General features: G+C 73.5%; 86 protein-coding genes, 3 tRNA genes and 2 pseudogenes (1 of these 91 running past the window's edge). 47 read left to right on the top strand and 44 right to left on the bottom strand.

The genetic code is table 11. From position 1 onward, the window contains the following. The 3 genes from ACFV3R_RS14960 to ACFV3R_RS14950 form a co-directional block, all read left to right on the top strand. On the top strand, positions 1–700 hold the 3' portion of the coding sequence (locus ACFV3R_RS14960; RefSeq protein ID WP_385581388.1) for a serine hydrolase. 410 nt of this gene lie to the left of the window's left edge; 700 of the gene's 1,110 nt are visible here — the last part of the coding sequence; its start codon lies off the left edge, out of view; its stop codon occupies positions 698–700. A 353-nt stretch (positions 701–1,053) separates the two neighbouring features. Further along, the gene (locus ACFV3R_RS14955; RefSeq protein ID WP_385581385.1) at positions 1,054–2,481 is read left to right on the top strand and encodes a hypothetical protein; all 1,428 of its coding nucleotides are present in this window, start codon (positions 1,054–1,056) and stop codon (positions 2,479–2,481) included. Positions 2,482–2,565: 84 nt separating this feature from the next. After that, entirely contained in the window at positions 2,566–2,784 is a 219-nt protein-coding gene (locus tag ACFV3R_RS14950; protein WP_385581381.1) for a zinc ribbon domain-containing protein, read from the top strand. A gap of 239 nt (positions 2,785–3,023) precedes the next feature. Here ACFV3R_RS14950 and ACFV3R_RS14945 read toward each other — a convergent pair whose 3' ends face one another. The 3 genes and pseudogenes from ACFV3R_RS14945 to ACFV3R_RS14935 form a co-directional block, all read right to left on the bottom strand. Further along, complete coding sequence (locus tag ACFV3R_RS14945) at positions 3,024–3,833, bottom strand: HAD family hydrolase (RefSeq protein ID WP_385581697.1); 810 nt, start codon at positions 3,831–3,833, stop codon at positions 3,024–3,026. A 266-nt stretch (positions 3,834–4,099) separates the two neighbouring features. Next, positions 4,100–6,837: pseudogene (locus tag ACFV3R_RS14940) on the bottom strand (phosphoribosyltransferase). A gap of 248 nt (positions 6,838–7,085) precedes the next feature. Continuing rightward, on the bottom strand, positions 7,086–8,279 hold the full coding sequence (locus tag ACFV3R_RS14935; protein ID WP_385581378.1) for an HpcH/HpaI aldolase/citrate lyase family protein: 1,194 nt from the start codon (positions 8,277–8,279) through the stop codon (positions 7,086–7,088). Positions 8,280–8,519: 240 nt separating this feature from the next. Here ACFV3R_RS14935 and ACFV3R_RS14930 point away from each other — a divergent pair, with 240 nt between their 5' ends. Beyond that, a complete protein-coding gene (locus ACFV3R_RS14930; RefSeq protein ID WP_385581375.1) occupies positions 8,520–9,836 on the top strand; it encodes a TerD family protein in 1,317 nt (438 codons plus the stop codon). A gap of 181 nt (positions 9,837–10,017) precedes the next feature. On the opposite strand, the gene ACFV3R_RS14925 is transcribed toward ACFV3R_RS14930, so the two are convergent. From ACFV3R_RS14925 to ACFV3R_RS14900, 6 genes are all read right to left on the bottom strand, one after another. After that, positions 10,018–10,758 (bottom strand): Tellurium resistance, encoded by a 741-nt coding sequence (locus ACFV3R_RS14925; protein WP_385581372.1) that lies wholly within the window; start codon positions 10,756–10,758, stop codon positions 10,018–10,020. A 104-nt stretch (positions 10,759–10,862) separates the two neighbouring features. Beyond that, positions 10,863–11,984: a DUF475 domain-containing protein gene (locus ACFV3R_RS14920; protein ID WP_385581370.1), complete on the bottom strand. Its 1,122-nt coding sequence runs from the start codon at positions 11,982–11,984 to the stop codon at positions 10,863–10,865. A 69-nt stretch (positions 11,985–12,053) separates the two neighbouring features. Continuing rightward, positions 12,054–12,629, bottom strand: coding sequence for a TerD family protein (locus ACFV3R_RS14915; RefSeq protein WP_385581367.1), 576 nt, complete (start codon positions 12,627–12,629; stop codon positions 12,054–12,056). 479 nt (positions 12,630–13,108) lie between these two features. Continuing rightward, positions 13,109–13,684: a TerD family protein gene (locus ACFV3R_RS14910; RefSeq protein WP_385581365.1), complete on the bottom strand. Its 576-nt coding sequence runs from the start codon at positions 13,682–13,684 to the stop codon at positions 13,109–13,111. Between the two features lie 246 nt (positions 13,685–13,930). Continuing rightward, positions 13,931–14,389 carry a peroxiredoxin gene (locus ACFV3R_RS14905; protein WP_385581362.1) on the bottom strand — a complete coding sequence of 153 codons (459 nt, stop codon included), beginning with the start codon at positions 14,387–14,389 and terminating at the stop codon, positions 13,931–13,933. Positions 14,390–14,739: 350 nt separating this feature from the next. Further along, positions 14,740–15,180, bottom strand: coding sequence for a DUF3052 domain-containing protein (locus ACFV3R_RS14900; RefSeq protein ID WP_385581359.1), 441 nt, complete (start codon positions 15,178–15,180; stop codon positions 14,740–14,742). Positions 15,181–15,818: 638 nt separating this feature from the next. Between ACFV3R_RS14900 and aceE the strand changes: the two genes are divergently transcribed. Beyond that, positions 15,819–18,578 carry a pyruvate dehydrogenase (acetyl-transferring), homodimeric type gene (gene aceE, locus ACFV3R_RS14895; protein ID WP_385581356.1) on the top strand — a complete coding sequence of 920 codons (2,760 nt, stop codon included), beginning with the start codon at positions 15,819–15,821 and terminating at the stop codon, positions 18,576–18,578. Between the two features lie 480 nt (positions 18,579–19,058). Here the strand turns inward: aceE and ACFV3R_RS14890 are convergent, their stop codons facing one another. Both ACFV3R_RS14890 and ACFV3R_RS14885 read right to left on the bottom strand, forming a co-directional pair. Further along, on the bottom strand, positions 19,059–19,457 hold the full coding sequence (locus ACFV3R_RS14890) for a peptidase inhibitor family I36 protein (RefSeq protein WP_385581695.1): 399 nt from the start codon (positions 19,455–19,457) through the stop codon (positions 19,059–19,061). Between the two features lie 704 nt (positions 19,458–20,161). Continuing rightward, positions 20,162–21,760: an MFS transporter gene (locus tag ACFV3R_RS14885; RefSeq protein WP_385581352.1), complete on the bottom strand. Its 1,599-nt coding sequence runs from the start codon at positions 21,758–21,760 to the stop codon at positions 20,162–20,164. Between the two features lie 264 nt (positions 21,761–22,024). On the opposite strand from ACFV3R_RS14885, the gene ACFV3R_RS14880 reads away from it, so the two are divergent. The 5 genes from ACFV3R_RS14880 (at position 22,025) to ACFV3R_RS14860 (ending at position 27,308) form a co-directional block, all read left to right on the top strand. Next, positions 22,025–22,645 (top strand): TetR family transcriptional regulator, encoded by a 621-nt coding sequence (locus tag ACFV3R_RS14880; protein WP_385581692.1) that lies wholly within the window; start codon positions 22,025–22,027, stop codon positions 22,643–22,645. Between the two features lie 185 nt (positions 22,646–22,830). Continuing rightward, positions 22,831–24,048, top strand: coding sequence for an alpha/beta hydrolase (locus ACFV3R_RS14875; protein ID WP_385581348.1), 1,218 nt, complete (start codon positions 22,831–22,833; stop codon positions 24,046–24,048). 119 nt (positions 24,049–24,167) lie between these two features. After that, positions 24,168–25,082: a DUF4429 domain-containing protein gene (locus ACFV3R_RS14870; RefSeq protein WP_385581345.1), complete on the top strand. Its 915-nt coding sequence runs from the start codon at positions 24,168–24,170 to the stop codon at positions 25,080–25,082. A gap of 185 nt (positions 25,083–25,267) precedes the next feature. Next, a complete protein-coding gene (locus ACFV3R_RS14865; RefSeq protein ID WP_385581342.1) occupies positions 25,268–26,611 on the top strand; it encodes a sensor histidine kinase in 1,344 nt (447 codons plus the stop codon). A gap of 16 nt (positions 26,612–26,627) precedes the next feature. Beyond that, positions 26,628–27,308 (top strand): response regulator, encoded by a 681-nt coding sequence (locus ACFV3R_RS14860; protein ID WP_385581338.1) that lies wholly within the window; start codon positions 26,628–26,630, stop codon positions 27,306–27,308. A gap of 79 nt (positions 27,309–27,387) precedes the next feature. Here ACFV3R_RS14860 and ACFV3R_RS14855 read toward each other — a convergent pair whose 3' ends face one another. Both ACFV3R_RS14855 and ACFV3R_RS14850 read right to left on the bottom strand, forming a co-directional pair. Further along, positions 27,388–28,422, bottom strand: a complete 1,035-nt coding sequence (locus tag ACFV3R_RS14855) for an aldo/keto reductase (protein ID WP_385581335.1) — start codon at positions 28,420–28,422, stop codon at positions 27,388–27,390. Further along, positions 28,419–28,877 carry a MerR family transcriptional regulator gene (locus ACFV3R_RS14850; RefSeq protein WP_385581332.1) on the bottom strand — a complete coding sequence of 153 codons (459 nt, stop codon included), beginning with the start codon at positions 28,875–28,877 and terminating at the stop codon, positions 28,419–28,421. The genes ACFV3R_RS14855 and ACFV3R_RS14850 overlap by 4 nt, the downstream gene beginning before the upstream one ends. Before the next feature lie 309 nt (positions 28,878–29,186). Here ACFV3R_RS14850 and ACFV3R_RS14845 point away from each other — a divergent pair, with 309 nt between their 5' ends. Next, positions 29,187–30,005: a serine hydrolase domain-containing protein gene (locus ACFV3R_RS14845; RefSeq protein ID WP_385581329.1), complete on the top strand. Its 819-nt coding sequence runs from the start codon at positions 29,187–29,189 to the stop codon at positions 30,003–30,005. Between the two features lie 127 nt (positions 30,006–30,132). Here the strand turns inward: ACFV3R_RS14845 and ACFV3R_RS14840 are convergent, their stop codons facing one another. Next, complete coding sequence (locus ACFV3R_RS14840; protein ID WP_385581325.1) at positions 30,133–30,804, bottom strand: pirin family protein; 672 nt, start codon at positions 30,802–30,804, stop codon at positions 30,133–30,135. Positions 30,805–30,864: 60 nt separating this feature from the next. Here ACFV3R_RS14840 and ACFV3R_RS14835 point away from each other — a divergent pair, with 60 nt between their 5' ends. The 5 genes from ACFV3R_RS14835 (at position 30,865) to ACFV3R_RS14815 (ending at position 35,868) form a co-directional block, all read left to right on the top strand. Then, a complete protein-coding gene (locus tag ACFV3R_RS14835) occupies positions 30,865–32,049 on the top strand; it encodes a PucR family transcriptional regulator (RefSeq protein ID WP_385581322.1) in 1,185 nt (394 codons plus the stop codon). 89 nt (positions 32,050–32,138) lie between these two features. Beyond that, the gene (locus ACFV3R_RS14830; RefSeq protein ID WP_385581689.1) at positions 32,139–33,080 is read left to right on the top strand and encodes an ACP S-malonyltransferase; all 942 of its coding nucleotides are present in this window, start codon (positions 32,139–32,141) and stop codon (positions 33,078–33,080) included. Between the two features lie 12 nt (positions 33,081–33,092). After that, positions 33,093–34,139 (top strand): ketoacyl-ACP synthase III, encoded by a 1,047-nt coding sequence (locus ACFV3R_RS14825; RefSeq protein ID WP_385581319.1) that lies wholly within the window; start codon positions 33,093–33,095, stop codon positions 34,137–34,139. Positions 34,140–34,247: 108 nt separating this feature from the next. After that, positions 34,248–34,496: an acyl carrier protein gene (locus tag ACFV3R_RS14820; protein WP_385581316.1), complete on the top strand. Its 249-nt coding sequence runs from the start codon at positions 34,248–34,250 to the stop codon at positions 34,494–34,496. A 91-nt stretch (positions 34,497–34,587) separates the two neighbouring features. Continuing rightward, positions 34,588–35,868 (top strand): beta-ketoacyl-[acyl-carrier-protein] synthase family protein, encoded by a 1,281-nt coding sequence (locus tag ACFV3R_RS14815; RefSeq protein WP_385581313.1) that lies wholly within the window; start codon positions 34,588–34,590, stop codon positions 35,866–35,868. A 121-nt stretch (positions 35,869–35,989) separates the two neighbouring features. Here ACFV3R_RS14815 and ACFV3R_RS14810 read toward each other — a convergent pair whose 3' ends face one another. Together ACFV3R_RS14810 and ACFV3R_RS14805 are read right to left on the bottom strand one after the other, a co-directional pair. Then, positions 35,990–36,883 carry an NAD(P)-dependent oxidoreductase gene (locus ACFV3R_RS14810; protein ID WP_385581311.1) on the bottom strand — a complete coding sequence of 298 codons (894 nt, stop codon included), beginning with the start codon at positions 36,881–36,883 and terminating at the stop codon, positions 35,990–35,992. Between the two features lie 110 nt (positions 36,884–36,993). Next, positions 36,994–37,488: a DUF3145 domain-containing protein gene (locus tag ACFV3R_RS14805; RefSeq protein WP_385581308.1), complete on the bottom strand. Its 495-nt coding sequence runs from the start codon at positions 37,486–37,488 to the stop codon at positions 36,994–36,996. A 463-nt stretch (positions 37,489–37,951) separates the two neighbouring features. Between ACFV3R_RS14805 and ACFV3R_RS14800 the strand changes: the two genes are divergently transcribed. Beyond that, entirely contained in the window at positions 37,952–38,866 is a 915-nt protein-coding gene (locus tag ACFV3R_RS14800; RefSeq protein WP_385581305.1) for an SGNH/GDSL hydrolase family protein, read from the top strand. Between the two features lie 99 nt (positions 38,867–38,965). Beyond that, entirely contained in the window at positions 38,966–40,006 is a 1,041-nt protein-coding gene (locus ACFV3R_RS14795; protein ID WP_385581302.1) for an aldose epimerase family protein, read from the top strand. Positions 40,007–40,173: 167 nt separating this feature from the next. Here ACFV3R_RS14795 and ACFV3R_RS14790 read toward each other — a convergent pair whose 3' ends face one another. From ACFV3R_RS14790 to ACFV3R_RS14770, 5 genes are all read right to left on the bottom strand, one after another. Continuing rightward, the gene (locus ACFV3R_RS14790; protein WP_385581298.1) at positions 40,174–40,980 is read right to left on the bottom strand and encodes an immunity 49 family protein; all 807 of its coding nucleotides are present in this window, start codon (positions 40,978–40,980) and stop codon (positions 40,174–40,176) included. 34 nt (positions 40,981–41,014) lie between these two features. Further along, entirely contained in the window at positions 41,015–46,417 is a 5,403-nt protein-coding gene (locus ACFV3R_RS14785; RefSeq protein WP_385581295.1) for a toxin glutamine deamidase domain-containing protein, read from the bottom strand. Between the two features lie 110 nt (positions 46,418–46,527). Further along, positions 46,528–47,028: a hypothetical protein gene (locus ACFV3R_RS14780; protein ID WP_385581292.1), complete on the bottom strand. Its 501-nt coding sequence runs from the start codon at positions 47,026–47,028 to the stop codon at positions 46,528–46,530. Between the two features lie 316 nt (positions 47,029–47,344). Next, a complete protein-coding gene (locus ACFV3R_RS14775; protein ID WP_385581289.1) occupies positions 47,345–47,725 on the bottom strand; it encodes a hypothetical protein in 381 nt (126 codons plus the stop codon). A 256-nt stretch (positions 47,726–47,981) separates the two neighbouring features. Continuing rightward, positions 47,982–50,450, bottom strand: a complete 2,469-nt coding sequence (locus ACFV3R_RS14770; RefSeq protein ID WP_385581286.1) for a glycoside hydrolase family 3 protein — start codon at positions 50,448–50,450, stop codon at positions 47,982–47,984. 248 nt (positions 50,451–50,698) lie between these two features. Between ACFV3R_RS14770 and ACFV3R_RS14765 the strand changes: the two genes are divergently transcribed. Then, the gene (locus ACFV3R_RS14765) at positions 50,699–51,370 is read left to right on the top strand and encodes a TetR/AcrR family transcriptional regulator (protein WP_385581283.1); all 672 of its coding nucleotides are present in this window, start codon (positions 50,699–50,701) and stop codon (positions 51,368–51,370) included. A gap of 387 nt (positions 51,371–51,757) precedes the next feature. Here ACFV3R_RS14765 and ACFV3R_RS14760 read toward each other — a convergent pair whose 3' ends face one another. From ACFV3R_RS14760 to ACFV3R_RS14750, 3 genes are all read right to left on the bottom strand, one after another. Further along, positions 51,758–52,768: an aldo/keto reductase gene (locus ACFV3R_RS14760; RefSeq protein ID WP_385581280.1), complete on the bottom strand. Its 1,011-nt coding sequence runs from the start codon at positions 52,766–52,768 to the stop codon at positions 51,758–51,760. Between the two features lie 349 nt (positions 52,769–53,117). Continuing rightward, positions 53,118–53,546 carry an organic hydroperoxide resistance protein gene (locus ACFV3R_RS14755; RefSeq protein ID WP_385581277.1) on the bottom strand — a complete coding sequence of 143 codons (429 nt, stop codon included), beginning with the start codon at positions 53,544–53,546 and terminating at the stop codon, positions 53,118–53,120. A gap of 80 nt (positions 53,547–53,626) precedes the next feature. Next, positions 53,627–54,646 (bottom strand): NADP-dependent oxidoreductase, encoded by a 1,020-nt coding sequence (locus ACFV3R_RS14750; RefSeq protein WP_385581274.1) that lies wholly within the window; start codon positions 54,644–54,646, stop codon positions 53,627–53,629. A gap of 361 nt (positions 54,647–55,007) precedes the next feature. On the opposite strand from ACFV3R_RS14750, the gene ACFV3R_RS14745 reads away from it, so the two are divergent. Together ACFV3R_RS14745 and ACFV3R_RS14740 are read left to right on the top strand one after the other, a co-directional pair. Continuing rightward, the gene (locus tag ACFV3R_RS14745; RefSeq protein WP_385581686.1) at positions 55,008–55,556 is read left to right on the top strand and encodes a hypothetical protein; all 549 of its coding nucleotides are present in this window, start codon (positions 55,008–55,010) and stop codon (positions 55,554–55,556) included. 204 nt (positions 55,557–55,760) lie between these two features. Beyond that, the gene (locus tag ACFV3R_RS14740; RefSeq protein ID WP_385581271.1) at positions 55,761–56,792 is read left to right on the top strand and encodes a rod shape-determining protein; all 1,032 of its coding nucleotides are present in this window, start codon (positions 55,761–55,763) and stop codon (positions 56,790–56,792) included. A gap of 228 nt (positions 56,793–57,020) precedes the next feature. Here the strand turns inward: ACFV3R_RS14740 and ACFV3R_RS14735 are convergent, their stop codons facing one another. Together ACFV3R_RS14735 and trxA are read right to left on the bottom strand one after the other, a co-directional pair. Next, positions 57,021–57,623, bottom strand: coding sequence for a histidine phosphatase family protein (locus ACFV3R_RS14735; protein WP_385581268.1), 603 nt, complete (start codon positions 57,621–57,623; stop codon positions 57,021–57,023). Continuing rightward, entirely contained in the window at positions 57,616–58,170 is a 555-nt protein-coding gene (trxA, locus tag ACFV3R_RS14730) for a thioredoxin (RefSeq protein WP_385581265.1), read from the bottom strand. Before trxA ends, ACFV3R_RS14735 begins: the two co-directional genes overlap by 8 nt. 594 nt (positions 58,171–58,764) lie before the next feature. Here trxA and ACFV3R_RS14725 point away from each other — a divergent pair. After that, positions 58,765–59,973, top strand: coding sequence for a cytochrome P450 (locus tag ACFV3R_RS14725; RefSeq protein ID WP_385581262.1), 1,209 nt, complete (start codon positions 58,765–58,767; stop codon positions 59,971–59,973). 139 nt (positions 59,974–60,112) lie between these two features. Then, complete coding sequence (locus tag ACFV3R_RS14720; RefSeq protein WP_385581259.1) at positions 60,113–61,549, top strand: M28 family peptidase; 1,437 nt, start codon at positions 60,113–60,115, stop codon at positions 61,547–61,549. Positions 61,550–61,697: 148 nt separating this feature from the next. On the opposite strand, the gene ACFV3R_RS14715 is transcribed toward ACFV3R_RS14720, so the two are convergent. Further along, a complete protein-coding gene (locus ACFV3R_RS14715; RefSeq protein ID WP_385581256.1) occupies positions 61,698–62,669 on the bottom strand; it encodes a glycoside hydrolase family 64 protein in 972 nt (323 codons plus the stop codon). 545 nt (positions 62,670–63,214) lie between these two features. Between ACFV3R_RS14715 and ACFV3R_RS14710 the strand changes: the two are divergent. The 3 genes and pseudogenes from ACFV3R_RS14710 to ACFV3R_RS14700 form a co-directional block, all read left to right on the top strand. After that, positions 63,215–63,413, top strand: a pseudogene (locus ACFV3R_RS14710) (hypothetical protein); the annotation flags it as partial. Next, entirely contained in the window at positions 63,410–64,468 is a 1,059-nt protein-coding gene (locus ACFV3R_RS14705) for a family 2 encapsulin nanocompartment cargo protein terpene cyclase (protein ID WP_385581253.1), read from the top strand. The pseudogene ACFV3R_RS14710 and the gene ACFV3R_RS14705, both read left to right, overlap by 4 nt. Positions 64,469–64,529: 61 nt before the next feature. Next, positions 64,530–65,405: a geranyl diphosphate 2-C-methyltransferase gene (locus tag ACFV3R_RS14700; protein ID WP_385581250.1), complete on the top strand. Its 876-nt coding sequence runs from the start codon at positions 64,530–64,532 to the stop codon at positions 65,403–65,405. A 43-nt stretch (positions 65,406–65,448) separates the two neighbouring features. Here the strand turns inward: ACFV3R_RS14700 and ACFV3R_RS14695 are convergent, their stop codons facing one another. After that, positions 65,449–66,384, bottom strand: a complete 936-nt coding sequence (locus ACFV3R_RS14695) for a DMT family transporter (protein ID WP_385581248.1) — start codon at positions 66,382–66,384, stop codon at positions 65,449–65,451. Next, positions 66,381–67,106: a YqcI/YcgG family protein gene (locus tag ACFV3R_RS14690; RefSeq protein ID WP_385581245.1), complete on the bottom strand. Its 726-nt coding sequence runs from the start codon at positions 67,104–67,106 to the stop codon at positions 66,381–66,383. Before ACFV3R_RS14690 ends, ACFV3R_RS14695 begins: the two co-directional genes overlap by 4 nt. 473 nt (positions 67,107–67,579) lie before the next feature. Here ACFV3R_RS14690 and ACFV3R_RS14685 point away from each other — a divergent pair, with 473 nt between their 5' ends. Continuing rightward, the gene (locus ACFV3R_RS14685) at positions 67,580–71,788 is read left to right on the top strand and encodes a molybdopterin-dependent oxidoreductase (protein WP_385581242.1); all 4,209 of its coding nucleotides are present in this window, start codon (positions 67,580–67,582) and stop codon (positions 71,786–71,788) included. Between the two features lie 480 nt (positions 71,789–72,268). On the opposite strand, the gene ACFV3R_RS14680 is transcribed toward ACFV3R_RS14685, so the two are convergent. The 3 genes from ACFV3R_RS14680 to ACFV3R_RS14670 form a co-directional block, all read right to left on the bottom strand. Next, positions 72,269–72,342: transfer RNA gene (locus ACFV3R_RS14680), tRNA-Ile, on the bottom strand. A gap of 198 nt (positions 72,343–72,540) precedes the next feature. Further along, positions 72,541–72,613 (bottom strand) — tRNA-Asn (locus ACFV3R_RS14675). 5 nt (positions 72,614–72,618) lie between these two features. Further along, a tRNA-Asn gene (locus ACFV3R_RS14670) sits at positions 72,619–72,691 on the bottom strand. A 310-nt stretch (positions 72,692–73,001) separates the two neighbouring features. Here ACFV3R_RS14670 and ACFV3R_RS14665 point away from each other — a divergent pair. Both ACFV3R_RS14665 and ACFV3R_RS14660 read left to right on the top strand, forming a co-directional pair. After that, on the top strand, positions 73,002–73,301 hold the full coding sequence (locus tag ACFV3R_RS14665) for a YtxH domain-containing protein (protein WP_385581239.1): 300 nt from the start codon (positions 73,002–73,004) through the stop codon (positions 73,299–73,301). Between the two features lie 154 nt (positions 73,302–73,455). Beyond that, complete coding sequence (locus tag ACFV3R_RS14660) at positions 73,456–74,892, top strand: FGGY family carbohydrate kinase (protein WP_385581236.1); 1,437 nt, start codon at positions 73,456–73,458, stop codon at positions 74,890–74,892. Between the two features lie 102 nt (positions 74,893–74,994). Here the strand turns inward: ACFV3R_RS14660 and ACFV3R_RS14655 are convergent, their stop codons facing one another. From ACFV3R_RS14655 to ACFV3R_RS14630, 6 genes are all read right to left on the bottom strand, one after another. Continuing rightward, positions 74,995–76,146 (bottom strand): RNA polymerase sigma factor, encoded by a 1,152-nt coding sequence (locus tag ACFV3R_RS14655; RefSeq protein WP_385581231.1) that lies wholly within the window; start codon positions 76,144–76,146, stop codon positions 74,995–74,997. A gap of 357 nt (positions 76,147–76,503) precedes the next feature. Continuing rightward, positions 76,504–78,417: a DNA primase gene (gene dnaG, locus ACFV3R_RS14650; RefSeq protein ID WP_385581228.1), complete on the bottom strand. Its 1,914-nt coding sequence runs from the start codon at positions 78,415–78,417 to the stop codon at positions 76,504–76,506. Between the two features lie 77 nt (positions 78,418–78,494). Beyond that, the gene (locus tag ACFV3R_RS14645; RefSeq protein ID WP_385581225.1) at positions 78,495–79,499 is read right to left on the bottom strand and encodes a pyridoxal-phosphate dependent enzyme; all 1,005 of its coding nucleotides are present in this window, start codon (positions 79,497–79,499) and stop codon (positions 78,495–78,497) included. 10 nt (positions 79,500–79,509) lie between these two features. Then, positions 79,510–80,784 (bottom strand): NAD(P)/FAD-dependent oxidoreductase, encoded by a 1,275-nt coding sequence (locus ACFV3R_RS14640; RefSeq protein WP_385581222.1) that lies wholly within the window; start codon positions 80,782–80,784, stop codon positions 79,510–79,512. Positions 80,785–81,037: 253 nt separating this feature from the next. Then, the gene (locus tag ACFV3R_RS14635; RefSeq protein WP_385581219.1) at positions 81,038–82,393 is read right to left on the bottom strand and encodes a deoxyguanosinetriphosphate triphosphohydrolase; all 1,356 of its coding nucleotides are present in this window, start codon (positions 82,391–82,393) and stop codon (positions 81,038–81,040) included. 81 nt (positions 82,394–82,474) lie between these two features. After that, on the bottom strand, positions 82,475–83,500 hold the full coding sequence (locus tag ACFV3R_RS14630) for an adenosine deaminase (protein ID WP_385581216.1): 1,026 nt from the start codon (positions 83,498–83,500) through the stop codon (positions 82,475–82,477). A gap of 416 nt (positions 83,501–83,916) precedes the next feature. Between ACFV3R_RS14630 and ACFV3R_RS14625 the strand changes: the two genes are divergently transcribed. Beyond that, positions 83,917–84,588, top strand: coding sequence for a vancomycin high temperature exclusion protein (locus tag ACFV3R_RS14625; protein WP_385581213.1), 672 nt, complete (start codon positions 83,917–83,919; stop codon positions 84,586–84,588). Between the two features lie 46 nt (positions 84,589–84,634). On the opposite strand, the gene ACFV3R_RS14620 is transcribed toward ACFV3R_RS14625, so the two are convergent. After that, positions 84,635–85,474, bottom strand: coding sequence for a methyltransferase (locus ACFV3R_RS14620; RefSeq protein WP_385581211.1), 840 nt, complete (start codon positions 85,472–85,474; stop codon positions 84,635–84,637). Between the two features lie 41 nt (positions 85,475–85,515). Beyond that, positions 85,516–86,298, bottom strand: a complete 783-nt coding sequence (locus tag ACFV3R_RS14615) for a sulfite exporter TauE/SafE family protein (RefSeq protein WP_385581208.1) — start codon at positions 86,296–86,298, stop codon at positions 85,516–85,518. 452 nt (positions 86,299–86,750) lie between these two features. Between ACFV3R_RS14615 and ACFV3R_RS14610 the strand changes: the two genes are divergently transcribed. Further along, the gene (locus ACFV3R_RS14610; RefSeq protein WP_385581204.1) at positions 86,751–87,278 is read left to right on the top strand and encodes a transglycosylase SLT domain-containing protein; all 528 of its coding nucleotides are present in this window, start codon (positions 86,751–86,753) and stop codon (positions 87,276–87,278) included. 104 nt (positions 87,279–87,382) lie between these two features. Further along, positions 87,383–88,507 (top strand): LCP family protein, encoded by a 1,125-nt coding sequence (locus ACFV3R_RS14605; protein WP_385581201.1) that lies wholly within the window; start codon positions 87,383–87,385, stop codon positions 88,505–88,507. A gap of 138 nt (positions 88,508–88,645) precedes the next feature. Here ACFV3R_RS14605 and ACFV3R_RS14600 read toward each other — a convergent pair whose 3' ends face one another. Further along, a complete protein-coding gene (locus tag ACFV3R_RS14600) occupies positions 88,646–89,785 on the bottom strand; it encodes a glycoside hydrolase family 3 N-terminal domain-containing protein (protein ID WP_385581198.1) in 1,140 nt (379 codons plus the stop codon). A gap of 501 nt (positions 89,786–90,286) precedes the next feature. Here ACFV3R_RS14600 and ACFV3R_RS14595 point away from each other — a divergent pair. The 10 genes from ACFV3R_RS14595 (at position 90,287) to ACFV3R_RS14550 (ending at position 103,061) form a co-directional block, all read left to right on the top strand. After that, entirely contained in the window at positions 90,287–91,753 is a 1,467-nt protein-coding gene (locus tag ACFV3R_RS14595) for an aldehyde dehydrogenase family protein (RefSeq protein WP_385581195.1), read from the top strand. 70 nt (positions 91,754–91,823) lie between these two features. Next, positions 91,824–93,392 (top strand): GMC family oxidoreductase, encoded by a 1,569-nt coding sequence (locus ACFV3R_RS14590; RefSeq protein WP_385581192.1) that lies wholly within the window; start codon positions 91,824–91,826, stop codon positions 93,390–93,392. 1 nt (position 93,393) lies between these two features. Beyond that, a complete protein-coding gene (locus ACFV3R_RS14585) occupies positions 93,394–94,869 on the top strand; it encodes an APC family permease (RefSeq protein WP_385581190.1) in 1,476 nt (491 codons plus the stop codon). A gap of 152 nt (positions 94,870–95,021) precedes the next feature. Further along, on the top strand, positions 95,022–95,963 hold the full coding sequence (locus ACFV3R_RS14580; protein ID WP_385581187.1) for an oxidoreductase: 942 nt from the start codon (positions 95,022–95,024) through the stop codon (positions 95,961–95,963). Between the two features lie 144 nt (positions 95,964–96,107). Beyond that, on the top strand, positions 96,108–97,466 hold the full coding sequence (locus tag ACFV3R_RS14575) for an ABC transporter substrate-binding protein (protein WP_385581184.1): 1,359 nt from the start codon (positions 96,108–96,110) through the stop codon (positions 97,464–97,466). A 12-nt stretch (positions 97,467–97,478) separates the two neighbouring features. Beyond that, positions 97,479–98,399, top strand: coding sequence for a carbohydrate ABC transporter permease (locus ACFV3R_RS14570; RefSeq protein WP_385581181.1), 921 nt, complete (start codon positions 97,479–97,481; stop codon positions 98,397–98,399). Positions 98,400–98,503: 104 nt separating this feature from the next. Next, positions 98,504–99,343, top strand: coding sequence for a carbohydrate ABC transporter permease (locus tag ACFV3R_RS14565; RefSeq protein ID WP_385581683.1), 840 nt, complete (start codon positions 98,504–98,506; stop codon positions 99,341–99,343). A 184-nt stretch (positions 99,344–99,527) separates the two neighbouring features. Then, positions 99,528–100,754, top strand: coding sequence for a cytochrome P450 (locus ACFV3R_RS14560; protein WP_385581178.1), 1,227 nt, complete (start codon positions 99,528–99,530; stop codon positions 100,752–100,754). 90 nt (positions 100,755–100,844) lie between these two features. Further along, positions 100,845–101,615, top strand: coding sequence for a class I SAM-dependent methyltransferase (locus ACFV3R_RS14555; protein ID WP_385581175.1), 771 nt, complete (start codon positions 100,845–100,847; stop codon positions 101,613–101,615). 570 nt (positions 101,616–102,185) lie between these two features. Then, positions 102,186–103,061, top strand: a complete 876-nt coding sequence (locus tag ACFV3R_RS14550) for a TauD/TfdA dioxygenase family protein (protein WP_385581680.1) — start codon at positions 102,186–102,188, stop codon at positions 103,059–103,061. A 239-nt stretch (positions 103,062–103,300) separates the two neighbouring features. Here ACFV3R_RS14550 and ppdK read toward each other — a convergent pair whose 3' ends face one another. Together ppdK and dusB are read right to left on the bottom strand one after the other, a co-directional pair. Continuing rightward, positions 103,301–106,096, bottom strand: coding sequence for a pyruvate, phosphate dikinase (ppdK, locus tag ACFV3R_RS14545; protein WP_385581172.1), 2,796 nt, complete (start codon positions 106,094–106,096; stop codon positions 103,301–103,303). Between the two features lie 494 nt (positions 106,097–106,590). After that, entirely contained in the window at positions 106,591–107,745 is a 1,155-nt protein-coding gene (gene dusB, locus ACFV3R_RS14540; protein ID WP_385581169.1) for a tRNA dihydrouridine synthase DusB, read from the bottom strand. A 188-nt stretch (positions 107,746–107,933) separates the two neighbouring features. On the opposite strand from dusB, the gene ACFV3R_RS14535 reads away from it, so the two are divergent. Next, positions 107,934–109,388, top strand: coding sequence for an MFS transporter (locus tag ACFV3R_RS14535; protein WP_385581166.1), 1,455 nt, complete (start codon positions 107,934–107,936; stop codon positions 109,386–109,388). A gap of 57 nt (positions 109,389–109,445) precedes the next feature. Here ACFV3R_RS14535 and ACFV3R_RS14530 read toward each other — a convergent pair whose 3' ends face one another. Beyond that, a complete protein-coding gene (locus tag ACFV3R_RS14530) occupies positions 109,446–110,342 on the bottom strand; it encodes a helix-turn-helix transcriptional regulator (RefSeq protein ID WP_385581163.1) in 897 nt (298 codons plus the stop codon). 268 nt (positions 110,343–110,610) lie between these two features. Between ACFV3R_RS14530 and ACFV3R_RS14525 the strand changes: the two genes are divergently transcribed. From ACFV3R_RS14525 to ACFV3R_RS14510, 4 genes are all read left to right on the top strand, one after another. Next, on the top strand, positions 110,611–112,131 hold the full coding sequence (locus ACFV3R_RS14525; protein WP_385581160.1) for an MFS transporter: 1,521 nt from the start codon (positions 110,611–110,613) through the stop codon (positions 112,129–112,131). 181 nt (positions 112,132–112,312) lie between these two features. Next, a complete protein-coding gene (locus tag ACFV3R_RS14520; RefSeq protein WP_385581676.1) occupies positions 112,313–113,254 on the top strand; it encodes a DUF5996 family protein in 942 nt (313 codons plus the stop codon). 142 nt (positions 113,255–113,396) lie between these two features. Beyond that, positions 113,397–114,401: an aldo/keto reductase gene (locus tag ACFV3R_RS14515; RefSeq protein WP_385581157.1), complete on the top strand. Its 1,005-nt coding sequence runs from the start codon at positions 113,397–113,399 to the stop codon at positions 114,399–114,401. Between the two features lie 264 nt (positions 114,402–114,665). After that, positions 114,666–115,247 carry a TetR family transcriptional regulator gene (locus ACFV3R_RS14510; protein WP_385581154.1) on the top strand — a complete coding sequence of 194 codons (582 nt, stop codon included), beginning with the start codon at positions 114,666–114,668 and terminating at the stop codon, positions 115,245–115,247. Positions 115,248–115,343 lie beyond the last annotated feature (96 nt).

The following is a 115,343-nucleotide window of genomic DNA, read 5'->3' as shown; positions in this document are numbered from 1 at the left end:
GACCGAGCAGGTGGAGTGCCCGCGCGAGGGTCGCACGCCGGGGCCCACCGGGCTGTCCGCGATGCTCGACGGTGCCCGCCTGTCGCTGCGGGACGCCGCCTACCTGATGGTGGCCGTCAGCGACAACACCGCCGCCGACCTGCTGCTGGACAGGGTCGGGCTGGAGGTCGTCAACGACACGACGCAGCAACTGGGCCTCACCAGGACCCGTGCCGTACAGAGCTTCCGCGAGTTCGTCGCCGGCCTCAGGGAGGATGCCGGGCCGGGTGGTCCGCAGGCCCTGGCCGACCCCCGGGTCCTCTCGCGCCTGCGCGCCCTGGACCCGGCCCGGTCCAGTCACAGCACCCCCCGCGACATGACCCGTCTGCTGGGCGCCGTCTGGCGGGACGAGGCCTGTGCACCGGAGCACGGCGCCGCCGTCCGACGCCTCCTCGGCCTCCAGGTCTGGCCCCACCGTCTTGCCGCGGGCTTTCCCTTCGACGACGTCCACGTGGCCGGCAAGACGGGCAGCGCGCCCACCCTCCGCAACGAGGTGGGGGTCGTGGAGTACCCCGACGGCGGACGGTACGCCGTCGCCGTCTTCACCCGCGCGGCCAGCCCCGCAGCCGCTCTGCCCGCCGCTGACGCCGTCATCGGCACCGCGGCACGCATCGCCGTCGACGCGCTGCGGCGGAGGCGGTCGGAGGCGGCGGGACGGTAGGCGGACGGGAGCGTCGGAGAACGGGACGGAGAGAGGGGGAAGGGGGGAGGGGGGAGGGAGGGGGGAGGGAGGGGGAGGGAGGGGGAAGGGACGGGAGTGGTCCGTGTGAGGGTGTGCGCGGCGTGCGTGGAGGCGTGAGGGGTGACGGGGATCGGGCGGGGAGGAGATGGAGAGGCCCCGCGTCGCGACGCTCTGTGAGCGTTTCGCCGCCCGCGGCACCCGCCCGGGAAGCGCAGAACCGGAATCCGGGAAGCGCAGAACCGGAATGCGGGCGACCGCCCACCGGCCCGTGTACGCCCCGCCCACAGGTGGGAGAATGACCTTCTGGCCTTGCTATCCGATCGGAGAGGGACGTGACGGCGACACCTGGGCAGCCGGAGGAGCGACGGGAGCGCCGTCCCGGGGCCGGTGCGGCCCCGGGGGTGCGGCCTCACCGGCGACGGACCACCGGGGGCCTCGGTCCGGCGTTGCTGCCGCTGTCACTGGCCGTGGCGCTGGCCCCGGTCCTCGTCGCGGCCACCGCCGGTTCGTTCTCCGGCGGCGGGACCAGGCGCTGGTTCGGCGGCGGCCGGAGCGAGAGCCAGCGGGCGGAGGCGCAGGCCGCGAAGGACGCCGCCGCGACGGCGTTCTACGAACTGGACACCGCCCAGCGGGATCTGCGGATCTCCATCGAGACGATCAGCGCCGTCGACAGCTCGCCCGCCGGGCGCAAGGCGGTGGCGGACTTCGAGCGCCTGGGCCGGCGGATCGACGAGGTCAGCCTGGCGTACATCACCGCGGTGGACGCGCACGACCTGGACCGTGACGGGCTCGACGCCGCGGCGGCCTCCCGGGCGCGCGCCGACCTCTCCCGGGCAAAGGACGAGTTGCAGCAGGTCAAGCGGGACCTGGACCGGTTCGCCCAGAGCCTCGGGCCGCAGCTGGGCCGCGCGGAGACCCAACTTGCCCAGCTCGCCCCCGCGGTGGAGCGGGCCCGGCAGGCCCTGCGGGCGGCCGGCGAGGCGTTGGAGGCGGCCCGGGGCAACGGACTGCGTGCCGACGACCTCGCCGCCCGGCTGGCGGCGCTGAGTCCGGCACTGACCGCACTGAACGAGGGCGCCGGCCGGCACGGGGTCCAGGAGACACTGCGGCGGGCCGACGAGACCCTGCGTGAGGCCGAGGCGGTGCGCACGGCGGCGGAGCGGCTGCCGGAGCAGGCCGCGGAGATCGACCGGCGGCTGGTCTCGCTGCGGACCCGGGCGCAGGCGCTCACCACGCGGGCGGGGAAGGTCGACCCGGTGCTGAGCGAACTGCGGCGCCGCTACAGCGCGGCGTGCTGGCAGGACCTCCAGCGGGTGCCGGAGGAGGCGGCCCGCGCGGTGCGGCAGGCCGAGGAGAAGCTGACGGAGGCGAAGAAGGCCAGGGACGAGCAGCGGTGGGCGGACGCCACGAGCCGCCTGGCCACGGTGCGTTCGCTGCTCAACACCACCGACGAGGCGGTCTCGGCGGCCGACGACCGGTTGCGGCGCCTGGACGCGGTCTCCTTCGACCCGCAGCAGGAGATCGAGCGCACCAGGTTCGCGGTCCGTGACGCCCAGCGGCTGGCCATGGCGGGCCGCGCCACCCCCGACCCGCGCCACGCCCGGCCCTTGGACGAGGCGGTGGCCCGGCTGGAGCGCGCCGAGGCGGGCCTGGAGGGGCGCCACCCCGACTGGTGGCACTTCCTCACCGAGACGGAAGCGGTGCGGGAGACGGCAGCAGAGGTGGTCCAGGACATCCGCGGGACCCGCAGCAACGGCTGACTGCACCGACGCCGGTCGCCACGGCGGAGAAGGCCCGGTGACCGTTCCGTGGGCCCGCGGGAAGGCGGCGGTTACCCTGTGGCCATGCCTCGCTACGAGTACCGCTGCCGGACCTGCGGCACGACCTTCGAACTCCGGCGCCCCATGGCGCAGTCCTCCGCTCCCGCGCCCTGCCCGCAGGGTCACGGGGACACCGTGAAGCTGCTCTCGACGGTGGCCGTCGGCGGCACGGCGACCGCGGCCCCGGCAGCCGCGCCCGCGTCCGGCGGGGGCGGGTGCTGCGGCGGCGGCTGCTGCGGCTGAGAGCGGCACCCGGCGGGGTCGCACCAGTACCTGCCCGGCAGGGTGCACCGAGCACTCCCCCTTGCCTGCCCGGGGCCCCACCCCGCCCCGGCAAGGCCCCCGTCCCCTCCGGGCGGGTACGACAGCCGGCCCGGGGTGGGCTGTACTCCCCCGGGCCGGTGGCGAGGCCCCGAACACCCCTGTCACCCCGCTCGACGTCACCCCGCTCGTCATCGCTCCGCTGGTCGACGTCCCCGCCCCTACCGCACCAGCGCAGCCACCTCGGCACGCATCGCCCGGACGATCGCCTCGCCTGCGGCCGCGCCCCGCTCGGTGAGCGGCCTGACCTGGGGCGCGGCCCAACCGGAGTCGGCCAGTTCGCCGTGGCCGGGCCGCCATGCCGTGTCGGCGGCGAGCAGCAGGTCGGCGTCGAGCAGCGAGTCGCCTGCCGCGAGGACCCGGCGGCCCCCGGTGCGGCGGACCACCTCGGCGACGGCTGCGCTCTTGGTGAGCGGCCTCGGCACCACGTACAGCTTCCGGCCCTGGAGCGAGACGGTCCAGCCGCGTTCGTCCGCCCAGTGCCCCAGGTCCTCGACCCAGGCGGGCGGCAGACCGGCCCGGTCGACCACGAGGTAGGCGAACAGGTCCTCCGCCGTCCGTTCCTTCAGCAGCCAGGCCGGGTCGGCGGTGGCGGCCAGGTGGGCGCGGACCTCGGCCAGGGGGGCGCAGGAGGCCGCCAGGCGTGCGGTGACCTCGCGGTGCCAGTCCGTGTCGGAGACCCCGTCGACCAGGAGGTGCCCGCCGTTGGCACAGACGGCGAACCGCGGTGCCGGGCCGGGAAGACGAATGCGGGCGTACTGCTCGCGGGTGCGGGTGGTGGCGGGGACGAACACCGCGGCGCGGGCCAGGTCGGCGAGGACGGTCGCGGCGGCCTCGGTCAGGTAGGACAGGGGTTGCCGCTGGTAGACCTCCACGCACAGCAGTCGCGGGGCCTCGGCGTCCGGGACGGCGAGGTCCAGCGCCGCCGCGGAGTAGATCAGCGTCCGGTCCAGGTCACTGGCGACGACCACGGGCCCGGTCGCGGTGGCGGAAGCGGGCCCCGCGGTGACCGGATCAGCGGTTCCGGGGCCGGGTGCGACGACCTCGCCGAGGGCGGAACCGGCCGAGGCAGGACCGGTCGTGGCGAGCCCGACCGTACCGGCCCCGGCCACAACCGGTCCGGCCACGTCGGCCGCGGCCACATCCGGCACGCCCGCCACCGGCCCCACGGTGACCGACCCGGCCGCCACGGACCCGCCCGCGTCCGCCCCGGCCGCTTCGGGGAGAGGCCTGCGGCTCATGCGGACGTCACCGCCTCGGCGCCGGTCCCGGCCGGAGCGGTGGCCGACGTGGTGCCGGGCGTGGTGTCGGACGTGGGTGTCGGGACGGCCGAGGGGACAGCGCGGCCGTCGGCGCCGGTGGCGCCGCGGGTGTAGCGGGGGTGGATGAGGCCGACACAGCTGTACGGCAGGTCGGCCACCTCCTCCACGGGCACCCCCCGTTGCGCGGCGAGCAGGCGGACGTGGTCGAGGTCCGTCCCCGCGCCCGTCCGGGCCAGCACCTTCCAGGGCACGCGGCGCAGCAGGACCCGGGTGGTCTCGCCGACGCCCGGCTTGACGAGGTTGACGTCCTCGACGCCGTACTCCGCGCTGATCCGTTCGACGGCGGCCCAGCCCTCCCAGGTGGGCGTGCGGTCGGTGCCGGCCAGGCGGCGGGCCTCGGCGAGGGCGTCGGCGGCGACGGCGTCGAACTGCGCCTGGACGGTGTCGAGGAAGTGGCCGGAGAGGTCCGCGTCCGCCAGTTCCCGGTAGAACTTGGCGCCGTGGAAGTCGTCCGGCCCGACCAGGTCGCCGCGGAGGACCGTGCGGGAGACCAGCCCGGAGACGGTGGAGTTCAGGCAGGCGGAGGGGATGAGGAAGTCCTCGCGGGTGCCGTAGATCTCGACGCAGGAGCCGGGGTCGGCGAGGACGGCGACGCGGGGGTCGAAGCCGCCGGTGGGCGCTTCCGGCGTCGCCCAGGGCAGGTCCTCCAGGGCGGCGGCGAGTTCGCGGGTGATGGCGCCCTTGCCCGTCCAGCCGTCGACGAACACGACGTCCGCGGGGTCGTGGTGGGCGGCGAGCCAGCGCAGGGCGGTGGCGTCGATCCCGCGGCCCCGCACGATGGAGACGGCGTAGTGCGGCAGTTCCAGGCCGTGGCGGTGCGCGGCCCAGCGCCGCATCAGCACGCCCACGGGTGTGCCGGCGCGGGCCAGGGAGACCAGCACGGGTCGCGGCGAACGTGTCGCGAGGACCAGTTCGGTGACGGTGCCGACGGCCGCCGCGATCCGGCCCGCGGAGGCGTCCAGGGCCGAGTGGAACAGCTCGCGGTAGCGGGGGCTGGGCTGGTACTCGACCGGCAGCGACTCGGCGTAGTGGGCGCCGCCCTGCTGGATGGCCTCCTCCCGCTCCTCGGTGGGTGCCTCCAGGGTGACGTCCGAGAGGTCCTGGAGGAGCCAGCCGACCTCCTCGGGCGCGTAGGAGGAGAAGTGCGGGCCGCGCAGGGGCTCGCGACCGGGCGGGAGGGGTGCGGGGCGGGGCGTGGGCATGGGGCACCTGTCGTCTGGTCGTTGCGGGGGCGTCGCGGGGGGCTGCGGCCCGGGGGCGGGTGGGGCGTCGCGGGCGGGGCGATGTGGGGCCGTCACGGCTGAGGGGCCCGCGGCGCGGGACGGGGCCCGGGGCTGCTTTCGGTCCGCGCGGGGGCCGCCGGGTGCGGTGTGCGGACGGGGAGGACCGCCAGCAGCAGCTGGTCGGTGTGGGCGCGCAACACGTCCAGCAGGCCGCCCGGGGCGTGCAGTTGCGGGGTGTCCGCCGGGGTGTCCACCACGGCGACGACGGTGTCGAAGCGGCGCTCGGCGGCGGTGCCGGGGGCGACGTTGTAGGCGTAGCGCGGTCCGGGGCCGTCCGCCGGGTCGTCGTGGGCGGGGAAGTCGAGCCGGGTGCGGATGGCGTAGCCGGGGTCGTCCAGGGCGAGGACGGGCGAGCGGGTGGTGGTGGAGAAGTGGACCGTCCTCGGCTCCCCTTCGGCGGTGGGGGTGGTGGCCAACAGGTCCTCCAGGGCGGTGGCCAGACGCAGCGGCGCGTACATCAGCTCCTCGTTGCCCAGGACGAGTATGCGGCGGGCGGCCGGTGCCAGGTGGCGGGCCAGGTCTGCGGCGAGGCCGGGCAGGGCGGCGGTGAGGGCCTCGCGGTCGGCGGGCGTGAAACCGTGCCGGCCGCCCTCCCGGACGCCCTCCGGCCAGTTGAGCGCCACCCGCACCGCCGGTGGCGCGGTGTGCCGCGGGGCCAGGGTCCCGCCTTCCGCGTCCGCGGAGTACGGTGCCGGGCTGTGGGCGGCGACGAGGGCCTGGCCGCGCTCCAGGACGTCGGCGGGGAGGGCGACCGTGCCGCGGGCCAGCGCGACCACCTCGACGCGCGCCCCGAGTCCGGCGGCGAAGTCCGCGAGGTGCTTGCGGTCGGCGGGCGAACGCATGTCGACCAGCGCGACGATGACGTAGGTCTCGCGCGGGTGGCGGGCGTGCAGGGCGGCGATGGTGTTGAGCACCGTCCGGCCGGTGGAGAACTCGTCGTCGACGAGGACCAGGGGGCCTTCGCCGGCCAGGAGTTCGGGGTCCTCGGGGAGGAGGAGGTGGGAGGTGGCGTGGCTGTGCTCCTCCTCGAAGCCTCCGACGGGGGGCACCCCGGGTATGAGCCGTCGCGTGGAGTGGAGGCAGGGGGCGAGCGCCATGCCGTCGGCGACGCTGTGCCCGAGGCCGGTGGCCGTCTCGGCGTACCCGAGCACGACGGCGCGGGCGGTGGCCTCGTCCCCCAGCAGGGCGCGGACCTCGCGGCCCAGGCGCACCCCCGACTCGTGGACGAGGTGGGGCCGCTGCGGGACGTGCTTGCCCAGGACGTGGGAGACCAGCAGATGGGCGCGGCGCGGGTTGCGGCGCAGGGCCAGGCCGAGGAGGTCGCGCAGGGCCGGGTCCCCTTCCAGCCGGACCTCCAGGCGTTCGGCCACCCACTCGCCGGACCAGACCTGCCGCGGCGCCTGCCCGTCACCGGCCGCTTTCCGGTCCCCGGCGCACTCGCCCGTCCCGGCGGGGTGGTCGGCTCGGGTGTCCGGGGCGCCGGCGGCGCGGGTGCCGGCGGCGGGGTCTGCCGGATGGGACGGGGGCGGGGTGTGCTGCTTCGGCTGGTTCATGTCCTCGTGCGGGGTCGTGGGGGTGGGGGCGGCCGGACGGGCCGGTGGGCGGACGGGACGGGCCGTCATCGGGCTCCCGCCCCGGCGGTGCCCACCGCGGTCGTTCCCGCCGTGAGCAGCTCCACGAAGCCGACACCCTCCCGGAGCACCCCGAAGACCTCGGCGCGCAGCAGGATGCGTTCGGCCCAGGCCCGGTGGGGCTTCACCTCGTTCATCTTGTTGGTGTAGGAGGAGCGCACCACCCCGCCGCCGCACCGGTCGGGGCGCAGGATGTCGACGGCGTCGCTGTACTCCTCGTGGCTGACCACGGAGAGGGCGTGGACGGGCGCCACGTGGGTGGGGTGGATGCACGTCTTGCCCAGCAGGCCGTTGGCGCGGTCGAGCTGCACCTCCCGCAGCAGGCCGTCGAGGTCGTGCTCGATCAGCGCGTCCCGCAGCTCCTCGGCCCGCCCGCGGAAGGGGCTGACCCGCAGCTGCGGCTTGAACATGCGCTCCTGGTGGCGGAAGTACTCCCAGACGGGCCCGGTCACGGTGAAGCCGGTGCCGTCGGCGCGGCCCAGGACGTTGACGACGTCCGCGATGACGGAGGCGACGATGCGCACGTCGTAGGCGGTCATGTCGGGTGCCCGGCGCAGTCCGTAGGCGGAGCAGAAGTCGGTGACGCCCAGCCGGAGGGCCAGTACCCGGTCGCGGTACTTGTCCAGGGTGCGGGCTATGCCGTGCAGGGTCTCGTTCCGTGTCTCCAGGTGGAGCAGCTCGGGGGATTCCAGGACGGGCATCGCCAGCAGCCGTCCGCCCGCGGGCTCGGCCGCCGCGATCGCCTCCAGGAAGGGCACCCCCCGCTCCTCGGTGAACTTCGGCAGGACGAAGCCGCTGAGCAGCGTCACGGCGGGGCCCATCCGCCGGACCAGGTCGGGTATCTGGTCGGGGGTGCGCACCCGCACGAAGAGCAGTGGCAGGGGGGTGCCGGCCGCGTCGGCCTCGGCGAGGTCCGCGAACTGGCGGACGAGGTTCGCCTCCCCTTCGGCGACGTCCTCGTCCCCGATGGAGTCCTCCAGGCAGAGCACCATCGACACCACCCCGCGGGCCGCCTGTTTGACGACGTCGGCGGCGAGTTCCGGCCTCGTCGCGGGGCTGTAGAGCGTGGCGCCCAGGGCCACCGCGAGGGTGGCGAGTGGCGAGTCCGCGGTGAAGAGAGCAGGTTCGCGGTGGAAGAGCGCGACGCGCGTCTCTGGGTCCACGTGGTCGAAGTGGCGCATGGGAGTCCCCCGTTCGCTGATGGTGCTTGACGACGCGTCGTGCGGTCCCTCTGCGTCCCGATCTGGCCGGTAATCGTACGTGTGGGGTGGGTCCCGAAGTTCCCGAGGGCGTGAAGGTTGTGTGTCGCCCGGGGGCGCCTCCAGGGTCGCGGGCAGGGCCGGCGGACAGGGATGGACGCGCCGGGCGCACGCCCCGGGCCGCGTTGTCCCGGGCCCCGACCACGAGGCAGGATGGCCGTCATGACGCACGCCATGCCCAAGGGGTCGAACGTTCCCCTCACCACCCCGGCGGTCCGTGCCGTCCTGCGGTGGGCGTCCGGACCCGGGGTTCCCGTCGTCGACGCCTGCGCCCTGCTGGTGACGGAAGCGGGGAAGGTGCGCGGCGACGAGGACTTCGTCTTCTACAACCAGCCGACGCACCCCTGCGGGCTGGTGCGGCACCTGCCCAGGGAGCAGTCCGGCGACGGGTTCGCCGAGGCCCTGGAGGCCGACCTCGCCCCCCTGGAGGCGGCGGTGGAGCGCGTCGTGGTCGCCGCGTCCACCGACGGCGGCGCCTTCGGTGCCGTACCGGGGCTGCGCCTGGAGCTGTACGCGGCGGGGGGTGGGGACGGCGAGCCGTACGCCCGCTTCGACATCGAACCGGAGACGGGTGAGGAGTCCGCCCTGATCTGCGGCGAGCTCTACCGTCGCGGCGACGCCTGGAAGTTCCGGGCCCTCGGGCAGGGGTACACCGGCGGCCTCGCGGAGCTGGCCGCCGAGTTCGGCATCGTGGTGGCGGAGGAGCCGGACGGCTCCGCCCCGGCCGCCACCGGCCGGGGCGACGAAGCCGCTGGCGGCGCGGGGCCGGACGACGCGCCTACCGCCGGGACCGCACCGTCCGCCGGAAGCGCACCTACCGGCGTGACCGCGCCGGCCGCGGAGCGCGGCGGCGAGGCGTCCGCGGAACCGGCGCCGCAGGCTGTGCCGCCGCCCGAGCCCGATGCGGAGGCGGTGACCCGTCCGGCCTGGCCCGCGCCCGCGCCGGCCGGGCCCGAGCCGGCCGCGTCCCCCTCGCCCGTCGAGGCGCCGGCTGCCGCCGGCCCGGTGGCCGAACCCACCCAGCCGATGGTCACCGCCTGGCCGACCGAGGCCGGTGCCCCCACCGAGGCGCACGCCCCGTTCCCCGCGCCGCCCACGCACGGGGCGGGGCCGCTCGCGCCGGGTTCCCCGACCGAAGCGGTGACCCTGCCTCCCAGCGGCCCTCCGGTCACCGGCGCGGCGCACCCCGCCGTGCCGCCGCCGCCGGCCCACCCGCCGACCGGCTATGCCGCGCCGGGGCCGCAGCAGACCGGGTACGGCTTCCCCCAGCAGCCCCCGCCGGCCCAGCCGCCCGGCTACGGCTACGGCTACCCGGGGCCCGTGACTCAGGCGCCGCCGCCCGCCTACGGCTACCCTCAGCAGACCTCGGCCGGCCCTGCGGCAGCCGCGCCGCCCGGGTACGCGGTGCCGCAGCAGGGGGCCGCGCCCGCCGGTCCCTTCGCGCTGCCGCCGCAGGGGCCGCAGTTCCAGCGGCGCTGAGGTCGGGGCGGCGGCCGGTGGCGTCCGTCCCGGTGCGGCGATCCGCGGGCGCCGGGCCGCGCGGCCGTTGGCGGTGAGGCGGCGCGGCCCGCGGGCCCGGGCGGCGCTGAGGTCGCAGGGCCGGGGCAGTGGGGGCGCAGGGACCGCCGGCGGTGGGGTCGCGCTGTGCGGTCCGCCGGTCTCAGGTCTTCGTCTTGTAGCCGCGCCCCCAGTGCAGCCCCCAGCCGTAGAGGCGGTCCAACTCGGACTGGAAGCCGTAGACGTAGCGGACCTCGCGGCGCACGGTGAGGTCGCCCTTCTCGTTCTCCAGCATGAACACGGCGCAGGACCTGGCCTGCGGGGCGCGTTCGTCGAGGCCTATCTCCACCCGGGGGCCGCTGCTGGGGTAGAGGGAGACGACGGCGTGCGTGCGGTCGAAGGCGGGGGTGCCGTCGTAGATGTAGACGAAGATCAGCAGGCGCCGGATCTCGTCACTGTGGTCGAGGTTGACGTACAGCGTCTCGCCGGAGGGTGAGCCGAACCGGTCGTCTCCGCTGAGCTGCACGTAGGGCGGCCCGTTGAGGTCGCCGAGGAAGTCGCCGAGCGGCTGCACCACGCCCTTGCTGCCGTCCTTCAGCTCGTACATGCAGGCCAGGTCGAGGTCGATCTTGACGACGGCGGGGCCCTGGGCCGTCACGATCTCGGGTTTGAAGAGGGAGCCGGGGTTGCGCAGCAGGTCCCTGCCGCTCCGGCCGGAACGGTCGCCAATGTCGCTGGTGCGCATCTGCCAGTGCAGGTTGACGCGCAGGTGCCCGGTGGAGGCGCCCTGCTTGGTGAGCGAGACCGACGAGCGGCGTTTGGTCAGTTCCACCACCTGCGGTCCGCCGACTGCGTCGAAGTCGGCCTTCGGCCCACCTCGCAGCCAGTCCAGCCACTGCGACATCTCGCCCTCCCCTGGGCCGGTGACGGCCGTACGAAAAAGAGGGGCGGCGGCGAGGAGAACCCCGTCGCCGCCCCTCTCTGAAGCGTTCCGCGAACAGCCCGGTGTCACACGTGGAGCGCGGGCTGTTCTCCCTCGCTCTCACCGGCGATCCGGCGGTTGCGCACCACCGAGGACCAGTAGGAGAGGCCGATCAGCGCGACGCCGATGAGGCCGGTGACGACCTCCGGGATCTCGTACTTGATGGTGGCGAGGAGGATGACGGCCAGCGCGCCGATGGCGTAGTGGGCGCCGTGCTCCAGGTAGACGTAGTCGTCCAGGGTGCCCTTGCGGACCAGGAAGACGGTCAGCGACCTGATGTACATGGCGCCGATGCCCAGACCCAGCGCCATCTCGAAGATGTCGTTGGTGATGGCGAAGGCGCCGACGACCCCGTCGAAGGAGAAGGACGCGTCGATGACCTCAAGGTAGAGGAACATGAAGAACGCGGCCTTGCCGGCGAGGCCGACGGCGGAGGAGGCACCGCGCGCCGGCTTCCCGGCCGTCTCCGCGTCACCCTCCTCCTCGTCCTCGTCGTCCTCCAGGCGGTCCTCGAAGTAGCCGGAGACACCGCCGACGACGAGGTAGGTCAGCAGACCGGCGACGCCGGAGAGCAGCACCGTGGCGCTCTTGTCCGCGCCGCCGTGGGCCACCGAGGTGGCCACGGTGGTGGCGGTCACGATCAGGACGACGAGCGCGATGATCACCGAGAGCATGTCCAGCTTGCCGAGCTTGGCGAGCGGCTTCTCGATCCACGCGAGCCACTTGTAGTCGCGCTCCTCGAAGATGAAGTCGAGGAAGATCATGAAGAGGAACATGCCACCGAAGGCGGCGATCGCCGGGTGGGCGGCCGTCACCAGGTGCTGGTAGTGGTTCTTGTCGTTGATCGCGAGGTCGACGGCCTTGATGGGGCTGAGTTTCGCCGTGATCGCGACGATGACCACGGGGAAGACCAGTCGCATGCCGAACACGGCGATGAGCACGCCGACCGTCAGGAAGATCTTCTGCCAGAAGGCGTTCATCTTGCGGAGGATGCCCGCGTTGATGACCGCGTTGTCGAAGGAGAGGGAGATCTCCAGGACGGACAGAATCGCGACGATCGCCAGGCCCTGCCACCCCCAGATGAAGCCGGCGAGGGCGAGGCCGACCACCGTGATGGCGAACGACCAGCCGAAGGTTTTCAGGAGCACTGCTAACCCATTCCTTGCTGTCGGGTTCCCCCGCGCGCAGTGCGCGGTCTGACGAAACGTCCCACCGTTTTACGAAACGTTGACCCCGAAGTCTAGAGCGATGCCCCGAAGCCCCGACGCGTACCCCTGACCCACGGCCCGGAACTTCCACTCGCCGCTGTGGCGGTAGACCTCCCCGAAGATCATCGCGGTTTCGCCGGCCGCGTCCTCGCTCAGGTCGTAGCGGGCCAGTTCGCTGTCGTCCGCCTGGTTGACCACGCGGATGAAGGCGTTGCTGACCTGGCCGAAGCTCTGGCCCCGGGCATCCGCCTCATGGATGGAGACCGGGAAGACGATCTTCTCCACGGCCTCGGGGACGCTTCCCAGGTCCACCAGGATCGACTCGTCGTCGCCCTCTCCCTCACCGGTGAGGTTGTCGCCGGTGTGCTCCACCGAGCCCTCCGGGCTGGTGAGGTTGTTGTAGAAGACGAAGTACTCGTCGCCCAGCACCCTGCCCCCGGCGCACAGCAGCGCGCTGGCGTCCAGGTCGAAGGGGGCTCCGGTGGTGGAGCGCGCGTCCCAGCCGAGGCCGACCATGATCTTTTCGAGGTTCGGTGCGGCCTTGGACAGGGAGACGTTGCCCCCCTTGGCGAGTGTGACGCCCATGTTGTTGGTTTCCTCCCCGGAGTAGGGGCCGCCGGCCTCCCGGGCCGGGCAGCGCTCTTGCAAGCAGCACGCGGCGCCGCACCCCGGGCGGGGTACGGCGCCGGGCGGGACACGTCCACGGGCGTGCCCGGCACGTGCCGGTGGTCGGTTCCGGACCGGGCCGTGGGCCGGCCGTGGTCCGTCGCCTGGTCGGCCGGCCCCGGGAAGGGCCGGCCGCCAGCCAGCCTGCCCCGATCCCGTACCGGTCAGGCCTGGAACGCACCATCCGGAACCAGACGGTGATCTGGATGCCTCAGAAAGCGCGGTGAACTGTGCTCGGGCGGGCGTGGCCTGGCACGCACTCCCCCAGCCTTCGGCCGGGGGGACCCCCATCCCGCGTGGTCGTCGGTCGACGCTCCGCGTCGCCGTTCTCCTCCGCCTGGGGATCGCACGCACCAGACCATGCCCGCTGATCCGAACCCAGGTTCCACCACACTTCCTCAGACGTTGACGCCGAAGTCCTGGGCGATGCCGCGCAGGCCCGAGGCGTAGCCCTGGCCCACCGCACGGAACTTCCACTCCGCGCCGTTGCGGTACAGCTCGCCGAAGACCATCGCGGTCTCCGTGGAAGCGTCCTCGCTCAGGTCGTACCGGGCGATCTCGGTGTTGTCGGCCTGGTTGACGACGCGGATGAAGGCGTTGCGGACCTGGCCGAAGCTCTGCTGGCGGTTCTCGGCGTCGTAGATCGACACCGGGAAGACGATCTTGGCGACCTCGGCCGGCACCCCGACGAGGTTCACCTTGACCTGCTCGTCGTCGCCCTCGCCCTCACCGGTGAGGTTGTCACCGGTGTGCTCCACCGAGCCGTCGGGGCTCTTGAGGTTGTTGAAGAAGACGAAGTTCTGGTCGTTGCCCACCTTGCCCGTCTCGTCGACGAGCAGTGCGCTGGCGTCCAGGTCGAAGTCGGTACCGGTGGTCGTACGCGCGTCCCAGCCCAGCCCCACGATGACGGCGGTCAGGTTGGGGGCTTCCTTCGTCAGCGAGACGTTGCCGCCCTTGCTGAGGCTGACTCCCACGAGTCCTCCCTAAGAGTCGAGGGGTACGTCACGAGTCGTGCCCCCGTCGTGCATGGCATGTCGGATCAACGAATCGATCCTAGTGACGGGTTCCCGCAGACGGCATGCGCCGCACTCGGCCCCGCCGGGGCCGGTGCGCCCGGCGGAAGGCTCCGGGCGCCGGCTCCGTCGCCGTTTCCGCTCCGCGACGCCGGCCGGCGGGGTGCGGCCGTCCGGGGCCAGCTGTCCCCGGACGGCCTGCGCAGGTCAGAGGTTCTCGATCGCCTTGACGTACTCCTGCAGGTCACGGGCGTCGGGCAGGCCGTTGACGACCGTCCAGCGGACCACGCCCTCCTTGTCGATGATGAAGGTGCCGCGGACCGCGCAGCCCTTCTCCTCGTCGAAGACGCCGTAGGCGCGGGACGCCTCGCCGTGCGGCCAGAAGTCGGAGAGCAGCGGGTACTCCAGCCCCTCCTGCTCGGCGAAGACGCGCAGTGCGAAGGGCGAGTCGTTGGAGACCGCCAGGAGCTGCACGTCCTCGTTGACGAAGCGCGGCAGCTCGTCACGGAGCGCGCACAGCTCCCCGGTGCACACCCCGGTGAAGGCGAACGGGTAGAAGACCAGGACCACGGTCTTCTCGCCCCGGAAGTCGGAGAGCCGCACCAGCTCGCCGTGCTGGTTCTTCAGCTCCACCTCGGGCGCCGCAGTGCCCACCTCGATCGCCATTGCCGGCCTTCCCTTCGTCAGTCCGCTTCCCCCGTGCCCGGCCGGCGTTCCGCCGCGGCCCGGCACGGCGCCGGGGTGCGTGACGCCCGGCGGCGCCCACACTACGGGGCGGACCCCCGCCGGTAGTACCGGCGGGGGTCCGTCACGTGGCAGCCCGGCCTTGGAGGGGTCCGTCCGTCCGGCCGGACGGAGGGACCCGCGGGCGCGGGCGAGCAGGATGGGAGGACGGTGACCGCGGCCCCGCGGTGGTCGGGCGCTCGGCGGCGGTGGTGCCTCCGTCGCCCTCGACCCGGCTGCGGGCGGCAGCGGGCGGGGAGCGGTGTCGCGGGCGCCCCGGGGCGCCGGCCGGCTCAGCGCTTGCCGGTCTTGGCCGCCTTCGGGGTGACCAGACGGCTGCCGGACCAGTCCTTGCCGGCGTTGACGCTCTTGGTCTGGGTCAGGCCCGCGGTCTGGGCGGCCTCGTTGATGTCGCTGGGCTCGATGTAGCCGTCCCGCCCCGTCTTCGGCGTCAGCAGCAGGATGGCGCCGCCCTCGTCGATCAGACCGATGGCGTCCACCAGCGCGTCCGTGAGGTCGCCGTCCTCGTCGCGGAACCACAGCAGGACGACGTCGGCCACGTCGTCGTAGTCCTCGTCGACGAGATCCGTGCCGATCACCGTCTCGATACCTTCACGGAGCTCCTGCTCGACGTCGTCGTCGTAGCCGATCTCCTGGACCACCTGTCCGGGCTCGAACCCCAGCCTGGTCGCCGGGTTGGTCCGCTCCTCCGCGTGGTCCGCGGTCGCGCTCACGGATTGCCTCCTGTCGTGTCTTCGTCGCTTGTCAGGCCCCGCGCGGGCGCGAGGTATATGGGCGTAGTCCACACGGGCGGGGCGGATCGCGCAAGTACCCGGCTGCCGAGACCGCCGAAACGGTGACGTTAGGGGCGGTCTCGCCCCAACCCAGGCACCGCGCGCAGCCCTGCGCGTGATGCACACCACACTCATTCTGCCGGGTTTGGGGCTGATCGCGCACCCCGCCGTCCGTGCCACCCCGCGGTCCCGCCTCGGGAGGGCCCACGGCGGCGTCCGTCCGGCCGTCCGACGACCCGGAGGACGGGCGGCTGCGGACGCAGGGTGACAGCCGCCCCCACCCCCGGTGACCACGCAGGACGAATGGCTGGACGAGCCGGGGTTACCCGCTGGTAAAGATGACGGGCTCCCCCACCTCGGTCCACGATGGAGTGGGCGCGTTCACACTGCAGGCACCCAGACAGCGCCAGGCCACGGGCGGAGACGGTCCTCACCCTCGGTCGGGTCGAGCCGTCCTTCGACGGTTGCGACGCGGCGGGCGGGCGGCCCGATCGGCCGTGCACAGCATGATCCCACCCGTAGCGCAGGCCGACCCGGTTCCCTCGGAAGTCGACCTGACACGAAACAGAAGGAACAGCGTGGCTTCCGGAACAGATCGCAACCCGATCATCATTGGCGGCCTTCCCAGCCAGGTCCCGGACTTCGACCCCGAGGAGACCCAGGAGTGGCTCGACTCGCTCGACGCAGCCGTCGATGAGCGGGGCCGGGAACGCGCCCGCTACCTGATGCTCCGCCTCATCGAGCGGGCCCGCGAGCAGCGCGTGGCCGTGCCCGAGATGCGCAGCACGGACTACGTCAACACCATCGCCACCAAGGACGAGCCGTTCTTCCCGGGCAACGAGGAGATCGAGCGCAAGGTCCTCAACGCCACCCGCTGGAACGCGGCGGTGATGGTCTCGCGCGCGCAGCGGCCGGGCATCGGGGTCGGCGGCCACATCGCCACCTTCGCCTCCTCCGCCTCCCTCTACGACGTCGGCTTCAACCACTTCTTCCGCGGCAAGGACGGGGGCGACGGCGGCGACCAGATCTTCTTCCAGGGCCACGCCTCACCCGGCGTCTATGCCCGCGCGTACCTCCTGGACCGCCTGAGCGAGGCCCAGTTGGACGGCTTCCGGCAGGAGAAGTCCAAGGCCCCCGACGGCCTCTCCAGCTATCCGCACCCGCGGCTGATGCCGGACTTCTGGGAGTTCCCGACCGTCTCCATGGGGCTCGGCCCGCTCGGCGCCGTCTACCAGGCACGCATGAACCGCTACATGCAGGCCCGGGGCATCGCCGACACCTCCGGCTCCCACGTGTGGGCGTTCCTCGGCGACGGGGAGATGGACGAGCCGGAGTCGCTCGGCCAGTTGTCCATCGCGGCACGTGAGGGCCTGGACAACCTCACCTTCGTCGTCAACTGCAACCTCCAGCGCCTGGACGGCCCGGTCCGCGGCAACGGCAAGATCATGCAGGAGCTGGAGTCCCAGTTCCGTGGTGCGGGCTGGAACGTCATCAAGCTGGTCTGGGACCGCTCCTGGGACCCGCTGCTGGCCCAGGACCGCGACGGCGTGCTGGTCAACAAGCTCAACACCACGCCCGACGGCCAGTTCCAGACCTACGCCACCGAGACCGGCGCCTACATCCGCGACCACTTCTTCGGCGGCGACCACCGGCTGCGCGCCATGGTCGAGAACATGACCGACGACGAGGTCCTCCACCTCGGCCGCGGCGGCCACGACCACCGGAAGATCTTCGCGGCGTACGCGGCGGCCAAGGCGCACCAGGGCCAGCCGACGGTCATCCTGGCGCAGACCGTCAAGGGCTGGACGCTCGGGCCCAACTTCGAGGGCCGCAACGCCACCCACCAGATGAAGAAGCTGACGGTGGAGGACCTGAAGAACTTCCGCGACCGCCTGCACCTGCCGATTCCCGACAGCAAGCTGGAGGACGGCAACCCGCCGTACTACCACCCGGGGCGGGACTCGGAGGAGATCCAGTACATGCACGACCGCCGCAAGGCGCTGGGCGGTTACGTGCCGACCCGCGTGGTGCGGGCCAAGCCGCTGGACCTGCCGGGTGACAAGGCGTACGCGGCGGCGAAGAAGGGCTCCGGGCACCAGAAGATCGCCACCACCATGGCGTTCGTGCGGGTGCTCAAGGACCTCATGCGGGACAAGGAGATCGGCAAGCGGTTCGTGCCGATCGCGCCGGACGAGTACCGCACCTTCGGCATGGACGCGTTCTTCCCGTCCGCGAAGATCTACAACCCGCTGGGGCAGCTCTACGAGTCGGTCGACCGTGAGCTGCTGCTGGCGTACAAGGAGTCGCCGACGGGCCAGATGCTGCACGACGGCATCACCGAGGCCGGGTGCACCGCCTCGCTCATCGCGGCGGGGTCGGCCTACGCCACCCACGGCGAGCCGCTCATCCCGGTCTACGTCTTCTACTCGATGTTCGGGTTCCAGCGCACCGGTGACCAGTTCTGGCAGATGGCCGACCAGTTGGCCCGCGGTTTCGTACTGGGTGCGACCGCCGGCCGGACGACGCTGACCGGTGAGGGGCTCCAGCACGCGGACGGCCACTCGCAGCTGCTGGCCTCGACCAACCCGGCCTGTGTCGCCTACGACCCGGCCTACGGCTACGAGATCGCCCACATCGTGCGGGACGGCCTGCGGCGCATGTACGGCGAGGACAGCGAGGACGTCTTCTTCTACCTCACCGTCTACAACGAGCCCATCCAGCAGCCCGCGGAGCCGGAGAACGTCGACGTCGAGGGCATCCTGCGGGGCGTGTACCGGCTCAGCGAGGGGGAGTCGGGCGAGGTCCCGGCCCAGATCATGGCCTCCGGTGTGGCCGTGCCGTGGGCCCTGGAGGCGCAGCGCATCCTCGCCGAGGAGTGGAACGTCCGCGCCGACGTGTGGTCGGCGACCTCCTGGAACGAGCTGCGGCGCGAGGCCGTCGAGGTGGAGCGGCACAACCTGCTCCACCCGGAGGAGGAGCAGCGCGTTCCGTATGTGACCCGGGCGCTGCAGGGGGCGCAGGGGCCGTTCGTGGCGGTGTCGGACTGGATGCGTGCGGTCCCCGACCAGATCGCACGGTGGGTGCCGGGCACCTGGCAGTCGCTGGGGGCCGACGGTTTCGGTTTCGCCGACACCCGGGGCGCTGCGCGGCGCTTCTTCCACATCGACGCCCAGTCGATCGTGCTCGGGGTCCTCACCGAGCTGGCCAAGGAGGGCAAGGTCGACCGCTCCTCGCTCAAGCAGGCCATCGACCGCTACCAGTTGCTGGACCCCTCGGCCGCGGACGCGGGCGAGGCCGGCGCCCACCACAACGGTGCTGACTCCCGGCAGCCCGGCTGAGGCACGCCTCCCTGTCCGAGGGCGTGGCCCCGTCCGAGGGCGTGGCCTTCCCCGGCTGGGGCCTGCCCACCCGAGGGAACGCGGCCCTTCTCGCCGCCGGCGCCGGGTCTTGCGGGCCGGCGGGCGTCGGGAGTGCGCCCGGTCAGGGGGTGCCTCGCCTGCTGCGGGCCGTGTGCCGCACCGCCTCTTCCCGCGCCCGCCTTCGGCGCGCGCCCGGCCCCGGTCGGTCGCTACGGCCGGGGCCCTCGGCGTGGGCACCTCCGTGGGGACGTCAGCTCGTAGGTCCGCCGGCGTCCGGTGCCTGCCCACAGTGCCTACGGTGCGGGCTGCGCCAGTCGCTGACGGTCCGGCCCGCTCCGCGACCTCTTCCGGCCGCGTGGGCGGGGGCTCCTGCCCTGGCTGACGCGGTCCGGACCGCTCGGGCGCCTGGCTGCCGCCGCTGTGCCGAGTGGTCCGGGCTGACCTTCCGCGTACCCCCGCTCAGCGCTCCCAGACCTTGAATGCCCGTACTTGGTACGGGGATTGCGGCACCCAGCTGCCGCCGCCCGGGTAGGTGTCGAACTCGCCGGTCTCCGCGCACTCCTCGCTCTGGTAGGCGGTGACGTGGCGGCCCGTCCGGTTGGCGAGTGCCTGGGCGACGCCACCGTGCGGCAGGGGGACGCACTCCTCCACCGGTGTGCCGCTCAGTTCGAAGACGCGCCGGGTGCCGCCGTAGTCGGCCCGGTCCCACAGGCAGAGCTGGCCGGTGGAGCAGCGGCCCGCGGCAGGGGCGGCGGCGGGGCGGGTACTGGCCTGCGCCCGGGGAGCCGGCCCTGCGGCGGTGAGAGCGGTGAGGACCGCCAGGCCGGCCACCAGCGTGGTGACGGCCGCGGCCCGCAAGCGGGACCGGCCGGGGGCCGGCGAGGGGCGGTGCGCGTGGCTCCGGAGTGCGCCGGCCGGACGGGCGGCCCGGCTCGCGCAGGTCTCACGCCGCGTACCGGGGGCGGTCGGGTGGAGCGGTGTGTCCCTGCCGTCAAGGCGGGGGCTCCGGCGCCGGTGGTCCGCCGTGCGGTGGGGGTGGGTGGTGGTGCCGGCGGCCGGCTGGTGACGGGTCTCGCCGTGGTCGGTGGTGCGCATGTCGTGCCTTCCCCGTGAGGCCGTGCGCGGTGCACGGCCGGTGTGGTGACGGCCGTCCGCCCGGACGCCCGCCGTCTCGCCGCCCCGCGGTGGCGTGTTCGGCCGTGGAGCGGGGTTGCCGCAGAGCCTCACGGTCGGCCGCGTCCCCCACCAAGGCGGGCAGCCGCCGCTCACCCGGATAGGTGATCTCGGTGGTGGTGGTCCGCGTCTCCGCGGCGGGCAGGCGCGCCCGTCCGGTCGCCGCCCGCTCCGCTGAGTTTCGAGAGGGACGGGTTCTCCTCGTACGGGGGGTGGCTGCGGCCCGGCATTGACGCGTCCGCCCGGTGCTGCGGGGCCGGCGGCCGAGCGTTTCGCGCGGCACCCGGGGTGGGGGCGGTTGACCCGGGGAGTTGACGGTGGAGCGGCCGAGCGCGCGACCGCCCCCACCCGGTGGCTCCGGACGGGGGCGGGACGCGTGGGCGGACCTGTCAGATGTGGCCCATTCCGGCGCCGGCCTCGGCGTTGAGGCCCCGCTTGGTGAACAGGGCCACCACGGCGGCGACGACCGCCACCCCGCAGGCCACCAGGAAGGCGGCGCTCATGCCGGAGACGAAGGTGTCGTGCGCGACCTGGGTGATCTTCGCGGCCAGGGGTGCCGGCATCTGCTTCGTCACCGGGGCCAGACCCACCGAGACGGCGTCGACGGCCTGCGACATCTGCGCGGGCGTCCCGCCGGGCAGGCCGGTGCGCGCGAGTTGGCCGGGCAGGTCGTTCTCGACGTGCGAGGACATCACCGCGCCCAGCACGGCCGTGCCGAGGCTGCCGCCGACCTGCATGCCGGCCTGCTGGAGACCGCCTGCGACGCCGGAGAGCTCCATCGGCGCGTTGCCGACGATGACCTCGGTGGCGCCCACCATGACCGGGGCGAGGCCCAGACCCATGAGCGCGAACCACAGGGACATCGTCGCGGTGCCCGTGCCGGTGTCCAGGGTGGACATGCCGAAGGTCGCCACGGCCGTGATGAGCATGCCGCCGACCAGCGGGATGCGGGGGCCGGCCTTGGTGATCAGGAAGCCGGCCAGCGGCGAGCCGACGATCATCATGCCGGTGAGCGGCAGCAGGTGCAGTCCGCTGTCCACCGGGCTCATGCCGTGCACGTTCTGCAGGTAGAAGGTGACGAAGAACAGGCCGCCCATGAAGGCGAAGGCCATCAGCACCATCAGGACGGTGCCGGCCGACAGCGGGACGGAGCGGAACATCCGCAGCGGGATCAGCGGCTCGCGGACCCGGTTCTCCAGGAGCGCGAACAGGCCGAACAGGACGACCGAGCCGACCAGGAAGCCCCAGGTCCTGCCGTCACTCCAGGACCAGTCGGTGGCCTTGATCAGTGCCCAGATGAGGCAGAACATCGCGCCGCTGAGCAGGACGATGCCCGGCAGGTCGAAGGAGCGCGGCGCCTTCTCGGCACGGTGGTCGCGCAGGATCACCAGGCCCAGGACGAGCGCCAGGAGGCCCACCGGCACGTTGATGAAGAACACCGACTGCCAGTTGACGTGTTCGACCAGGAGGCCGCCGACGATGGGGCCGCCGGCGGTGGAGGCGCCGATGACCATGCCCCAGATGCCGATCGCCATGTTGAGCTTCTCGGCGGGGAAGGTGGCGCGGAGCAGGCCGAGTGCGGCCGGCATGAGCAGGGCGCCGAACAGGCCCTGCAGGACGCGGAAGGTGATCACCAGCGTGACCTGGCCGGACAGCCCGATGGCGCCCGAGGAGAGCGCGAAGCCGACGACGCCCACCAGGAAGGTCTGCCGGTGTCCGAACCTGTCGCCCAGCTTGCCCGCGGTGATCAGGGAGACCGCCAGCGCGAGCATGTAGCCGTTGGTTATCCACTGCACGTCGGCGAGTGAGGCGTGCAGGTCGCTCTGGATGGCCGGGTTGGCGATGGCGACGATCGTGCCGTCGAGAGCCACCATCATCACGCCTATGGCCACCGAGAACAGAGTGAGCCACGGATGGCCCCGCAGTCCGCGGCGAGGCTCCGGTGCGGTGTGTTCCGGCGCTTCGGCGACCGGGGTCTGAGAACTCATGAACCAAGGCTAGTGTCAGCGACTGACAGAAAGTCGGCCGGTCTGTCAGTCAGTAACTGTCATTTTGCTCACAGGTATCCTGAACAGCCCAGACGGGAGAGGAGGAGGGTCGTGAGAAGGATCGGGACGACGCCGGTCGCGGCATCCTCCGCGAGGGCCGTGGCGCGCGCCGCCGCCCGAAGTGACGAGGACTCGCGGGGCGAGCGCGGGCGGACTGCTGCCGAGCCCGCCGGGGACCGGTGGACCGAGGGTGCACCGTGCGGGCTGCGCGCACGCCGCAAGCAGCGCACCCGCAACGCCCTCATCCGCTCCGCGCTGGAGCTCTTCACCGACCGCGGGTACGAGCACACCACCGTCGACGACATCGCCGCGGCGGTCGACGTCTCCCAGCGCACCTTCTTCCGCTACTTCGCCAACAAGGAGGACGTGGCCTTCGCCGTCCAGGACATGGTCGAGCGGCAGTACGTCCAGGCCCTCACCGAACGTCCGGCCGACGAGCCGCCCCTGGAGGCGCTGCGCAACGCGGTGCTCGCCTCCTGGGAGGACATCGGCAGCACCATCCGCTCCGTGGTTCCGCTGGAACTGCACATGCGCACCGTCCAGGTGATCGAGTCGACGCCGGCGCTCGTGGCTGCGCACCTGCGGCGCGCCGCGGTGCTGGAGGAGGAGATCGCCGGGCTCATCGCCACCCGGCAGGGCGTGGACCTCGACGCCGACCCGCGCCCCCGCGTCGTGGTGTCGGCCTTCGGCGGCGTCATGCGCGTGGCGGGACGGCTGTGGGGCGAGGCCGGCGACTGCAGCGTGGAGTCGATCCGGCGGATCACGGCCCACCACCTCGACCAGATCCGCCCGGCGCTGGAAGGCGACTGGCGGCCACGCGGGTGACCACCCGGGAGAGGGAAACCCCCCTTTTCCTGACGAACGGTCACCTCCGGTCGCCGGCAAGGATTCCGGCCCCTTCCCCCGGCGCGGCGCCACGTGACGCAGGCCACCCCGATCGGCGTATCCGAAACGTGACATGACTCACGGCATAGGCGGCGGTAGGCTCTCGTCTTCTAGGGTTGCCCGCGGTGACTTCCTACCCGGGGCTCGGCTCCCCCTCCATCGGTTTTCTGCAGTCCACCGTCTGGCGCGCAGGGCTGGCGCTGACGGTGGTGTTCGTGATGCTCGCGATGAGCGGGTGGACGGCGATCAGGAACCACCGTTCCGATCCCGACCCGGTCTCCGCCGAGCAGATCGCCTGGTCGCACGGCTCCCTCCGGGGACGCCACCTGCCGAACCCGCACGGGAAGCCCTCCACCCTGCGGGCGTTCTTCGCCCGGCTCGGCCACCCCGAGCAGCAGCAGCTCGTCCGCCGCTTCCCGCTGGCCGTCGGCAACATGGGCGGGGCGCCGGTGACCCTGCGCTACCAGGCCAACAGACTGGCGCTGGACCGGGCACGGGCCCACCAGGCGCAGCTCACGCACGACCCGCGGCTCACCCCCGTGGGCCGGCAGACGGCCGGCCGGCTCATGCACCGGTACGAGTCGCTGGAGAGCCCGGGCCGCCAGATCCTCGCCTTCGACCCCGCCAACGACGGCCGGGCCGCCGAGGTCTTCGGTGACCTCGACACCGCCGACCGCGTCTCCGTGGTCGTCCCCGGTGTCGACACCAACCTGATGAACTTCGAGAAGACCGCCCGCACCACCACCGCCCCCGCCGGCATGGGGCGTTCCCTCTACGACGCCGAGCGCTCCGCGCGCCCCGACGCACACACCGCCGTCATCGCCTGGGCCGACTACACCTCCCCCACCGGCGTCGGCATGGAGGCCGCGACCGGGGCGCTGGCCGCGGCCGGCTCCCTGCGGCTCGACGCCCTCGTGCGTTCGCTGCCGCCCAGCGCCCGGATCTCGCTCTTCTGCCACAGCTACGGCTCCGTGGTGTGCGGCGTCGGCGCGCGGAACCTGCCGTCCAACGTCGACGACATCGCTGTCGCGGGCAGCCCCGGCATGCGGGCGCAGAGCGCCCGGGGCCTGGGTACGCACGCCCGGGTCTGGGCCATGCGGGACTCGGGCGACTGGATCCGGGACGTGCCGTACATGGAGCTCGGCGGCATCGGCCACGGCGCGGACCCGGTCTCCGGCGCCTTCGGGGCCCGGGTGCTGTCCGCCCGCGGAGCCGACGGCCACGCCGGCTACTTCGCCCCCGGTACCGAGAGCCTGCGCAACTTCGCCCGGGTCGGAGTGGGCGACGTCTCCGACGTCCACTGCGCCGCCTCCGACCAGGACTGCTCGGCGGACCTCGCGTGAGGGCCCGGCGCCCCGCCGCGGTGTGGTCACGGCCGGCCGCCGTAGCCGGACGGTGGCGGGGGGCGCCACGTTCCCGGGGAGGAGAAGGGGGCGTCCAGGAGCCGCCTACGATAACCCGTATGGGTGATGTACTGACCGGCGTCAACGCCGTGTGGACGCTCGACTCCGACTCGGTACGCATCCGCTACGCCCGCGGGCTGCGACGCCCGAAGCTGCACCAGGTGCTCGGCGAGCGCCGCATACCCTTCGAGGCCCTCAGGGACGTCGAGCTGAGCACCGGCCGCCGCGGCACCGTGGTCCTGCGTGCCGAGCCGCGACCGGGCGCCGACCCCCTGACGGACGTGGCCGGCGGGCAGCTCCGCGAGGCGTCCGACCCCCACCGGCTGGTCCTGCCCGCCGAGCGTGAGGACGCCGCCCGCGCCTTCCTCGAGCAGGTGCTCGCCCACCTCGGCCCCGACGCCCAGGCGCCCGCCGACCACCACATGGTCGCCGCACCCGACTCCCCGCTGCAGTTCAAGGCCTACGACGGCAAGGCCTCGTTCGACGGCAGCGCGGTGAGCTTCCGGTGGTTCTGGACGGGCGCCTCCTCCGCCAAGTGGACCCGTGGCGACCAGGTCTTCCCCGTCACCTCGCTCAGCGACGTCGAGTGGCGCTCCCCCGAGATCTTCACCGGACACCTGCGCCTGATCGAACGCGGCGCTGAGGACGGCCGGTCGGGCACGGCGGGCCGAGCCGACCAGGACCCGGCCGCCGTGGTGTTCGGCCCCGGCTACGGCATGGTGCACGAGTCGCTGCCGTTCGCCGCCGCCGTGCTCCAGGCGGTCCGTGCCGCCGGCAGAGCCCGGGGCGGGGAGGACGGGGACGGCGTGGCCACGGCACCCTGCCGCACCCGCACCGCACCGGCCCACCAGACCCGCAGCGACGCCGCCGACATCGCCGACCGCATCCGCCAGCTGGGCGAGCTGCACGAGGCAGGGCTGCTGACGGACGACGAGTTCAGCACCAAGAAGGCGGAACTGCTCGCCCAGTTGTGACCCCGGCCGGTCCCGGACAGGTCGCCGGGCCGCCCGTGCTCCGGGGGCCGGGAGCTGCTGCCGAGCCGCCCGGCAGGTGCGGTCCGCGGCCGGTCGCGCGACCGGGTAGCACCGGGGTACCGGTCGGGAAGTCCCACCACGGTGTGACGCGGAGAGCCGCCCCGCCTACCTACGCTGGTCCGACCATGACCGAAGCACCCGAGCCGCCGCCCTCCGCCGCACCCGGACCGGGCGGCTCGCCCGGGGTCCGCCCGGAGCGCCCCACGAGCCCGACCGCCGGGGTGCGCGCCGTGGGCGCGTTCCTCCACCGCGTGGACCTCGCCACCCGACCCGACCACCCGGCCGCCGCCGTGACGCGCCGCGGGTGGCTGCGGTGGCTGCCCGCGGCCGCTCTCCTGGCCGTGCTGCTGCCGACCAGCTGGCGGCTGCTGGCCGACGGGTACGGAGTCGAGAGCGCGGTGGCGCTGGCACTGGCGCTCGTCCAGACGGTCCCTCTGCTGTGGTCTGCACTGCGCCCGCTCCAGGCGTGGTGCGTGGCCTTCTGCGGCGACGTCGCCGGTGCCGTGGTCACCGCGTTCTCGGCGCGGGCGGCGGCAACGGGCACACCCTGGCCCTTCCCGCCCACCGCCCTCCTGGGACTCCTCTTCCTGCTGGCCCCCCTCGGCTTCCGGCACCGCCGCCGGACGCTGGTGGCGGTGTGGCTGACGCTCGCGACCGCGGGCTGGGCCTCGGAGCTCTTCCTCCCCTCGGTCGACCACAGTTCGTGGGTGCTGCTGGTGGTGCTGGCCGGACTGGTCCTGGCGGTGGGGGGCCTGTGGCGGGAGCGGACCGAGAGCTCCCGGCGCCTTCAGGAACAGGAGTCCATCAGCGAGGAGGAGCGCGCCCGGCGCACGCTGCTGGAGGAACGCACCCGCATCGCCCGGGAGTTGCACGACGTGGTCGCCCACCACATGTCCGTGATCACGGTCCAGGCGGACAGCGCCCCCTACCGGCTGCCCGGCCTGGACCCCACCGCCGGCGAGGAGTTCGCCTCCATCGCCGCCACCGCCCGGGAGTCGCTCACCGAGATGCGGCGGCTGCTCGGCGTCCTGCGCAACACCGAGAACGACGGCGCCGACGCACCGGAGCGATCACCGCAACCGGGTCTGGAGCAGCTGCCCCGGCTGGTGGAGGGAACCGTACGGGCAGGTGTGCCGGTGGAGTTGACGATGCCCACGACACCGCCCGCCCTCCCGCAGGCGGTCGGGCTCTCGGTCTACCGCATCGTCCAGGAGGCGCTCGCCAACGTCGTGCGGCACGCACCCGCAAGCCGCGCCACGGTCGCCGTGGAGTCGGAGGACGACGGGACGCTCTCCGTCCTCGTCGTCAACACCGCCGCGCCCGGCAAGACCGCACCGCTGGAGTCCTCGGGTACGGGCCACGGCCTGGTCGGGATGCGGGAGCGGATACGTCTGCTGGACGGCATGCTGGACACCGGTCCCCTCCCGGACGGCGGCTTCCGCGTCGCCGCCCGCCTCCCGACACGCTGAAGGGCTTCGACTGCGCATGACCACCCGAGTGCTCATCGTTGACGACCAGGCCATGGTGCGGGCCGGTTTTGCCGCTCTGCTCTCGGCGCAGGAGGACCTCGAGGTCGTCGGGGACGCGCCGGACGGCGTCGCGGGCGTGGAGTTGAGCCGGGCGACGCGCCCCGACGTGGTACTGATGGACGTGCGGATGCCGCGACTGGACGGGCTGGAGGCCGCCCGGCAGCTGCTGTCCCCGCCCTCCCCGCAGGACCACCGGCCGAAGGTGCTGATGCTGACGACGTTCGACGTGGACGACTACGTCTACGAGGCCCTGCGGGTGGGAGCCTCCGGCTTCCTGCTCAAGGACGCCCCGCCGGCCGACCTCATCTCCGCGGTGCGGATCGTCGCCGCCGGCGACGCACTGCTGGCCCCCTCGGTCACCCGTCGTCTCATCGCCGACTTCGCCCGCCAGGGGACGCGCCGTCACCGGCCCTCCCCGGCCGCCCGGTTGGAGGGCCTCACCCCCCGTGAGACGGAGGTGCTGGAACTGGTCGCGCGGGGGCTGTCCAACCAGGAGATCGCCGAGTCGCTGGTACTGGCCGAACAGACCGTCAAGACCCATGTGAGCCGCATCTTCGGCAAGTTGGGCCTGCGCGACCGGGCACAGGCGGTGGTGTTCGCCTACGAGTCGGGGGTGGTCACGCCCCAGGAGGGGTGAGGGGGGCCCGGGCACGAACCCGGCCGTACAGCTTTTCGCCAGGCCCCGCCGGGACGCGGGTCCCGGCGGGGCCGCCGCGTCACTCCCGGCCGGCGCTGGTGGGCGTCATGTCGGCGTAGCGGTCGCCCGCCACCTTCGCGGCGATGGGCTCCAGCAGGTCCAGCTCCTCCTTGCTCAGCTCCAGGCTCACGGCCCCGACGTTCTCCGCCACCCGGGTGCGCCTGCGGGTGCCCGGGATGGGGACGACGGTCAGGCCGTGGACCTGCGCCTGCTGCTGCACCCAGGCCAGGGCGACCTGTCCGAGCGTGGCCCCGTGCGCCTGCGCGACGGCCCGCACCGGCTCCAGCAGGGCGGCGTTGGCCGCCGCGTTGTCACCGGTGAACCGGGGCTGCTGACGGCGGAAGTCGTCCTCGGACAGCTCCTGGGTGGCGTTGGTGAAGGCGCCGGTCAGGAACCCGCGGCCGAGCGGCGAGTACGGCACCAGGGCCACGCCGAGTTCGCTGGCGGCGGGGACGACCGTGCGCTCGATGTCCCGGCTGAACAGGGACCACTCGGACTGGACCGCGGCAATGGGATGGACCTCCTGCGCGGCACGCAGTTCGGCTCCGGTGACCTCACTCAGTCCGAGGTGCTTGACCTTGCCCTGGCGGACCAGGTCGGCCATGACGCCGACGGTCTCCTCGATGGGAACCCGCACGTCGCGGCGGTGCATGTAGTACAGGTCGACGGTGTCGACGCCGAGGCGCTGCAGGCTCGCGTCGATGCACTGCCGGATGTAGGGCTCGTCGTTGCGGACGGTGCGCGACTGCGGGTCGGCCGGGTCGATGGAGATCGCGAACTTCGTGGCGAGCACGACCTCCTCGCGGTGGGCCCGCACGAAGGGTGAGAGGAACTTCTCGTTCTCGCCGGCGCCGTAGAGGTCGGCGGTGTCGTAGAGGGTGACGCCCAGTTCCAGGGCGTGCTCCAGGGTGGCGCGGGCCTCGTCGGCGTCGGTGGGGCCGTAGGCGAAGCTCATGCCCATGCAGCCCAGGCCCTGGACGCCGACCTGCGGACCGCCGGTGCCGAGGGCGACCTGCGGCAGGGGCGAGGTGGCGGGGGTGGTCGCGTCGCTCATCGGTACAACCTCTCGGACGCCCGGCGGGCGTCGGCGTAGACATCGATCTTGTGGTCCAGGACGAGCAGGGCGCTCTGCAGCTCGGCGATGCGGTCGCGGACGGTTTCCCGGTGCGCAGTCAGCAGCCCCTCGCGCTCCGCCGTCGTATGGTCGCCCTCGCGGACGAGTTCCGCGTAGCGCACCATGTCGGCGACCGACATCCCGGTCAGGCGGAGCTTGCCGACGAGGTCGAGCCAGTCGAGGTCGCGGTTGCTGAACCGGCGCTGGCCGGTGTGGGTGCGGCCGACGTGCGGCATCAGCCCGATTCGCTCGTACCAGCGCAGGGTGTGCACCGAGAGCCCGGTGACCTCGGCGACCTCGCTGATGGTGTAGGCGTCGCTGCCGGTGGCACGGGGGTGGGGAACGGGCCCCGCACAGGTTTCGGCCTTGGTGGACGAGCTCTCCGTCACGGTCATGCCGAGGTTCCCCTTCGCTGCCGGTCACACTGCGTTCCGCGCTCACGCGTCTACCCCGAGCCGTCGCTCCCGGTCGTGGGATGCCTTCCCCGGCGACGCGGCCCCTGTCGGTGCAAACGCTAGTGACTTCGAGCGCACTCCAGGCAAGCCGGATCGTGGCCGGATCGTGACGGGTGGTGGCCTCGGCTGCGGCCCGGGCGCACCGCGGTACCGCAGGTCCGGCACCTCCCGCTCACCTCCTGCGCCCGCTGCCTCCCGCCTGCCGGACCGACCGCCACCGGCTCCGGGCGCTGTCATAGGCTCGTCGCCATGCAGAGCCTGCGGATGATCGAGAACTGGCCGGTGGAGAACGCGGCGGCGGCGGTGGTCGCGGGCGGCGAGGTCGTGGGTACCCACGGCGACGTCCGGCGACGCTTCCCGCTGGCCTCGGTGACCAAGCCGCTGGCCGCCTACGCCGCGCTGCTCGCGGTGGAGGAGGGGGCCGTCGAGCTCGACGAGCCGGCCGGCCCCGAGGGCTCCACCGTCCGGCACCTGCTCGCCCACACCTCGGGCCTCGCCTTCGACGAGCCGCGGGTGATGGCGGCGCCCGGTACCCGCCGGCTGTACTCCAACGCCGGGTTCGAGGCGCTGGGCGAGCACATCGCCTCGGCCACCGACATCCCCTTCCCCGACTACCTGCGCGAGGCGGTGCTGGAACCGCTGGGCATGAGCGCCACCGACCTGCCCGGTTCCCCCGCCAAGGACGGCGTCTCGACCGCCGGGGACCTGGCCCGCCTCGCCGCGGAACTCCTGCGTCCCCGGCTGCTGGCGTCCGCGACGCTGAAGGAGGCCACCGCCGTCGTCTTCCCCGGCGTCACGGGGGTCCTGCCGGGCTACGGCCACCAGCGTCCCAACGACTGGGGACTTGGCTTCGAGATCCGCGACCACAAGTCCCCGCACTGGACGGGTGCCGCCTCCTCCCCGCGCACCTTCGGTCACTTCGGGCAGTCCGGCACGTTCCTCTGGGTGGACCCGGACGCGGACGCCGCCTGCGTGGTGCTGACCGACCGCGCCTTCGGCCCGTGGGCGATCGAGGCGTGGCCGCCGCTGACCGACGCCGTCCTCACCGAGCTGGCCACCAGGGGCTGAGGCCCACCGGCGCGCGGGGCCGCTCCCCGCGGCCCCGCGCCCCTTTCCCCGTACCGCTGACGATTCCCCGTACCGCTGAGGACCGGCGGGGCGCAGGGCGGCGGACCGGCGGGGCGCGCCGCCGTGCTCACTCCGCCTCGAGAGCCCACACCAGGCACTCGGCCCCCGCGGAGACCGCCAGCTCCGCCGCGGCCTCGTCGGCGACCCGCGCCGCGTCACCGGCCCGCAGCTCGTGGCCGGCGAGCTCCACGGTGCCGTGCACCACGTGCACGTAGACCAGGGGCGCCGCGGGCAGTGCCCGGCGCGCCACCGCCGCGTCCGGGGGGAGCCGCCACAGGTGCAGCACGGCGCCGGCCGCCTCCAGGGGGTGGGTCGTACCGTCCGCCGGCCCGGCCACGACCTCGTAGGACGGTTCGCCGCCCGCCTCCCGTGGCAGCAGCCAGGTCTGGACGAAGCGCAGCGGCCGGTCGCCGGCGTTGCGCTCGACGTGCCGGACCCCTGCGCCGGCGCTCAGGCGGGCCAGGTCGCCGGGGCGCACGGTCTGCTCCCGGCCGGTGAGGGTGTCGCGGTGGGTGAGTTCGCCCTCCACCACCCACGTCAGGATCTCGGTGTCCCGGTGCGGGTGCTCGTCGAATCCGGCGCCCGGGGCGAGCCGCTCCTCGTTGCAGGCCACGATCGGCCCAAAGCGCACGTTGTCGGGGTCGTAGTGGGGGCCGAAGGAGAAGGCGTGCCGGGAGGTCACACCGGCCTCCGGGTCACCGCCCTGGAAGCGTCGGTCGGCAGTGCGCACGTCGATCATGAGCGTCACGGTATCCCCCTCCGGCACACCGCCCCGGTGCGATAAGGCAGGCTTGTCCCCGTGCCCGAACCCTCATCCCGCGACAGACACCCGCACGCCGCGACGCTGCGCAGGCTGGAGCAGTCCTCCGGCAAGCTCGCCGCCGGCGCGATCGCGCGCATGGACCAGAACCTCCCGTGGTACCGGGCGATGCCACCGGAGAACCGCTCCTGGATCGGTCTGGTCGCGCAGGCGGGTATCGCGGCGTTCACCGAGTGGTTCCGGCACCCGGAGACCCCGCAGGCGATCAGCACCGACGTCTTCGGCACCGCGCCGCGGGAGCTGACCCGCGCGATCACGCTCCGGCAGACCGTGGAGATGGTGCGCACCACCATCGAGGTCATGGAGTCGGCCATCGACGACGTGGCCGCGCCGGGCGACGAGTCGGCGCTGCGGGAGGCGCTGCTGGTCTACGCGCGGGAGATCGCCTTCGCCACCGCCCAGGTCTACGCACAGGCCGCCGAGGCACGCGGTGCCTGGGACGCGCGGCTGGAGTCGCTGGTGGTCAACGCGGTGCTCTCGGGCGAGGCGGACGAGGGTGCCGTCTCGCGGGCCGCAGCGCTGGGCTGGAACTCGCCGGAGAACGTGTGCGTGGTGCTGGGCACGGCTCCCGACGGGGACAGCGAGCTGACGGTCGAGGCCATCCGCCGGGCCTCCCGGCAGGCGAAGCTCCAGGTCCTCACCGGGGTGCTCGGCCACCGTCTGGTGGTCATCGCCGGTGGCTCCGCGGACCCGCTGAAGGCCGCCAAGGCGCTGATCGGCCCGTTCGCCGCCGGTCCCGTGGTGGCCGGGCCGGTCGTCCCGGACCTGCTCGCCGCCACCCGGTCGGCGCGCGCCGCCGCCGCGGGGCTGCGGGCCTGCGGTGCCTGGCCCGACGCGCCGCGTCCGGTGCTCTCCGACGACCTGCTGCCGGAGCGGGCCATGGCCGCCGACCCCGCGGCGCGGGAACAGTTGGTGGAGGAGATCTACAGGCCGCTGGAGCAGGCCGGGTCGGCGCTGCTGGAGACGCTGAGTGTCTACCTGGAGCAGGCCAGTAGCCTGGAGGGGGCCGCGCGGATGCTCTTCGTGCACCCCAACACCGTCCGCTACCGGCTGCGACGCGTGACGGACGTCACTGGCTGGTCGCCGTCGGACGTGCGTTCCGCCTTCACGCTGCGCGTGGCCCTCATCCTCGGGCGCCTGTCGCAAAGCGGCACACATCCGTAGCCTTTTGTGGGGCGCCGACAATTGTCCCGAAGGTTCTTCGTCCCTCTCCCCACCGGTCGGTGGGACCTCCCACAAGAGAGAGTGTGAGAGTGCTCGTACTCGTCGCTCCCGGCCAAGGCGCCCAGACGCCCGGCTTCCTGACTCCCTGGCTCGACCTCCCCGGTGCGGAGGACCGGCTGCGTGCCTGGTCGGCCGCCATCGACCTGGACCTGGTCCACTACGGGACGCGCGCCGACGCGGACGAGATCCGCGACACGGCGGTGGCCCAGCCGCTGCTGGTGGCCGCCTCGCTGCTGGCCGCCCGGGAGCTGTTCCCCACCCCCGAGGACCTCACGCGTCAGGTAGGTGCGGTGGCCGGCCACAGCGTCGGTGAGCTGGCCGCGACGGCGCTCAGCGGCGTCCTGGACGACACGGCCGCGATGCACCTGGTGCGGCGGCGCGGACTGGCGATGGCCGAGGCCGCGGCGGTCACCGAGACCGGCATGTCGGCGTTGCTCGGCGGGGAGCCGGACGTGGTCCTCCCCCACCTGGAGCGCCTCGGCCTGACCCCCGCGAACGTCAACGGCGCGGGGCAGATCGTGGCGGCCGGCACCGCCGAGCAGCTGGCGGCCCTGGCCGAGGACAAGCCGGAAGGCACCCGCAAGGTCGTACCGTTGAAGGTGGCCGGCGCGTTCCACACCCACCACATGGCGCCGGCCGTGACGTCGCTGCGGGAGGCGGTCGCCGCCCTGACGGTGACCGATCCGCACACGGCCTACGTCTCCAACGCCGACGGCGAGGTCGTCAGCGGCGGCAAGGAGGTCGTGGACCGCCTGGTGGGACAGGTCGCCAGCCCGGTGCGCTGGGACCTGTGCATGACCACGTTCCAGTCACTGGGGGCGAGTGCGTTGATCGAGCTGGTGCCGGGTGGCACGCTCGTCGGCCTGGCCAAGCGCGCGATGCGTGGGGTGCCCACCCTGGCGCTGAAGACGCCTGAGGACCTGGACGCGGCCCGCACGCTGATCGCTGAGACCGCCGGTCCGGCGGAATAGGAGTTTGCGCGCATGACCTCGAAGATCAGGCCCTCCAAGGGCGCGCCCTACGCGCGCATCCTCGGCGTCGGCGGCTACCGCCCCACCCGGGTCGTACCGAACGAGGAGATCCTCAAGCACATCGACTCCTCCGACGAGTGGATCCGGTCACGTTCGGGTATCTCCACCCGCCACTGGGCGGGCCCGGAGGAGACGGTCGCCGTGATGTCGCTGGAGGCCGGCGGCAAGGCCATCGCGGACGCGGGCCTGGCTCCGGAGCAGATCGACGCCGTGGTCGTCTCGACCGTCTCGCACTTCCGCCAGACCCCGGCGGTGGCCACCGAGATCGCGCACCGGCTGGGCGCCGGCAAGCCTGCCGCCTTCGACATCTCCGCCGGCTGCGCGGGCTTCGGCTACGGCCTGACTCTGGCCAAGGGCATGATCGTCGAGGGCAGCGCGGAGCACGTCCTGGTCATCGGCGTGGAGCGGCTCTCGGACCTGACCGACCTGGAGGACCGGGCGACCGCCTTCCTCTTCGGCGACGGTGCGGGCGCCGTCGTGGTCGGCCCCTCGCAGGAGCCGGCGATCGGCCCGACGGTGTGGGGCTCGGAGGGCGACAAGTCCGAGACCATCAAGCAGACCCTGCCGTGGGACGTCTACCGCACCACCCCGGTGCCCGGTGGCGAGGGTCCCGAGCCGCGTCCGATGGCCGCCGACATCCGCTACCCGGCGATCACGCAGGAGGGCCAGGCGGTCTTCCGCTGGGCGGTCTTCGAGATGGCGAAGATCGCGCAGAACGCGCTCGACGAGGCCGGTGTGGCCCCCGAGGACCTGGACGTCTTCATCCCCCACCAGGCCAACATGCGCATCATCGACTCGATGGTGAAGACGCTGAAGCTGCCCGAGAGCGTGGTGGTCGCCCGTGACGTGGAGACCACCGGCAACACTTCCGCCGCCTCCATCCCGCTCGCCATGGAGCGGCTGTTGGCGACGGGCAAGGCCAAGAGCGGTGACACCGCGCTGGTCATCGGCTTCGGGGCGGGTCTCGTGTACGCCGCGACTGTCGTTACCCTCCCCTAGGCGAGTTCCACCGCCGGCCCGTCCCCGACGGCCCCCGGCGGTGGGTCATGCCTGTCCACCCACCGCTGCCTAGCGCAGTTCCACCCAGCACACCTAAGGAGCGCCACCATGGCCTTCACCCAGGAAGAGATCGTCGCCGGGCTCGCCGAGATCGTGAACGAGATCGCCGGCATCCCCACCGACGACGTCCAGGCGGACAAGTCCTTCACCGACGACCTGGACGTCGACTCGCTGTCCATGGTCGAGGTCGTCGTTGCCGCCGAGGAGCGCTTCGACGTGAAGATCCCGGACGACGACGTCAAGAACCTCAAGACGGTCGGCGACGCGACGGACTACATCCTCAAGCACCAGAGCTGAGCCCCGTCGGCCCCCCGGCCGCAGCGTGTGTCACCACCCGGCGGTGGCGCCGTCGATTCTTCAAGCCCCAACCCGTGGAGAAGGAATTCCCGTGAACGCGACCAAGCGCACCGTGGTCGTCACCGGTATCGGCGCAACCACACCGCTGGGTGGCGATGCCGCCTCGACCTGGGAGGCCATGCTGGCCGGCCGGTCCGGCGTCAGCCGCCTCGAGGACGAGTGGGCGGCGGAGCTGCCCGTCCGGATCGCCGCGCGCGCCGCCGTGGACCCCTCGGAGAGCATCCCCCGTCCGCAGCTGCGCAGGCTGGACCGCTCGGCGCAGTTCGCGCTGATCGCGGCCCGTGAGGCGTGGGCGGACGCCGGGTTCACCGGCAAGGCGGGGGAGCCCGCCGAGGACGACGCCCAGCGCGTCAACCCCGACCGGCTCGGCACCGTCATCGCCTCGGGCATCGGCGGCGTGACGACCCTGCTGGACCAGTACGACAACCTGCGGGACAAGGGGGCGCGCCGCGTCTCCCCGCACACCGTCCCCATGCTGATGCCGAACAGCCCCTCGGCCAACGTCGGCCTCGCGGTCGGCGCGCGGGCCGGTGTGCACACGCCGGTCAGCGCCTGCGCCTCGGGCGCGGAGGCCATCGGGTACGCGGTGGAGATGATCCGCAGCGGCCGGGCCGACGTCGTCGTCGCCGGTGGCACGGAGGCCGCGGTGCACCCGCTGCCGATCGCCGCGTTCGGCAACATGATGGCGATGTCGAAGAACAACGACGACCCGCAGGGCGCCTCCCGCCCCTACGACGCCGACCGCAACGGCTTCGTCCTCGGTGAGGGTGCCGGCGTCGTCGTCCTGGAGTCGGCGGAGCACGCCGCCGCACGCGGGGCGCGGGTCTACGTGGAGGTGCTCGGCCAGGGCATCTCCGCCGACAGCCACGACATCGTGCAGCCGGAGCCCTCGGGCAGCGGCATCGCCTACGCGCTGCACAACCTGGTGGAGGCGACGGGGCTGGACCCGGCCGAGCTCCACCACGTCAACGCGCACGCCACCTCCACCCCGCAGGGCGACCTGGCGGAGCTGAAGGGCATGCGCAAGGTGTTCGGCGACCACGTCGACCACATGGCGATCTCCGCGACGAAGTCGATGACGGGGCACCTGCTGGGCGGCGCCGGCGGCGTCGAGACGGTCACGACCGTCCTGGCCCTGCGCAACCGCACCGCCCCGCCGACGATCAACATCGAGAACCTGGACCCGGAGGCGGACGCCGACATCGTGCGGGACACCCCGCGGGCGCTGCCGGCCGAGGGTCCGGTCGTGGCGTTGAACAACTCGTTCGGCTTCGGCGGCCACAACGTCGTCCTGGCGCTGCGGACGGTCTGACCCTGCCGGCGGGGGTGTACGCCCCGCCACCTCGGGCACCACGGCCCGGTACCGGCACACCCGCCGGTACCGGGCCGTCGTCGTGACCCTCGGGGCCCGGAGGTGTTTGCGGGCCGGGGCCTCAGTCCTCGAAGCTCGCGAAGTAGGAGGCCACGCAGTCCTCGCCGCCGTGGCCGTGCGCCTCGGCCCGGGCCAGCCGTTCGGCGACGGCCGGCAGCGCGTCGAGCCGCACCCCGGCCTCCTGCGCGCTCTGCTCGATGAGCCGGGCGTCCTTCAGGCCGCCGGAGAGCGGGAACTGCGGGCTGTAGTCGGCCTCGCGCACCGCCTGCGCCTTCGCCCGCAGGTAGGGCGAGTCCAGTGGACCGCCCTCGACGGCGGCCAGGAAGTCGGCCGCGTCGGCGCCCAGGCCCTCCGCCAGTGCGAGGGTCTCGGCGGTGGCGTTGATGACGGACAGCACCCAGGAGTTGGCGACGAGCTTCAACCGGCTGGCGGCCCCTGCCGCGGCGTCCTCCCCCAGCCACAGGGTCCGCTTGCCGACGGCGTCGAAGACCCGGTCCGCGGTGGCGCGCACCTCGCGGGGGCCGGCGGCCAGCACCACCAGCGCGCCCTGTTCGGCGGGGGCCTTCGTGCCGAGGACGGGCGCGTCGACCAGGTGCAGGCCCTGTTCCTCGGCGAGGCGGGCGAGCGCGGGGAGGGCGGCGGGTCCGACGGTGCTGGACTGGACCCAGAGGGTGCCGGGGCGCAGGCCGGGGGCGGCGGCGCGGACCGCGGCCTCGACGACGGGACCGTCCAGCATCATGGTCAGCACCACGGCGGCGCCGGTCACGGCTTCGGCGGGGGTGTCGCAGACCGTCGCACCGGCCTCGGCGAGGGGTTCGGCCCGCTCCCTGGTGCGGTTCCAGGCCCGTACGGGGAGGCCTGCGGCGAGGAGGTTGCGGGCCATGGCGGAGCCCATGATGCCGGTGCCCAGGACGGCGACGGTCGGCTGCTCGGTGGGGGCGCTCTGATCAGACATGACTGCACCGTACGGCGGTGGCCGGACCGCACGGGCAACGCCCGGTGGGTTTGCCGGGGGCTGTTGGGCCGATCGGCGGGGCGGGACGGGCGCGTGGGGCCGTCAGGCGCTCAGACCACCTGGTGGAGCCAGCGCACCGGCGCCCCTTCACCGGCGTACCGGAAGGGTTCCAGCTCGTCGTCCCAGGGCTTTCCGAGGAGCTTGGCGAGCTCGGCCTCCAGGTCGGTCTCACCGCCCGCGGAGCGCGCCATGGCGGCCCGCAGCCGGTCCTCGGGGACGAGGATGTCGCCGTGGATTCCGGTGACGGCGTGGAAGATGCCGAGGTCGGGCGTGGAACTGTAGCGTTCGCCCTCCGCGTTGGCGCAGGGCTCCGCGGTCACCTCGAAGCGCAGCAGGTGCCAGCCGCGCAGCGCGGAGGCGAGCTTCGAGGCGGTGCCGGGCTGGCCCTGCCAGGAGAACTCGGCTCTCCAGGTGCCCGGCGACGCGGGCTGGCGGATCCAGTCCAGATTCACACGCACGCCCAGCACCCCCGCGACAGCCCATTCGACGTGCGGGCACAGCGCGCGCGGAGCGGAGTGGACGTAGAGAACTCCACGTGTCGTCACCGGGACCTCCTGTACGGTTCGAGGTTCGCCTTCCCCAGCGGCCTCGTGCCCGTTCCCGTCAGCGGCCGGGACAGCTGTCGCCATTCTGCCGCAATGATCACTTCGGCACCAGCTACGCGAGGTCACCTAAAGTAAACACCATGCGACGCAATGTGCCGCAAATGGGACAGGAAATGACGTGTTGTAACGTGTCCGTGCCGACCACGCGCGTTGCCAGGGGCCGCCACGCAGTCAGAGCAACGCTACCGCGCGGCAGCGCCCCGCAAGTGACGTACCGTCGGTCCGGCAGGGATATCACTCGCACGCCGGAGGGCCCGGCAGGCCCGCCCGCACCGGTCCGGCGCCCCTGACACGCTCCACACCGCCCGGGACGCCGTTGCCCGGGGCGGCAGCCGTGACGGGCCGGCCGCCGAGGCGTTCGCCCCGGATGGCGCGGTGGGAGGACTCCTAAGGGGGAACGCACGTGACAGTCGCTCAGCAGCCCTCACGGCACCACCCGAAAGGTGGGCGGGTCAGCAGCCTGTTGGCGGCGGTGACCCTCGCCCTGGCGCTGACGGTCTCCGCGTGCGGCGACGGCGCGGCGCACGGGCCGTCCCGTCCCAGGGCCTCCGCCTCCCACTCGTCCGCCTCGGCCTGGGACACCACACCCTCCTCGCTGGCCGCCCTCGGCGACTCCATCACCGTCGGCTTCGACGCCTGCACCGTCCTGTCCGACTGCCCGGAGGTCTCCTGGGCCACCGGCACCGACCGGCACGTGGACAGCCTCGCCCAGCGCCTCCTGGGCGGGAGCGGCAAGAGCGCGGCCGACCGGAGCTGGAACTTCGCCCGTACGGGTGCGGTCGTGGCGGACCTGCCCGCCCAGGTCGACGCGGCCGTCGCCCACCGGCCGCAACTGGTGACGGTCCTCATCGGGGCGAACGACGCCTGCCGCCCCCGTGCCCGGCAGATGACGCCCGCCGACACCTTCCGCGACACCTTCCACTCGGCGCTGGCGAAGCTGCGCCGCGCCCTGCCGCACACCCAGGTGTACGTGGCGGGCGTGCCCGACCTGCTGCGGCTGTGGCAGCAGGGCCGCGGCAACCCCCTGGGCAAGGAGGTGTGGAAGCTCGGCATCTGCCAGTCGATGCTGCACTCCCCCGACGACATGAGTCACGGTGCCGCCAAGCGCCGCCAGTCGGTCGAGGAGCGTGTCGTCGCGTACAACACCGCGCTGCGCGAGGAGTGCCGGGCCGACCGCCTGTGCCGCTTCGACCCCTCGGTCTTCCGCTACCGCTTCACCGGGCGCGAGCTGAGCCAGTGGGACTGGTTCCACCCCAGCAAGTACGGTCAGCGCCAGCTCGCCGCCCTCGCCTACCGGACGATCACCCGGCGCGACTGAGTCACGGCGGCGACTGTTCCGCGCCGAAGCCGGCCGCCTCCCCTCTCCATGCGCGGGCCGACGGTCCGTCCTGGCGTCCGCACCGTTAGGCTCACGCCCATGAGCACGGCGGACATGCAGACCCACGTCACCTCCGAGCACTTCGGCACGCTGAGCGACGGCACCTCGGTCGAACGCTGGACCCTGCGGGCCGGGGGTGTGCGCGCGACGGTCCTGACCTACGGCGGGATCGTGCAGTCCGTCGACGCCCCCGACCGGGAGGGGGTGGTGGCGCCCGTGGCACTCGGCTTCGGCGACCTCGCCTCCTACGTGGACCACGGCGAGTCCTATTTCGGGGCCCTGGTCGGCCGTTACGCCAACCGGATCGCCGAGGCCCGCTTCACCCTGGACGGCCGGGAGCACCGGCTTCCCGCCAACGACGCCCCGCACTGCCTGCACGGCGGCCCCCGGGGCTTCGCCAGCCAGGTGTGGCGGGCCGAGGAGGTCGCCGGCGGCGTCGAGCTGAGCCGGACGAGCCCGGACGGCGAGGAAGGCTTCCCGGGCAACCTGGAGGTCCGCGTCCGCTACACCCTGACGGCGGACGGACGGCTGCGGTTCTCCTACGAGGCGGTCACCGACGCCCCCACCGTCGTGAACCTGACCAACCACAGCTACGTGAACCTGGAGGGCGAGGGCAACGGCGACGTCTACGGACACCGTCTCCGGCTCGTCGCCGACCAGTACAGCCCTCTGGAGGCGCACGGTGTCTCCGCCGGTGAGCCCACCGACGTGGCGGGCACCCGCTTCGACTTCCGCTCCTTCCGCCCGGTCGGTGCCGACGGCGAGGGCTTCGACCACAACTTCGTGCTGCACGGCGGTGTGACGTCCGAACCGCGCGAGGTGGCCGAGCTGTACGCGCCCGGCAGCGGCCGGGTGCTGCGGGTGGCCACGACGGAACCCGGTGTGCAGGTCTACACGGCCGAGCACCTGGACGGCACCCTCAAGGGCACCTCCGGCCTGCCGTACGGGCGCGGGGCGGGCATCGCCCTGGAGACCCAGCACTTCCCGGACTCGCCCAACCGCCCCACCTTCCCCACCACGGTCCTGCGCCCCGGCCACGTCTACCGCTCCGAGACGGTGTGGGCGTTCTCGGTGCAGTGAGCCGGGGCGGGGCCCGCGTCCCGAAGGGCACGAGGACGACGCCCGGCACGCAGTGGCGGGACTGATGCCCTCCCCCTCCTCGTCATCCCCGCACGGGCCTACCGCTGCCGCCGGCGGCGGTGGAGCTCGACGGCCACATCGGGGGGGGCACCGTCAGGCGGCGGGCCTCAGGTGGGGAACTCCCCCACCCACTCACCGTCGAGCAACGCCATGGGCAGGTACTCGGACTCGACGGTGACGGCGAGGCCACCGACCTTGGCGAGGCCGGCGAGCGCCAACGGTCCGAGCGCCACGAGCCCTTCCAGGTCGAGTTCGCGGTCCTCGTCCTGCGTCCAGTACTCGCGGTGCAGTCGCAGCGCGTTCGCCAACTCCTCGTTGAAGCGCGCCTCGTCACCGAGGGCCAACTGCGTCAACATGGCCATCGGCGGATACATCAACCGCAGCACGCCGTACGCGTCGCCGTACCGCAGCACCTCGGGGTCGGTCCCCTCCACCGCGGCGACCAGCTTGTCCTCGAAGGACGGGTGACGCGTCCAGTAGGCCTGCAACGCCTCGACCCAGTGGTACATGTACGGGTCGAAGGCTCCGTCCGCCCCGCGCAGCAACGAGACGGGGACCTCGCACAGCTCGTTCACCCGCCTCTTCTCACGGCACACCAACGCGAGCCAGAACGCGGACAGCCAGCGTCCCGCGTGGGCCACACGCGCCGCCCCGACGGGCAGCTCACGCTTCTCGTGCCCCACCAGCCAGGTGAAGGAGGTCTCCGTGCCACCCGTCCCCCGCGCCGAGGCGAAGAGGCCGGACCCGACCTGCATCGCCGTCACGCACGACTCCCAGGTCTCCAGCATCCCGGCCACGGGATCGGTCAGGCAGCGGGCGCGGAACAGGCGCTGAGCACCTTCGAAAGCCCCACCGAAAGCGTCCGGGCCGTGTTCCAGCCGTTTCAGGCCCCGCGTCATGCTCTCTTCGGCCATCTCCACCAAGAGAGAAGCATTTTGAGTCGGGAAATCATGCTTGTCGATCCTCATCGTGCTTCCTCTGCGCTTCGGTCCGAATATCAAACTGTCGCATATTGTACCCGGCATACTTGTCGTCATCGCCGGTTTTCTTCGCCGCGACGAGGACGTACGCCACTCGCATCGGAGTAGCGGCGATTGCGTCCTCAAGACTGTCAGCCAACCTGGCTTCCGCTCTGGCCGCCGCCATTTGCTCCGGCGTCGTGGCCTTTGCGGCGGCCGAGTCGGCGCGTGTACGCATTTCGTGAAGAATGGTCTCGAAATAGGCCCGAGTTCCCTGCTTGACCCTCGGAACGGCAGGTGTCGGTGTGTCCGAGCCGTCGCCATTCGGGTCACCGGCGTTCTGGCCGGCCTGTGCCTGACTGCCGTCCATGTCGGCAACCGGCAGCCCTCGCCGGTCGCCCAGGCCTGCCGTCGGCGAGCCCTTGGCCTCCACCACCACGAAGGTGCCGTCGCCGCGTTGCCATATCTGGTCGAAACGGTTGTTGCCAAAAGCGCGATCGTCGATGCGCACGGCGTCGGGAAAATGTTCGGGGACGGCGTGGAACTCGGCGACGTCCTCGCCGTACTGCTCACTTGCCTTCACCATCTCCCCGTGCAACGGGCTGTGCTCTTCATCTGCGGCCCGGAAAGCCGCCTTGTTGGCAGCGGACGGGTCGGCCTCGAGTTTCTCTTTCGCCGTCGCGCGCTTCTTGTGCGGCTCATCGTCCGCCCTTATCGCTTCTGCCCGCTTCTTCGCAGAGTCGTCGAGCTTCTTCCGGTTGGCCGCCGATATGTTGCGCTCCGGATCACCTTCACGGTCACCGCCCTGGAGGTAACTCTCGTGCTCCGCCGGCGCCACGTCGTCTGCGAGCATCCAGGGGTTGTTCGCATCGCCCGTGGGGTGCAGTCGCGGCAGGAGTGGCAGGTCCGTCTCGTCTTCGTCCCGCGCGTAGACGCTCTTCCGGTGCCCGTTCTTCTGGTAGTACTTCGCGAACCAGTCCTTGTCGTTGTTGGCCCTGTGCAGTTGCCGGAGCATACGTTCCCGCACAGCGGCGGGATCGTCCGTGGTGGCCGCCCCGGGTTCGGCGGGGGCCGCGGGGGGAGCAGGGTGGCGGTCCTGAGCCGGATCGGTCGGGCGGCCGTCGGGGGCGAGGGTCACGGCGTGGACGCCGCCCGGGGCCTCGTGGAGGGGACGGTCGCTACGAGCCCCGGTCGTGGGGTCGGCGTAGAGGATTGTGCCGTTGTGGTTGACGGCGTTCCACGCATGCGAGCGACCGGTCGAGTCCGTGCTGACCAGTACCGCCTGCGAGCCGTGGCCCTGGCGGCGCAGGCTGTCCGCCACCGCGTGGTAGGCCTCGGGACCGTTGCCGTAGTCGTGGAAGCGGGCGCCGAGGGCGTTCTCCATCCGGTCACGGCTGCTGACCTCGGCGCGGTCGGCGCGGAGGCCGCCGGTTTCGTGGTCGGGAGTGCGGGGTGCGGGGACTGCGGGATGACCTGAGTAGCTGCCGGCGAAGGAGAGCGCGGCCTCAGCACTGTCGTGGGTGCGCCCGGCTGCGCCGCGCTCGCGGTCGTTGACGTGGTGCAGCCAGTCGCCCTCGCGGGGATCGGGGTGACGCTGGGGGCTGCCGTCGGGGTTGCGCGGGACGCCGGCTCCGGGGGCCTGCTGGTGCGGGGGCTGCGTCTGCGGGTGGGCCTGATGCACCGGGTGCGTCGGTGCCGACTGCGCCTGTGCCGGTGGCGTATGGGGCGTGAAGGGGTTCTGCTGCTGGTGCGGAGCAGGCAGGTGCTGGTAAGGCTGGGGGTGGGGCCCTGGCTGCTGCTGGGTGTACGGATTCTGCTGGTACGGCTGCTGGGCGTACGGGCCCGGTTGCTGCTGCTGGGCGTACGGACCCTGCTGGTGCTGCTGCGACTGCTGCGACTGGTGCGACTGCTGGGTCTGGTGCTGGTGGGGGCCCTGTCCGTGGTTCTGCTGACTGTGGGCCTGGCTCTGCTGCTGGGGCTGGCTCTGCTGCTGGGGCTGGGTGGCCGGGTCGAACGGTTGGCGGTTGGCGTCCAGGACGAGGTGCCAGACGTTCTTCGCCTGCGTGTGGAGGGGCTGCTGGCTTACCTTGCCGGTCTGGCTGTCCACCCAGAACACACGGCCGTTGTGGTTGACCGCGTTGAAGACGTGGGCGCCGCCGGAGCTGCCGTCGGGTTTGTCCGGCCAGGTGACGAGGACTGCGGCGAACGCTCCGTGACCGGCCTGGCGGAGATCGTCGGCGATGCGGGTGTAGCCGTCCTGCGCGTTGGGGCCCGAGGTGCGGAACGTGGTTCCTGCCCACTGTTCGATGTTGCGGGTGCCGTTGCGCTCACCCGAGACGCGGTCCACGCCGCCCTGCCCGTCCGGGTCGTAGGTGCGGACGCCGGAGACCTGGGGGTTGCCGTACCACGACTCGCCGAAGGACCGGGTGCAGTCGGCGCAGTTGTTGGAACGGCCGAGCACACCGGGGCCGCCGTCGTTCTGGTACTGCGCCCATGGCTGGGTCGGGTCGCTGAAGGCCTGCGGAGTGCCGTCCGGGTGGCGTGGGAAGTTGGCCAGCAGGGCTTGCTGGTCGTGCGGGAACGGCGAGTACAGGCCGCCGGGCTGGTGGTTCAGTCCGGCACGGATGTGTTGCCAGCTCGGACGATGGGTGGGCTGAGGAACCGGCGCCTGGTGTGACTGCTGGGCCTGCTGGTAAGGGACGTGGTGCTGCTGAGCCTGGCCCTGGTGAGGAAGCGCCTGGTGCTGTGGGGGTTGCTGGGCGTACGGGCCGGGTTGTTGTGGGTACGGGCCCGGCTGCTGGGCGTACGGGCCAGGTTGCTGCTGCGACTGGGCGTAAGGGTTCTGTTGCTGCGGCTGGGCGTAGGGGTTCTGTTGCTGCGGCTGGGCGTAGGGGTTCTGTTGCTGCTGTTGCGCGTACGGGCCCGGTTGCTGCTGCTGATACGGCCCGGGCTGCTGGGCGTACGGGCCCTGCTGCTGCGGCTGCGCGTAGGGATTCTGCTGCTGCGGCTGGGTGTACGGGCCAGGTTGCTGCTGCTGATACGGCCCGGGCTGCTGGTTCTGGTGGGGAGTGGGGGCTCCGGGGTTGCCGGTGCCTGGCGCGGTGCTCTGCGGCCGGGGCGAGTCGGGGCGCGGCGGGGCGGACGGATGGGCGTTTCGGGTAGGGCGTCCGGTGGCGCGCGGCCTGTTGTCGCGCGGGGCCGGGGCACCTTCGGGACGGGTGTGGGGCCGACGTGCATCGCCGCCGTCTCCGTCCGGGCGACCGTGGGACCGGGTGGTGCCCTGCCCGCCGCCTCCGCCGTGGGTGACGCCGCCGGCACGGCCACCCCCCGTGCGGCCGGGGCCTGCTGCGGGGCCCGCGGGGTGAGGGACGCCCCCCATCAGCGGGCCCGGGCCGGGGGTTGCGCCGGGCTGCGGCTGTGCGGCGGAGGGGGTCGACGGCGGCTGCGGGGCAGCCGTACCGGAGTCCGCGGTCTGCTGGGCCGGTGGAGGCATGGTGGCCGCGTCGGCCGACATCGTGGTCACGCCGTCCTCGTCGGAGGCGTGACCCGGCGCGGGTGCGGTGCGGTGGGTCGGCATGCCCGGCCCCGCCTGGTGGATCGGGGCGCCCGCGGACGCCGCCCCGGCGGCCGACAGCGACGTGCGGCCACCGGAGGCCGCCGCGCGGTCGCTGTCGTGCGTCCCGTCACCGGTGGGCTCACCGTGCCCGGGTGGGTTGCCGGGAACGGGGCCGGGCGCGCTGCCGGAGGAGAGATCGTTCGGGGCGGGAGCGGGGTGAGCGGGCCCGGGCTCGGGGCGGGGGCCGGGTGTGGCGTCGTGTGCGGGCTGGGTCCCTGCTCCGTCGGAGGCGAGATGGTGCGGGATGGGCGGTGCGCCGGGAGCGGGGTGGGTGCCCACCGGCTCCCCACCGGATCGCGCTGTGTGAGGCGTCTCGTCGTGAGCCGTCGGAGCGGAGACCGGGTCAGCATGCGACCGGCTCTCAGGAGCGGTCGCCTCGTGCGCGGGCTGCGCCGACACACCCTCCGCAGGCCTCCCATCGTGCGCGGGCTGCGTCGACACCCCCTCCGCCGACGGCCGCACCTCCGCAGGCGTCGTGTCGTGCGCGGGCTGGGTCGACACACCCTCCGCAGGTCTCCCATCGTGCGCGGGCTGCGTCGTGACCCCGTCCCCGGTCGACACCCCCTCCGCCGACGGCCGCGCCTCCGCAGGCGTCGTGTCGTGCGCGGGCTGCGTGGACACCCCCTCCAGGCCCGGGGTGGTGCCTTGGTGGTGGGGAGCGGTGTCTCCGGTGGGTGCGGGGGTGGTGGTGTACGGGTTGTGGGTGCCTCCGGTGTAGCCCTCGTCGAAGGCTGTGCGCCGGCCGGGCGGCGGTAGGGGCTGGGACTTGGGCGTCTGGGAGGGGGCGTCCGCGGAGGAACTGTGGGCAGGGGTGTCCGCGGCGCGGCTCGGGTGGGAGGAGCCGCCGCCCGTGGGGGTGGCCCCTGTGCCCGTGCCGCCGCTCTCCGTGCCCCCGTCCGCCGGTGTGCCGCCGGGGCCCGGGGCGCCGCCTGCGGGGTTGCTGTTCGAGGTGTCACCGCCGGCGGACCCGGAGTCTGCCGAGGAGGGGTGCCGGCCCGAGGAGCCGCCGCCCGTGCCGTCGCCGCCCGCGTCGTGCGGGTGGCCGGCTGCGCTGTCCAGGCCGCCGCGGGCACGGTGACCCGCCTTGTGGCCGGCGCCCTCGGCGAGGCTCTCGCCGAACGTCTCGCCGGCGTTCTGCACGGCGTCCTTGCCCGCGGCGTAGCCCGTCTTGGCGGTGCGGCCGAGGTCGTAGCCCTGCTGGGCGCCGAAGTTCTGGTTGACGGTCTGGGCGATGAGGTCGGAGGCCATCGCCTCCAACGCCGAAATGACGGGCTCCTTGGCCACCTCCAGGACCGCGTCGAGAAGCTGCCGCGCGACCTCCTTGAGGATGCGGCGGACCACCTCGCGGGTGGCCATGGTGGCGGCCGCACCACCGATCTCGGACAGCCCGAGGGTGAAGGGGGCGGAGGCCTGGGCCGCGATGATCTCGGCTGCCAGGATGGCGAGTTGGGCGATGACCGCGACCTTCATGCCGATGACGAGGGCGGCTGCTGCCTCGAAGGTGAAGGCGATGATCTCGGCGGCCTGGGCGGCGTCGTCGAAGTAGCCCGATCCGCCGGCGAACTTCTCCCAGGTCTTGCTGAAGCCCTCGATCGAGTCGCCGGCGTTCTCGCCCAGGACGTTGCCCGCGTAGGTGACGCCCCGGGACTGGTGCTCCCTGACCTCGTTGCCGAACTGCCGCCAGACCTGGGCGCATTCCAGCAGCTTGTCCTCGTCGGCCTTCGGCCAGTTGAAGCCGAGCATGTCGAGGATCCACTCAAGTGGATCGGGCAGCATGATGGACAAGGTGACACTCCCCCGTGACGCGTGCTACTGCTGAGTCAGGGGAGGCGGCAGCGGAGCCCTCCCCCTGTGGCCTCGGTGGTGGACGAGGCGGTGAGGAGCCCTCAGGCCCGGGCGACGCGGTCGGGGGCGGTGGTGAAGGTGCCCTGCTGCGCCGTCGGGTCCTGCCAGGCCTGCTGGTTGTCGACGTGCTGCTTGATGAGCGCGTCGTTGAAGTCCTCGTTCTCGTCGTGGTTCTTCGCCATGGTGGAGAGGGCCTTGCCGATCTCCTGGAGCTTGGCGGAGAGGTGTCCCATCGACTCGTACATGCCGTCGCGGACGCCTTCGTAGGCGACGCCGAACTTCTCCCCGATGTCGTCACCGCCCCAGGGCGGTTCGTCCGGTGACCCTCCGAAGGAGGTGAGGCCCGTCCACATCTGCTGCCCGAAGGACTGCTGCGGCTGCTGCGGCCGGCTTGAGCCGTCGGCGGGCGGGCCCGCGTTGAGCTTGCTCAGCCCGTTCATCAGCCGTGTCACCGACTGGTAGAAGTCCTCACCGAGCTTGACGAAGTTCTCGCCCTCGGCCTTGAGCGACTCCGTGTTCGCCTGGAATCCGCCTGCCCCCACAGCGCCCCCCGCGCAGGTAAAGATCAGTTCATCTCTTCGCCAAGCACCACCATAGGGGGTGGCACTGACAAGGCAACAGACCGAGGACGGCACCGGACCGCGACCGGGCGCCGACGGCCCGCATCGTCACCGCCGTTCCTGGCTGCCGGCCCTCGCAGGTGGCCACTGCGGCCGCCGTCACCGGTCGTCGCCGTCGGGCGCGGGCATCGGCCCGGCGCAGCGAGGTGCCCGCCGGGGGCGCGCAGGCAGGTCGCGGGGGGCGGGAGGGGGCTGCCGGGGGCCGGGCGTCACGGCACGCCCCCGGCGGGTCGACCGCTCAGGTGGTGCTCGGCCGGTACCAGCGGTGGTACAGCTCCACGGCCTCCTCGGGCGGGAAGTTCGGCACGAACGTCACGTCCCCGTTGATCTTGGAGATGACCACGTTGCTGCCGCCCGGCTCGGCGGGCGGCGCCTGCGGGTCCTCCGGCGGGGGCCAGCTCGCGTGGACCAGGTACCCGGCGTCGAACTCGTGGACGAAGAGGTTCGTCGGACCGCCGGGAGAGCCTGGGGCGGGGAAGTGCTGCCGACCGATCTCCAGCGCCTCCTCCTGCGAGGTGGGGACCGGCTGCGGGGTGCCGGCTGCGCCCCCCGCCACGGGCGGGGCGGCCGGCGGGGTGGGCGGCGGCGTGGCGCCACCCGTCGCGTCGGGCTCGGTCATGGGAGTCCCCCTTCGTTCGGCGCCGGCGCGTGAGGCCGCCCGGCGGTGCGCCTGTCGGTGAGTTCAACCTAACGGACGTGCCGGGACCGCTTTGCGGTTCGGGCCGCCTGACCGCGAGGGGTGCGGCCCGCCGGCCGGTCCGGACGGCGGGCCGGGTGCCGTACCCGTATGCCCGCGCACCGGACGGGCCGGGCCGGTGGCCGGCGGTGGTGGCCGGCCCACCGCCGGCCCACCGCCGGCCCACCGCCGGCCCGCCCTAGGGCGCGACCACCTCGCCCGTCAGCCGCAGGTCGGCGCTGCTGTGCCCGACCTCGACGCGGTAGGTGCCGGCGACCGTCCGCCACCCGTGCTCCTTCTCGTCCCACACCTGGTACGCGCGGGGCTGGAGGTCCACCACCGCCTCCACGCTCTCGCCCGGCGACGCCTCGACGACGGCGAATCCGGCGAGCGCGCGGGCGGGCCGGTCGTCGCCGGCCGCCGGGGAGCGGAGGTAGACCTGCACGGTCTCCCGCCCCCGGCGCTCCCCGGTGTTGGTGAGGGTGACGGTGACCTGCGAGGCGCCGGCGCTCAGGGCGTCGTAGCTCCAGGTGGTGTAGCCGGTGCCGTGGCCGAAGGGGTAGGCGGGGGCGGTGGTGGCGCGGTCCCAGGCGCGGTAGCCGACGAAGAGGTCCTCGGCGTAGGGGAGTGTGCCGTCCTCGGGTACGACGCGGCTGACGGGGGCGTCGGCGAGGGTGCCCGGCCAGGTGGTGGGGAGCCGGCCGGCGGGTTCCTCAATGCCCAGCAGGACGTCGGCCAGCGCGGCGCCCGCCTCCTGGCCGGGGAACCAGCTCAGCAGGACGGCGGGGACGTCCTCCCGCCACGGGAGTTCCACGGGCGAACCGGAGTTGACGACCACGACGGTGCGCGGGTTGGCGGCGGCCACCCGCCGCACCAGCTCGTCCTGGCGGCCGGGGAGGGCGAGGGTGGTGCGGTCGGCGCCCTCGGACTCGGTCTCCTCGGTGGTGCCGACGACGACCACCGCCACGTCGGCCCCGGCCGCCACCCGGGCCGCCTCCTCCAGCTCGCCGTCCGGGTCCAGGTGCGGCTCGCGGTGGCCCAGGCGGAGGGCGAGCGCCGGCAGATCCTCGCCGAGGCCGAGGCTGATGGGCACGTACCGGACGGTGACGTCGACGCTCCGGCCGGCCGTCAGGTCGGTTTCCAGGGTGACCTCGCTCGGGTTCATGAAGAGCTCGAAGGGGTCGTCGGTGGCGGGGAGCACCTCCTCGTCGAAGAGGACCCGTCCGTCGAGGGTCAGGCGCAGGGTGCCGCTGCCGGCGAGGGCGAGGGTGTGGCGGCCGTCGACGGCGGGGGTGAACGTTCCGGTCAGCTCGACGGCGTGCAGGGTGTGGAACCCGACGCCGTCCGGGAAGCCGCCGATCGCCTGCACATGGCCGTCGAAGAGCGGCTGCTCGGTGAGGACGGCGCCGTCGGCGTCCAGGTAGCGGGCGGTCAGGGTGAATCCCTCGCGGGCGACGGGGGTGCGCACCCGTGCGTCGGCGCCCGTCGCGAAGACGACCTCGACGCCCTCGGGCAGGGCGGCACGCAGTCCCTCCAGCGGCGAGACCACGGCTTCGGGGAAGACGGTGGCCGAACCGCCGCCCAGCACCCGGGCGTCGCGGGCCGCGGCGCCGATGACGGCGACGCTCCGCAGGCTGCGGACGTCGAGCGGGAGCAGCGGGGTCGCGGAGGACGCGGTGGCGGCGACGGGTTCGTTGCGGACCAGGACCATGGCGCGGGAGGCGATCTCGCGGGCCAGCGCGCGCCCGTCGATCCCGGCGGGCACCTCGGCCGGGTCGACGGCGGGCGCCACGCCCTCCAGCGCCCCGGTGCGTGCGGCCAGCAGCAGCACCCGCCGCACCGCCTCGTCCACCTCCGCCTCCTCGACCCGGCCCTCGCGGACCGCCTCGGCCAGCGCGGGGCCGTAGACGGTGCGGGGGCCGGGCATGGCCAGGTCGAGGCCGCCGCGCAGGGCTCCGACGGTGTCGCGGGCGGCCGTCCAGTCGGAGACGTTGGCGCCGTCGAAGTCCCACTCGCCGCGCAGCACCCCCTGGACGAGGTCGCGGTGTTCGGTCATGGTGACGCCGTTGACCTGGTTGTAGGCGGTCATGACGCCCCATGGCCGGGCGTCGCGGACGATGGCCTCGAAGGGGGCGAGGTAGAGCTCGCGCAGGGCGCGGTCGGAGACGCGGTTGTCGACGGTCAGGCGGTCGGTCTCGGCGTCGTTGGCGACGAAGTGCTTGACGGTGGTGCCGACGCCGCCGTCCTGCACGCCGCGGACGTAGCCGGTGCCGATCACCCCGGTGAGCAGCGGGTCCTCGGAGTATGCCTCGAAGTGGCGGCCGCCCAGCGGCGAGCGGTGCAGGTTGACCGTGGGGGCGAGCAGCACGTGGACGCCCTTGCGGCGGGCCTCCTGGGCGAGCAGCCGGCCGGCGCGGCGGGCGAGCCCGGGGTCCCAGGTGGCGGCGAGGGCGGTGGGGCTGGGCAGGGCGATGGAGGGGTCCTCGGCGCCCCAGGCCAGGCCGCGCACCCCGATGGGCCCGTCCGACATCACCAGGGAGCGCAGGCCGATCTGCGGGAGTGCGGGCAGCGTCCACATGTCCTGGCCGGCCAGCAGGCGGGTCTTGGCGTCGAGGTCGAGGGCGCGCAAAGCGTCCTCGACGGCTGCGGCGTGCGGGTGTGGCGTCATGAGGAGGGGCTCCCTTGTGCGCTCGGGTGTGCGGCGGGACGGGCAACGGCGTGCGGGGTGTTCCGCCCCCTGCGCGGAGCAGCGCCGCCGCCGTGTCCCTGCTCGGGATTCTGGCCCCGTCACCTGGCGTGCGGTAGGTGTGGTTAGCCATTCGTGACCTTTCTTCGGCCCTCCGGCCGGGTTCCGGGGGCCGGGGTTAGGCTCGGCCCCCGGAACCCGGCCCCCGGGCCGGGGTTAGGCTCGGCGGCGTGAGCGCACGAGAGGCGGGGGCCCGGCAGGGCCGCGGGCGGGCGGCCCAGCGGGCGGCGCGGCGTCAGGCCATCGTCGAGGCCGCCTTGGAACTCATCGCCGAACGCGGCTACCGCGGTACCTCGCTGGCGGCCGTGGCGGAACGCGCCGGCCTGACCCAGCAGGGGCTGCTGCACCACTTCCCCAACAAGGAGATGCTGCTCGTCGGGGTGCTGGAGGAGCGTGACCGGTGGGACCTGGCCGCGGCGGCGGACCAGGGGTGGCGCTCGGAGACCCTGACCCAGCTCGTCGACTACAACTCCGGCCGGCCCGGGCTGGTGCAGACCTACACGGTGCTCGCCGGGGACAGCGTCACCGAGGACCACCCCGCGCGTGCCTTCTTCGAGCAGCGGTTCCGGGCCGTGCGCGCCGCCATGGCGGACTCGCTGCGCGCGGAGTTCGGGGAGCGGCTGCCGGGCGGGCTCACACCGCAGCAGGCCGCGCCGCTGCTGGTGGCCGTGATGGACGGGCTTCAACTCCAGTGGCTGCTGGACCCGGAGCAGGTGGACATGGCAGGTGCGTTCCGGGACTTCGTGCGGCTGTTGACGGGCGAGGCGACCGCGGGCGCCCCCTCGCAGCCGACGACGCCGGAGCCCGGTGGGGAACCGGCAGGTGGGGCGGAGGGCCGGTGAGGCCCGCGCTGCTCGGGGCGAGGACGTCGTGCGGTCGGCGGCCGAACCCGGCGTCGCCGTGCGCGCTGCTGGGCGGGGCAGAGGCGCTGGACCCGGCCAACGCCGGCAAGCGGCCCGGGCCGGGGTGCGCGGCCGACCGCCTCCGGCCCGGCGGACGGAGGAGGACGCGCCGGCCGGGCTGAGCCCGGACGTCCCCGTCACCGGGCACCCGGCGGAGCTGGTGCGGAGCCCGGACGCCGCTGGGAAGCAGCTCGCCGGGCGCTTTCCAAAGGCCGGGCCGGCGGGGAGAGCGCGCGGAGCGTGCAGTCGCGCTCGACCGCCCGCGAGCGCCGCCGGGCTGCGGCAGCCGAGGCCGGGGACTCGTCGGAGGCCCGGCGGTAGCCCGGACTACCGGGCGCCCGCCGCAGGCCGCGACTTGTAGAAGGACTCCGCCAGGTAGGCGGTCTCGTGCGGCTGGTAGGGCTCCTCCAGGTAGGCGGCCTCGTCCTCGTCGAGTTCGACGTCCACCGCGGCGACCGCGTCGGCCAGTTGGGCCGGCTTGGTGACCCCGACGATGGGCGAGGTCACCACCGGGTTGCGCATGACCCAGGCCAGAGCGACCTGGGCCGCGGACAGACCCCGCCTGCCCGCGATCTCGTGAACGCGCTCGGCCACCGCCTGGTCCCCGTCGCGGTAGAGGATCCTGCCGCCCTCGTCGGTCTCGGCACGTACCGTGGCGGTGTCCCGGGCCCGCGTCAGCCTGCCCCGCGCCAGCGGGCTCCACGGGATCACGCCGATGCCCTGGTCGGCGCAGAGCGGGAGCATCTCCCGCTCTGCTTCCCGGTGGATGAGGTTGTAGTGGTCCTGCATCGACACGAACCGGGTCCAGCCGTTCAGGTCGGCCAGGTACAGGGCCTTGGTGAACTGCCAGGCGTACATGGAGGAGGCTCCGATGTAGCGGACCTTCCCGGACCTGACCGCGTCGTGCAGCGCCTCCAGGGTCTCCTCGATCGGGGTGTCGTAGTCCCAGCGGTGGATCTGGTACAGGTCGATGTAGTCGGTCCCCAGTCGCTTCAGGGAGGCGTCGAGCTCGGTGAAGATCGCCTTGCGGGACAGCCCGGCGCCGTTGGGGCCGGGGCGCATCCGCATCCAGACCTTGGTGGAGAGGACGACCTCCTCGCGCCGGGCGAAGTCCCTGACCGCCTGGCCGACGATCTCCTCGCTGCTTCCGGCGCTGTACCCGTTGGCCGTGTCGAGGAAGTTGACGCCGCTCTCCAGGGCCTGCCTGATGATGTCCCGGCCGGCCTCCGCGCCCAGCGACCACGGCTCGCCGCCCCGGTCCGGCTCGCCGAAGCTCATGCAGCCCAGGGTGATGGCGGAGACTTCCAGTCCGGTCGTTCCGAGTTTGCTGTATCGCATGCCGGCGAACCTAGGCGGTGGAGTGCGCTCCAACGCAACACGTGCCGGTCCGGGGTCCGGAGGTGGGTGCGGGACAGGTGCGCCCGGATGCTCCTATGGATGTCAACCGCTCCGGCCGGACGTACCAGGGGCCCGGTGGTGGCGGGTAACAGGCTGTCAGTGCGCGGCCGAGCGCCACTCTCCGGCGCGGAACGGCTGTGCCGGGCACGGCGCCTCGGGCCTGGGGCAGCGGCCTGCGTCGTGCGCGGGGCCCGTGCAGCACGGCGGCCCCGCGACGCGCCCGGGGCGCTTCGCGGGGCCGCCGTCGGCCTCGGGCCAGGTGGGCCCTCGGCCGTCGTGCCGGGTGACGTCAGGCCACGGTGAGGGTGACGTCGATGTTGCCGCGGGTGGCGTTGGAGTAGGGGCACACCTGGTGCGCCTTCTCCACCAGCTCCTTGGCGGTGGCCTCGTCCTCGTTCGGTATCGAGGCGACGATCTCGACGGTGAGGCCGAAGCCGCCCGCCGGGGTCTTGCCGATGCCGACGTGCGCGGTCACCCGCGAGCCGGAGACGTCCTTCTTCTCCTGACGCGCCACGACCGAGAGCGCGCCCTGGAAGCAGGCGCTGTAGCCGGCGGCGAAGAGCTGCTCGGGGTTGGTGCCGGCGCCGGAACCGCCCTGCTCCTTCGGCGGGTTGACGACGACGTCGAGCTTGCCGTCATCGCTGGCGACCCGGCCGTCCCGGCCGTTCTCCGCGGTGGCCACGGCGGTGTAGACGACGTCGACGGGGTGGCTGGACATACGAACCTCCTGTGCGTGCGCCGCGGATCGCGCCCACGTCCGCGACGGCCTGCCGTGAGCCTAACCAGTGAGCCGCACGCTCACTCACCCAGGCTGACGACCATCTTCCCGGTGTTCTCGCCGCGCATCATGCCGAGGAAGGCGTCGGCGCCGTTCTCGACGCCCTCGACGACCGTCTCGCGGTACTTCAGCTCGCCGGAGCGGATCCACGCCGAGACCTCGCGGACGAACTGGTCGCGCAGGTGGGCGTGGTCCTTGACCAGGAGGCCCTGGATGCGCAGCCGCTTGCCGATGACGAGCGCGAGGTTGCGGGGCGCCGGCGTCGGCTCGGTGGCGTTGTACTGCGAGATCATGCCGCAGACCGCGATCCGGCCGTGGACGTTGAGCCGGCCGATGGCCGCCTCCAGGTGGTCGCCGCCGACGTTGTCGAAGTAGACGTCGATGCCGTCGGGGGCCGCCTCCTTCAGCTGGTCGGCGACCGGCCCGTCCTTGTAGTTGAAGGCCGCGTCGAAGCCGAGCTCGTCGACGAGGGCGCGGACCTTGTCGGCGGAGCCGGCGCTGCCGATCACCCGCGAGGCGCCCTTGAGCTTCGCGATCTGGCCGACCTCGCTGCCCACCGCGCCCGCCGCGCCGGAGACGAAGACGGCGTCGCCCTCCTTGAAGGAGGCGACCTCCAGCAGACCCGCGTAGGCGGTCAGGCCCGGCATGCCCAGCACGCCGAGGTAGGCCGGCAGTGGCGCGGCCTCGGGGTCGACGGTGGTGGCGTGGCGGGCGTCGAGGACGGCGTACTCGCGCCAGCCCAGCCCGTGCAGGACGTGGTCGCCCTCCTTGAAGCCCTCGGCGCGCGAGACGAGCACCTGGCCCACGGCCCCGCCGTCCATCGGCTCGTCGAGCTGGAAGGGCGGCACGTAGGACTTCACGTCGTTCATGCGGCCGCGCATGTACGGGTCGACGGAGAAGTAGCGGTTGCGGACCAGGATCTGGCCTTCTGCAGGCTCCGGCACGGAGACCTCGCGCAGGGCGAAGTCCGAGGGCTGCGGCCAACCCTGCGGGCGGGCGACGAGGTGCCATTCGCGACCGGTGGTGGGAATCTCGGGCATGAGGTCGGCCTTTCTGAGAAGCATGCGTGGGGGTGACGCCTGCGCGCCTCCCTGCCGGGTGCCCGGCACACCGCCGTGTCAGCCGTGTGCCTGCTCACCCGCAGGCCGCGGGGGCGGCCCGGTGGGGAGGACGCGTTTCGTTACCCGACGGTAGTACCTGCGGCCGGGACCCGTCGGGCGCCCCCGCCGCAGGCGTGCCGACCACGGCAGGTCACCGCTCCCGGACAGGCGGGCCGCACCGCCTGACGCAGTCGGTGTCGGTGGGGCGCGCGAGGATGGGTGGGTGAACGCCTCCTCCTCGCCCGGAGCCGCGGCCGAGCTGCCGGGGCCGCTGCGGTTCCAGCTCGTCCTGCTGCGGCGGATGGCCGACCACCAGCCGGACGCGGTGGCGGACGCGCTGCGGACGCTCGGGGTCTCCCGGGCGCAGTTGCGGGACGCCAACCGCCGCTGGCAGGCGCTGGCGCACTCGCCCCGTGCCGGGGGCGGGCTGCGACGCTACCGCTCCCACCTCGGGCCGCCGGCGGAGACGGGGCTGCGCCGCGTCGGGGACCTGACCTGCCGGGTGCACCGCTGGCCGGTGCCGCTCTGGCCCACCCTCCGCTTCGAGGTGCTCACCGCCGAGGACGGTGCGGTGTGGAACGCGTGGCTGGTGCGGGCCCCGGGGGCGCCGGCGCCGGTGCTGCGCTCGGTGACGGACCTGCGGCCGTGGTCGGCCACGGTCGACGAGGTGGCCCGCGCGTTCGCCCCGGCCCGTCCGATGGAGGGCTCGGCCCCCACCCGCTGGAACCTGGCCTTCACCGCCCCGGAGGGCCCCGGTGGCGGGCCGGGCGGCGGTGCGGGGCACGGGGACCGGCCCCTCCCCCGCGTGGCGGAGTTCACCTGGGGGCTCTTCCAGCGGCTGCTGCCCTGAGCCGCCCGCCCCGCGCGTCCCCGCTGGTCACAGCCCGTCCGGCAGCGTGGAAGGGCCCTGCCGCGGGACGCCGGCACCCCGCCCGGCCACTCGCCCGGGCGGCCCCGCCCGGCGGGCGGCACCCCTGCCGCTCCCGCAGGATGGCGTGGAGCGGGGCCCATCCCGGCACCGCCCGCCACCGCTCACGTGGGGAGGACGCGTTCCATGACAGCCACCCTCGCGCAGGTGCGCCGCTGCTCGGTCGCCGTGGACCTCGGCGCCGCGCGCACCCGGGTCTACACCAAGGCAAAGGGGCTGATCGTCGACGAACCGACTGCCGCAGCAGTGAACACCCGTTCCGGCGCCCTGCTGGCGGTGGGCGCGCAGGCGGAGCTGATGGACGGCCGGACGCCCGGCTACATCCGGGTGGTCCGCCCGGTCTCCGGCGGGACGGTCGTCGACATCGACATCGCCCAGCGCCTGCTGCGTCACCTGGTCGGCGGGCGGCTGACCCGCGCCTGGCGCCGCTGGCCCACGATGCGCGCCGCGGTGTGCCTGCCCTACGGCAGCGAGCCGCTGGCGCAGCGGGCCGCGGTGGAGACGTTGACGGGGCTCGGGGCGCGCCGGGTGGAGCTGGTGGAGACGCTGGTGGCCGCAGCCGTGGGGGCGGGGCTGCCCGTGGAGCAGCCCGAGGCCACGATGATCGTGGTGGCGGGCGCCGGCACCACGCAGGTGGCGGTCCTCTCGCTGGGCTCGATCGTCGCCGCCGAGACGGTGCCGGTGGGTGGCAACGCCATCGACGAGGCGGTGGTGCAGCACCTGCGCCTCCACCACGAGCTGATGCTGCCGCAGCAGGCGATCCGGCCGCTGCAGATGCTGCTCTCCGGTGACGGCGAACTCACCCCGGCACCGCAGGAGGTCCACGGCCGTGACGTGGTCAGCGGCCTGGCGCGGACGGTGCTGGTCGACACCGACCAGGTCCGCTCGGCCGTGAACACGCCGCTGACGGCCATCCTGGACGCGATCGGCGCGGTGCTGCGCCGCTGCCCGCCGGACCTGGTGGCCGACCTCGGCGGGAGCGGCATCGTGCTGGCCGGCGGCAGCGCCCTGATCCCGGGGCTGGAGCCGATGATCCGGCAGGCCACGAGCATGCCGGTACGGGTGGCGGAGCAGCCTGACGTCTGTCCCGTGCTGGGGTTGGGCGCCATGATCGAGGGCCGGATCGCGCCGCTGGAACTCGACCCGCTGGCCCCCTGAGCGGCCACCGCCCAAAGCGGCCGGCTCTCAGGCCAGAGCGTGAGAGCCGGCCGCTGCGGCACGGTTCGGCGTCCCCCGGAACACCCGTCCGGCGCGCGGAAGGTGCAAGACCCCGGGGGGCTCGCGGGGTGTCCGCCGGTGCCCGGAGCCTGGGGCGTCCCGGCCGGCGACCGGGGCCTCGGCGGCCGACCGACGCGGGCGCGGCCGCTGTTCTCCGCCCTGACCCGATCAGATGCTGCGGGCGTTCCAGGCCAGGAGGGCGGGGCGCCCGTGTTCGGTGCCGATGAGGCCCACGACCCCGGTGTGGAAGGTGAACAGCGCCCCCGCCGAGGGCGGCAGGCCCAGTCGCCGGGCGGTCAGGACGCGGAGGAAGTGCCCGTGGGCCACCACCGCCACGTCGCCCTCCCCGTCCTCCTGGGCCAGCAACGGCTCCAGGCGGGCCAGCACGCGGTCGGCGCGGGCTCCGACGTCCGCCGGCTGCTCACCCGGGTGGTCCGGTCCGCCGGGCGCGACGCCGTCGGTGAACAGGAACCAGTCGGGCCGCTCCCGGTGGATCTCGTCGGTGGTGATCCCCTCGTAGCCGCCGTAGTCCCACTCGGCCAGGTCGGGGTCGACGGTGTAGTCCTCGAACCCTGCCAGGTCGGCGGTGCGCAGCGCGCGCTTGCGGGGGCTGACGAAGGTGGCCGCGACATCACGGCCGGCGAGGACCGGCCGCAGCGACCGGGCCTCGTCCTCACCCTCCGGCGTCAGCTCCTGCTCGGAGTAGCTGGTGTGCCGGCCGGACCTGCTCCACGGCGTCTCACCGTGGCGGATGAGCAGAAGGTCACGCACCGGTGCCCTGCGTTCCCTCAGCCCCCTGGCCGCCCTGCTGCTCCTGGGCCTGCGCCTCGGCGACGGAGGCACGGACCTCCTCCATGTCGAGGTTGCGGGCCTGGCCGATCACGTCCTCCAGGGCCGCCTCCGGCAGCGCGCCGGGCTGGGCGAACACGGCGATGTTCTCCCGGACGATCATGAGGGTGGGGATGGACTGGATCTGGAAGGCCTGGGCCAGCTCGGGCTGGGCCTCCGTGTCCACCTTGGCGAAGACCAGGTCCTCGTGCTTCTCCGAGGACTTCTCGAAGACCGGCCCGAACTGCTTGCACGGGCCGCACCACTCGGCCCAGAAGTCGATCAGGACGAAGTCGTTCGCGGAGACGATCTCGTCGAAGTTGTCCTTGGTGAGCTCGACCGTGCTCATCAGCTGTACCTGCTTCCGGTGTGGGTCGGTTTCGTGCCTGCTCCGTTGGCGGGTACCCAGATGACCGGGCCACCCGCTGGGGCAACGGGACGGCCCTGGGAGCTGTTCCCCGGACCGGCCGCCGCGGCACCCCTTCCCCATCCGAACACATCCAGACCCGGGACCGCGCGCCGGGCACCCTCCGTGAGACATGCCACACCGAGCGGATCCATGGGCACCCGGCTCCGGGAGGGCTCCCGCCGTCCCCGCCGAAGGCGCGGTGGACGTCCGGCGACCGGGAGGCGGCGGCTTGTCCGCAAGGCGATCGCCCGTCCGCGGAGAACACCTCGGGAACGAATGGGGAAACATACGGAAAAACACCTCGGAGTGCCATTTCACAAAGGCAACGTGGGTAATTTTCTGTCACGCACTTCTCCCCTGCTCGGGACCGAATTTGCAGACACCGGCGGTCCCCTTTGCTTTTTGACTCCGTTGACGCCCCCCGGGGGCTGTGCCAGCATCTCCCCGCCAGCGCTCCAAGCAGGACCAACTCCCTCCACCCCATGGGCAGTTGGCGGGACACGGTCCTCGACGAGAGGAGACCGACATGCGCTACCTCTGGTGAATTCGTGGCGGTCGCGGCCTGCGCCTTCGAGGCAGCCGCCGCGACCGCAGCACCGCGGTGCGGAAGACGGACCACTGCTCCGCGCCGGGCCCGTCAGGCAGGTCAGGCACGCCAGGCAGAGGACACGGATCATGGACGCTTCCCCCGCACCGCGGTACGACCCGTTGTCCCCCGAGGCCGTCGCCGACCCGCACGTGTTCTACCGCGGGCTGCGGGAGACCGGCACCGTCCAGTGGCACGAGGTCCTGGGCGCCTGGGTCGTCACCGGGTACGAGGAGTGCCGGCGGGTGCTGGCCGACACCGCGGGCTTCGGCTCGGACTTCCGCCGCGCAGGCGAGGACGTGCCCGACGCCATGCTCAGCATCCAGTCGCTCGACCCCCCGGACCACGGCGCGGTCCGGCACCTCCTGGTCAACGCCCTGCACGTGCAGTCCCCCGCCTCGATGGCCGCACACGTCACCGACATCGCCGCCGCCGGACTGCGGACGCTCCTCGCCGAGCGGGGCGAGATCGACTTCGTCGGGCGCTACGCCCGCCCGGTGGCCCTGCGCACGATGTGCGACTTCCTGGGCGTGACGGCTCCCGAGGGCGCCGCCTTCGAGGCGACGTCCAACGCCGTGGTGCGCTCCATGGACGCCGGGCTCGACCCCGGGCGCGGCGCCCCCGGCCTCGCGGCCCGCCGCGAACTGACCCGACTGGTCGGCACCTGGCTGGACGAGGCGCCGCCGGACGGCTTCCTGGGCGCGGCCGAGCGGATGCGGCAGGAGGAGGGCACCGTCTCGCGGGCCGTGCTGGAGAACTCGATGCGCGGTGTCCTGCACTCCGGCTACGAGTCGGTGAGCCGCCTGATGGGCAACGCCATGGCGCGGCTGGCGACCACCCCGGGGCTGCTGGACCGGGCGGAGGCGGCACAGGCTCTCGACACCCTGGTGGACGAACTGGTGCGCCTGGAGACGCCGGTGCAGGCGGACGCCCGGGTGTGCGTGGCCGAGCGGGTCCTCGGCGGTCACCGCATCCCGCGGGGGGACGTCGTCCTGCTCTTCCTCGCCGCGGCCAACCGCGACCCGGCCGTCTTCCCCGCCCCCGACTCCGTCGGCCTGGAGCGCCGCCGCGGCCTGCACCTGACCTTCGGGCGCGGCGCGCACGCCTGCCTCGGCGCGGCCTTTGCGTCGATGCAACTGCGAGCGGTGCTGGAGGCCTGCCTGCGCGCCGGGGTCCGGTTCGAGGCGGTGCGCCCACCGGTGTACGAGCCCACCGCCACGCTGCGCGGCCTGAGCGAACTCACCCTCACCGCGCGCCGGGCCGAAGCCGCCAGGCCGCAGCCCGCCGGTACCGCCTGACGGCATCGGCCGGCCTTCCCGCCCGGCCCCGCACCTGCTCCGGCGCCGCGGGGCCGCTCCCGCCTGCCCCTGCCCGGTGGGCCCAACACCTCGCGGCACGGCGCCCGTCGACGGCCGCGCCCCGCACGAAAGGGAGAGCATGCGAAAGATCCTCGCGTCCGGCCGGGGGGTGGCCGCGGCCGCCGCCCTGCTGGTGGCGTTCACCGCACCGGCGGCGGCCGGTGCGCCGGTGTCCGCCCCGCCCGCCGCCGGCGGCCCCGCCACCGGGACGCTCGCCGACCGGCTCGCCCGGGAGGTCACCGCCGCCAGCGTGCTGCCGCATCTGACGGCCTTCCAGAACATCGCGGATGCGAACGGCGGGAACCGCGGCTACGCCGGGCCCGGCTTCACCGCCTCGGCCGACTACGTCGCCGGAAAGCTCACCGCCGCCGGGTACCGCGTCACCCGGCAGGCCGTCCCCTACACGGACTTCGCGGTGCGCCGCGAGAGCCTGTCCGTGACGGACGCGGCCACCGGCTCCTCGCGGGAGGTGCGCACCTTCATGGTCCGCCGGTCTCCGCAGACCGACGCCGCCGGCCTGTCCGCGCCCGTCGTGGCGCTGCCCGAAGGGCGCACCGGCTGCTCAGCGGCGGACTACGCCGGTCTGCCGGTCGCCGGTTCCGTCGTGCTGATGCCCCGGGACGCCTGCGGTTGGGGCGGTCAGCAGGCTGCGGCCGCCGCCGCGGGGGCCCGTGCGGTGGTCCTGTGGTACCCGACGCCCGTCCCCGGCAACATCTACCGTCTCCAGGCCATGGCCTCCCTCTCGCTGCCCGTCGCGACCGTCTCCCAGAGCGACGGCGAGCGGCTGGCCCGCCAGGCACGCGCCGGCGCGACCGGTGTCCGGCTGACCCTGCGCGGCGAGGAGGTGTCCCGCACCACCGAGAATCTGCTGGCCGAGACCTCGGGGGGCGACCCGGACCACGTGGTGATGGCCGGCGCCCACCTCGACAGCGTCCCCGAGGGGCCCGGCATCAACGACAACGGTTCGACTGCGGCGGCGGTGCTGCAGACGGCGCTCGCCCTCGCCCCGCAGCAGTCGCGGGTCAGGGAGAAGGTGCGGTTCGCCTTCTGGGGCGCCGAGGAGCTGGTCGACGTCGGCTCCGGCTACTACGTCTCCCACCTCTCGGACGCCGCCAAGGCCCGGATCTCGGTGCTGCTCAACGGCGAGCTGATCGCCTCACCCAACGCCGGCAGGTTCGTCTGGGACTCGCCCGGGGGCTTTGGGCACGAGGCGGCCGACCTGCTCGCCGGCTACTTCGACCGCCGCGGCCTCCCGTACCAGCGGGTGACGCCGGAGAACGTGGGCTCCGACCACCTGGTCTTCAAGGAGGCGGGTGTCGCGGTGGCCGGGCTGGACGGCGGCAACCTCCAGGTGAAGACGGCGGAGCAGGCCGCCCTGTTCGGGGGCCGGGCGGGCGAGATGTTCGACTCCTGCTACCACCAGGCCTGTGACCGCCTGGCCAACCTCGGCACCGGCGCCCTGGACACCAACTCCGCCGCCCTGGCCTACCTGGTGGGGGCACTCGCACAACGCTGAGCAGCGCCCGCGAGCACCGCCCGGAGGCACCACTGCGACCGGTGGCCCCGGGCAGGCCCCGCGGGGCGCGGCTTAGGTGCGCCGGCCCCTCCCGCGACGTCCCCGGCGCTCGGCCGGGGCACGCCGCGGGTGCCGTGCGGCAGTGGCCTCACCAGCCGACGGCGACCTCCAGCCACTGCGGGTCGCCGTGCGAGACGAACGAGGACTGGCCCGCGTAGTCGTCGTAGGGGAAGCCGTAGGCGAGGTGGTTGATGGCGTGGTCGTGCCAGAACTTGGCGTAGTAGTTGGCGGGTGCCGCCTGGTAGAAGAGGCCGGGCGTCGACCACTGGTCCTGGGGCAGCTGCGCCACGTGCCGGTTGAGCGCCGAGCAGGTGGCGGCGTCGTTGGCCAGCGGTCCCGAGCACCCGGTGATCTGCTGCGTGGTGGCGTTCACGCCGACCGACTGGGCGTACCCGGTGAAGTAGTCGGCGTTCGCCCCGCCGGGCTGGAACGCGGCCACGCTGCCCGGCGCCGGGATGTGGTAGGGCGCCTGTACCGTCGCGAGCTGCTTGAACTCGGCCGGGACCTCGTCGCTGAACTCCTTGAAGGTGGCGTCCCGGTCCTGCTGGAAGGTCGCGTAGTCCTCGCCCACCTGGGCGTCCGACCCGTCGTGCGAGTGCAGTCGCATGGCCAGCTTCAGCCCGAAGCCGTCGACGCGCGTGGTGTTGCCGTTGAAGACGTCCGCCCCGACGGTGAACTCGATGAAGTCGGAGTACTGGCTGTCGGGCGAACCGAGGTGGAAGTACATGCGGCCGGCGGAGTTCGCGGGCATGTCGAGGTAGGGCTGTTCGGCGATGGAGTGCGTCTCACCGTTGAAGGTCCAGAAGACCTGGTCGTCGGGGTACTTGCCGTTGGTCCGGTTCAGGACCGCGACGGTGAGGACGTTCTGCGCCGCCGGTATGGAACCCGTGTCGCCCCAGAACGAGTCGGGCGGCGGGTCGCCGGCCGCGGCGAGGGCGGGGGTGGTGGTGCCGGCGGCCTGGGCCGCGGGCGTGGCGCCGAAGGCGCAGGCGAGCAGGGCGAGGGTGGCGCCTGCGAGGAGCGCCGCGGGACGTCGGCGGAGGGGCCTTACTGGGGACACGTGTCCTCCCTGGGTGGGGGTGAGGCGGTCGCGCACGTGCACGACCGCTTTCCAGGCGGTGGCGCGCGGTCCGGAGGGTGGGGCCTCGGCCCGGTCGGGGAACCGGCGGACGAGCGCGCGTCCCAGAGCTTTGTCAGGCCACATGCACCTGTCAATTGTGAACGCGGGAGTGGCTGAAACCGAGCGGCTGCGTTCGGGGGTTGAAGGCAATGCAGGGCCAGGGCCTTTCTTTTGGATCAGGCCGGCGCGGAGCCCGGCCGGCACCGGCCTGCCGGCCGGCCACCGCCCGGACCGTGCCGCTCGCGCCCGGCCTGCGCCGACCGCCCCCGGCGCGCGCCGCGACCGCACGGCGCGCGCGGAGGGCACACCACCCCTGCCGCTTCCTTTCGATGTTTGTGCCCGGCGAACGCGTGAGCGCCCCCTTTCACGCCGTGGTGGCCCCCTCCTCCGCCCTGTTTGGCTTGGCCTGCGCACACCGGACGTCCCGCCGGCCGCAGGCCGTCCCGTGCGCCTTCGTTCCACCGTCCTGGGAGGGGGTGTGCCAGTACCGGACCGGCATCCCTGAGGAGTTCCAGCCCGGCCTCGACGTCCCGTTTCACGGGCCTCGACGAGGCCGCCGCCCCCAAGTACCCCGTCACCGCCCACTACTCACTGGCCATCCTCGTACCCGACGCGGCCGGCGTCCTGGAGAAGGTCCGGATCGGCCCCGACCGCCGACCGATCAGGTGGAGCACGAAACCATGAGCACCTCCCCGCAGGCCGCCACCCCGTTCACGCTTCCCGGCCCACCGAGCCTCGCCCGCACCGCGCCCAGCCGCCGCGGTGGGGCGGTCCCGGGCCTGAGGTACCGCCCCGCCACCCCCGCGGACCCGCAGAAGGCCGCGGAGGTCGACCACCGGCTGGAGGAGTGGGCCCGCGAGCTGGACCTGTTCCCCCCGGCCTGGAGCGGCGACTTCGCGGAGTTCCAGGTGGGCCGGGCCGTGGCGCTGCAGCACCCCGCGGCGGCCGACCTCGAACGGCTCACCGTCGCCGGCAAGTTGCTGCTGGCGGAGAACATCGTCGACAGCTGCTACTGCGAGGAGGACGAGGGCCGGGGCGCCGAACGGAGCGCCCTGGGCGGGCGGCTGGTCCTGGCCCAGTCGGCCCTCGACCCGTTCCACTCCACCGCGGCGCAGGAGGCGCAGTGGCGCGAGGGAGTGCAGGCCGACGGGCCGCTGCGGTCCTACCACTGGGCGCTCAGGGACTTCGCCGAAATCGCCACGCCGAGCCAGGTCAGCCGCTTCGTCCACGACGTTGCCCGACTCCACCTGGGCTACCTCGCCGAGGCCTCCTGGGCCCAGTCGCGTCACATGCCCCGGGTCTGGGAGTACCTGGTCATGCGGCAGTTCAACAACTTCCGCCCCTGCCTGTCCATCGTCGACGCGGTGGACGGCTACGAACTGCCCGAAGCGCTCTACGCCCGGCCCGAAGTCCAACGTGTCACCGCCCTGGCCTGCAACGCCACCACCATCGTCAACGACCTGTACTCCTTCACCAAGGAGCTGGAGAGCGACCCCGAACACCTCAACCTCCCCCAGGTGGTGGCGGCCAACGACCGCTGCGGCCTGCGCACCGCCTACCTCAGGAGTGTCCAGATCCACAACGAGGTCATGGAGGCCTTCGAGGCGGAGTCCGCCCTGGTGTCCGCTCTCTCACCACTCGTGGCCCGGTACGTCCGCGGCCTGGACGACTGGGTCGCCGGCAACCACGAGTGGCACTCGACCAACACCCGCCGGTACCACCTGCCGAACTACTGGTGAGCCCGGACCCGTCCGACCGCCGGGCCCACCACCGCCAGACGCACCACAGCAAGGAGACACCTTGACCACCGCTCATGCCGGCACCGCCTCCGCACAGGTGCCGACCCAGTCCGTGTACCAGTCCCGCGTCGCGGACTACTGGAACGCCGAGGAGAACCCGGTCAACCTCGAACTCGGGATGATCGACGACCTCTACCACCACCACTACGGCCTGGGCGAGGCCGACCGGTCGGTGCTGGAGGAGCAGGACCCGGAGCGCCGCCGCACCCGGATAACTGCCGAACTGCACCGGCTGGAGCACGCCCAGGCCGAACTCCTCGCCTCCCACCTCGGTGACCTCGCCCCCGAGGACCGCGTCTTCGACGCCGGGTGCGGACGTGGCGGCGGCAGCGTGACGGCACACCTGCGGTACGGCTGCCACGCCGACGGTGTGACGATCTCGGCCAAGCAGGCCGCCTTCGCGAACGAGCAGGCCCGTAAACGCGGCATCGACGGCAAGGTCCGTTACCACCACCGCAACATGCTCGACACCGGTCTCGCCACCGGCGCCTACGCGGCGTCCTGGAACAACGAGTCCACCATGTACGTCGAACTGGACCTGCTCTTCGCCGAGCACGCGCGGCTGCTGCGCCGCGGTGGCCGCTACGTGACCGTCACCGGTTGCTACAACGACACCTACGGCCAGGCCTCCCGCGAGGTCTCCCTCATCAACGCCCACTACATCTGCGACATCCATCCGCGCTCGGAGTACTTCCGCGCCATGGCCCGCAACCGGCTCGTCCCCGTGCATGTCGAGGACCTGACGCAGGCCGCCATCCCGTACTGGGAACTGCGCCGCCAGGCCGACCACCTGGTCACCGGCATCGAGGACACCTTCCTCAACGCCTACCGCAACGGCAGTTTCCAGTACCTGCTGATCGCGGCCGACCGGGTGTGAAGGGTGCGGGGCCCCGCCGGGTGCGGGGTCCCGCCCCGCCTCCTCAGACCCGGGTCGTCGAGACGGTCCCGCTCCCGCCGTCGCCCGCGGCGGCTGCGGGCTCCGCCTGCGCGGGCGGCGGTTCGGGGACCGGTGGGGGCCCGGCACACCAGACCACGGCGGCGCCCGCCGCGGCCACGACGAGGATGCCGGTGACGGAGAGCCAGCCGAGGTGTTCCCGCAGGACCAGGAACCCGGCCAGCGATCCGACCACCGGGTCGATGCTGAACAGGGTGCCCACCACGCGGGCCGAGGAGACCCGGGCGGCGACCGTGTCCACGGCATAGGGGACGGCGACGCCCATCGCTGCGACGGCCGCGAGAACCAGCCACTGCCCCGCGGTGACCCCGGCCACGTCGCCGATGCCGAAGGGGGCCGACACCACGGCCGCGACCGTCACGGACAGCGCCAGCCCCGAGAGCCCGGCATCGCCCTTCCCGACCTTCTCCGCGAAGACGGTGTAGAGGGCGAAGAAGGCCGCCGCCCCGAGGCCGAAGGCGTAACCGGCGGCGTCGAAATGACCGCCGGGCCCCGAGATCAGCAGGACCCCGGCGAACGCGGCCACGGCGCAGAGCCCTTCCCGGACCCTGCGGGAGGCGAGGAAGGCGACGGCGCACGGGCCGAGGAACTCCAGGGTGACGGCGACGCCCAGGGGGATGCGGTCGATGGCCGAGTACAGGCAGAGGTTCATGGCCGCCATGGCCACACCGTAGGCGACGACGGACGCCCACTGGGCACGGCTGCGGCCCCGCAGGCGGGGCCGGAAGACCGCGCACAGGATGACGGCGGCGATCGCCGTGCGCAGCGAGCTGACCGGGAGCGGCCCGAGGGAGGCGAACAGGCGCGCGGCCAGCGCGGAGGAGAGCTGGATCGCGGTGGAGCCGACCAGGATCAGGCCCAGGGCCTGCCGCGCCCCACGCCGGCCGGTGGGTGGCCTCACCCCTGCCTCCACGCGGTTGCGGGCCGCCCCGGCAGGTCCTGTGCCGTCAGGGCCCGGTAGGGGCAGCCGTTGCTGTCGCCGAGGAAGTACTGGGGCAGCTCCGGCGCCTCCCCGTGCGTGCCCAGGTGGGGGGAGGGCGCGATCGCGTCGTAGTGGGCGAGCCGCAGGCGTATCCGGCGCCGGGCGGCCGCCGCGCTGCCCGGGAGCCGGTCGAAGCTGGCGCGGGACTGGACGACCAGGGTGAAGGGGGTGCCCAGGTTGCGGCTGCGGCGCAGCCGGTGGTGGCGGGTGGAGACGTTGACGAAGAAGTCGATGCCCCGGTACCAGAAGTTCCAGCCGGGATCGGCCGGGTCGCGGGGAGCGTCGTCCGGCCACGCCCCGTCCGCCTCCAGGAGCGTGCACAGGATCTGCCGGAACGCCCGGTGGTCGTCGTCCAGGCCCCGGCTGTCGATTCCGTCCAGCCAGACCACGACGACCTGGTCCGGGTCCTCCCAGATGGCCTGGGCGGCCAGGTCCATCAGGGTGACCGCGGCGTCCCAGCCGTCCTGCCGGACGTCGCCCGCGCCGAAGAGGAGTTGGTCCTGGCGCAGGGCCTGGGGGGCGAAGACGCACGGGAAGTCCCGGGCCCCGGCGATGCGGGTGAACTCGGCCAGGTGGCCTGCCAGGCCGGCGGGGAGTTCGTCCTTGCGCAACAGGCGATCGTGGGTGAGGGTTCCGGACACCGCTTCTCCGTTCTGGCCCGCGACCGGCGGGCGGTTCCATGACAGGGCGATGAGGAGCGTGGGGCACCGAGGCGCGCCTACCGGGTCCCGGGCGACCTGACGGGCGGCTCGGGCACAACCTGGCAGGCGCCCCGGTGGCTGTCCAGTCACCCGGCTCCTCCCGCACCTGATACGGCGGATCGCCCTGCGCGCGCCGGGCCCGGGTGCGCTGCTGCCGGGGCGCGCCGGCGGTGGTGCGGGGAGTGTGCGGCGGGTGGCCGGCCGGGGCCCGCGGGCTGCGGCCGGGGCGCCACGGGGCACGTCAGCTCACGCCGGGCCGGGAGTGCCCGTGCGCACCGCGTAACCCCGATTTTCCCCGGCACGTGACGGGCCCGAAACCCGGTCTCCCTACGGTCCTTCGCCAGGGGCCGCCGCTCGGCGGATGTCCGAGGGCCCCGCACGGGAGCGGGCACGCGCAGCAGGGTGGAGTACCGGTGGCTTCTGACGTGAAGGACGGCAGCGTCCGTACGGTCTGCTCCTACTGCGGTGTGGGCTGCGGCATCGTGCTCGACCTCCGGCGGGACGGCGAGGGCCGCCGCCGGGTCGCCAGGGCGACCGGGGACCGCAGCCACCCCGTCAACCACGGCCGTCTGTGCACCAAGGGCGCGACGAGTGCGGACCTGATGGCCGCCCCCGGGCGGCTGGCGAAGGCGCTGGTGCGCCCGGAGCGCGGGGGGCGGGCGGCCGAGACGGAGGTGGACGAGGCCGTCGCCACGGTCGCCGGCAGGCTGCGGGCGGTCCTGGACGAGCACGGGCCCGACGCCCTGTCGTTCTACGTGTCCGGGCAGATGTCCCTGGAGGCGCAGTACCTGGCCAACAAGCTGGCCAAGGGCTTCGTCCGGACGAACCAGATCGAGTCCAACTCCCGGCTGTGTATGGCCTCTGCGGGTTCCGGCTACAAGCTGTCGCTGGGCGCGGACGGTCCGCCCGGGTCCTACCAGGACTTCGACCACGCGGACGTCTTCCTCGTGATCGGCTCGAACATGGCCGACTGCCACCCGATCCTGTTCCTGCGGATGATGGACCGGGTCAAGGCGGGCGCCAGGCTGATCGTCGTCGACCCGCGCCGTACCGCGACCGCCGAGCGGGCCGACCTGTTCCTGCAGATCGAGCCCGGCACCGACCTGGCGCTGCTCAACGGCCTGCTGCACCTGCTGGTCGCGGACGGGCACACCGACGAGGAGTTCATCGCCGACTTCACCGAGGGCTGGGAGGAGATGCCCGCCTTCCTCGCGGACTACCCGCCCGACCGGGTGGCCGCCATCACCCACCTCGACGAGGCCGACATCCGCCGGGCCGCGCGGTGGATCGGTGCGGCCGGCGCGTGGATGAGCTGCTGGACCATGGGCCTGAACCAGTCCACCCACGGCACCTGGAACACCAACGCCCTGGTCAACCTGCACCTCGCCACCGGCGCCATCTGCCGCCCGGGCTCCGGCCCCTTCTCGCTGACCGGTCAGCCCAACGCCATGGGTGGCCGCGAGATGGGCTACCTGGGCCCCGGCCTGCCCGGCCAGCGCTCCGTCCTCGTCGACACCGAACGCGCCTTCGTCGAGGAGTTGTGGGGCATCCCCGAGGGCTCCCTGCGCACCGAGGTCGGGCGCGGCACCGTGGAGATGTTCCAGCAGATGGCCGCCGGGGAGATCAAGGCGTGCTGGATCATCTGCACCAACCCGGTCGCCTCCGTCGCCAACCGCAGGACCGTCATCGCCGGCCTGGAGGCCGCCGAACTCGTCATCACCCAGGACGTCTTCGCGGAGACCGAGACCAACGCCTACGCCGACGTGGTGCTGCCAGCGACGCTGTGGGCGGAGTCGGACGGCGTCATGGTCAACTCCGAGCGGAACCTGACTCTCGTACCGGGCGTGGTCGACCCGCCCGGCCAGGCGCTGCCCGACTGGCAGCTGATCGCCCGGGTGGCCTGCGCGATGGGCTTCACCGAGGCGTTCACCTATACCTGTGCCGAGGAGGTCTTCGAGGAGCTCAAGCAGGCGTGGAACCCCGCCACCGGCTGGGACCTGCGGGGCGTGAGCTACGAGCGGCTGCGGTCCGCACCGGTGCAGTGGCCCGCCCCGGCCGGCGACGGCACGGACCGCCACCCGATCCGGTACCTCAACGACGGTGTGAGTCAGACCCCTCTGGTACGCGAGGACGGCACCCGTCCCCGCCTGGCCTTCCCCACCGCCGGCGGACGCGCCCGGTTCTTCGCCCGGCCCCATCTGCCGCCCGCCGAACTCCCCGACGACGACTTCCCGTTCGTCCTCAACACCGGTCGCCTGCCGCACCAGTGGCACACCCTGACGAAGACCGGAAAGGTGGCGAAGCTCGGCAGGCTCAACCCCGGCCCGTTCGTGGAGGTGCACCCGGAGGACGCCCGCGCACTCGGCGTCCGGGAGGGCGACCACCTCGAGGTCGCCTCCCGCCGCGGACGGGCCGTCCTGCCCGCCGTGGTCACCGACCGGGTCCGGACCGGCACCTGTTTCGCCCCCTTCCACTGGAACGACCTCTTCGGCGAGTACCTCAGCATCAACGCCGTCACCAGCGACGCCGTCGACCCCGTCTCCTTCCAACCCGAGTTCAAGGCCTGCGCCGTCGCCCTGTCCCGGACGGCCGCCCCCATCCCGGTGACGCCTGCGAGCCCCCGGCCCGAACCCGCCGTGGCCGTCACCGCGCACCGAGGAGCCCCCGTGCCCCCCGTCCCGGCCCAGGTTTCCGCAGCCGCCCCGGCGGGCGCCGCCCTCCCCGCGCTCGCCGCGCTGTTCGGCACCGGTGACCTCCCGGCAGCGCCCCTGTCGGAGCCGGAGCGCCGCTACCTCTCCGGCTACCTCTCCGGCCTCGCCCTCTCACCGCCCGACGGCGGCGTCCCGGTCCTTCCTCCCGGCGCGCCCATCGCCCCGGGGAACGCCCTGTGGGTGGACGGGGTCCTGGCCGGCGCCTACTCCCGCGCCGCCACCGCACCCGGAACCGCCACCCCCACTCGCCGCCTGGTCCTGCTGTGGGCCTCCCAGACCGGCAACGCCGAGGAGACGGCCGCCGGAGCCGCGTCCCACCTCACCCGGGCCGGCCTCTCCCCCGAACTGCTTCCCATGGCGGACGCCTCACCGGCCCACCTCACCGCCGACTCCGACGTGCTGCTGTTCACCAGCACCTTCGGGGACGGTGACGCCCCGGACAACGGTGCCGGCTTCTGGCAGGCGCTGTCCGCGCCGGATGCCGGGCGGCTGGCGGGCGTCCGGTACGCGGTCCTGGCCTTCGGCGACTCCAGCTACGACGACTTCTGCGGTCACGGTCGCCGGCTCGACGAGCGGCTTGCGGAGCTCGGCGCCACCCGGCTGGTGGAACGCACCGACTGCGAACCGGACTACGAGAAGGCCGCCGAACAGTGGCTGGGCCAGGTCGTCACCGCTCTGGCCACGGCCGGCGAGGAGCCTGCCGCGCCGGCGGAGGCGGCCACCGCGCCCGGCCCGGCCGGGCCCGGGCGCACCCCGGCCGCCACCCCACCGCCGGCTCCTGTCCCCACCGCGTACACCAGGGACTCTCCGTTCCCCACCCTCCTGGTCGGCAACCGGCTGCTGAGCCTGCCGGAGTCCCAGAAGGAGGTGCGGCAGTTCGCCTTCGACACCCGTGACGGTGAACTCGCCTACGAGGCCGGCGACGCACTCGGTGTGTGGCCGGCCAACAGCGCCGGGCTCGTCGCCGAGTGGCTCGCCCTGACCGGACTCGACCCCGACGAGCCCCTCGACCTCGCCGGCACCACCCCCCTTCCCCTCGAAGAGGCCCTCCGCACCCGCCTGGACATCACCCGGATCACCCCCGACCTGCTCAGGTTCGTGGCGGACCGCGCCGGCGGCCACGAACTCAGGCGCCTGCTGCGCCCCGACAACAAGGACGAGCTGGCGAAGTGGAGTTGGGGCCGTCAGGCCGCCGACGTCCTCGCCGCCTTCCCGGTCCGTGCCGCAGCTGCGGAGTGGGCCGGGGTCCTCAGGCGCCTCCAGCCCCGGCTGTACTCCATCTCCTCCAGTCCCCTGGCACACCCCGGCGAGGTCCGCCTCACCGTCTCCGTCGTCCGCTACACCAACGACCTCGGCCGGGACCGCAAGGGCGTGTGCTCGACCTACCTCGCCGACTGTGCGGACGACGGGCCGGTCCAGGTCTTCGTGCAGCGTTCACCGCACTTCCGGCCGCCGGCCGACCCGGCCACCCCCATGATCATGGTGGGTCCGGGAACGGGGGTCGCCCCGTTCGTCGGCTTCCTGGAGGACCGCCGGGCGCGCGGGCACACCGGCCCCAACTGGCTCTTCTTCGGCGAGCAGCGCCAGGCCACCGACTTCTACTACCGCGAGGACCTGCGGGCGCACCAGGCGTCCGGCCTGCTGACCCACCTCGACCTCGCCTTCTCCCGCGACCAGCGCAACAAGGTCTACGTCCAGGACCGCATGCGGGAGAACGGCGCCCGCCTGTGGCAGTGGCTCCAGGACGGCGCCCACTTCTACGTCTGCGGCGACGCGGGGCGCATGGCCAGGGACGTCGACCGGGCGCTGCGAGACGTCGTCGCCACCCACGGCCACCTGCCCGAGGAGGAGGCCGCCGGCTACGTCAGGGGCCTGTCCACGGACAGGCGCTACGTCCGCGACGTCTACTGACGGGCACGCCCGCCCGGCCGCGACGGCGTGTCTCAACTACCTTGCCAGCGCGTCGACTTGAGCAGTCAGCCATCCCGCCTGAGCGAACCCTCAACACCCCGTACGGCCCCCTTCGGCGCTCTGGACCCGCAACCCCCATCAGAGCATCATTACACCTATTGCATACACCACTGATGTAATAACGAGCCGGGCCGCACGCTCCGCAGCCACTTCACCGAGGGCGTGCGCCTGGACGTCAGACCCTCCGCAGAGGATCGGAGGCGCTACGAGCGCCCGATTGACGAGCCGGGGCCGGTGCGTTTGGCGCGCCGCCGGAAAAGATGCGGTCGGACGAGGCGGCGGGCGAGCACGAGACGCCTTTTGCGCTTCGGACGAGCACCGGGCGAGCTAACGATCTTGACGGGTAGGAGAAAGCCCCCGCAGAAGCGGGGGCAACTCTCTTGGTGCTGCTCAGGAGGGGTGCCCTCCCAAGTGCCCGGGTGGGGCGGGTGGGACTCGAACCCACGGCCGACGGATTATGAGTCCGCTGCTCTAACCGGCTGAGCTACCGCCCCCCGACGGCGCGCCGCGCACAGGTGTGCGCGCCGTCCGCCGCAGCATAGCCGCTCATACGATCTGATGCCCGGGTGGGCCCAGCAGCGGCTCTGCCGTGGTCGGGTACGTCTCACAGGAGTCCCCGAGGCTCGCCTCCGGTTCCCCGGACGGCGGGTTTCCACACGAAAAAGGACCCCGATGGGGCCCTCTCTCGTCTGCTCCCCCGACTGGACTCGAACCAGTAACCCTCCGGTTAACAGCCGAATGCTCTGCCAATTGAGCTACAGGGGATCGCGCTCCCCCGACTGGACTCGAACCAGTAACCTGCCGGTTAACAGCCGGCTGCTCTGCCAATTGAGCTACAGGGGATTGCACATCTGCCGCGCCCCCACACTGCCGGAGGCTCTCCGACGGCGTGCGGTCGCTGCGCCACATACATTAGCGCAAGCAGGGGGGTGCTCCGCCAATCGGTTGTGCCGGGCCCCCGCGTCCCTCCGGTTCCGGAGGGGTGGCGAGCCCGGGACGCCTCCCGTCCGGGGCCCTCGTCGCCCGCGGGGTGGATCAGGCGTCCGGCCGGGTAGGCGCAGCACCACTGAAGTGGTTCGACGCGTGAGGCGCGGCGATCCCAGGCCGCACGGGGGCACCCGGGCGGGACGCACCTATAGGAGAGGTGGGAGCGATGCGCTACCGACTGACCTTCGTCGCCGGGCTGGCCGCCGGCTACGTGCTGGGTACACGGGCCGGCCGTGAGCGGTACGAGCAGCTGCGGGCCGCCGCCAGGCGGGTCGCGGGCAACCCCGCGGTCCGCAACACGGCGGAGTCGGCCGCGGTCAACGGCCGCGGCGTCGCCTTCAAGGCGTTCGACAAGGTCTCCGAGCGGATGGGCGACCGGATGCCCAGCGCGGTCTCCGAGCGCGTGCACGCGCTGCGGGACCACGACGGGCACCGCGGGGACGGCTGGGGCTCGGGGACGAGCTGACCGCCGGCCGCGGAGCGGTCGGGAAGTGGCGGGGGCGGGGCGGCCCGGAGGTCGCCCCGCCCCCGCCGCGGTTCTGAAGCGGGGGCGGTGCGGCCGGGGCTCGGGGGGCTCCCCCGTCAGCGGGGCTGTCCCCGGCATGCGGCATCATCTACGCATGGCAATAGTCGCCGGGCTCGACAGCTCCTCCGACAGCACGCGCATCGTGGTGTGCGACGCCGAGACCGGCGCCGTCATCCGGGAGGGCTACGCCGCGCACCCCCTTGAGAAGGGGCAGGAGGTCGATCCGCAGGCCTGGCTGATGTCGCTCGGTGAGGCGGCCGGCGGCGGTCTGCTGGAGGGCGTGTCGGCCATCGGTGTCTCGGCGCAGCAGCACGGTCTGGTGCCGCTGGACGCGGAGGGCGCGCTGGTGCGGCCGGCCCTGGTGGGCAACGACCGGCGGGCGCAGGGCGCTGCCGCCGACCTCGTCGACGCGCTCGGTGACCGGGGGGCCTGGGCGCAGGCCGTCGGCTCGGTGCCGCAGGCGGCGCAGCCGGTGGCGAAGCTGCGGTGGCTGGCCCGCGAGGAGCCGGAGCACGCCTCCCGCACGGTGGAGGTGCTCCAGCCCCACGACTGGCTGGTGTGGCAGTTGCTCGGGCGCCCGGCGCGGCGCACCACGGACCGCGGTGACGCCTCGGGGACGGGCTACTGGTCGGCGGCGGGCGACGTCTACCGTCCCGACCTAGCTGAGCTGGCGCTGGGCCACCAGGTACGGCTGCCGGAGGTGATCAGTCCGGCCGACGTCGCGGGGATCACGCCCGAGGGCCTGGTGATCTCGGCGGGGACGGGCGAGACGATGGCCGCCGCCTTCGGGCTCGGTGTCGGGCCCGGTGACGCGGTGGTCTCGCTCGGCGCGTCGGGCTCGGTCTTCTCCGTCCACCACGAGGCGCTGCCGGACGCCACCGGCACGATCCGCTCCTTCGCCGACGCCACCGGGCTGCACCTGCCGGTGGTGCACGTCTCCAACGCGGTGCGGGTGCTGCGGGGCACCGCCGAGCTGCTGGGCACCGACCTGGAGGGCCTCTCGGAGCTGGCCGCGCAGTCCACGCCGGGCTCGTACGGCCTGGTCATGCTGGGGTACCTGGAGGGCGAGCGCACGCCTCACCTGCCGCACGCCGCCGGCTCACTGCACGGGCTGCGCCGGGAGAGCATGAAGCCGGAGCACCTGGCCCGGGCCGCCGTCGAGGGCATGCTCTGCGGGCTGGCCGACGCGCTGGAGGTGCTGCGCCGCCGGGGCGTGCAGATCCGGCGGGTGTTCCTGCTGGGTGCGGCGGCGGAGCTGCCGGCGGTGCAGGCTGCGGCGCCGGGGCTGTTCGAAGCGCAGGTCGTGGTGGCGGAGCCCGCCGGTTACGCGGCGCTCGGCGCGGCGCGGCAGGCGGCGTGGGCGCTGGGCACGGCACACGGCCGGCTCTCCTCGTCCCAGCCGCCGGTGTGGCCGGCGCCCGGTTGCCGGGTGTTCGAGGCGGGCGAGGAGCTGCCGGTGTGGCAGGCGGTGCGTCAGCAGTACACGGCCGTGCGGGACGAGATCCATCCCGGGGCCTTCGAGGAGGCGTGAGGCCGGTTTCGGCCCCCCGGCGGCGGCTGCCGGGCCCCGGGCTGCGAGGGTGTGCGAGGCGGCCCGCCGTGGTGCTCCCGCCGGCCGGGGTCGGCGCGCACGTCAGTCGAGGTAGCCGCGCAGCTGCTGGGCGAAGGTGTGTTCGCGGAGCCTGCGGAGTGCCTTGGCCTCGATCTGGCGGATGCGTTCGCGGGTCACGCCGAAGAGGTGGCCGATCTCCTCCAGGGTGCGCAGCCGTCCGTCGGTGAGGCCGTAGCGGAGTGCGACGACCTCGCGTTCCCGGTCCCCGAGGGTCGACAGAACGGCTTCCAGGTGCTCGCGCAGCAGCAGGAAGGCGGCGGACTCGGCGGGGGAGGCGGCGTCGCCGTCCTCGATGAGGTCGCCGAGGGCCAGGTCCTCCTCCTCGCCGACCGGGGTGTGCAGGGAGACGGGTTCCTGGGCCAGCCGCAGGACCTCGCGGATGCGCTCCGGGGGGAGGTCGAGGTGGGCGGCGATCTCCTGCGGGGTGGGGTCGGCGCCGCGTTCCTGGAGGAGCTGGCGTCTGGTGCGCAGGACGCGGTTGATCAGCTCGACGACGTGGACGGGGACGCGGATGGTGCGGGCCTGGTCGGCCAGGGCCCGGGACATGGCCTGGCGTATCCACCAGGTGGCGTACGTGGAGAACTTGAAGCCGCGGGTGTAGTCGAACTTCTCGACGGCCCGGATGAGGCCGAGGTTGCCCTCCTGGACGAGGTCCAGCATGGTCAGGCCCCGGCCGACGTAGCGTTTGGCGACCGAGACGACCAGCCGCAGGTTGGCCTCGATCAGCCGGCGCTTGGCGGTCCGGCCCAGCACCACGAGCGCGTCGAGGTCCCGGGCGAGCCGGGAGTCCGGGTCGGGGGTGGCGCTCAGCCGCTCCTCGGCGAAGAGGCCCGCCTCCACCTGGCGGGCGAGTTCGACCTCCTCGGCGGCGGTCAGCAGCGGCACCCGGCCGATCTCGCGGAGGTAGTGGCGCAGCAGGTCGGCGGCGGGGCCGGGGCGGTCCTGGGGATGCGTGGGCAGGGCGGCGGGTGCGGTGTGCGGCACCTCGTCCCAGGCTATCGCGGTGTCCCAGGTGTGTTCGGCCTCGGCCTGGGCGACCGGGGGCGCGAGGGCTGGTGCAGCGGTGCCCTGGGGGGCTGCTCGCAGGTGTTCGGCCTCGGTGAGGCGGCTGAGGGGGAGCTGGGGGGAGGTGGTGGGTGGCGCGGGGGCGTCGCTGCGGGGCCGGGTCTGCACGGGGCGACCTCCAGGTGATCGCTGTCGCGGCTCAGACGGCTGGGCTGACCGACTCACGGTCACGACCGGTCGGGCCCGTGCGGCGCCGGCCGGTGCCGGGTCGGTACGGGGCCGGCCGCCGGGCCGCGCGGTCGCGCGTCGCCGCGGGGACTGCGGCGCCGGTCCCAGTGTGAGGGACGGCACACCGCGGCCACGAGGGGCGTGCAGCAACTTTCCCGGCACCGGGTGTCAGCGGAGCGCAGCGATGTGGTCACCGGCGGGCGAGGCGGGCCGGTGGGCGCGGGGATGCGGACGGGCTCGGCGGCGTCCCCGGCGGGTCGGGCGGGCCTGGGCGGCGGGGAAGGGGCGCCGGCCGCGTTACAGCGCCGCGTAGCCCTTCTCGCGCAGCGCCCGGCCGTACTGCTCCAGGACCCAGAGTTCGTTCTGCAGGGCGGTGAGGCGGTCCGGGTCGGCGTCGGGGCCGAGGCGGCGCAGGCCGCCGTGGAGCTCGGCGATGCGGGCGTTGACGGCGGCGAGGCGGACGGCGACGAGTTGGAAGCCGGCGTACTCCTCGTCGGGGTCGCGGCGGGTGTGGAGGGCCTCGACGGCGAGTTCGGTGACCATCGCGCGGACGGTGTCGTCGGGGGCGGCCTCCCGCACCCGGGTCAGGAAGTCGGTGCCGGCGCCGGTGGTACCGCCGGCCTCCTCGATGCACCGGCGGACCGCGGCGTAGGGCGGGGCGGTGAACTCGTCGAGGCCGTAGGCGTCGAAGGCGGGCGAGACCAGGTCGGGGCGTTGGAGTGCGAGCTTGAGGAGTTCGCGTTCCACGCGCAGCGCGGGGCGGCGCAGGTTCAGGGCGGGCCCGCGGGGCGCCTGGGGGGCGGCGGCCGTGCTCGCCGCGGCGCCGGCCGGGACGGGGCGTTCGGCGTAGCGGCCGGCCTTGGCCTGCTGGCCGTCGCGGCTGCGGGCGAGGCCGCGGACGCGCCGGATGATGGACTGCTCCTCGGCCTGGCTGGTGATGCCGACCATGCCGACGAGGTGGATGGCGTAGCGGTCGCGGAGGCTGGGGTCCTTGATGGCCGCGACGATCGGCACGGCGGCGTCGAGGGCGGCGACGCGGCCCTCCTCGGTGTCGAGGTTGTAGCGCGAGACGACCGAGCGCAGGGCGAAGCGGAAGAGCGGGGTGCGGGTCTCCACGAGGGCGGCGACGGCCTCGTCGCCCTCGGCGAGCCGCAGGTCGCAGGGGTCCATGCCGTCGGGGCTGACGGCGATGGAGGTCTGGGCGGCGAACTTCTGGTCGTCCTCAAAGGCGCGCAGGGCCGCCTTCTGGCCGGCGGCGTCCCCGTCGAAGGTGAAGACGACCTCGCAGGAGGCGTTGTCCATCAGCAGCCGGCGGAGGATCTTGATGTGGCCCTCGCCGAAGGAGGTGCCGCAGGTGGCGATGGCGGTGGTGACGCCGGCCAGGTGGCAGGCCATGACGTCGGTGTAGCCCTCGACGACCACGGCCCGGTCGGTCTTGGCGATGTCGCGTTTGGCGAGGTCGATGCCGTAGAGGACCTGGGACTTGTGGTAGATCGGCGTCTCGGGGGTGTTGAGGTACTTGGGCCCGTTGTCGTCCTCGCGGAGCTTGCGGGCGCCGAAGCCGACGACCTCGCCGGCGATGTCGCGGATGGGCCACATCAGGCGGCCCCGGAACCGGTCGATGGGGCCGCGCCTGCCCTCCTGCGCGAGCCCGCAGAGCACCAGCTCCTTGTCGCTGAAGCCCCGGCCGCGCAGGTAGCGGGTGAGGTGGTCCCAGCCGGCGGGGCTGTAGCCGACGCCGAAGTGCTGGGCGGCGTCCTGGCCGAACCCCCGCTCGGCGAGGAAGGTGCGGGCGATCTGCGCCTCGGGGCTCTCCAGTTGGTCGACGTAGTACTGGGCGGCGACCTTGTGGGCCTCGACGAGGCGGGTGCGTTCGCCCTGCTGCCGGCCGGGGGTGTAGCCGCCCTCCTCGTAGCGCAGGGTGATGCCGGCCTGCGCGGCGAGGCGTTCGATGGTCTCGGCGAAGGAGAGGTGGTCGATCTTCATGACGAAGTCGACGGTGTCCCCGCCCTCCTGGCAGCCGAAGCAGTGGTAGAGGCCCTTGGCGGTGGAGACGTGGAAGGACGGCGACTTCTCGTCGTGGAAGGGGCACAGGCCCTTGAGGTTGCCGCCGCCGGCGTTGCGGAGCTGGAGGTACTCCGAGACGACGGCGTCGATCGGGACCGCGTCCCGAACCGCCTTCACGTCCTCGTCCCTGATCCTGCCGGCCACGGGGGAAGTCTACGGGGCGCCGGTGACACCGGGGGCGGGGCGGGCGGCGGACCGGCCGCCCGCCCCGGGGCCGGTCCTCAGCCGGCCATGATCTCGGTGAAGCGTTCGACGCCGATGTTGCCGCCGGAGACGACGACGCCGACCCGGCGCGGCAGGTCCGGGACGCGGCCGGCCAGGAGGGCGGCGAGGCCGGTGGCGCCGCTCGGCTCCATGACGAGCTTGAGACGTTCGAAGGCGAACCGCATGGCGGCGCGGATCTCGTCCTCCTCCACCAGCGCCACCGCCTCCACCAGCCGCCGGTTGATCGGCCAGGTCAGCTCGCCGGGGGCGGTGGCGCCCTGCCCGTCGGCGATGGTGCGGGGCACCTCGGGCAGGTGGACGCGCTCCCCGGCGGCCAGCGAGCGGGCGGTGTCGTCGCCGGCGGCCGGCTCCACACCGATCATGCGGATGCCGGGGACCAGGGCGGTGGCCGCCGCCGACGAGCCCGCCAGGAGGCCGCCACCGCCCACCGGCACGACCAGCGCGTCCAGCGGCCCGGCGTCCTCGATCAGCTCCAGTGCCACCGTGCCCTGGCCGGCGATGACGTCGGGGTGGTCGTAGGGCGGGATGAGGACGAGCCCCTCCTCGGCGGCGAGCCGCCCGCCGATCTCCTCCCGGCTCTCGCTCCAGCGGTCGTAGGTGACGACCTTCGCCCCGTAGCCGGCGGTCGCCTCCAGCTTGGCCGTGGGGGCGTCGGCGGGCATCACGATCGTGGCGGTGGTGCCCAGCTCACGGGCGGCCAGCGCCACGGCCTGGGCGTGGTTTCCCGAGGAGTAGGCGACGACACCGCGGGTCAGCTGTTCCGGGGTCAGGCGGGACAGGGCGTGGTAGGCCCCGCGGAACTTGAAGGCGCCGACGCGCTGGAGGTTCTCGCACTTGACGTGGACCTCGGCGCCGGCGGCCGCGTCGAGGGTGCGGGAGCGCACCACGGGCGTGCGGTGGACGGCGCCCTCGATGCGCGCGGCGGCGGCCCGCACGTCGTCCAGGGTCACGGTCCTGCCGCGGGGTGCGGTGGCGGAGGAGTCGTCGGCACAGGTCGTCATGGCGGCAACGCTACGGAAGGAGCGAGGTCAGCGGTACTCCCGGGTCCGCCAGCGCCTCGCGGTCGGGCCGGTGGCCGGTGCGGATCAGTTCCTGGACGGGTCCCGTGGCCTCGCCCACGCCCACGTCCATGCCGGCCAGCACCTGTCCGTCGCGGAGCCAGAAGGCGACGAACTCGCGTTTGCCGGTGTCGCCGCGGACCAGGACCTCCTCGTAGGTGCCCGGCGGGGCGTAGCCGGAGTACTCCAGTGAGACGTCGTACTGGTCGGAGAAGAAGTAGGGCACCCGGTCCCAGGTGACGTCCTGGCCGAGCATGGCGCGGGCGGCGGCGGGGCCGCCGTGCAGGGCGTTGGCCCAGTGGTCGACCCGCAGGTCCGGCCCGTCACCGGCCTCGCCCCCGCAGACGACGGCGACGTCGCCCGCGGCGAAGACGCACGGGTCGGAGGTGCGCAGCGAGCGGTCGACGACCACGCCGCCGCCGGTGGGGCCGTGGGGGTCGGCGACGGTGAGTCCGGCGGCTTCGGCCAGCGCGGTGCGGGGGGCCGCGCCGATCGCCGCGAGGACGTCGTGGGCGGGGTGCTCGGTGCCGTCGTCGGTCTGGGCGGCGAGCACCACGCCGTCCTGCCCGGTGATCTCGGTGAGGGCGGCGCCGAAGTGGAACCTGACGCCGTGCTCCTCGTGCAGGTCGGTGAGGACGGCGCCCAGCTCGGGGCCGAGGACGGCGTGCAGGGGGGTGGGCCGGGGCTCGACGACCGTCACTTCGGCGCCGTAGCCGCGGGCCGCAGCGGCCACCTCCAGGCCGATCCAGCCGGCGCCCGCGATGAGCAGGTGCCCGTTGTCGCGGCCGAGGCCGGCGAGCGTGGTCCGCAGGCGGTCCGCGTGGGCCAGGCGCCGCAGGTGGTGGACGCCGACGAGGTCGGTGCCGGGGACGTCCAGGCGGCGGGGTTCGGCGCCGGTGGCCAGGAGCAGCTTGTCGTAGGCGATGACGGTGCCGTCGGCCAGGTGGACGGTGCGGGCCTGGGGGTCGAGGCGGACCGCGGGCGCGCCGAGGTGGAGTTCGATCTCGGCGGCGGCGTACCAGCCCGGTTCGTGGACGAAGAGGCTCGCGCGCTCCTCGCGGCCCGTCAGGTAACCCTTCGACAGCGGGGGCCGTTCGTAGGGGTGGTCGCGCTCGTCGCAGATGAGGATGACGCGGCCGGCGAAGCCCTCCGCGCGCAGCGTCTGCGCCGCCCGGGCCCCGGCCAGGCCACCCCCGACCACGACGAACGTCTCGTTTGCGTCGACCACGTGCTTCCTCCTCGCTGCGGCACGCCGGCGCCGCTCGCCATAAGCCCCCGTGTCGTGACGTCGGTACGTTGCCCGGTCCGCGGGCCCGTGTACCGCGGTGGGACGCCCGGTCGGCCCTGCGTCCCGCCGTCCGTGCCCTGCGGGTGGACGCGGGCCGCGGGTCCGGCCTGCCGTGCCGCCTCGACGCCTTCCGACGGCGACACGTGTTCGAGCCTGACGTACGGAGCCCGCGTGCGGAAGGGGGCGCCGCCGGTCAGTCCGCCCGGCCGGTGCCGGTGGCGGTCGGCCGGGTGAGGCGGCCGTGCAGGGCCCGGGCGGTGGTGTCGGTGAGCGCGGCGATCTGGTCGACCACCGCGCGGGTGCGGGCGGCGTCGTCGCCGGTGGCGTCGGCGGCGGCGTACAGCGCGCGGAACTGCGGGTCGAGGCCGTCGGGGGCGCGGGCCAGCAGGGCTTCGGCGAGTTCGGCGATGATGACGCGCTGTTCGGCTCGGAGCGCCTCCTGGTCGGGGCGCTGGATGACGTACCGGTCGGCGACCGCCTTGAGGACGGCGCACTCCAGCCGGGCCTGACGGGGCACCACGAGGTCGGCGCGGTAGCGGGTGAGGCCACCGGGGTGCTCGCCCCAGGCGGCGCGGGTGGCGTCCTCGGCGGCCTGGCAGAAGCGGCCGATGAGCTGGCTGGTGGCGTCCTTGAGCCGGGCCTGGGCGATCGCGGTCCCGTCGTAGCCGTGGGGCCACCACTCCTGGGCCAGGAGGCGGTCGAGGGCCTCGGCGAGTTCCGCGGTGTCCGCGCCGGGGGCGTAGCGCTGCGCGGCGACGGCGAAGAGGTCGGCGCGTTCGGGTTCGGCGTACAGGACGTTGGGGTCGAGGTGGCCGGCGTGCAGGCCGTCCTCCACGTCGTGGACGGAGTAGGCCACGTCATCCGACCAGTCCATGACCTGGGCCTCCAGGCTGCGGCGCTGGTCGGGGGCGCCGTGGCGCAGCCAGGCGAAGACCGGCAGGTCGTCCTCGTAGACGCCGTACTTGGGCGAGTCGGGGTCGGTGGGGTGGCCGCCGCGGCGCCAGGGGTACTTGGTGGCGGCGTCGAGGGCGGCACGGGTGAGGTTGAGGCCGACGCTGACGACGGTGCCGTCGGGGCCGGGCAGGAAGCGCTTGGGTTCCAGCCGGGTCAGCAGCCGCAGCGACTGGGCGTTGCCCTCGAAGCCGCCGCAGCCTCCGGCGACGTCGTCCAGTGCCCGTTCGCCGTTGTGGCCGAAGGGCGGGTGGCCTAGGTCGTGGGCGAGGCAGGCGGTCTCCACCAGGTCGGGGTCGCAGCCGAGGGCGGCGCCGAGTTCCCGGCCGATCTGGGCGCACTCCAGGGAGTGGGTGAGACGGGTGCGGGGGCTGGCGTCCCAGGCGGGGCTGGCGGTGCCGGGCGTGACGACCTGGGTCTTGCCCGCGAGGCGGCGCAGGGCCGCCGAGTGCAGCACCCGGGCGCGGTCGCGCTGGAAGGCGCTGCGGCCGGGGCGCTTGTCGGGTTCGGGGACCCAGCGTTCGGTGTCGGCAGGGGTGTAGCCGCGCCCCGGGCCGTCGTGCGCGCCGCTCGTCGTGGTGGGTTCGCTCGCCGTCATGTGGTGCGTCTTCCCGTCATGGGGGTGACGGTAGTCCTGCCGGCGGGCGGTGCCCCGCCGCCGGGCGGCGGGGCACCGGGCTCAGGCGCCGGCGGGCACCGGGTCCGGGGCGGCGGCCAGTTCGGCCAGGTACCGCTCGCGGACGGCCTCGTCGAGGAAGGCGGCGCGGAAGGAGTTCTCGGCGAGGGTGCGCAGCGTGGCGGGACCGAGGTGGAGGGCGTCGCGGACGGCGGTGAAGTTGTCCTCGGCGTAGCCGCCGAAGTAGGCGGGGTCGTCGGAGTTGACCGTCACCAGGAGTCCGGCGTCGAGCATCGCGGGCAGCGGGTGGTCGGCGAGGTCGTCGACGACGCGCAGCCGCAGGTTGGACAGCGGGCAGACGGTCAGCGGCACGCGGTCGGTGCGGAGCCGGTCGACGAGGGCCGGGTCCTCCATGCAGCGGACACCGTGGTCGACGCGGTCCACGCCCAGGACGTCCAGCGCCTCCCACACGTAGGCGGGCGGACCCTCCTCGCCGGCGTGGGCGACGCAGCGCAGTCCCGCCTCGCGGGCCAGGGCGAAGACCTCGGTGAACTTCACCGGCGGGTGGCCGACCTCGGCGGAGTCCAGCCCGACGGCCGTGAGGCGGTGCAGGTGCGGGCGGGCGGCCTCGAAGGTGGCCAGGGCCGACTCGGCGCTCTCGTCGCGCAGGAAGCACAGGATGAGGCCGGTGGTGATGCCGTAGCGTTCGGGCGCCTCGTCCAGGGCGCGGCCCAGGCCCTCGATGACGGTGGCCAGCGGCACGCCGCGGGAGGTGTGGGCCTGGGGGTCGAAGAAGATCTCGGCGTGGCGGACGCCCTGTTCCCGGGCGCGGGCCAGGTAGGCGTGCGCGAGGTCGGCGAAGTCCTCCTCGGTGCGCAGCACGTCCATCAGCGCGTAGTAGAGGTTCAGGAAGGACTGCAGGTCCTCGAAGTCGTACGCGCGGCGCAGCTCCGCCTCGTCGGCGTAGGGCAGCTCGATGCCGTTGCGGCGGGCCAGGGCGAAGGCCAGGCCGGGTTCGAGGGTGCCCTCGATGTGGAGGTGCAGTTCCGCCTTGGGGAGCGGCGGGGGCGTCGGGAGCGTCGCGGACATCGGGTACCTGTTCGTCTCGTGGTGCGGGTCGGGTCGGTGTGGGGTGCGTCGGTGGCCGGTGCACCGGTGAATGGGTGATCTCCCAGGCTACCCAGGTGGCAGCGGTGGCCTGCGGGCCGCCGGGAGGGGCGGGAGGGTGGGGACGCAACCGGTGGGAGCTGGGCGGCGTCCGTGCGGTTGTCGGGAGCACCCCTCCCGGTGCCGGGGGAACGAGGGAAGTGGGGACGACGGTGGGTGCAGCACCGGGCGCGGACGGGACGGCTGCGGGCGGGAGCGCGGCGGGACCCGCTGCGGCGGGCCCGGCCGGTGCCCGTTCGGCGACGGCGGACCCGGGCGCGGCCGGGGCGGGGACGGCGGACCCGGGCGCGGGCGGTTCCGGGGCGGCGGGCTCGGGCCGGGGCGGGTCGCCGGGGTGGTTGCGGTCGCCGGGATGGCTGCGGCTGCCGCGGACCCGGCGGGGCCGGCGGCGGGCGGTGTGGGCGGCGGTGGCGCTGTGCCTGGTGGCGCTGGCCCCGGCGACCTGGCTGAACCTGACCACCGCGGCACGGGACCTGCCCGCCTCCAGGGTGCCGCGGGAGCCGGTGGCCGTGGTCTTCGGGGCGGGGCTGTGGGACGGCGAGCCCTCTCCCTACCTGGCGCACCGGCTGGACGCGGCGGCGGGCCTGTACCGGGCGGGGACGGTGCGGGCGCTGCTGGTCACCGGCGACAACAGCCGCAAGGACTACGACGAGCCGGACGCGATGCGCCGCTACCTGGTGGCGCACGGGGTGCCGGCGTCGAAGGTGGTCACCGACTACGCCGGCTTCGACACCTGGGACTCCTGCACCCGCGCCCACCGGGTGTTCGGGGTCACCCGGGCCGTGCTGGTCAGCCAGGACTTCCACGTCCGCCGGGCGCTGGCGCTGTGTGCGGCGGCCGGGGTGCGGTCCTGGGGCGTAGGGGTGGCCGAGCCGCGGGACGTGACCTGGTACTACGGCGGGGTGCGCGAGGTGTTCGCCGCGGGCAAGGCGGCGCTGGACGCCGTGTTCCGTCCCGACCCGCACTTCCTCGGCCCACGGGAGAACGGGGTCCGGCGGGCCCTGGGATAGGGCCTGGCGGGCATGACGGCCCGGCGGCCGTCGCCGGTTGCGCGGGTCAGCCGATGGTGGCCGGCCTGCGTCCCCACGCGGAGACCATGGGTGCGGTGGCCAGGTCCATGGGCTCGGTCGCCAGGTGGTGCAGGTGGGTGTCGATCTCGGCGTCGGTGGCCAGGCCCCGGGCGACCAGCCGTTCGCGGATCTGCCGGACGGTGGCGTCCTCCAGGGCGGTCGCCGCGGGCGAGGTGAGGGGGAAGTAGGCGTCGGCGACCACGTCCACCAGGCCCGCCTCGCGCAGCGCCCGCGGCAGCGTCCTGCCGTAGGCCAGGTCCGCGCCGCGCTCGGCGAGCAGGGTGCGGAACCCGCGGCGCAGCCGGTTGGCGAGTTGCTGCGCCGGGCCGTGCTCGTCGGGGCAGATCAGCGGCTGGAGCGCGGGGTCGGCGTCCTCCACCAGGAGGACGCCGCCGGGGCGCAGGGCCTGGACGAGCGCCGCCAGGGCCTGCTGCCGTTGTGCGACGTGCACCAGGACGAGCCGGGCGTGGACGAGGTCGAAGACGCCCTCGGGCGGCGCGTCCGCGCCGACGTCGTGGCGCATGACCTCCACCGGGCCGCCGGCCGCCGCCTGGACGCGGGAGGTGTCGATGTCGGTGGCGAGGACCCGGCCGCCGGGCCCGACCCGTTCGGCGAGCCGGCGGACGACCGAGGTGCCGCCGGCGCCGACCTCCCAGCAGTGGTCCCCCTCCGCCACCCCGATCTCGTCGAGGTGACGGAAGGTCGAGGCGTCGAAGAGCGCGGACAGGGCGTCGAACCGCTCCCCCGCTTCGGGCTGCGCGTTCGCCAGCAGGTAGTCGTTGCCGGTCGGGGCGGTGGCCGGGCGGGAGGGTCGGTCGGCAGTCATGGCCTCATCGTCCCAGGTCGGTCCAGGCTGTGCCCGGCACCTCAGCCCCACTGGTCGAGGGCCAGTTTGGCCAGCAGCGCCACCACCACGACGACCAGGACGCCGCGGACGAAGCCGGTGCCCCGCTTGAGCGCCGTGCGGGCGCCCGCCGCCCCGCCGACGAGGTTGAACAGGGCCAGCAGCAGGCCCAGGCGCCACAGGATGGTGCCCTGCAGGGAGAAGGTGACGAGGGCCCCGAGGTTGGTGCAGACGTTGACGACCTTGGCGGTGGCGGAGGCGGTGACCAGGTCGGCGCGGAGCAGTGCGGAGAGCGCGAGGACCAGGAAGGCGCCGGTGCCGGGCCCGATCAGGCCGTCGTAGAAGCCGATGCCGAGGCCCGCGACGAGGACGGCGGCGAGCATGCGGCGGCGGGTGACCGGGCCGGCGGGTGCGGCGGCGCGGCCGAAGCCGGGGCGCAGCAGCACGAAGGCGAGGACCGCGACCAGGACGCCCATGATCACCGGCCGGAGCACCGCGCTGTCGATACCCGCGGCGAGGGTGGCGCCCGCCAGCGAGCCGCCGGCGGCGGCCAGCCCGATGCGGGCGGCGGGCCGCGGGTCGAAGGGGGCGCGCCGCAGGTAGGTCGCGGCGGCGGCGCTGGTGCCGACGACCGCGGCGGACTTGTTGGTGCCCAGGACGTAGGCGGTGGGCGTGTGCGGCAGGCCGACGAGGAGCGCCGGGAGCAGCAGCAGTCCGCCGCCGCCGACGACGGCGTCTATCCAGCCCGCGGCGAGGGCGGCCAGGCAGAGGAGGGCGAGAGTCGTCAGAGACATGTCAGGAGGCACGGGGTGATCCTAGGGAGCGGTCGGCGCGGGTCCGTCGCCGCGCCGGGTCGCGGCTCAGCCGGATGCCCGCGGTCGCGTGCACCCGGTGACCGCCGGTGACGAGATGGGCCCGGCGGGGTTGCGGAACCGTCCGCGGTGTGACGCCTCCCATAGGGCCCAGGTCATACGCGAGGCGCGGTAGTAGACGCCGTGGTCCGGGCCGCCCCGCGGACACGGGCCGCCGGTGCCGGGCGCCCGGCCGGCTCCTATTTCCGGTAGTAGGTCACACCTTTGCGGCACGCTCGGGCGCTCGCCCAATGTGTTCGACGTACCGGGGAGCCGAGCGCCGGACCCGGACGGGACCACCGTCCGCAAGCCGACCGGCCCCATCGACGCGGGACCCCACGGCCCGCGGCGCCGACCCCCCAGTCGGCCTCCCCGAGGAAGTCCCCGAACGGAGAGGTGCCACACCCATGTCTGCCATCACTGCTTCCCGCCGCACGCGCTTCGGCAAGTACGCCACCGCCGGTGTCGCCACCCTCGGTGCCGCCGCCGCGGCCCTGACGCTGGCCCCCGCCGCCCACGCCGCCCCGGCGAAGGCGCCGGCCGACGCCTCCTCGGTGTCCGCCAAGCAGACCCAGGAGATCCAGAAGATCGCCGACGACGCGGGCAACAAGTACCCCAACACCCTCGACGGCTGGATCCGGCAGTCCCTGGACATCATGAAGATCAAGGGGATCCCCGGTTCCTACCAGGGCATCTACCGCAACATCATCCGCGAGTCGGCGGGCAACCCGAACGCCGTCAACAACTGGGACATCAACGCCCAGAACGGCGTGCCCTCCAAGGGTCTGCTCCAGGTCATCCAGCCGACCTTCGACACCTACCACGTCAACGGCACCAAGGACGTGCTGACCGACCCGGTGTCGAACATCGTCGCGGCCTGCAACTACGCGGCTGCCCGCTACGGCTCGATGGACAACGTCAACTCCGCCTACTGACAGGCGGGCCGACGCCGGGAGTTCTGGCGCCCCGCCCGCCGGGCGCGCGACCGCCAGGACTCCCCCGGTCGAACCGAACCTCCGATCCGAAGGACTGATAGCCCATGCCGCGAGGCAGCGGTAACGAGGACCCCACCCCCACCGGGGACGGTCCCGCGCACGCCGACTACGGGCCGGGCAAGGTACACCGCACCAGGCGGCGGTCCCTGCGGATCGTCGCCTGGGGGGCGCTGGGCGTGGTGGTGCTCGGCGGCGGCGGCACGGCCTACGCCTGGTCGCACCTCAACGGCAACGTCAAGGGCGTCGACATCAACTCCGTGCTCGGCCACGACCGGCCGAAGGAGGAGGCCGGCGGGGCGGAGAACATCCTCCTCATGGGCTCCGACTCCCGCGCCGGCACCCACGGCGAGTACGGCCACGACGTCAGCGGCGCCCGCTCCGACACCACGATGGTGCTGCACATCGACAAGACCCACAAGAAGGCCAGCGTCGTCAGCATCCCGCGCGACACCATGGTCAAGCGGCCCGACTGCGCCAAGCCGGGCGGCGGCACCGCCAAGGGCGCGTCCAAGGCGATGTTCAACGAGTCGTACCAGGTGGGCGGCCCGGCCTGCACGGTCAAGACCGTGGAGCAGATGTCCGGGGTCCGCATGGACCACTACGTCGAGGTGGACTTCAAGGGCTTCCAGAAGCTCATCGACCAGCTCGGCGGTGTGGACGTCACCACCAAGCAGGCCATCCACGACCCCGACAGCCACCTGGACCTGGCGGCCGGCAAGCACACCCTCAAGGGCAAGCAGGCCCTGGAGCTGGTGCGCACCCGGCACGGCGTCGGCGACGGCAGCGACCTGGGCCGCATCCAGCTCCAGCAGACGTTCATCAAGGCGCTCACCCGCAAGGTGAACTCCCTGGACCTGCTGAGCAACCCGGCGAAGGCCTACGGTTTGGCGGACACCGCCACCAAGACCGTCAGCGCCGACTCCGGCCTGGCCTCGGCCGACAAGCTGCTGGGGCTGGCGAAGGAGCTCAAGGGCATCAACCCGGGCCACATGGACATGGTCACCATGCCGGTCACCTACGACCCGAACGACCAGGAGCGCGTCATCCCGGTGGAGAAGAACGCCCAGCAGGTGTGGAAGGCGCTCCGGGACGACAAGCCGATCCCGAAGTCGGCGGAGAAGGCGTCGGTCGGTGACAAGGGCAAGTCGCCGGTGACCTCCGGCACCTGAGTCCGGGGACACCGGCCCCGCGGCCGGAGGGCTCAGGTGACAGGGCGAGGGGCCGAAGGGTTTGTGGCGACCCCCTCGGCCCCCCGTCCGTCTCTTCCCACCCGCCCGTCCGCCCTTTCCGGCGGGCGGGCGGTCCTCTCAGCTCAGGCCCGAGCGCAGCTCCAGCACCCGTTCCACCGCACCCCGGAAGTCGTCCTCCGGAAGGTCGCCCTCGGCCAACGCCGTGACCAGCGCAGACGCCGCCTCGTCGCCCTGGTCCACGTCCCGGGCGGAGCACAGCAGCAGGTCCATGCCCGCGTCGGCGGCCAGCACGGCACGCTGCCCGGTCCCGCCGAACGCCGCGAGGGCCTTGGCCTCCAGCGCGTCGGTGACGGTGACGCCGCGGAAGCCGAGCCGGCCCCGCAGCTCTTGCCGGATCGCCCGCGCCGACAGGCCCGCCGGCCGCTCGGCGTCGAGGGCGGGGTAGACCGCCCACGAGGCCATCACCATCGCCACGCCGGCCCGGATCGCCGCCGGGTAGGGCGCCTCGTCCACCGTCCGCAGTTCGGCCAGGGACTGGTCCAGCGTCACCGGCCCCTCGTCGGTGTTCGCGTCGGTGCCGGCCGCGCCGAGGCCGGGGAAGTGCTTGGCCGTGGCGGCGACCCCGGTGTCCTGCTGCGCGGTGACGAAGGCGGCGGCCAGTTCCGCCACCTCCTGCGGGTCGGTGCCGTAGGAGCGGCCCCACCGGTCCAGGAAGTCGCCCGCCTCCCGGTAGACGCCGAGGACGGGTGCGAGGTTGGCGTTCATCCCGACGCCGGCGAGGTTGCGCCCCGCCTCGGTGCCCGCCTGGGCGGCGACGTCCGGGTCACCACTGCGCCCGACCTCCTTCTGCGACTGCTCCGGGCCGCCCGGCAGGCGCCGGATGCTGCCGCCCTCCTGGTCGGTGGTGAGCAGCAGCGGCGCCGACACGGGGCTCTTGGCGTGGGCGGCGACGAGCCGGTCCACCACCGCCGCGATCTGGTCCTCGTCGGAGATGTTCTCCCCGAAGAAGATGACGCCGCCGGCCTCGCCCGCGCTGATCCGCGACAGCAGGGCGGCGGGCGGCGTCAGGCCCGGGTAGGAGTACACCACCCGCTGCCCCGCCAGCTGGCGTGGCGTCAGAGTGACCTGGGGCGAGCGGTGGTGGCCGCGGCGGGCCGCGTGGGCGGGGGTGGCGACGGCGAGTGTCCCGGCGGCGGCGAGGGCTGCGGCGATCAGACTGCGGCGGGCGGGACGGGCGTCGGGGGTCTCCCTGGTCACGTGTGTGCCTCCTGGCAGGTGCGGCGTACGCGGTGACCACGCCGGTGCGCCGTCAGCCGTGCGCGCCCGGGCGTGGCCGGGGGTGGGGCGGGGCCCAGCCTGAACGATGGACGGGTGCACGACAAGGCGGCGGGCCGGTGGGTCCTCCGGCAGGGGGCGGCGTTCGGCGCGGTCGGTGCGCGGGGGAGGGGGCCGTAGGGGTCCTTGCCATATGAGCGTCCGATGAGGTCGCGTGGTCTGGCGCCGTGCATCGCAAGGCGCCGGAGAGTCCTCGTAGCGGAGCTACCAGGGCTTTTCGGCAACGCCGCGAGGTGCGGTGCAAGACCACGCGACCCGGGCGGGCATATGGCAAGGACCCCTTAGCCCACCCAGGTCACGTTCTCCCCCCGCCGCCCCCGCCGCCCGGTGTGTGCCCTCCTCGCGGCGGTCGCGCGCTGGACGATGTTCCCGCCGCCCGGCGTGCCGGGCCACCTGGTGCAGGAGCAGCGAGGAGAGCATGCGATGCCGGATCTGTACATCGACGGCGAGTGGACCGCGGCGGCGGCGGGTGGGCGGCGGGACGTCGTCAACCCGTTCGACGCGTCCGTGGTCCAGACGGTGGACGAGGCCGACGCCAGTGACGTCGACCGGGCGGTGCGGGCAGCGCGGCGTGCCTTCCGGGAGGAGGACTGGGCGTACGCACCGACCCGCCGCCGCGCGGACGTCCTCTTCCGGGTGGCGCAACTGCTGCTGGACAACCGGGAGGACATCGCGCGCGTCGAGACCGCCGACACCGGCAAGACGCTGACCGAGGCACGGATGGACGTCGAGGACGTCTCCAACGCCTTCCGGTACTTCGCGGAGATCGCCGGCAAGGACGCCGGCCGGGTCGTCGACGTGGGCCCGGACGTCCTGAGCCGGGTGGTGTACCAGCCGGTGGGGGTGTGCGCACTGATCGCCCCCTGGAACTACCCGCTGCTCCAGGCCTCGTGGAAGGTGGCGCCGGCCCTCGCCGCGGGCAACACCTTCGTCCTCAAGCCGAGCGAGATCACGCCGCTGTCCACCATCACCATGATCGAGCTGATCGCGGAGGCCGGGGCGCCGCCGGGCGTGGCCAACCTGGTGCTGGGCGCCGGCGCCACGGTCGGGGCGGCGATGACCTCGCACCCGGAGGTGGACCTGGTGTCCTTCACCGGCGGCCTGGCCACCGGGCGGACCATCATGGCGGGCGCCGCCGAGGACGTGAAGAACATCGCGCTGGAGCTGGGCGGCAAGAACCCCAACGTGGTCTTCGCCGACGCGGACTTCGATGCGGCGGTGGACTACGCGCTGGACGCCGCGTTCCTGCACTCGGGGCAGGTCTGCTCGGCGGGGTCGCGGCTCATCGTCGAGGACTCGCTGCACGACCGGTTCGTCGAGGCGCTCGCGGAGCGGGCCCGGGCGATCCGGCTGGGCGACGGCACGGACGAGCGGACCGAGAGCGGGCCGCTGAGCTCGGCCGAGCACCGCGACAAGGTGGAGCGGTACCTGGAGATCGGGCGCTCGGAGGGGGCCCGCCTGGTGTGCGGTGGCCACCGTCCCGACGACCCGGCGCTCTCCCGCGGCTTCTTCCTGCTGCCGACGATCTTCGCGGACTGCGACCGGTCGATGCGGATCGTGCAGGAGGAGGTCTTCGGCCCGGTCGTCACCGTCGAGCGCTTCCGCGGCGAGGACGAGGCGGTGGAGCTGGCCAACGACACCCGCTACGGCCTGGCCGGCGGGGTGTGGACCTCCGACGCCGGGCGGGCGCAGCGCGTCGCGAGCCGGTTGCGGCACGGCACGGTGTGGATCAACGACTTCCACCCCTACGTGCCGCAGGCGGAGTGGGGCGGCTTCGGCCGGTCGGGGGTGGGCCGGGAGCTGGGGCCGCGGGGCCTGGAGGAGTACCAGGAGATGCAGCACATCTACCACAACCTCACGCCGCAGCCCTCGGGCTGGTTCAAGGGCTGAGTCGGCTCGCGGCCGGTGACGGCCGCGGGCACCGGGGGTCATCGGGGGCGGCCAGGAGAGAGGACGGAAGATGAGTGCGGACAGCGACCGCGGGGACGAGAGCTTCGACTACGTCATCGTCGGCGGCGGCACCGCGGGCTGCGTGCTGGCGGCGCGGCTCACCGAGGACCCGGACTGCCGGGTGTGCGTGGTCGAGGGCGGCCCCAGCGACGTGGGCGACGAGCGCATCCTGAAGCTGCGGAACTGGATCAACCTGCTGGACTCGGAGTACGACTACGGCTACACCACCACCGAGCAGCCGCGCGGCAACTCCCACATCCTGCACTCGCGGGCCCGGGTGCTGGGCGGCTGCTCCTCCCACAACACACTGATCAGCTTCCTGCCGCTGCCCGGCGACCTCGACGAGTGGGTGACGCGGGGCTGCCCCGGCTGGGACGCGGAGACCGTGCTGCCCTACCGGGACCGGCTGCAGAACACGGTGGTGCCGGTGGCCGAGGCGGACCGCAACCCCATCGCCAAGGACTTCGTCACCGCCGCGCACCGGGCGCTGGGAGTGCCGGTGGTCGAGGACTTCAACGCCGAGCCGTTCACCGACGGCGTCGGCTTCTTCTCGGTGTCCTACCAGGCGGCGGACAACACCCGCTCCTCCGCCTCGGTGGCCTACCTGCACCCCGTCATGGACCGGCCCAACCTGACGCTGAAGCTGGAGACCTGGGCGCACCGGGTGGAGAAGGACAGCTCGGGCGCGCTGCGGCGGGTGCGGGTGCGGGCCGCGGACGGGGCGGAGTCGGGCTTGCGGGCCGAGCGGGAGCTGCTGCTGTGCGCCGGGGCGATCGACACGCCGCGGCTTCTGCTGCTCTCCGGCATCGGGCCCGCCGAGGAGCTGCGGCAGCTCGGCATCGAGGTGCTGGCCGACCTGCCGGGCGTCGGCGAGAACCTGCTGGACCACCCCGAGTCGGTGATCCTGTGGGAGACCGAGGGGCCGCTGCCGCCCAACTCGGCCATGGACTCCGACGCCGGTCTGCTGCTGCGGCGCGACCCGTCGCTGCCGCGCCCGGACCTGATGTTCCACTTCTACCAGGTGCCGTTCACCGTCAACACCGAGCGGCTGGGCTACCCGGCGCTGGAGCACGGGGTGTGCATGACGCCGAACGTGCCGCGGGCCAGGTCGCGGGGGCGGATGTGGCTGCGCGGCGCCGACCCGACGCTCAAGCCGGCGCTGGACTTCCGCTACTTCACCGACCCCGAGGGGCACGACGAGCGCACCATCGTGGACGGCCTGCGGATCGCCCGCGAGGTGGCCGCCGCCGACCCGCTGCGCGGCTGGCTGCGCCGGGAGGTCGCGCCCGGGCCGTCCGTCACCTCCGACGCGGAGCTCTCGGAGTACGGCAGGCGCGCGGCGCACACCGTCTACCACCCGGCGGGCACCTGCAAGATGGGGGCGGCGGGCGACCCGCTGGCGGTACTGGACCCGTCGTTGCGGGTACGGGGCCTGGAGGGGGTACGGGTGGTGGACGCCTCGGTGTTCCCGACCATGCCGACCATCAACCCGATGCTGACGGTGCTGCTGGTGGCCGAGCGGGCCGCGGACCTGATCACCGGTCGGGTGGCGGGCGCCGGCACCGGAACGGAGAGCTGAGATGTCGGACGCGACCCAGCCGGCGGCCGGGGGTGCCGCCGGCCGCTCCCCGGAAGCGGGCTCGGAGTTCCGCAAGGAGATGGGGCCCTGGGCCAACTTCGCCCTCGGCTTCACCTACCTCTCGCCCGTCGTCAGCACCTACACCCTGTTCGGGACGGCCCTGGCCACCGGTGGCCCGCCGATGATCTGGGCGTTCCTGATGGCCGGCGCCGGGCAGTTCCTGGTGGCGATGGTCTTCGGCGAGATCGTCGCCCAGTACCCCATCGCCGGCGGCGTGTACCCGTGGGCGCGGCGGCTGTGGGGCAAGCGGTGGGCGTGGATGACCGGCTGGGTCTACATGTGGGCGCTGCTGGTCACCATCACCTCGGTGGCCTACGGCGCCGGCCCGTACATCGCGATCCTCTTCGGCTTCAAACCGACGGTGCACACGACGGTGCTGTGCACGGTGGTGCTCATCTGCGTCGCCGTCCTCATCAACTACGCGGGGACGAAGGCGCTGTCGTGGGCCGCGATCATCGGCTTCAGCGCCGAGCTGATCGGCGCGCTCGTGGTCGGCGTGTACCTGCTGTCCACCCACCGCCACCACGGCATCGGCGTCATCGTCGACAGCTACCACACACAGGGCAACGGCAGTTACGCCCCGGTGTTCCTGGCGGCGGCGATCATCGGCTTCTACCAGTACTACGGCTTCGAGGCGTGCGGGGACACCGCGGAGGAGGTCGCGCGGCCGGGCCGGGTCATCCCGAAGGCGATGCGGCGCACGATCTACGTGGGTGGCGCGGCGGCCACGTTCACCTGCATGTCGCTGCTGCTGTCGGTGACGGACTACAACGCGGTGATCTCGGGGAAGAACGCCGACCCGGTGGTGGGGGTGCTCTACGACGCGATGGGCGAGGTGGGGGCCCGGCTGGTGATGGCGGTGGTGCTCATCTCCTTCCTGTCGTGCACCATCAGCCTCCAGGCGGCGGCCGGCCGGCTGATCTACTCCTACGCGCGCGACGAGATGGTCGTCGGGCACCGGCTGCTGCGGCGGTTCAGCCACGCACGGGCGGTGCCGGGGTTCGCGCTGCTGGTGGCGGCCGTCATCCCGATCATCATCGCCTTCGGCTCGCTGATCTCCGCGGACGCCCTGACGAAGATCGTGTCCTTCGCGATCCTGGGGATCTACGGCTCGTTCCAGATGGTGGTGCTCGCCGCGCTGCGGGCCCGGCTGAAGGGCTGGCGGCCGAGCGGCGACTTCACGCTGGGCCGCTGGGGACTGCTGGTGAACGCCGCGGCCCTGGCCTACGGCATCTTCGCCATCATCAACATCTCCTGGGCCCGCACGCCCGAGGACCCCTGGTACGACAACTACATCGTGCTGCTGTGCGGCGGTGTGGTCGTGGTGGCGGGCCTGCTGTACATGTTCACCACGCACCACTACGGCCGGGGCGACGCGCCCGCCGGTGACGCGGTGCCGCGGAAGCAGAGCGCCTGACGGGCCGCCTGCGCCGGGGCGGGGGTACGGGCCGGGGCACGGGTCGCCCCGGCCCGTGCCCCGTAGGGTGGTGGTGCGGCGGCCCCCGCCTTCCACCGGAGCCGGCGTGGACCCGGGTGAGCGTCGTCGGCGAACGCAGGGAGCGCAGTAACGTGACGAGCTGGAACCTCCGCCACATGCCGGACCTGAGCGGACGGGTGGCCGTGGTCACCGGCGCCAACGGCGGTCTCGGGCACGTGACGGCACGGGAGCTGGCCCGCCGGGGGGCGCTGGTGGTGATGGCCTGCCGCAACCCGGACAGGGGCCGCGCCGCCCTGGAGCAGCTGACCGGGGAGGTGCCCGGCGCCGAGGTGGAGCTGCGGGAGCTGGACCTCGCCGACCTCACCTCCGTCCGGGCCTTCGCCGGGGAGCTGGGTGACCTCGGCGGCGGGCGGCTGGACCTCCTGGTCAACAACGCGGGGGTGATGGCGCTGCCTCGGCTGCGGACCGCCGACGGCTTCGAGATGCAGTTCGGCACCAACCACCTGGGGCACTTCGCGCTGACCGGGTTGCTGCTGCCGCGGCTGCTGGCCACGCCCGGCTCCCGCGTGGTGACCCTCTCCAGCGGCTTCCACGCCATGGCCGACGTCCGCCTGGACGACCTCAACAGCGAACGCTCCTACCGTCGCTGGGTCGCCTACGCCCGCTCCAAGAGCGCCAACCTGCTCTTCACGCACGAACTGGCACGGCGCCTGGACGAGGTGGGCGCCGACGTGGTGGCCGCCGCCGCCCACCCGGGCTACGCCGACACGGGCCTCCAGACGGCGGGCGTCAGGATGGAGGGCCGGTCCGGGGCCGAGCGGGTGGTGCAGTGGGGCAACCGCCTGTTCGCGCAGTCCGCGGAGTCCGGGGCGCTGCCCACGCTGTGCGCGGCGACGGCGCCGAACATGCGGCCGGACTCCTTCGTCGGTCCGCGCGGCGGCATGTGGGGGGCGCCCGCCCGTTCCTTCCGCGCCTCCTGGACGCTGAACGACGACACCGCCCGGAAGCTGTGGGAGGCCTCCGAGGAACTGACCGGCGTGCGCTACGACTTCCTGCCGCCCCACACCGCCTGACCCGCCCGGCGGGGCCGGACGTACCGGCCGGTCCCGGCAGACGCCACCGAGGGCCGCCGTCCGCGGATCGGTGGAGGTCCTGCGCCCGGCGGCGACTTGCGGCACAGTATCCCCGTGGAGATCGACGGGAGCAGGGGGCGACCGATGACGGACGACGGTGGACGGCGGGCCGGTGGCACCGGCGCAGCCCCGGTGGAGCAGCCCGGCCCGGCCCGGCGGCGACTGCTGGCGGCCGGCGGCGGCCTGGTCGCCGCCGGTGCCCTGGCGGCCTGCGGATCCAACACCGGGCGCAGCGACGGCGCTTCGGGACCGACGCTGAGCCACTGGTACCACCAGTACGGCGAGGCGGGCACCGAGGCGGCCGTGCGACGGTACGCGGCGGCCTACCGGCAGGCACACGTCACCGTCCAGTGGCGTCCCGGTGACTACGACCGGCAGACCGCCGCGGCCCTGCTGACCTCCTCGGGGCCGGACGTCTTCGAGGTCAACGGGCCCAAGCTGGACCAGATCCGCGGCGGCCAGGTCGTCGACCTCACCGAGCAGATCGCCGCCGCACGCGAGGACTTCAACCCCGCCGTGCTGGCGCCCAAGACCTGGCAGGGCAAGGTCTGGGCGATCCCGCAGACCGTCGACATGCAGATGCTGTTCTACCGGAAGAGCCTGCTGCGCGAGGCCGGAGTCAAACCGCCCACCACCCTGGACGCGCTGGTCGACGCGGCGGCCGCCCTGACGGGCAAGCTGAAGGCGAAGAAGGTCAAGGGCCTCTTCCTCGGCAACGACGGCGGCGCGGGCGTCCTCGGCGGCACACCGCTGTTCGCCGCCGGTCTCTCGCTGGTCGACGAGGACGGCGGTGTCGGGTTCGACGACCCGGCCGCCGCCCGGGCGCTGGCCAAGGTGCGCCGCCTGTACGCCGACGGCTCCCTGCTGCTGGGCGCGCCCGCCGACTGGTCCGACCCGGCCGCCCTCGTGCAGGGCCTGACCGCCATGCAGTGGTCCGGGCTGTGGGCGCTGCCGCAGGTGAAGAAGGCACTCGGGGACGACTTCGGGGTGCTGCCGTGGCCCGCGGACGGTGCGCACGGCAGGCCGGCGGTGCCGGTCGGTGCGTACGGAGCGGCCGTCAACGCCCGCAGCAGGCACCGGGAGGCGGCCCGCGACTACGTCAAGTGGCTGTGGGTGGACCGCACCGACTACCAGCAGGACTTCGCGCTGCGCTACGGATTCCACATCCCGGCCCGGCTCTCGCTGGCGAAGAAGGCCGGGCAGCTGCGCGAGGGCGCGGCGGCCGACGCGGTGCGCATGGCCACCGACCACGGCCATGCCGAGCCCCTGCTGTGGACCACCGCGTCCAGCACCGCCTACCAGGACGCGCTCAGCCGCATCATCAAGGACGGGGCCGACCCCGACGACCAGCTCCGCACGGTGGTGCGCAAGGTCCAGGCGGAGCTGCGGCGCGTCTCGGGCGCCAAGAGCACCAGCGTCCACCGCCGCTCCCCCGCACACTGACGGCAGGCACCCATGGCACGTCCGCTTCCCGGTTCGCAGCGCCGGGCACTGTGGTTCTGGGTCTTCGTCGGGCCGTTCGCGGCCGGGCTGGCCCTGTTCACCTACGTTCCGCTGGCGTGGAGCGTCTACCTGAGCTTCTTCGACGCCCACAACACGGTCACGCCCACGCACTTCGTGGGGCTCGGCAACTACGCCGCCATCCTGGGCGACTCCGCCTTCCTCGGCGCGCTGGGCACCTTCGCGCTCTTCACCCTGGCCATCGTGCCGCTGACCTTCGCGCTGTCCCTGGCGCTGGCGCTGATGGTCAACCGGGTGCGGTTCGCACGGGCGTTCTTCCGGTCGGTGTTCTTCCTGCCGACCGCGTGCAGCTACGTCGTGGCCTCGCTGGTGTGGAAGCTGTCGATCTTCAACGGGGTGCGGTTCGGCCTGGCCAACACCGTCCTCGGCCTGTTCGGCGGGGACGACGTGGCGTGGCTGGCGACCACCGACCCGCCCTGGTACTGGCTGGTGCTGGTCACGCTGCGGCTGTGGCTCCAGGCCGGTTTCTACATGATCCTCTTCCTGGCCGGGCTGCAGCGCATCTCGCCCCGCCTGTACGAGGCCGCGGCCGTCGACGGCGCCCGCCCCGGCTGGCAGACCTTCCGGCACATCACCTTCCCCGCGCTGCGCGCCACCTCCGTCGCGGTGGTGCTGCTGCTGGTCATCGGCGCCTTCCAGGCCTTCGACGAGTTCTACAACCTGCTCAGCGACGCCCGCGGCTACCCGCCCTACGCCCGGCCGCCACTGGTGTACCTGTACTACCTGGCGCTGGGCAGCGAGCAGAACCTGGGGCTGGGCAGCGCCGGCGCCGTCGTCCTGGCGCTGATCATCGCGGTGGCGACCGTCGTACAGGCCCGGGTCTTCCGCCTCGGCCGGAAGGAGGACACGCTGTGACGGGGACCCGCACCACGTCCCGGTGGCGGGCCGGCGCCGAGAACGCGTCCGGGCGTCGGGTGCCGCGGCCCCGCCAGGGCGGCCCGGCCCGCAGGCCGCGGCCGGTGACGCACGACGCCGCGGTCCGCGCGGGGCGCGCGCTGCGCCTGGCGCTGCTGTGCGCGCTGGCGCTGCTCTTCCTGGTGCCCTTCTACCTCCTGGTCCGCAACGGTCTGGCGAGCGAGGCCGAGATCACCGGCGCCGACTGGACGTTCTTCCCCAGCCACCTGCGGTGGGAGAACCTGACGGAACTCTTCGACGACCCGAACCTGCCGATGGGCCGGGCGCTGCTGAACTCCGCGGTCATCGCCGTCGCCACCACCCTCGGCACACTGCTGCTGGCCTCGCTCGCCGGCTACGGCCTGGCCCGCATCCCCTACCGCCACGCGAACGCCGTCTTCTACGCCATCCTCGGCACGCTCATGGTCCCGGCAGCCGTCACCTTCGTGCCGAGCTTCGTGCTGGTCTCCTCGCTCGGCTGGATCTCGACGCTGCGCGGCATGATCATCCCGACGCTGTTCAGCGCCTTCGCCTGCTTCGTCTTCCGCCAGTACTTCCTGGGCTTCCCGCAGGAGCTGGAGGACGCGGCCCGGGTCGACGGGCTGGGCTACTGGCGGACGTACTGGCGGGTGGTGGTGCCCAACGCACGCCCGGTGTTCGCGGCGGTCGCCACGATCGTGTTCGTGGGGGCGTGGAACTCCTTCCTGTGGCCGCTGGTCATCGGACAGGACCAGCAGGCGTGGACGGTGCAGGTGGCGCTCTCCACGTTCACCACCGCGCAGTCCGTCAACCTGCACGAGCTGTTCGTCGCGGCGGCGGTGTCGGTGGCCCCGCTGCTGCTGGTCTTCCTGCTCTTCCAGCGGCACATCGTGGCGGGCGTGGAGCGCAGCGGCATCGACGACTGAGGGAGGCCCGCGCCGGCAACCGGCCTCCTCCGCAGACGCGTTCGGTCATTGCCCGGACGCGACCGGCCGGAACAGGCCATGATGCGACCGAGTCTGCGGCACGACCGGTCCCGGAACCGTGTCCGTCACCCGCCAGGTGCGCCGACGACTGCGGTCGCGGCGACCGCCACGAGAGGAAGTCCCGATGAGCGAGTCCGTCTCCGTCCCGCACGGTCTCCCCATGGAGCGCGACGCGGGTCCCTTCGACCCGCCCAGCCGGATCACCCGCCTGCGCGAGGCCCGCCCGGTCAGCCCCATGATCTTCCCCGACGGCCACCAGGGGTGGCTGGTCACCGGCTACGAGGCGGTCCGCCGGCTCATGGCCGACGCACGGTTCAGCTCCCGCCATGACATCGGCATCCTCCGCGTGCCGTACGAGGTCCCCGGCATGCCCTACCCCACCGAGCCCTCCCCGCAGATACCGGGCGTGTTCATCACCATGGACCCGCCGGACCACACCCGGCTGCGACGCAGACTCACCGGCGCCTTCACCGTCAGACGCATGAAGCAGCTCGAGGAGCACATCGGGGAGATCACCGAGCGGCAGCTGGCGGAGCTGGCGCGCCTCACACCGCCGGTCGACCTGGTCCGGGAGTTCGCGCTGCCGGTGCCCTCGCTGGTGATCTGCGAACTGCTCGGCGTCCCCTACGCGGACCGGGCGGGCTTCCAGGCCAACTCCGCCAAGTTCATGGTCAAGGACCAGCCGTTCGAGGAGAAGATGGCCGCCTACGGCGCGCTGACCACGTACCTCGCCGAACTGGTCGCCGGCAAGCGCGCCGCTCCCGGCGAGGACATCCTGTCCGACCTGGCCCGCCAGGAGGACCTCACCGCCGAGGAACTGACCGGCATGGCCTTCCTGCTGCTGCTCGCAGGCCACGAGACCACCGCCAACATGCTGTCCCTGGGCGCCTTCGCGCTCCTGGAACACCCCGACCAGGCGGCCGCCCTCCGCGCCGACCCCGCCCTGCTGCCCGGTGCCGTCGAGGAACTCCTGCGGTACCTGTCCGTCGCCGACATCTTCTACCGCTACGCCACCGAGGACATCGAACTCTGCGGTGAGACGATCGCCGAGGGGTCGACCGTCGTCGTCTCGCTGCTGGCCGCCAACCGCGACCCCGCGCGCTTCGAGGACCCCGACACCCTGGACGTCCGCCGCGCGGCCCGCGGTCACCTCTCCTTCGGCCACGGCGTCCACCAGTGCCTCGGGCAGCAACTGGCCCGCATCGAGATGCGCGCAGGTTTCGAGGGACTGCTGCGCCGCTTCCCGACCCTCGAACTCGCCGTTCCCGCCGCCGAGGTGCGGCTCCGGACCGACATGAACATCTACGGTGTCCACGAGCTGCCGGTCACCTGGTCGGAGACGGCCCGGTAGGCCGTGGCCCGCAGCGCCGCCCGGGGGGGAGGTGACTGCCCGCTCCGGCCGATTCGCCACCGTCCGCGACACCCCGGAAGGCAGGACCAGGTGCCCATCGACTTCCACGACGCCGCCAACCGCCTCACCTACACCCGGCACCGGGCGGGTGAGGACTGGGCGCGGGCGGTCCGTGCAGTCGCCGTGCCCCGCGGCGCCCGGGTGGTCGACCTCGGTTGCGGCGGCGGTGTGTACAGCGGGGCGTGGCTCGACCTCGGCGCCTCAGAGGTCGTCGGCGTCGACTTCTCCGCCGTCATGGTCGACGCGGCCCGCGAGCACTGCGGGCCGCGTCCGGGGCTCACCTTCCGGCAGGGCGACGCGCAGGCCACCGGCCTTCCCGACGGCCGCGCCGACATCGTGTTCGCGCGGGCCCTCGTCCACCACCTCGGCGACCCGCGGGCCTGCTACCAGGAGGCCTACCGCCTCCTGGCGCCCGGCGGCCGGCTGCTCGTCCAGGACCGCACCCCGGACGACGTACGCCGACCGGGCTCGGCCACGCACCTGCGCGGCTGGTTCTTCGAGCGGTTCCCCGAACTGCTGGAGGTCGAGCGCGCCCGCCGGCCCTCGTCCCGGGCGGTGACCGCGGCGTTGCGGGCCGCCGGGTTCCACGCGGTCTCCGCCCGGCCGCTGACCGAGGTGCGCCGGACCTACGCCGACCGGGAGGAGGTGCGCGCGGACCTGCTGGCCCGCACCGGCCGGTCCCTGCTGCACGAGCTGGACGACGCACAGCTCGCCGCGCTCGCCGACCACGTCGTGGCGCGCCTCCCCGCGGGCCCCGTGCACGAGAGCGACCACTGGACGCTGTGGGCCGGTACCCGCTGACGGGGCGCCCCGGCTCGGGCCGCGCGACCTGCGGTCCCACGATGTGGTCCGCACCGGAGACAGTCCCCGGCGGGGGATGCTAGGGTGCCCGCCATGACCGCGTACTCGACTTCCCGTGAGGCACAGCCGCTCGTCAGCGGCTGCCACGGCGTGTGCGCTCCCCGCGGCATGAGCTTCCTGCGTCGCCGCGGCCGGGTGGGTTCTCCCCCGGCACTTCACTGCTGTTGCTGACCCGGTAGCGCGCCGCGCGTCCCGTACGCGCCGCACGCCCCCGTCGGCCGGTCACCCGTGACACCCCCGCCCGAGCGCTGCTGAGTACCACTACGGCCGGCACCGCTCCGGCCCGCTCCGGCCGTCACCGGTACCGCCTCCCGACGACCCCGGCCGACAGCCTCCCGCACCCCCCACCGTCACTCACCGTCACACCGCCGGTATCGGCAGTAGCCCGCACCGGCCGTCCACGTACAGGAGGAAACGTTGACGCTCACCACCGCCACCGCACCCGTCACCGCACCGGTCCCCGCCCCCGCCGCCCCGCTGCTGCGTGACCACCGCATCCCCGCGGACGGCATGTACGAGGGCGCCCGGGTGCTGCGCCGGCTGCCCGAGGGCGTCGAGGAGCGGCCCTACGAGCGGTTCGAGGTGGTCCCGCAGGGCCGGACCATAGGTGCCGAGATCCGTGGCCTGGACCTCTCGCGTCCGCTGGAGGAGCCGCTGCGCGAGGAGCTGAACCGGGCGCTGCTGGAGTGGAAGGTGCTCTTCTTCCGCGGCCAGCACCTGACCTCCCGCGCGCAGCGTGACTTCGCCCTCAACTGGGGCGAGTTGGAGACCAACCCGCTGCTGGCCAGGGGTGACGACGAGGACGTGGTGCGGTTCGACAAGGCCGCCGGGACCACGCCGACCTTCGAGAACGTCTGGCACACCGACGTCACCTTCCGGGAGCGCCCGGCCATGGGGGCGGTGCTCCAGCTCCGCGAGGTGCCGCCGTTCGGCGGGGACACCATGTGGGCGGACATGGCCGCCGCCTACGACAACCTGCCGCCCGAGGTGCGCTCCCGCATCGACGACGCCGTCGCCGTCCACGACTTCCTGCCGGGCTTCGCGCGGTTCTACTCGCCCGAGCGGCTCGCCCCGCACCAGGAGGAGTTCCCGCCCGTGGAGCACCCGGTGGTGCGCCGCCACCCGGAGACCGGCCGGAAGACGCTCTTCGTCAACACCTCTTTCACCACCCGGATCAAGGGCCTGGAGCAGCAGGAGAGCGACCGGTTGCTGCGGCTGCTGTTCCAGCAGGCGCACGTCCCCGAGTTCCAGGTGCGGTTCCGCTGGCAGGCGGGTGACGTGGCGTTCTGGGACAACCGGGCCACCCAGCACTACGCCGTCAACGACTACGGCACGCACCGGCGGGTCGCCGAGCGCGTCGCGATCGCCGGCGACCGGCCGTTCTGAGCGGCCGGCCCGGGCGCCGAGGCCGCCGGCCTCCGGGCACCGGGCGGTCACCCCTCGGCGCTCCGAGCGGTGACGCCGCCGCGGGCGCGGGACGCCGCGCGCGGGACGGGAAAGGGTGAGGGCGGCACCTCCGCACAAAGGTGCCGCCCTCGGCCGGAGCAGGCCGGGCTGAGGGTCGGGGTTGCCCGGCCGCTCCGGTCGGTCGGGGCGGCCGTCTTACCCGACGGCCGCCCGTTGGCTCAGGAACTCTCGCGCCTGCCCTCCGCTGCCGCCCGCCCGGCCTCCAGGCGGGCCACCGGGATGCGGAACGGCGAGCAGGAGACGTAGTCCAGGCCCGCCTTGTGGAAGAAGTGGACGGACTCCGGGTCGCCGCCGTGCTCGCCGCAGACGCCGAGCTTGAGGTCGGGGCGGGTGCGGCGGCCCGCAGCTGCCGCGTCGCGCACCAGCCGGCCGACGCCGTCCGCGTCGATCGTCTCGAAGGGGCTGACCCCGAAGATGCCCTTCTCCAGGTAGGCGGTGAAGAAGCTGGCCTCCACGTCGTCGCGGGAGAAGCCCCACACCGTCTGGGTCAGGTCGTTGGTGCCGAAGGAGAAGAAGTCGGCGGACTCGGCGATCTGGTCGGCCGTCAGGGCCGCGCGGGGCAGCTCGATCATCGTGCCGAGGGCGATGTCCAGCTCCACGTCGTGCGCCTTGGCGACCTCGGCGATGACCTCCTCGGCCTCCTCGCGGACGATCTCCAGTTCCTGCACCGTCCCCACCAGCGGGATCATGATCTCGGCGCGGGGGTCGCCGCCGGCGGCCAGACGGGCCGCGGCGGCCTCGGCGATGGCCCGCACCTGCATGGCGAACAGGCCCGGGATGACCAGCCCGAGGCGGACGCCGCGCAGGCCCAGCATCGGGTTCTGCTCGTGCAGCCGGTGGACGGCCTGGAGCAGCCGCAGGTCGTTCTCGTTGGCGTCGCGCCGCGACTCGGCGAGCGCCACCCGGACGGAGAGCTCGGTGATGTCGGGCAGGAACTCGTGCAGCGGCGGGTCCAGCAGCCGCACGGTCACCGGCAGCCCGTCCATGGCCTCGAACAGGGCCTGGAAGTCTGCCTGTTGCAGCGGAAGGAGCTGTTCCAGCGCGGTGTCCCGCTCGGCGTCGGTGTCGGCCAGGATGAGGTGTTCGACCATCTCGCGGCGCTCACCGAGGAACATGTGCTCGGTGCGGCACAGCCCGATGCCCTGCGCCCCGAACCGCCGGGCCCGCGCGGCGTCCTCGGCGGTGTCGGCGTTGGCGCGGACCCGCAGCCGGCGCATCCGGTCGGCGTAGGCCATGATCCGGTGCACGGACCTGACCAGGTCGTCGGCGTCGTCGGCACCGGCGTGCATGCGGCCCTCGAAGTACTCCACCACCGGGGAGGGGACGACGGGTACCTCGCCGAGGTAGACGTTGCCGGTGGAGCCGTCGATGGAGATCGTGTCGCCCTCCTCGACGACCACTCCGCCGGGGGCACTCAGGCAACGCCGCTTGGTGTCGACCTCCAGCTCCTCCGCGCCGCACACGCAGGTCTTGCCCATGCCGCGGGCGACGACGGCGGCGTGCGAGGTCTTCCCGCCGCGGCTGGTGAGGATGCCCTGTGCGGCGATCATGCCGTTGAGGTCGTCGGGGTTGGTCTCGCGGCGGATGAGGATGACCTTCTCGCCCGAACGGGACCACTTGACGGCGGTGTAGGAGTCGAAGACGGCCTTGCCGACGGCCGCACCGGGGGAGGCCGCGATGCCGCGGCCGACGCGGCGGGCGCTGCCGGTGCCGCGGGCGGAGTCGTCGAAGCGGGGGAACATCAGCTGGGCGAGCTGGGCGCCCCGGACCCGGCGCAGTGCCTCCGCCTCGTCGATGAGGCCCTGGTCGACGAGTTGGGTGGCGATGCGGAAGGCGGCTCCGGCGGTGCGCTTGCCGACGCGGGTCTGGAGCATCCACAGCTTGCCGCGCTCGATGGTGAACTCGATGTCGCACAGGTCCTGGTAGTGGTTCTCCAGGATCTCCATGATGCGCATCAGCTCGTCGTAGGAGGCCTTGTCCAGGCTCTCCAGCTCGGCCAGCGGCACGGTGTTGCGGATGCCCGCGACGACGTCCTCGCCCTGTGCGTTCTGCAGGTAGTCGCCGTAGACGCCCTGTTGGCCGCTGGCGGGGTCGCGGGTGAAGGCGACGCCGGTGCCGGAGTCGGGGCCCAGGTTGCCGAAGACCATGGCCACGATGTTGACGGCGGTGCCGAGGTCGGCGGGGATGCGCTCCTGCCGCCGGTAGAGCGCGGCGCGTTCGCCGTTCCAGGAGTCGAAGACCGCGTGGACGGCGAGGTCGAGCTGTTCGCGCGGGTCCTGCGGGAAGTCGCGGCCGGTCTCCTTGGCGACGATGCCCTTGAACTCCTCGACCAGCGACCGCAGGTCCTCGGCCTGGAGCTCGACGTCGACGCGGACGCCCTTGGCCTCCTTGGCCTTCTCCAGCGCGGTGGCGAAGAGTTCACCGTCCACCCCGAGCACGGTCTGGCCGAACATCTGGATGAGGCGGCGGTAGGAGTCCCAGGCGAACCGCTCGTCGCCGGCCTGCGCTGCCAGCCCTTCGACGGAGGTGTCGGAGAGGCCGACGTTGAGGACGGTGTCCATCATGCCGGGCATGGAGAACTTGGCCCCGGAGCGTACGGACACCAGCAGCGGGTCGTCTGCCTGGCCGAGTTCCTTGCCCATCTGCTTTTCCAGCGCCGCGAGATGGGCCGACACCTCGGCACGCAGTGCCTCGGGTTCGCGCCCGGTGGCGAGGTAGGTCCGGCAGGCGTCGGTGGTGATCGTGAAGCCCGGCGGGACGGGGAGACCGAGCCGGGTCATCTCGGCGAGGTTGGCGCCCTTGCCGCCGAGGAGACCCTTGAGGTCCCTGTTGCCCTCGGTGAAGTCGTAGACGTACTTCGTCTCCTGGGAGGGTTCCGGAGCGGGGGTAGCGGTCGTGGCGTGCTGCTCGTCCCCGGCGTCCGGGGTGGCCTGCTGGTCCTGCGGTTCCGACACGGGACGGACTCCTCGTTCGGGTTCCCCCGCTCGCACCAGCGGAGGTGACTGCCCTGACGGCGAGGAACATACCCAGATCGAAGGCTTGTCGGTACGTCCACTTGGTCGACATGCGCCTGTAACCGCGCCTGGACCACCGGATCGAAAGTGCGCCACCACGTCGCCACTCCTTCACAAGTCGAACGCGAGGGTGGGGCGGGGGCCGACCGGAGGGGGTAGGGAGGCGGCGGGCCCGGCCATGGACACCTCACACCGTTGATCACGTGAACACGCCACCCCTGGCACGCAGTGCCACAGGTAAGGGAAGTGGAAGCCCATCTGGTGCGCTCATCTGAGCGAATCACCTATCAGAAGTGGCGAGAATCACGCCCCCGCAGCACGCGGTTCGCCGCCCCCGCACACGCCGCGGGCCCGCTTCCCGGCACCTGGCGGTGCGGGGGAAGCGGGCCCGGGAGCGGTCCGAAGAAGCGGCGAGTGCTCAGGTGAGCGGCGTGTCAGCCGCCGGAGGTGTCCGACTCGGCGTCCGCGTCGACCAGCGAGCAGTCCTGCGGGTCGTCCAGCCAACCGTCGGGAAGGACCACTCGGTTTCGGCCAGATGTGCGGCCGCGTGGGCCGTCGGCGCCCGCGGGCCACGGCTGGTCCAGCTCCAGATCGTCCAGGAGCGTGCGCAGCTCCTCCAGGGACGAGGTCACCGCGAGCCGCCGCCGCGCCTCGGAGCCGACCGAGAAGCCCTTGGTGTACCAGGCGACGTGCTTGCGGAAGTCGATCACGCCGCGCTGCTCGTCCCCCAGCCACTCGCCGAGCAGCCGGGCGTGGCGCACCATGACGTCGGCCACCTCGCGCAGCGTCGGCTGCGCGTAGCCCTCGCCGGTGCCCGGCTCCCGCGGGTTGCCGTCCTCGTCGAAGGCCGCGACCAGGTCGCCGAAGAGCCAGGGCCGCCCCAGGCAGCCGCGTCCCACCACGACGCCGTCGCAGCCGGTGTACCGCATCATGCGGACGGCGTCGTCGGCCGACCAGATGTCGCCGTTGCCGAGCACCGGGATCTCGGGCACGTGCTCCTTGAGCCGTGCGATGGCGTCCCAGTCGGCGGTGCCGCTGTAGTGCTGCGCGGCGGTACGGCCGTGCAGCGCGATCGCGGTGACGCCCTCCTCGACGGCGATACGGCCGGCGTCCAGGCAGGTGAGGTGGTCGTCGTCGATGCCCTTGCGCATCTTCATCGTCACCGGCAGGTCGCCCGCGCCGGCCACCGCCTCCCGCAGGATCGCCCGCAGCAGCGGCCGCTTGTAGGGCAGGGCCGAGCCGCCGCCCTTGCGCGTGACCTTCGGGACGGGGCAGCCGAAGTTGAGGTCGATGTGGTCGGCGAGGTCCTCCTCGGCGATCATGCGGACGGCCTTGCCGACGGTGGCCGGATCCACCCCGTAGAGCTGGATGGACCGCGGCTTCTCGCTCGCGTCGAAGTGCACGAGCTGCATGGTCTTCTCGTTCCGCTCGACCAGCGCCCGAGTGGTGATCATCTCGCTGACGAACAGGCCCCGGCCGCCGCTGAACTCCCGGCACAGGGTCCGGAACGGCGCGTTGGTGATGCCCGCCATGGGGGCGAGCACCACCGGGGGCTGCACGGCGTGCGGGCCGATCTGGAGGAGGGGCATCGGGAATCCTTCGGGGCGGCGGCTGCGGGGCTCGACCTCCCATTGTCGCGCATCACGGACGGGGCGCGCCCGCCGCCCGGCAGCCCCTGCGCACGGGGCCCGCCCCGCCACCGCGCGGGCGCCTCCCGACGGCCCGAAGAGGGCTCCCGTCGGCCGGAGGCGGCGCCGCATCGTTGTACCGTTCAACCATGCCCGAGCTCAGCCACCGGCGGCGCCTGCTCGTCCTGGCGATCTGCTGCATGAGCCTGCTGATCGTCAGCCTCGACAACACGATCCTCAACGTCGCCCTCCCCACCCTCCAGAAGGACCTGCACGCCTCGGTGTCGGGCCTGCAGTGGACCATCGACGCCTACACCATCGTGCTGGCCGCGCTGCTGATGCTGGCCGGCTCCACCGCCGACCGCCTCGGCCGGCGGCGCGTCTTCCAGACCGGTCTGGTCGTCTTCACCCTCGGCTCGGGGCTGTGCAGCCTCGCCCCCAGCCTGGAGTGGCTGGTGGTCTTCCGCATGGTGCAGGCGATCGGCGGATCGATGCTGAACCCGGTGGCCATGTCGATCATCACCAACACCTTCACCGAGCCGCGCGAGCGGGCCCGGGCCATCGGCGTGTGGGGCGGTGTCGTGGGCGTCAGCATGGCCGCGGGGCCCATCATCGGCGGACTGCTGGTGGAGACCGTGGGGTGGCGGTCGATCTTCTGGCTCAACCTGCCCATCGGCCTCGCCGCCCTCGTCCTGACCTTCCTGTTCGTCCCCGAGTCCAAGGCGCCGCGGGCCCGCCGGGTCGACCCGGTCGGCCAGCTCCTGGTGATCACCCTGCTCGGCTCGCTGACCTACGGGATCATCGAGTCGCCGGCGGCCGGCTGGGGCTCGCCGCTGACCGTCGGGTGCACGGTGGTGGCCGTCGCCTCGCTGCTGGGGCTGCTGGCCTACGAGCGGCGCCGGACCGAGCCGTTGATCGACGTCCGCTTCTTCCACAGCGCCCCGTTCTCCGGCGCCACCGTCATCGCCGTGTGCGGTTTCGCATCGCTGGGCGGCTTCCTCTTCGTCAACACCCTCTACCTCCAGAACGTCCGCGGGATGTCGGCGCTGGAGGCCGGGGTGTACATGCTGCCGATGGCGGTGATGACGCTGGTCTTCGCCCCGCTGTCGGGCCGGCTGGTCGGCACCCGCGGGCCCCGGCCCTCCCTGCTGGCGGCGGGGGTGTTCATCGTGGCCTCGGGCGTGCTGTTCGCGGGCTTCTCCGCCGAGAGCACCAACGCCCTGCTCTTCACCGGCTACGTGCTCTTCGGCATCGGCTTCGGACTGGTCAACGCACCCATCACCAACACCGCGGTCTCGGGCATGCCGCGCAGCCAGGCGGGGGTGGCCGCCGCGGTCGCCTCGACCAGCCGCCAGGTCGGCTCCTCGCTCGGCGTCGCGGTGATCGGCGCGGTGCTGGCGGGCGGTGTGAACGGAGGCGTCGACTCGTTCACGGCCGCCGGCCGCCCGGCGTGGTGGATCATCACCGGCTGCGGTGCGGCGGTGCTGCTCCTCGGCGCGGTGACGACGGGCCGCTGGGCGCAGGGCACGGCCCGCCACACGGCCGCCCTCCTCGACGACGCGGCCGACGTGCGCAACCAGCAGTCGGCGAGCGCGGGGGCCTGAGGAGCGGGCCGCCCGCCTGACCGGGACCACCGCGACGGCCCGCCCCGGTGGTCCCGGTCAGGCCGCGACGGCTCCGGTTCCCGGTGCGGCCCGCTGCGCGTCCGCCCGGACCAGCTCCTGGAGGCGCTCCAGCCGGACCCGGGTCTCCTCGTCGGCGGGGGTGTAGGCCAGCAGGCGCGGACCGTCACTCGGCCCGGTCCACAGGTGGGTGCAGAACAGCCGCAGCAGTCCGACCTGCTCCTGCCGGTAGAGCCGGGTGCCGAGGGTCGGGCGGACGACCTCCTGGCGCGCCCAGACCTCGCGGAACTCCGGCGAGGCGTCCGAGAGCCGCCGCACCAGCGCCTTCCAGGTGGGTTCGGCCACGTGGCCCGCCATGGCGGCCCGGAGTTTCGCCGCCATCAGCGCGACGGTCTCCTCAAGGTCGACGACCGACGCCCGGTAGCCGGGGTGGGTGAACGCCAGCCACATGCAGTTGCGGTCCTCGGGGGCCAGGGCGTCCATGTCGCACATGAGCCGGCCGAAGGTGCTGTTGTAGGCGAGGACGTCGAACCGGCCGTTCTGCACGCAGGCCGGGAAGGGTTCGAGTTGGCGCAGCATCGCCAGCACCGGCTCGGACACCCCCGGGCACTCCCGGCCCGGCTCCGGGTCGGTCTGACCGGCCAGCGCGAAGAGGTGGGTGCGCTCCGCCCGGTCCAGCCGCAGCGCCCGTGCGACGGCGTCCAGCACCTGCGCGGAGACGTTGATGTTCCGGGCCTGCTCCAGCCACGTGTACCAGGTGACGCCCACCGCGGCGAGCTGCGCCACCTCCTCCCGCCGCAGCCCCGGGGTGCGGCGGCGGCTGCCCGGCGCCAGGCCGACCTGTTCCGGCGAGACGCGTTCGCGACGGCTGCGCAGGAACGCGGCGAGTTCCTGCCGTCGGACACTGCCTGCGTTCTCCGCTACGGAAAGGGTCATGCGCCAAGGATGCCGGGTCGGTCGATACCTGTGCCAGGTGGCATCACCACCAGGATGAGGGCGGTGCAGTACCCCCCTGGCGGCCGTTCGGCGGGACGGCCGGGGGCCCGGGCACCCGGGCGGTCCCGTCGCACCTGGTGGCGTACGGTTCGTCCGCGCCCGGGAGGTTTCCCGCCCCCGGGGGGACGCCGGGGGCGGCCCCTCGTCTCACCGTGGTGCCCTCGGTACCAGGATCAGCACACTCTGGTACCCCCCTGCGGGGTCGCCGATGCTCGACGACGTGAACGACACCGAGACCACCCGGGTGCGGCCTGCCCGCACCGCACACACCTCCCCTCCGTCCCTCAACGGCCCCGCCGCTCCCCTGCCCGGTCCCGCCGCTCCCCCGCCCGGTCCCGTCACGACCGGCGGCGTCCTGAGCCCGCTGGGGCTGTTCACCGTGCTGCTGGGCGCGGCGCTCCCGCTGGTCGACTTCTTCATCGTCAACGTCGCCCTGCCGACCATCGACCGCGACCTGGCCGCCGGCCCGGCGATGCTGGAGATGGTGGTGGCCGGCTACGGCGTCGCCTACGCCGTGCTGCTGGTCCTGGGCGGCCGGCTCGGCGACCTCGCCGGGCGCCGCCGGCTGTTCCTGTGGGGGGTGGCCGCCTTCGGCCTGACCTCGCTGGCCTGCGGCCTCGCACCCGACGCGGCGGCGCTGGTGGTCGCGCGGGTCGCCCAGGGCGCGGCGGCCGCGCTGATGCTGCCCCAGGTGCTGTCGACCATCCAGGCCACCACCTCCGGGCCGCGGCGCGCCCGGGCCATGAGCCTGTACGGCGGCACCGCCGGGGTCTCCAGCGCGGTCGGGCAGGTGCTCGGCGGGGTGCTGGTCTCGGCGGACGTGGCCGGGCTCGGCTGGCGGGCGGTGTTCCTGGTCAACGTGCCGGTGGCCGCGCTGGCCGTGCCGCTCGCGCTGCGTACGGTGCCCGAGAGCCGGGCGCCGCGCGCCGGCCGGGTGGACGGCCCGGGGACCGTGCTGCTCGCGGCGGCGCTGGTCACCTTGCTGCTGCCGCTGACCGAGGGGCGCGCCGCGGGGTGGCCGCTGTGGTCGCTGGTGATGCTGGCCCTGTTCCCGTTCGCCGCGGCGGCCTTCGTGGCGGCCGAGCGCCGGGTGGAGCGGGCCGGGCGGACGGCGCTGGTGCCGCCCTCGCTGCTGCGCATCGCCTCGGCCCGCAGCGGACTCGGCATGATCGTGCCGTTCTGCCTGGGTTTCGGCGGCTTCATGTTCGTCATCGCCGTCGCCCTCCAGGACGGGCTGCGGTACGGCCCGCTGGCGGCCGGGCTCGCGCTGGCGCCGCTCTGCGTGACTTTCTTCGTCTCCTCGCTGGCCGGGCCCCGGCTGGTGGCCCGCTTCGGGCGCCGGGTGGTGGTCGCGGGCTCGCTGGTGCAGGGCCTGGGGCTGCTGTCGCTGGGCGTGGTGGCCGCGACGGGCTGGCCGCAGGTGTCCGTGCCGGGGCTGGCCGCCGCCATGGCGGTCCTGGGCCTGGGGCAGGGGTGCGTGCTGCCGGTGCTGCTGCGGGTCGTCCTGAGCGAGCTGCCGCCGGACCTCGCCGGTGCGGGCGGTGGCGTGATGGTCACCACGCAGCAGGCCGCGATGGCGCTCGGGGTGGCGACGCTGGGCACCCTCTTCCTGACCCTGGAGCCGACGGCCGGCATCCGCGGCGGGCTGCTGGCGGCGCTCGGCGCCCAGCTGCTGGTGGTCGTGGTGACGACCGCGATGAGCCGGCGGCTGCCGCGCAGGCTGGTGTGAGCCGTCCGGCCTCCGGCGGCTGTCACGGCGGCCGGCGGGGCGGCCCGCACTCCGGAGGCCGTCCCGGCGGCGCTTCGGTTGCCGGGGAGCCCGGCAGGGCGCAGGGTGAGGCTGGTGGACCGCGTCGCCCGGTGGCGGCGTGGCCGGCCTCGTCTCGGGGGTGCCGTCCCCGTGGAGGTGGATCATCGTGACCGTCGAGACTTCCGGTGCCTGGCCCCGCCTGCGGGTGGCCGACTGGACGGAGACCCGCGAGACGCTGCACATGTGGGCGCAGATCGTGGGCAAGGTCCGGCTCGCCCACGCGCCGCTGCTCAACCACTGGTGGCAGGTGACGCTGTACGTCAGCCCGCGGGGCCTGACGACCTCGTCGATCCCCTGCGGCAGCGGGATGTTCGACATCGAGTTCGACTTCGTCGAGCACGTGCTGCGGATCCGGACGAGCGCCGGCGGGGTGCGGCTGCTGCCGCTGGAGCCGGTCGCGGTGGCCGAGTTCCACGCGGGTGTGCTGCGGGCGCTGGACGAACTCGGCGTCCCCACGCACATCCAGGGGCACCCCAACGAGGTGGAGCCCGCCCTCCCGTTCGCCGAGGACCACCGCCACCACACCTACGACCCCGAGGCGGCGCACCTGTTCTGGCGTCAGCTCGTGCAGGCCGACCGGGTGCTGGGACGGTTCCGGGCGCGGTTCGCCGGCAAGGTCTCCCCGGTCCACTTCTTCTGGGGGGCGATGGACCTGGCCTGCACCCGGTTCTCCGGGCGCCGCGCGCCGGCGCACCCCGGCGGGGCCCCGCACTGCGGTGACTGGGTGATGGTCGAGGGCTACTCCCGGGAGCTGAGCAGTTGCGGCTTCTGGCCCGGCGGCGGCGAGGAGGGTGCGTTCTACTCCTACGCCTACCCGGAGCCCGCCGGGTTCGCCGAGCGGCCCGTCCGCCCGGACGGCGCGTCCTACAGCGCCTCCGCCGGCCAGTTCCTGCTGCCCTACGAAGTGGTGCGCGCGGCGGCGGACCCGGACCGCGTGCTGCTGGACTTCCTGGGCGACACCTACGAGGCGGCTGCGGAGTGCGGTGACTGGGACCGGGCCGTTCTGGAGGTCGACCCGGAGCGCTGGGCGCAGTACCGCTAGCGGGGCGTCAACCCCGCCCCGGGCCACGGACAGCGAATGACAGATATGGAATTCTGTCATCAGTCATGCCATGCTGAGGATACCCGGTGTCCGGCGGGCGACGCCGCCGCGGCACCACCCTCCCCAGGCAAGGAGTCCCCGCATGTTCACCCGCCCCCTCGGCGCCACCGGCCCGCGCACCTCCGCCCTCGGCCTCGGCTGCATGGGCATGTCCGCCCTGTACGGCGAGACGGACCGCAGCGAGTCGATCGCCACCATCCACGCCGCGCTGGACGCCGGGGTCACCCTGCTGGACACCGGCGACTTCTACGGCATGGGCCACAACGAGATACTCATCGGTGAGGCCCTGCGCACCGCCCCCGCCGCCCTCCGCGAGAAGGCCCTCATCAGCGTGAAGTTCGGCGCGCTACGGGACGTCGAGGGACGTTTCCACGGCTACGACGGCCGCCCCGCAGCGGTCCGCAACTTCCTGGCGTACTCGCTCCAGCGGCTGGGCACGGACCACGTCGACGTCTACCGCATCGCCCGCGTCGACCCCGACGTGCCCATCGAGGAGACGGTCGGCGCCATCGCCGAACTCGTCGAGCAGGGTCACGTCCGGCACATCGGCCTGTCCGAGGCGGGCGCGCAGACGCTGCGCCGGGCCGCCGCCACGGCCCCCATCTGCGACCTGCAGATCGAGTACTCGCTGATCTCCCGCGGCATCGAGGACGCCATCCTGCCGACCGCGCGCGAGCTGGGCATCGGCATCACCGCCTACGGCGTGCTCTCGCGCGGCCTGATCAGCGGCCACTGGTCGCGGGAGCGCCGCCCGGCACGGGGCGACTTCCGCTCCGTGAGCCCGCGCTTCCAGGAGGAGAACCTCGACCACAACCTCGGCCTGGTGGACGAGCTGCGCAAGATCGCCGAGCGGAAGGGCGTCTCGGTGGCGCAGACCGCCATCGCCTGGGTCCTCTCCCGCGGTGAGGACATCGTCCCGCTGGTGGGCGCACGCACCCGCGAGCGCCTGACCGAGGCCCTGGGCGCACTGGAGGTCACCCTGGACGCCGAGGACCTCGCCGCGATCGAGCGGGCCGTGCCGCCGGGCGCCGCCAGGGGCGACCGCTACCCGGCCGAGCAGATGGTGCACCTGGACAGCGAGCGGTGAGGGCTGCCGCCCGCGCGCCGCGGTGACGGGGCCGCGGCGGGGGCGGGACCGCACGGGCCGGCCTCCGCCCGGTCGGCAGCCGTAGCCGTCCGCGCCCGGCACCGCCGAGGGTCCCGTCCGGTCGGCGCCTCGTCCGGTGCGGGTACCGTCCTTCTGGCCACGCCCCTCGGCCCGGCGCTCCCGGCGGTCCCGCCGGAACGCGCCGGGCCCTCGGGAGCCGTGCCGGGACAGCCCCCGCCGCCGCCGACCCGAAAGGCCTCGTCCATGCCCGCCGAGCCGCTGACGCCCGAACGCATCCTCCAGGCCACCGAGGAGGTGCTGCGCCGCCACGGGCCGGCCAAGGCCACCGTCGTCGACGTCGCCCGGGCGCTGGGCGTCAGCCACGGCACCGTCTACCGCCACTTCCGCACCAAGGCGGAGCTGCGGGAGGCGGTGACCGGACGGTGGCTGGACCGTGCCGGCCGTGGGCTGGCCGAGATCGCGGCGGCCCGGGAGCCCGCCGAGGACCGGCTGCGGCGGTGGCTGGCCGCCCTGTTCACGGCCAAGCGGGAGAAGGCCTGCGCCGACCCCGAACTGTTCGCGACCTATTCGGAGTTGATCGACGGGACGAAGGTGGTGGAACAGCACATCACCGACCTCGTCGGGCAGCTGGCGCAGATCGTGGCTGCGGGCGTGGCCGAGGGGGTCTTCGTCACCGACGATCCCGCCGTGAGCGCACGGGCCGTCTTCGACGCCACCGCCCGCTTCCACGACCCGGCCCACGCCGGCGAGTGGACCGGCCCCGGCGTCGAAGCGGAGTTCGCCGCGGTGCGGGACCTGGTGGTGCGGGGCCTGCGGGCGGACTGAGGGCGCAGCCGGGGGTGGGCCCCGCCCCTGCTGCGCAGACGCCCGCCGCGACCGCCGGCGGAACAGCGCGACGCCGGCCGGACGGGTGGACCGTCC

This window comes from Streptomyces sp. NPDC059740, assembly GCF_042733155.1.
Classification (GTDB): domain Bacteria; phylum Actinomycetota; class Actinomycetes; order Streptomycetales; family Streptomycetaceae; genus Streptomyces.
The sequence above is the reverse complement of the archived record's forward strand: the minus strand, read 5'-3'. Positions and strand labels throughout refer to the sequence as shown.

Coding starts and splice junctions, on each gene's coding strand:
- ACFV3R_RS14950 (WP_385581381.1), top strand. CDS start 2,566: ATGCCTCGCTACGAGTACCGCTGCCGGACCTGCGGCACGACCTTCGAA.
- ACFV3R_RS14935 (WP_385581378.1), bottom strand. CDS start 8,279: ATGCGCCACTTCGACCACGTGGACCCAGAGACGCGCGTCGCGCTCTTC.
- ACFV3R_RS14930 (WP_385581375.1), top strand. CDS start 8,520: ATGACGCACGCCATGCCCAAGGGGTCGAACGTTCCCCTCACCACCCCG.
- ACFV3R_RS14925 (WP_385581372.1), bottom strand. CDS start 10,758: ATGTCGCAGTGGCTGGACTGGCTGCGAGGTGGGCCGAAGGCCGACTTC.
- ACFV3R_RS14915 (WP_385581367.1), bottom strand. CDS start 12,629: ATGGGCGTCACACTCGCCAAGGGGGGCAACGTCTCCCTGTCCAAGGCC.
- ACFV3R_RS14905 (WP_385581362.1), bottom strand. CDS start 14,389: ATGGCGATCGAGGTGGGCACTGCGGCGCCCGAGGTGGAGCTGAAGAAC.
- ACFV3R_RS14885 (WP_385581352.1), bottom strand. CDS start 21,760: ATGAGTTCTCAGACCCCGGTCGCCGAAGCGCCGGAACACACCGCACCG.
- ACFV3R_RS14870 (WP_385581345.1), top strand. CDS start 24,168: ATGGGTGATGTACTGACCGGCGTCAACGCCGTGTGGACGCTCGACTCC.
- ACFV3R_RS14865 (WP_385581342.1), top strand. CDS start 25,268: ATGACCGAAGCACCCGAGCCGCCGCCCTCCGCCGCACCCGGACCGGGC.
- ACFV3R_RS14860 (WP_385581338.1), top strand. CDS start 26,628: ATGACCACCCGAGTGCTCATCGTTGACGACCAGGCCATGGTGCGGGCC.
- ACFV3R_RS14855 (WP_385581335.1), bottom strand. CDS start 28,422: ATGAGCGACGCGACCACCCCCGCCACCTCGCCCCTGCCGCAGGTCGCC.
- ACFV3R_RS14850 (WP_385581332.1), bottom strand. CDS start 28,877: ATGACCGTGACGGAGAGCTCGTCCACCAAGGCCGAAACCTGTGCGGGG.
- ACFV3R_RS14845 (WP_385581329.1), top strand. CDS start 29,187: ATGCAGAGCCTGCGGATGATCGAGAACTGGCCGGTGGAGAACGCGGCG.
- ACFV3R_RS14840 (WP_385581325.1), bottom strand. CDS start 30,804: ATGATCGACGTGCGCACTGCCGACCGACGCTTCCAGGGCGGTGACCCG.
- ACFV3R_RS14825 (WP_385581319.1), top strand. CDS start 33,093: ATGACCTCGAAGATCAGGCCCTCCAAGGGCGCGCCCTACGCGCGCATC.
- ACFV3R_RS14820 (WP_385581316.1), top strand. CDS start 34,248: ATGGCCTTCACCCAGGAAGAGATCGTCGCCGGGCTCGCCGAGATCGTG.
- ACFV3R_RS14810 (WP_385581311.1), bottom strand. CDS start 36,883: ATGTCTGATCAGAGCGCCCCCACCGAGCAGCCGACCGTCGCCGTCCTG.
- ACFV3R_RS14795 (WP_385581302.1), top strand. CDS start 38,966: ATGAGCACGGCGGACATGCAGACCCACGTCACCTCCGAGCACTTCGGC.
- ACFV3R_RS14790 (WP_385581298.1), bottom strand. CDS start 40,980: ATGGCCGAAGAGAGCATGACGCGGGGCCTGAAACGGCTGGAACACGGC.
- ACFV3R_RS14785 (WP_385581295.1), bottom strand. CDS start 46,417: ATGCTGCCCGATCCACTTGAGTGGATCCTCGACATGCTCGGCTTCAAC.
- ACFV3R_RS14775 (WP_385581289.1), bottom strand. CDS start 47,725: ATGACCGAGCCCGACGCGACGGGTGGCGCCACGCCGCCGCCCACCCCG.
- ACFV3R_RS14770 (WP_385581286.1), bottom strand. CDS start 50,450: ATGACGCCACACCCGCACGCCGCAGCCGTCGAGGACGCTTTGCGCGCC.
- ACFV3R_RS14760 (WP_385581280.1), bottom strand. CDS start 52,768: ATGCGATACAGCAAACTCGGAACGACCGGACTGGAAGTCTCCGCCATC.
- ACFV3R_RS14755 (WP_385581277.1), bottom strand. CDS start 53,546: ATGTCCAGCCACCCCGTCGACGTCGTCTACACCGCCGTGGCCACCGCG.
- ACFV3R_RS14750 (WP_385581274.1), bottom strand. CDS start 54,646: ATGCCCGAGATTCCCACCACCGGTCGCGAATGGCACCTCGTCGCCCGC.
- ACFV3R_RS14745 (WP_385581686.1), top strand. CDS start 55,008: ATGGCCGACCACCAGCCGGACGCGGTGGCGGACGCGCTGCGGACGCTC.
- ACFV3R_RS14740 (WP_385581271.1), top strand. CDS start 55,761: ATGACAGCCACCCTCGCGCAGGTGCGCCGCTGCTCGGTCGCCGTGGAC.
- trxA (WP_385581265.1), bottom strand. CDS start 58,170: ATGGGGAAGGGGTGCCGCGGCGGCCGGTCCGGGGAACAGCTCCCAGGG.
- ACFV3R_RS14725 (WP_385581262.1), top strand. CDS start 58,765: ATGGACGCTTCCCCCGCACCGCGGTACGACCCGTTGTCCCCCGAGGCC.
- ACFV3R_RS14720 (WP_385581259.1), top strand. CDS start 60,113: ATGCGAAAGATCCTCGCGTCCGGCCGGGGGGTGGCCGCGGCCGCCGCC.
- ACFV3R_RS14705 (WP_385581253.1), top strand. CDS start 63,410: ATGAGCACCTCCCCGCAGGCCGCCACCCCGTTCACGCTTCCCGGCCCA.
- ACFV3R_RS14665 (WP_385581239.1), top strand. CDS start 73,002: ATGCGCTACCGACTGACCTTCGTCGCCGGGCTGGCCGCCGGCTACGTG.
- ACFV3R_RS14660 (WP_385581236.1), top strand. CDS start 73,456: ATGGCAATAGTCGCCGGGCTCGACAGCTCCTCCGACAGCACGCGCATC.
- ACFV3R_RS14645 (WP_385581225.1), bottom strand. CDS start 79,499: ATGACGACCTGTGCCGACGACTCCTCCGCCACCGCACCCCGCGGCAGG.
- ACFV3R_RS14635 (WP_385581219.1), bottom strand. CDS start 82,393: ATGACGGCGAGCGAACCCACCACGACGAGCGGCGCGCACGACGGCCCG.
- ACFV3R_RS14630 (WP_385581216.1), bottom strand. CDS start 83,500: ATGTCCGCGACGCTCCCGACGCCCCCGCCGCTCCCCAAGGCGGAACTG.
- ACFV3R_RS14620 (WP_385581211.1), bottom strand. CDS start 85,474: ATGACTGCCGACCGACCCTCCCGCCCGGCCACCGCCCCGACCGGCAAC.
- ACFV3R_RS14610 (WP_385581204.1), top strand. CDS start 86,751: ATGTCTGCCATCACTGCTTCCCGCCGCACGCGCTTCGGCAAGTACGCC.
- ACFV3R_RS14605 (WP_385581201.1), top strand. CDS start 87,383: ATGCCGCGAGGCAGCGGTAACGAGGACCCCACCCCCACCGGGGACGGT.
- ACFV3R_RS14595 (WP_385581195.1), top strand. CDS start 90,287: ATGCCGGATCTGTACATCGACGGCGAGTGGACCGCGGCGGCGGCGGGT.
- ACFV3R_RS14590 (WP_385581192.1), top strand. CDS start 91,824: ATGAGTGCGGACAGCGACCGCGGGGACGAGAGCTTCGACTACGTCATC.
- ACFV3R_RS14585 (WP_385581190.1), top strand. CDS start 93,394: ATGTCGGACGCGACCCAGCCGGCGGCCGGGGGTGCCGCCGGCCGCTCC.
- ACFV3R_RS14575 (WP_385581184.1), top strand. CDS start 96,108: ATGACGGACGACGGTGGACGGCGGGCCGGTGGCACCGGCGCAGCCCCG.
- ACFV3R_RS14570 (WP_385581181.1), top strand. CDS start 97,479: ATGGCACGTCCGCTTCCCGGTTCGCAGCGCCGGGCACTGTGGTTCTGG.
- ACFV3R_RS14560 (WP_385581178.1), top strand. CDS start 99,528: ATGAGCGAGTCCGTCTCCGTCCCGCACGGTCTCCCCATGGAGCGCGAC.
- ACFV3R_RS14550 (WP_385581680.1), top strand. CDS start 102,186: ATGTACGAGGGCGCCCGGGTGCTGCGCCGGCTGCCCGAGGGCGTCGAG.
- dusB (WP_385581169.1), bottom strand. CDS start 107,745: ATGCCCCTCCTCCAGATCGGCCCGCACGCCGTGCAGCCCCCGGTGGTG.
- ACFV3R_RS14535 (WP_385581166.1), top strand. CDS start 107,934: ATGCCCGAGCTCAGCCACCGGCGGCGCCTGCTCGTCCTGGCGATCTGC.
- ACFV3R_RS14530 (WP_385581163.1), bottom strand. CDS start 110,342: ATGACCCTTTCCGTAGCGGAGAACGCAGGCAGTGTCCGACGGCAGGAA.
- ACFV3R_RS14525 (WP_385581160.1), top strand. CDS start 110,611: ATGCTCGACGACGTGAACGACACCGAGACCACCCGGGTGCGGCCTGCC.
- ACFV3R_RS14515 (WP_385581157.1), top strand. CDS start 113,397: ATGTTCACCCGCCCCCTCGGCGCCACCGGCCCGCGCACCTCCGCCCTC.
- ACFV3R_RS14510 (WP_385581154.1), top strand. CDS start 114,666: ATGCCCGCCGAGCCGCTGACGCCCGAACGCATCCTCCAGGCCACCGAG.